Below are 111,232 nucleotides of genomic sequence, written 5' to 3'. Positions count from 1 at the left end.
GTTTGGACGAAAAGGCTTGCTGACGTAATCGTCAGCCCCGGCGTTCAGGGCCTGAACGATATCGCTCTCACCATCGCGACTGGTCAACATGATGGCCGCCGGTGGCGCCTCCATGTGCTCGCGGGTCCAGCGCAGCAGCGCCAGGCCGGTGAGGTCGGGCAGTTGCCAGTCGAGGATCAGCAGGTCGAAGGTTTCCCGGCGCAGTTGCCGCAGCAGGTCTTCTCCGCGTTCGAAACTGTGCAGCGACCAGGGCTGTTCGCCGGCCTCGGCCATTTGTTGCAGGGTCTGCTCGACCCGACGCAGTTCGGCGGGTTCATCGTCCAGTATCGCAACGCGCATACGCGGGATTCCTTGTCGCTTGGGTAATGGGTGGTCGACACCGGCGGTTCGACCAAAGCAGTGAAAGTAAGCGGCACACCATGGGTCGAACCGCTATGATTCTTCGGGTCTACGTCCTCAGACCTGTCGCCTATGAAACCATTCAACCCGCCCTGCCCTGTTTTCCATGATTAACCGACGCCGCCACGAAAGCCGTGTGCAAAGTCAGGTTCAACGCCTGTTTCGGCAACTGGTGCGCGAGTGGGTGTGGATAAGTCTAGTGCTGTTGCCGCTGACTGCATTGTTGTCGTGGCGTGCTCAGGTCAATCTGCATGATCCGGCGCCAGTCGCCGGCGCGATGGTGTCGGTCGCTCTGGTGGCTTGTGTGTTGGGGTTGCTGTTGTGGCGACCGCGTCTGGCGATCTGGGTGACGCTCGGCGGGATTGCCTGCGTGCTGCTGACCAGTGCCGGCTTCGCTGAAATTCGGCGTTGGTGGTCGCCGACGCCTGCGGCGCTGGGGATGCTGTTCGGCTATCTGATCTGGAACTGGCGGCGCCTGAGTGTGGTGCTCACCTACTTCGGCTGGGAGCTGTCGCGGCTGGACAGTGAACCGAAGGTGTTTCCCGAACGCCGCCGGGCGCCCTTTTCCAGCGCCGACCGTTTGCAGGGACAGATCATGGCCCTTGAACAAGCCATGAGCCGCACCCGCGATACTCGCCGCTTCATCGCCGATGGGTTGGAGTATCTGCCGGTCGCAACGCTGATCAGCGATCCTCGAGGACAGGTCTTGTTGGGCAATCGCAAGGCCCGGAACCTGTTCGATCACAATCTGGTGGGCGAAGACGTCCTCGATCAGCTGGCAAGCCTGGGTTATCCAGAGTTGTCCACAGAGCCGCGTCCATCTCTGTCCGAGCTGCCCCTGCTGGAATTCCGCGATCACAAAGAGCGCAGCCTGCGCCTGGAACGCGCCGCATTGTTGCCGGTGGACGGCGACACGCCGATTGGCTGGTTATTGAGCCTGACCGACCTGAGCGCCGAGCGCGCCGCCGAAGAACAGCGCGGTGTGCTGCTGCGCTTTCTGTCCCATGACTTGCGAGCGCCGCATTCAGCGATCCTCGCCCTGCTCGACGTCCACCGGCATCAGGCTGGAACGGATTCACCGCTGTTCGAGCAGATCGAACGCCAAGTGCGTCGAGCGCTGGAACTCACCGATGGATTCGTTTTACTGGCCCGGGCCGAATCCGAGGCCTATCAGTTCCAGCCGAGTCTGTTTGCGATGCTGGTGATGGACGTACTGGACCAGGCACTGCCCATCGCCCAGCAAAAGCGTATCGAACTGCTGAACGATATGGATGAGCAATCCCAGGAACGTCTGGTGCTGGCGGACCAGGGCCTGCTGACCCGGGCGTTGTTCAATCTGCTGGAAAACGCGATCAAGTACAGCCCGGCCGGGTCTACGGTCAGGTTGTGCGTTCGATGCCACGATGACTGGCTGCATTGCGAACTGACCGATCAGGGCAAAGGTATCGGGGCTGAAGACCTGCCCGATCTGTTCAGCCAGTACCGCCGTTTTTCTTCGGCTCAAGGCATCGATGGCGTGGGATTGGGGCTGTCGATGGTCAAGGCTGTGGTGGATCACCATGGTGGGCGGATCGAATGCATCAGCGTCATCGATCAGGGCACCACATTCCGCCTTGAGCTGCCGCTGATCGCTGAAGAGCAGGCATAAAAAAACCGGCTATATCAGCCGGTTTTCTTACTTCCGAAAAAAACTTATGCACCTTTTACGGTGATTTATCAGCTTCAGAAATATATAAGTAAATCAGTCACTTAATCTTTGATTCCGACGCTTTTCCAACAATCCGTACACAGGTTATCCACAAAATCTCAGACAACCACCTGATCGTTGGCAGCAGGTGCCTGCGGAGCCGGTGGCAGCGAGCCCATTTCCCGTTGCGCCTGCTCGTTCCACGCTTGCACACGGTCGTTCAAATCGGCGATGGCGCGTGGGCCAGTGCCTTCGGCGTACATCGGCTCACCGATAACCACAGTGATCACACCCGGTTTTTTACCCCAACCGATTTTCGGCCAGAACTTGCCGGCATTGTGCGCAATCGGCAGCACCGGAAGCGCCGCATTCACCGCCAATGCGCTGCCACTGCGGGAGAACTTGCCGATGGTGCCGTGGGGAACGCGAGTGCCTTCAGGGAAGATCAGCACCCAGACATTGTCCTTGAGCAGCTCGTCACCCTTTGCCGCGACCTGCTTGAGCGCAGCTTTCGGGTTGTCGCGATCAATCGCGATCGGCCGCAGCATGGCCATGGCCCAGCCGAAGAATGGCACGTACAGCAATTCGCGCTTGAGCACCTGGCTCAAGGGCGAGAAATAAGCGGAGAGAAAGAATGTCTCCCAGGTGCTCTGGTGGTTCGATTGAATCACGCAGGGCCGGTCAGGCACGTTTTCCGCACCTTTGACTTCGTAACGGATACCGAGGAATACCTTGGTCAACCACAAGGCGCAACGGCACCAGTACACGTTGATGAAACGATAACGCGCCTTGAACGGCAGAAAGGGCGCGATAAAAAAGCTCAGGCTGCACCACAGCAGGGACGTGGTGCCCAGCAGCAGGTAAAAGAGGAAGATTCTGATGGCCTGCAGTATCGACATGGCGACGTTTACCGTTACGGGCGATGCCCGACTGTTCAAGCGCACTCCCGATCAATCCCTGGTCAGGAACTTCAGAAGTACTCTAGTTGTGGATAAGTTCTGCGGCAATCGCCGCCAGATCGTCAAAAATCAGGGTGCCGACCGGCAAGGTCTTGGCCTGAGTCTTTTCGCCTTTCCCGGTCTTTACCAAAACGGGCTGTGAATCGACGGCTTTGGCAGCCTCCAGGTCACCAAGGCTGTCGCCGACGAACCAGACATTCGTCAGCGCCACGTTGTAGTGCTGCGCGATGGTTTTCAACATTCCCGGTTTCGGCTTGCGGCAATCGCAACCCTCGTCCGGCCCATGCGGGCAATACACGATCAGCCCGACTTCACCGCCCTGCTCCGCCACCAGTTCGCGCAGGCGCGCGTGCATGGCATCGAGGGTGGCGAGGTCGTAGTAGCCGCGAGCAATGCCCGACTGGTTGGTGGCGACCGCCACCGTCCAGCCGGCCTTGCTCAACTGCGCAATCGCTTCGATCGAGCCGGGCAGCGGAATCCACTCCTCCACCGACTTGATGTAAGCGTCGGAGTCGTAATTGATCACTCCGTCCCGATCGAGAATCAGCAGTTTCAACAGCAATCCCTCAACCCAGCAGCGAAATGTCGGCAACGCCCAGGAACAGGCCACGCAGACGCGCCAGCAGCGCGTAACGGTTGGCCCGCACATTGGCGTCTTCGGCATTCACCATCACCGCGTCGAAGAACGCGTCGACCGGCTCGCGCAGGGCAGCCAGACGCGCCAGCGATTCGTTGTACTGGCGCGCCGCGGCCATTGGCTGTACAGCCTGGTCCGCTTGCTGGATCGCCGAGTACAGCGAGAACTCGTTGGCGTTGTCAAAGTACTTGGCCTGAACGTCGGTCGGCACGGAGCCTTCCACTTTGCTCAGCAGGTTCGACACACGCTTGTTCACCGCCGCCAGCGCCGCCGCTTCCGGCAGTTTGCGGAAGGCCTGAACCGCTTGCACACGCTGGTCGAAGTCCAGCGCCGAACCCGGCTTCAGGGCACGTACCGACAGGTAGGTGGCGACATCCACGCCTTCGTCTTCGTAACGTGCACGCAGACGGTCGAAGATGAATTCCAGCACCGCGTCGTTCAGGCCGGCAGCCTTGACCTTGGCACCGAACGCATTCACGGCGAACGCCACGGCGTCGTTCAGGTCCAGATCCAGTTGTTTCTCGATCAGGATCCGCAGCACACCCAGTGCCGCACGGCGCAGGGCATACGGGTCTTTGCTGCCGGTCGGCAGCATGCCGATGCCGAAGATGCCGACCAGGGTGTCGAGCTTGTCGGCGATGGCCACGGCCGCACCGGTCAGGGTGGCAGGCAGTTCAGCGCCGGCACCACGTGGCATGTACTGCTCGTTCAGCGCCAGGGCGACGTCTTCCGGCTCGCCGTCATTGAGGGCGTAGTAGTAGCCGGCGACACCTTGCATCTCCGGGAACTCGCCGACCATTTCGGTGGCCAGGTCGCACTTGGACAGCAAACCTGCACGGGCAGCCCACGAAGCGTTGCCGCCGATGCGTGCGGCGATGTACGCGGCCAGTTTCGAAACGCGCTCGGCCTTGTCGTAGACGCTGCCGAGTTTTTCCTGGAACACCACGTTCTGCAGGCGATCGTTGAACGCTTCGAGCTTCTGCTTCTTGTCCTGCTTGAAGAAAAACTCGGCGTCGGTCAGACGTGGGCGAACCACTTTCTCGTTACCGGCGACGATCTGCTGCGGGTCTTTGGATTCAATGTTGGCCACGGTAATGAAACGTGGCAGCAACTTGCCGTCGGCATCCAGCAGGCAGAAGTACTTCTGGTTGTCCTGCATGGTGGTGATCAGCGCTTCCTGCGGCACGTCGAGGAAACGTTCCTCGAACGAGCACACCAGCGGCACCGGCCACTCGACCAGCGCGGTCACTTCGTCGAGCAGCGCCGGCGGCACGATCGCGGTGCCTTCCTGACGGGTCGCCAGCTCTTCGGTGCGCTTGCTGATGATCTCGCGACGCTCGTTGGCGTCGGCCAGCACGTAAGCGGCGCGCAGGTCGGCCAGGTAGCTCGACGGCGAACCGATGCGCACGTTTTCCGGGTGGTGGAAACGGTGGCCACGGGATTCACGGCCAGCCTTCTGCGCGAGGATCGTGCAGTCGATGACCTGGTCGCCGAGCAGCATGACCAGCCACTGGGTCGGACGCACGAACTCTTCCTTGCGCGCACCCCAACGCATGCGTTTCGGGATCGGCAGGTCGTTCAGCGAGTCTTCGACGATGGTCGGCAGCAGGCTGGCGGTCGGTTTGCCGGCGATGTTCTGGCTGTAGCGCAGTTTCGGACCGCTCTGGTCGATTTCGCTCAGCTCGACGCCGCACTTCTTGGCAAAACCCAGTGCTGCTTGAGTCGGGTTGCCTTCGGCATCGAACGCGGCCTGACGTGGCGGGCCGTCGAGGTTGATGCTGCGATCCGGCTGCTGGGTGGCCAGCGCGGTGATCAGCACAGCCAGACGACGCGGCGCGGCGTAGACAGTCTTGGTCTCGTAGCTCAGGCCGGCGGCTTGCAGGCCCTTGTCGATACCGGCCAGGAACGCTTCGGCCAGGGTGTTCAGGGCTTTGGGTGGCAGTTCTTCGGTGCCCAGTTCAACCAGAAAATCTTGAGCACTCATTGTGCAGCCTCCAGCTTGGCCAGTACTTCGTCACGCAGGTCGGGGGTTGCCATCGGGAAGCCCAGCTTGGCGCGAGCCAGCAGGTAGGCTTGGGCGACGGAACGCGCCAGGGTGCGTACGCGCAGAATGTATTGCTGACGCGCAGTTACCGAGATCGCCCGGCGCGCATCCAGCAGGTTGAAGGTGTGCGAGGCCTTCAGGACCATTTCATAGCTCGGCAACGGCAGCGGCTGGTCGAGTTCGATCAGACGCTTGGCTTCGCTTTCATAGAAGTCGAACAGTTCGAACAGCTTGTCGACGTTGGCGTGTTCGAAGTTGTAGGTGGATTGCTCTACTTCGTTCTGGTGGAACACGTCGCCGTAGGTCACTTTGCCGAACGGACCGTCAGCCCAGACCAGGTCGTAGACCGAGTCCACGCCTTGCAGGTACATGGCCAGACGCTCGAGACCGTAGGTGATCTCGCCGGTCACCGGGTAGCACTCGATGCCGCCCGCCTGCTGGAAGTAAGTGAACTGGGTCACTTCCATGCCGTTCAGCCAGACTTCCCAGCCCAGACCCCAGGCGCCGAGGGTCGGCGATTCCCAGTTGTCTTCGACGAAGCGGATGTCGTGGACCAGCGGGTCCAGGCCGACATGCTTGAGGGAGCCCAGGTACAGTTCCTGGAAGTTGTCCGGGTTCGGCTTCAGGACTACCTGGAACTGGTAGTAGTGCTGCAGACGGTTCGGGTTTTCGCCGTAACGGCCGTCAGTCGGACGGCGGCTTGGCTGTACGTAAGCGGCGTTCCAGGTTTCCGGGCCGATGGCACGCAGGAATGTCGCGGTGTGGAAAGTGCCGGCGCCTACTTCCATATCGTAGGGCTGAAGTACCACACAACCTTGCTCGGCCCAGTATTGCTGGAGCGCGAGGATCAAGTCTTGGAAGGTACGCACGGCTGGCGTAGGCTGGCTCACGAAATTCACCTGTTTCTTGGGCTGCGATTTAAAGAGCGGGAGTATACCCGATTCAGTCGCACCTCCACCCCTGGAGCCTTATGCCACGCTGCTTTTGGTGCAACGAAGATCCGCTGTACATGGCTTACCACGATCAGGAGTGGGGCACGCCGCTACGCGATGCGCAGGGATTGTTCGAGTTGCTTTTGCTCGAAGGGTTCCAGGCCGGGCTTTCGTGGATCACCGTGCTGCGTAAACGCGAGCGGTATCGCGAGGTGTTGTTCGGCTTCGACGTACAGCGCGTGGCGCAGATGAGCGACGCAGAAATCGATGAATTGATGCTCGATCCGGGGATAATCCGCAACCGCCTCAAGCTCAATGCCGCCCGGCGCAATGCCCAGGCCTGGCTGGCGCTGGAAGACCCGGTGGCCTTCCTCTGGTCGTTTGTGGATAACCGGCCGGTGATCAATCATTTCAAGGATCGCAGCGAAGTCCCGGCCATCACCCCGCAAGCCGTGGCCATGAGCAAAGGCCTGAAAAAGGCCGGTTTCACCTTCGTCGGTCCGACCATTTGCTATGCGCTGATGCAGGCCTCCGGCATGGTCATGGATCACACTCAGGACTGCGACCGCTACGCGCAGCTCGTCAACGCCGGTTAGAATGGCCGCCTCGCGCACAGCACAAGATCAGGAGTGACCTGTGGAAAAGTTTAAAGGCGCCATGCTGGTTGGCGCTCTGCGGCTGTTTGCCCTGCTTCCGTGGCGGGCCGTGCAGGCCGTGGGTTCGGCGATCGGCTGGATCATGTGGAAAACCCCCAACCGTTCCCGCGATGTGGTGCGGATCAACCTCGCCAAATGTTTTCCACAGATGGATCCGGCCGAACGTGAGCGTCTGGTCGGCCAGAGCCTGAAAGACATCGGCAAGTCCCTGACCGAAAGCGCCTGCGCCTGGATCTGGCCGGCCCAGCGTTCCATCGACCTGGTGCGCGAAGTAGAAGGCCTCGACATCCTCAAGGATGCGCTGGCGTCGGGCAAAGGCGTGGTCGGCATCACCAGCCACCTGGGCAATTGGGAAGTGCTCAACCACTTCTATTGCAGCCAGTGCAAACCGATCATTTTCTATCGTCCGCCGAAGCTCAAGGCTGTGGATGAATTGCTGCGCAAGCAGCGGGTGCAGTTGGGCAACCGCGTGGCGGCGTCGACCAAGGAAGGCATCCTCAGCGTCATCAAGGAAGTGCGCAAGGGCGGTCAGGTGGGGATTCCGGCGGACCCGGAGCCGGCCGAATCCGCCGGGATCTTCGTGCCGTTCTTCGCCACCCAGGCCCTGACCAGCAAGTTCGTGCCGAACATGCTCGCCGGTGGCAAGGCCGTCGGGGTGTTCCTGCATGCCCTGCGTCTGCCGGACGGTTCTGGCTACAAGGTGATTCTGGAAGCCGCGCCGGAAGCGATGTACAGCACCGACACCGAAACGTCCTGCGCAGCGATGAGTCAGGTGGTCGAGCGTTATGTGGCGGCTTATCCGAGCCAGTACATGTGGAGCATGAAACGCTTCAAGAAGCGTCCGCCGGGCGAGGCGCGTTGGTACTGATCGGCGATGTGCAATTGTGGATAACCTGACAAAACGGGTTATCCACAGCCGTCACGGCTTTTGCCGATCCAGCTTCTTCAGAAACACCATCATTTCCTTCTCCGCCTGCTTGTCGCCATGGGCCCGGGCCGCTTCCAGCCCCTGCTCCCACGCTTGGCGTGCAGCCGCCAGATCACCCAGCGCCAACTGCGCCTTGCCCAACAGTTTCCATGCTGCCGAGTATTTCGGATCGAAGCCGACGCAACGCTGGAAATGCTCGGCCGCCTTCGCGTTCTCTCCCAGATCCAGATAACCCTTGCCCAGGCCGAAGCGCAGCAGCGAGTTATCCACACCCTTGGCGAGCATTTTTTCCAGGGATTCGATCATCGGTCTCGCCTCTTGGTCGGTCAGAAGAAGCTCAATCCCACGTGGAACAGCTTCTCCACGTCGCGAATGTGCTTTTTATCCACAAGGAACAGAATCACATGGTCGCCCGCGGCAATCACTGTGTCGTCATGGGCGATGATCACTTCTTCATCGCGGATGATCGCGCCGATGGTGGTCCCCGGCGGCAGGGCAATGTTTTCGATGGCCTTGCCGATGACCTTGCTCGACTTCGAATCACCATGGGCCACCGCTTCAATGGCTTCCGCCGCGCCCCGGCGCAAGGAGTGCACGCTGACGATATCGCCGCGCCGCACGTGGGCCAGCAAGGTGCCGATGGTCGCCAGTTGTGGGCTGATGGCGATGTCGATGTCACCGCCCTGGATCAAGTCGACGTAGGCCGGGTTGTTGATGATCGTCATCACCTTCTTCGCGCCCAGACGCTTGGCCAGCAGCGACGACATGATGTTGGCTTCGTCATCGTTGGTCAGGGCGAGGAAGATGTCCGCGTCGGCGATGTTCTCTTCCAGCAGCAGGTCGCGATCTGAAGCGCTGCCCTGCAACACCACGGTGCTGTCGAGGGTATCGGAGAGATAACGGCAGCGCGCCGGGTTCATCTCGATGATCTTCACCTGGTAACGGCTTTCGATGGCCTCGGCCAGCCGCTCACCGATCTGCCCGCCGCCGGCAATGACGATGCGCTTGTAGGTTTCGTCGAGGCGGCGCATTTCGCTCATCACGGCGCGAATGTTCTCACGGGCGGCGATGAAGAAGACTTCGTCGTCGGCCTCGATCACCGTGTCGCCCTGAGGAAGAATCGGACGGTCACGGCGGAAGATTGCCGCTACCCGCGTTTCCACATTTGGCATGTGTTCGCGCAGCTGGCGCAGTTGCTGGCCCACCAGCGGCCCGCCGTAATAGGCACGCACCGCCACCAGTTGTGCCTGGCCCTCGGCGAAGTCGATCACCTGCAAGGCGCCGGGATGCTGGATCAGACGCTTGATGTAGTTGGTGACCACTTGCTCGGGGCTGATCAGCACGTCGACCGGGATCGCCTCGTTCTGGAACAGTTGCTCTTCGCGGGTCAGGTACGAGGCTTCGCGTACCCGGGCGATCTTGGTCGGGGTGTGGAACAGGGTGTGGGCAACCTGGCAGGCGACCATGTTGGTTTCGTCGCTGTTGGTCACCGCCACCAGCATGTCGGCGTCGTCGGCACCGGCCTGACGCAGAATGTTCGGCAACGAGCCACGGCCCTGCACGGTACGGATATCGAGACGGTCGCCGAGGTCGCGCAGACGGTCGCCATCGGTGTCGACCACGGTGATGTCGTTGGCTTCGCTGGCCAGATGTTCAGCCAGCGAACCGCCGACCTGCCCTGCACCGAGGATGATGATTTTCAACCCGTCACTCCATTGAATCCGTTTAGCCGCGCGCGGCAGCGATCTTGATCAGCTTGGCGTAGTAGAACCCGTCATGCCCGCCCTGCTGGGCCAGCAATTGGCGACCATGGGGCTGCTTGATCCCGGCCAGCGTGGCCAGATCCAGTTCCCGGGCACCCGGTGTGCGCTCAAGGAATGCACCGATGACTTCGGTGTTCTCGGTCGGCAAGGTCGAGCAGGTGGCGTAGAGCAGGATGCCGCCCACTTCGAGGGTTTTCCACATCGCGTCGAGCAACTCGCCTTGCAGTTGCGCGAGGGCGGCGATGTCGTCGGCCTGACGGGTCAGCTTGATGTCCGGATGGCGGCGGATCACCCCGGTGGCCGAGCATGGCGCGTCGAGCAGGATGCGCTGGAACGGTTTGCCGTCCCACCATGCCGCCGTGTCGCGACCGTCGGCGGCGATCAGTTCGGCGTTCAGGCCGAGGCGTTCGAGGTTTTCCTTCACCCGCACCAGACGCTTGGCTTCCAGGTCCACCGCGACCACGCCGGCCAGCGCCGGTTCGGCTTCGAGGATGTGGCAGGTCTTGCCGCCCGGTGCACAGCAGGCGTCCAGCACTCGCTGACCCGGCGCGAGGTCGAGCAGGTCGGCGGCCAGTTGCGCGGCTTCGTCCTGCACGCTGATCCAGCCCTCGGCGAAACCCGGCAGGCTGCGCACGTCAGCGGCGGCGTCGAGGATGATGCCGTCGCGGCTGAAAATGCACGGTTGCGCGGCGATACCCGCTTCCGTCAGCAAACCGAGGTAGGCGTCACGGCTGTGATGACGGCGATTGACCCGCAGAATCATCGGCGGATGCGCGTTGTTCGCCTCGCAGATGGCTTCCCACTGTTCAGGCCAGAAGGCCTTCAGGGATTTTTGCAGCCAGCGTGGGTGGGCGGTGCGCACCACCGGATCGCGCTCCAGTTCGGCGAAGATCGCCTCATGTTCGCGTTGGGCGTTGCGCAGGACGGCGTTGAGCAGACCTTTGGCCCAAGGCTTTTTCAGCTTGTCGGCGCAACCGACGGTTTCGCCAATGGCGGCGTGAGCCGGGACACGGGTGTAGAGCAACTGATAGAGGCCGACCAGCAGCAGCGCCTCGACATCGGCGTCGGCAGCCTTGAACGGCTTCTGCAAAAGTTTTTCCGCCAGCGCCGACAAACGTGGCTGCCAGCGGGCGGTGCCGAACGCCAAGTCCTGAGTGAAGCCGCGATCGCGATCCTCGACCTTGTCCAGTTGCGTCGGCAGGGAGCTGTTGAGCGAAGCCTTGCCGCTCAGGACGGCGGCGAGTGCCTTGGCGGCGGCCAGACGCGGGTTCATTGCGCGTCCACCGCTGCGCCAAGCACCGTGCCGGTGGCGAATTTCTCACGACGGCTGTTGAACAGATCGCTGAAGTTCAGCGCCTTGCCGCCGGGCAATTGCAGGCGGGTCAGGCACAGCGCCTGTTCGCCACAGGCGACGAGCAGGCCGTCCTTGCTGGCGCCGAGGATGGTGCCCGGTGCGCCTTTGCCTTCGGCCAGTGTCGCCGCCAGCACTTTCAGCGCTTCGCCGTTGAGCGTGCTATGGGTGATCGGCCATGGATTGAAGGCGCGGACCAGACGTTCCAGCTCGATGGCCGGACGGCTCCAGTCGATGCGTGCTTCGTCCTTGTTCAGTTTGTGCGCGTAGGTGGCGAGGTCGTCGTTCTGCACTTCGCCTTCCAGGGTGCCAGCGGCCAGACCGGCAATCGCTTGCACGACGGCTGGCGGGCCCATTTCGGCGAGGCGGTCGTGGAGGCTGCCGCCGGTGTCTTCGGCGCTGATCGGGGTGACGACCTTGAGCAGCATCGGTCCGGTGTCCAGGCCCGCTTCCATGCGCATCACGGTCACGCCGCTTTCGGCGTCGCCTGCTTCGACGGCACGCTGGATCGGCGCCGCACCGCGCCAGCGTGGCAGCAGGGAGGCGTGGCTGTTGATGCAGCCCAGGCGCGGAATATCCAGCACCACTTGCGGCAGGATCAGGCCATAGGCGACCACCACCATCAAGTCAGGCTTGAGCGCTGCGAGCTCGGCCTGAGCGTCAGCGTTGCGCAGGGTCGGCGGCTGCAACACCTGGATATTGTTTTCCAGGGCGAGCTGTTTGACCGGGCTCGGCATCAGCTTTTGCCCACGACCGGCCGGACGATCCGGTTGGGTGTAGACCGCAACGATCTCGTAAGGGCTGTCCAGCAGGGCCTTGAGGTGTTCGGCGGCGAATTCCGGGGTGCCGGCAAAAACGATGCGCAGTGGCTCAGTCATGGGGGAGTCTCATAAAAAGAAAAAGGCTTGCCGCAGCAAGCCTTTGAAGAGGGGCATCAAGCGTTCTGGCGGTGCTGCTTTTCCAGTTTCTTCTTGATCCGGTCGCGTTTGAGCGTGGACAGGTAATCGACGAACAACTTGCCGTTGAGGTGGTCGCATTCGTGCTGGATGCACACGGCGAGCAGGCCTTCGGCGATCAGTTCGTAAGGCTTGCCGTCACGATCCAGAGCCTTGATCTTGACCTTCTGCGGGCGGTCGACGTTTTCGTAGAAACCCGGCACCGAGAGGCAGCCTTCCTGGTATTGCTCCATTTCGTCGGTCAGCGATTCGAACTCGGGGTTGATGAACACCCGCGGTTCGGTGCGGTCTTCGGAAAGGTCCATCACGACGATACGTTTGTGCACGTTGACCTGGGTCGCGGCAAGGCCGATGCCCGGCGCTTCATACATTGTTTCAAACATGTCATCGACCAGCTGACGCACTTCGTCGTCCACTACAGCCACAGGTTTGGCGATAGTGCGCAGACGCGGGTCCGGAAATTCGAGGATGTTCAAAATGGCCATAAGCTTGATTGCTGCACGTGTGAGGTAAAGTCGGGTCGATGACCTGGCGGGTCCGAAGATGCAGGCTACCGTTGTGAAACGTAGCTCCTTGCTTTTAAGCATAGAGCAGGGAGCGAGCCACGGGGGCTCTGGCGTTTCACGCGAACGCACATAATAAAGGGATTCACCGCATGAGGAAATCACTACTCGCCCTGCTGTTTCTGGCCTCGGCCGGCGCCGCGCACGGGCAAGTGCAACTCAAGGAAGGTTTTCCACAGCAATACACGGTGGTTTCGGGGGATACGCTCTGGGACATCTCCGGTAAATATTTGCGCGAACCCTGGCAGTGGCCGCAGCTGTGGCGGGCCAATCCGCAGATCGAAAACCCCAACCTGATCTATCCGGGCGACACGCTGACGCTCAGTTACGTCAACGGCCAGCCCCGCCTGACCCTCAATCGCGGGGCGTCGCGCGGCACCATCAAGCTGTCGCCACGGATCCGCAGCAGCCCGGTGGCCGAAGCGATCCCGAGCATTCCGCTCAAATCCATCAACAGCTTTCTGCTGAGCAACCGCATCGTCGACAAGGTCGAGGACTTCGACAAGGCGCCGTACATCGTTGCCGGCGATGCCGAGCGGGTGCTCAGCGGCACCGGCGACCGGATCTTCGCCCGAGGCCATTTCGATCCGAATCAGCCGGTCTACGGCATCTTCCGCCAGGGCAAGGTCTACACCGATCCGCAGAGCAAGGAGTTCCTGGGGATCAACGCCGACGACATCGGCGGCGGTGAGATCGTCGCCACCGAAGGCGACGTCGCCACCCTCGCCCTGCAACGCACGACCCAGGAAGTGCGCCTCGGCGACCGTTTGTTCAGCGGCGAAGAGCGTTCCATCAACTCGACCTTCATGCCCAGCGCGCCCACCACCGACATCAAAGGCCTGATCATCGATGTTCCGCGCGGCGTGACGCAGATCGGCGCGATGGACGTGGTGACGCTGAACAAGGGCAAACGTGACGGGCTGGCTGAAGGCAACGTGCTGGTGGTGATGAAAACAGGGGAAACCGTGCGTGACCGGATCACCGGCCAGCCGTTGAAAATCCCCGATGAACGTGCCGGATTGCTGATGGTGTTCCGCACCTACGACAAACTCAGTTACGGCCTTGTACTCAACGCATCGCGCTCGCTGGCGGTGCTGGACAAGGTGCGAAATCCTTAGCTGGCTTCACAAGTTACCAACAGACTTATCCACAGCTTGTTCCGAAAGGTTCGGGGCTTATAACGATCAAGGATGATCCATGATGATGCCTGTCTGTACGCCGGTTTCCCCTGCGGAACTGGAAGCGCGTTTGCGCCTGCACCGTTTGCCGGAAATCGGCCCGAAACGTTTTGCCCGGTTGCTCGAAGCGTTCGGCTCCGCCTCCAAGGCCATCAGTGCGCCGGCCAGTGCCTGGCGTTCGCTGGGTTTGCCGGTGGCGAGCGCCGACGCTCGCCGTTGTCCTGAAGTGCGTGACGGCGCGAGCCGCGCATTGGCCTGGCTAGAGCGCCCGGGCCAGCATTTGCTGATGCTCGACCAGCCGGATTACCCGGCATTGCTGGCGCAGATTGCCGATCCGCCACCGCTGCTGTTTGTTGCCGGTGACCCGCTGACCCTGGAAAAACCGCAGCTGGCGATGGTCGGCAGTCGCCGCGCCTCACGTCCGGGCATGGACACCGCCACGGCGTTTGCCCGCAGCCTGGCCGGAGCCGGTTTCGTCATCACCAGTGGCCTGGCGTTGGGCATCGATGCCGCCGTGCATCAAGCCGCGCTCGACGTCGGCGGGCAAACCGTCGGTGTGCTGGGCACCGGCCTGGAAAAATTTTATCCACAGCGCAATCGGCGGCTGGCGGACACGATGATTGCCTCTGGCAGTGCGGTGATTTCGGAGTTTCCACTGGACGCCGGACCGACAGCGAGCAACTTCCCCAGGCGCAACCGGATCATCAGCGGTTTATCCCTCGGCGTGCTGGTGGTCGAGGCCAGTGTGGCCAGCGGTTCGTTGATCACCGCGCGACTGGCGGCGGAACAGGGTCGTGAGGTCTATGCGATTCCGGGCTCGATCCATCACCCCGGCGCGCGCGGTTGCCATCAACTGATCCGCGATGGTGCGGTGCTGGTGGAAACCATCGAGCACATCCTCGAGGCCCTGCGTGGCTGGCAGCACTTGTCGGTATCCACGACTACACCGGCTACGGACAATCCGTTGCTGCATCTGCTGCACGCGGCGCCACACACCAGCGAGGGCCTGGCCGACAGCAGTGGCTGGGCGTTGCCAAAAGTACTGGCGGCATTGACCGAACTGGAGATGGAGGGCCGCGCCGTGTGCGAAAACGGCCGCTGGTTTGCGCGGGTAAGCTAGGTTTTACATTGAAGATCGGTAAACTGCGCAAAACCTGTTTTCGGAGAGTTTTTCATGGTCAACAGTTGGCGTGTGCAACAAGCCGCACGAGAGATTCGCGCCGGGGCGGTGATTGCCTATCCAACCGAAGCCGTCTGGGGGCTGGGGTGCGATCCATGGAATGAAGAAGCGGTGGATCGCCTGTTGGCGATCAAGAACCGTTCGGTGGACAAGGGGTTGATCCTGGTCGCTGACAACATTCGTCAGTTCGATTTCCTGTTCGAGGATTTCCCCCAGGACTGGATCGATCGCATGGCCAGTACCTGGCCGGGGCCGAACACCTGGCTGGTGCCGCACCAGAACCTGTTGCCGGAGTGGGTGACCGGGGTGCATGACACCGTAGCTTTGCGGGTCAGCGATCATCCTCAAGTGCGGGACTTGTGCTCGCTGGTCGGGCCTTTGATCTCGACCTCGGCCAATCCGCAAGGACGACCGGCGGCGAAGAGTCGCTTGCGGGTCGAGCAGTATTTCCGTGGTCAGGTCGATCTGGTGCTGGGCGGAATGCTCGGTGGGCGCAAGAACCCGAGCCTGATTCGCGATCTGGCGACCGGCAAGGTTGTGCGCCCGTCCTGAAATCCGAAGAGCCTGGTGGCGGGGAGCTTGCTCCCCGCCACCATCGGTTTTATGGCAACAGAACAGTCGAACCCGTCGTGCGCCGCGCCGACAACTCGGTCTGCGCCTTCGCCGCATCCGCCAGTGCGTAACGCTGGCTGATATCCACTTTCAGCTTGCCGCTGGTGATCATCCCGAACAGCTCATCGGCCATCCGTTGCAGGTTCTCGGCGTTGTTGGCGTAGGTCGCCAGCGTTGGCCGGGTCACGTACAACGAACCCTTCGCCGCCAGAATCCCCAGGTTTACGCCGTCCACCGCGCCGGATGCGTTGCCGAAGCTCACCACCAGGCCACGGGGTGCTGCGCTGTCCAGCGAGGCCGGCCAGGTGTCCTTGCCGACGCCGTCGTAGACCACCGGGACTTTTTTCCCGTCGGTCAATTCCAGCACCCGCTGGGCGACGTTTTCGTGGCTGTAATCGATGGTTGCCCAGGCGCCATGGGCCTTGGCCAGTTCGGCTTTCGCTGGCGAGCTGACGGTGCCGATCAGCTTCACACCCAGCGCTTTCGCCCATTGGCAGGCCAGCAAACCGACGCCGCCGGCCGCTGCGTGGAACAGAATGGTTTCGCCGCCCTGCAGTTCATAAGTCTGACGCAGCAGGTACTGCACGGTCAGGCCCTTGAGCATCACGCCGGCAGCGGTTTCGAAGCTGATGGCGTCCGGCAGGTGCACCAGATTTGCTTCGGGCAAGACATGCACGTCGCTGTAGGCGCCCAGCGGGCCGCTGCCATAAGCCACACGGTCACCAACCTTGAACCGGGTGACGGCGCTGCCCACCGCCTCGACGATGCCTGCGCCTTCCGAGCCCACACCCGACGGCAATGCCGGTGGCGCGTACAGACCGCTGCGGTAGTAGGTGTCGATGAAATTCAGGCCGATGGCCTTGTTGCTTACGCGAACCTGATGCGGGCCGGGCTCGGCAGGTTGATAGTCAACATACTCGAGCACTTCGGGGCCGCCGTGGGCGCGGAACTGGATTCGCTTGGCCATCTGCCTACTCCTTGGGATGTTCTGAAAGGCCCCTATCGAACTCCCATGCTTGATCTTCGTCAACTGCGGCGTGCCGGCCTGCGATGGTATGCTACGCGCCCATTTGCGCGGGGCGCCGCGCAGTTACGCCCCGATCCAAGGTGATGCCATGACGACCCGCACCGACGCCGTAAAGGCCTATCTGCTCGACCTGCAAGACCGCATCTGCGCCGCGCTGGAAACTGAAGACAGCGGCACGCGCTTCGTCGAAGACGCCTGGAACCGTCCGGCCGGCGGTGGCGGTCGCACCCGGGTGATCGAGAACGGCACGGTGATCGAAAAGGGCGGCGTCAACTTTTCCCACGTCTTCGGCAGTGGCCTGCCACCGTCCGCCAGCGCCCATCGACCAGAACTGGCCGGCCGCGGTTTCGAAGCCCTCGGCGTGTCGCTGGTGATCCACCCGCACAACCCGCATGTGCCGACGTCCCACGCCAACGTGCGCTTTTTCATCGCCGAGAAGGAAGGTGAAGAGCCGGTCTGGTGGTTCGGTGGCGGTTTCGACCTGACGCCGTACTACGGCAATGAAGAAGATTGCATCCACTGGCACCGCATTGCCGAGCAGGCCTGCGCGCCGTTCGGCCCTGATGTCTATCCGCGCTACAAGGCCTGGTGCGACACCTATTTCCACATCAAGCACCGCCACGAACCACGGGGCATCGGCGGTCTGTTCTTCGATGACCTGAACGAGTGGGACTTCGACACCAGCTTCGCCTTCATGCGCGCCATCGGCGATGCATATATCGACGCTTACCTGCCGATCGTGCAGCGCCGCAAGAACGATGCGTTCACCGCCAAGCAGCGCGAGTTCCAGGAATTCCGTCGCGGCCGCTACGTCGAGTTCAACCTGGTTTACGACCGTGGCACCCTGTTCGGTCTGCAATCGGGCGGGCGCACCGAGTCGATCCTGATGTCGCTGCCGCCGCAAGTGCGCTGGGCCTACGACTGGAAGGCCGAGCCGGGCAGCGAAGAAGCGCGCCTGACCGACTACTTCCTGCAAGATCGCGACTGGCTGGCCCAGGCCTGAGGATTACTGATGGATCGTTACGTCGTTTTCGGTAACCCGATTGGCCACAGCAAGTCGCCGATGATTCACAAATTGTTCGCCGAGCAGACCGGGCAAAGCCTCGACTACAGCACCCTGCTGGCACCGCTGGACGATTTTTCCGGCTGCGCCACGGCGTTTTTCCAGGACGGTCGCGGCGCCAACGTGACCGTGCCGTTCAAGGAAGACGCCTATCGCCTGGCCAACAGCCTGACCGCACGTGCCCAGCGCGCGGGTGCGGTGAACACCTTGAGCAAACTCGCCGACGGCAGCCTGCTCGGCGATAACACCGACGGTGCCGGACTGGTGCGGGACCTGACGGTCAACGCCGGGTTCAGCCTCACCGGCAAACGCATTCTGCTGTTGGGTGCGGGCGGCGCGGTGCGCGGTGCGCTGGAGCCATTGCTGGCGGAGAAACCGGCCTCGGTGATCATCGCCAACCGCACGGTGGACAAGGCCGAGCTACTGGCCGAACTGTTCTGTGATCTGGGGCCGGTGTCGGCCAGCGGTTTCGACTGGCTGCGCGAGCCCGTGGACGTGATCATCAACGCCACCTCTGCCAGCCTCACCGGCGACGTGCCGCCGATTGCCGCGAGTCTGATCGAACCGGGCAAGACCCTGTGCTACGACATGATGTACGGCAAGGAACCGACCGCGTTCTGCCGCTGGGCCAGCGAGCACGGCGCGGGCGTGGTGATGGACGGGTTGGGCATGCTGGCCGAGCAGGCGGCGGAGGCGTTCTTCCTGTGGCGCGGAGTGCGTCCGGACACTGCGCCGGTTCTGGCTGAATTGCGTCGGCAGTTGGCGCTGTAAGGCACCTTCAGTCCTCGAAGCGGATCGGGCATTTCTCCGGCCCTTCGAGTTTGCGCAATTCCTCCACCACCTGCGGTCGCGCCTGACGCAAGGTCAGGCTGCGATCCTGGCGCAGCAGGCGCCGGGCCTCCTGATGCAGCATTTCCACACCTGAATAGTCGATGAAGTTGATCTGCTGCGCCTCGATCACCACGCGCGCGCCGTGCATCCGTTGCAGGCGCACTTGCAGGTAGTGGCTGGCGCCGAAAAAGATCGAGCCGCCGACCCGTAGCACATCGTCTTCGCCATCGCGCCAATGCTGCACTCTCGGCTGCGAAGTGCGCTTGAGGTAGAAAAACAGCGAGGCCAGCACACCGGCGTAAATCGCCGTCTGCAACTCCAGCAGCAAAGTGGCGACGCAGGTCAGGCCCATCACCACGAACTCTGCCCGGCTGACCCGCAACAGCGCACGAATGCCGCGATGATCCACCAGTCCCCAGGCGATCAACAGAATGCTGCCGGCCATGGCCGGAATCGGAATATGCGCGATCAGCCCGGCACCGAAAATCGCGAACAACGCCACCCACAACGCCGAAAACACCCCGGCCAGCGGCGAACAGGCCCCGGCCTCATAGCTCAGCCCGGAACGGGTGAACGAGCCGGCGGACAATGATCCCGAAAAGAACGCCCCGACAATGTTCGAAAGACCCTGAGCGCGGACTTCCTGATTGGCATCGAGCAGCTGTTGCGAGCGTGCGGCAATCGAGCGGGCAATCGACAGGCTGGTGACCAACCCGAGCATACCCACCGCCACGGCGCTGGGCAGCAGGCGCAGGACCAGATCCATATCCAGCGGCAACCCGCTGAACGGCGGCAGACGCCCGACAAAAGCGCTGACCAACTGAACATGGCCGAACATCGCCGGCCACAGCCACACCACCAGGCTGCCGAGCACCAAGGTCATCAACAGCGTCGGCCAACGCGGCAGCCATTGTTTGAGCAGCGCACCGATCACCACTGTGGCGACACCGAGGGCCAGTGACGGTTTATCCACAGCCCCGAGATGACGCAGCAAATCCATCAGGCTGGCCAGCGCCGTCGCCTTGGCCGGCAGGTCCAGCCCCAGCAGGTTCGGCAACTGGCCGATGGCAATCACCACCGCCGCCCCGAGGGTGAAACCCAGCACCACCGAGTGCGAGACGAAATTCACCAGCGCGCCGAAGCGCAACAGGCCGAGCAACCACTGGAAAATCCCCGCGAGGAAGGTCAGCAGCAGAATCAGGGTGATGTAGTCCTGCGATGCCGGCACGGCCAGTGGGCTGACACTGGCAAACAGGACAATCGAAATCGCCGCCGTCGGCCCGCAGATCAGATGCCACGACGAGCCCCACAGGCAGGCGATCAGTACCGGGATGATCGCGGCATAGAGGCCGTATTCGGGTGGGAGACCGGCGATCAGGGCGTAGGCAATCGATTGGGGCAACGCGAGAATCGCGCCGCTGAGGCCGACGACCAGATCCCGCCCGACGCTGGCGCGGGTCTGCCGGGGCAGCCAGGTCAGGAAGGGGAACAGTGAGCGGCGGCTGGGGAGTGCCATGGATCCTCTCGGGTGAAATTTTGCGCATTGTACGCAGATCGTTCCCACGTCGAGACGTCGAACGCGCCTGGGTAGGAACGATCCGTGTGAGGGCTAGAGTTTCGCTTTGACGGCCGGCAACGCGTCTTTTCCATCCACGGTCTTCACACCATCGAGCCACTTGTCCAACACCGCCGGATTCGCCTTGATCCACACCTTCACCGCATCGGCATTGCTGACCTTCTTGTTCACCACCTCGGCCATGATGCTGTTCTCCATCTCCTGAGTGAACGAAAGATTGGTCAGCAATTTACCCACATTCGGACAGGCCTCGGCGTAGCCCTTGCGGGTCAGGGTGTAGACGCTACCCGTGTCGCCGAAGTATTTCTCGCCGCCCTTGAGGTAATGCATTTTCAGCTGCACGTTCATCGGGTGCGGGGTCCAGCCGAGGAAGGTGACGAATTTCTGCTTCTTCACTGCCCGGGAGACTTCGGCCAGCATCGCCTGTTCGCTGGACTCGATCAGCTTCCACTGGCCGAGGTCGAAGTCGTTCTTCTTGATGATCTCTTGCAGCGAGATGTTCGCCGGTGCGCCAGAGCCGATGCCGTAGATCTTCTTCTCGAACTTGTCCGCGAATTTGTTCAGGTCGGAAAAGTTATGCACACCCGCATCCCACACGTAATCCGGTACGGCCAGGGTGAATTCGGTGCCGTCGAGGTTCTTCGCCAGTTGGGTGACGTCGCCGGTGGCCACGAACTTGTCGTAGAAGCCCTGCTGCGCCGGCATCCAGTTGCCGAGGAACACGTCGACCTGACCGTCCTTCAAGCCGCCGAAGGTGATCGGCACCGCGAGCGTGTCGACCTTGGCCTTATAGCCCATGCCATCCAGCAGAAACCCGGTGATGGCGTTGGTCGCGGCGATGTCGCTCCAGCCGGGGTCGGCCATTTTCACCGTGTCGCAGCTCTCGGCGAACGCGGATGCGCTGCCCAGTGCCAGCAGGCTGACCGTCACGATTGTGGATAACTTGACCATGGACTTCCCCTTAACGTTATTGGTTTTGGCAGGGTTGTGGATAACGGGCTTTGCGCTCCAGGTCATCGAGGTCGATGTGGTTGCGCATGTACTGCTGACTGGCATCCACCAGCGGCTGGTGGTCCCAGCTCTTCAGCTTGCCGAGGGTCAGCGCCCCGGCGACGAAGCGCCGGCGCCGCTGGCTTTCGAGCACCTTGCGGTGGATCGCCGGGATGTCCCACTTGGCCCGCGCTTCGGCGAGAAAATCGTCGAACAGCTGGCGGTGTTGCGGTGATTGGCTGAGTTCTTCCTGCTCACGTGGATCGTTATCCACATCGAAGAGTAGGCAAGGGTCGGTTTCGCTGTAGATAAATTTGAAGGCGCCACGCCGGATCATCATCAGCGGGCTGACGGTGCCTTCGGCCATGTATTCGCCGAATACTTCGTCATGACCGCCCTGCCCTTGCAGGTGCGACACCAGCGAGCGGCCGTCCAGCGGCAGGTTCGGTTCCAGGCTGCCGCCGGCCAGTTCCACGAAGGTCGGCAACAGGTCGGCGGTGGACACGGCGGCGCTGACGCGGCCTGCATTGAACTGACCGGGCGCACTTATCAACAGGGGCACCCGGGCGGCCATTTCGAACCAGTGCATTTTGTACCAGAGCCCACGCTCGCCGAGCATGTCGCCATGGTCGCCGGAGAACACGATGATGGTGTCGTCCGTCAGCCCGCAATCGTCGAGGGTTTGCAGGAGTTTGCCGACGTTGGCGTCGATATAGCTGCACGCACCGAAGTATGCCCGACGGGCGTCGCGAATCTTATCCACAGGCAGCGGCTTGTCCCACAGGTCGTAAACCTTGAGCAATCGCTGGGAATGCGGGTCGAGTGAATGCTGATCCGGCGTTGTCGGAAGCGGGATATCCGCATCGTCGTACAAATCCCAGAACGCCTTGGGAATCGTGTACGGGTCGTGGGGGTGAGTCATCGACACGGTCAGGCAGAACGGCTGGTCGCCGTCCTCGCGGATATGATCGAACAGGTACTGCTGAGCCTTGAACACCACCTCTTCGTCGAAGTCGAGCTGGTTGGTACGCACGCACGGCCCGGCCTGCAACACCGAAGACATGTTGTGATACCAGCTCGGCCGCACATCGGGCTCATCCCAGTTCACTGCCCAGCCGTAGTCGGCCGGATAGATGTCGCTGGTCAGGCGCTCTTCGTAGCCGTGCAGTTGATCCGGCCCACAGAAATGCATCTTGCCCGACAGCGCGGTGCGATAGCCGAGGCGGCGCAGGTAATGGGCGTAGGTCGGAATGTCGGCGGGGAAATCGGCGGCATTGTCGTAGGCGCCGATCTTGCTCGGCAACTGGCCACTGACCAGGGTGAAACGCGACGGCGCGCACAGCGGGCTGTTGCAATAAGCGGCGTCGAACACCACGCCTTGTTCGGCGAGGCGGCTGAGGTTCGGCAGTTTGATCGGCGACGGGCCGTAGAACGGCAACATTGGCGCGGCCATTTGATCGGCCATGATGAAGAGAATGTTCTTGCGCTTCATGTGATCGCGGCATTCCATAGTGAATATTTATGCGACATTGCTGCGATCGAGCATGGATTCCCCGCAATATCCGGTAAAGCCCGCGCCGGACAATGACTAGGATAAGCACAGCTTATGTATGACGCCCTCGGTGATTTGTCCCTCGACCTGCTGCGCGCCTTCGAGGCAGCAGCCCGTCATCGCAGTTTTACCGCGGCGGCGGTGGAGCTTGGGACCACCCAGCCGGCGATCAGTCAGCAGATCAAACGGCTGGAGGAACAGCTGGGGACGCGACTGTTCGACCGGATCTACCGAGGTATCGAACTGACGGAGGTCGGTTCGATCCTTTTCGAGCAAGTCACCCTCGGTTTGCAGAATATCGACGCAGGATTGAGCGCGATCAGCGCACAACAGCAGCATGAAGTGCTGCAGGTCGCCACCGACTTCGCCTTCGCTGCGTACTGGCTGATGCCGCGTCTGCATCGTTTTCACGAAGCCAATCCGCAGGTCGATGTCAGCCTGGTCACCAGCGAGCGCAATCACAATATGCTGCGCCCGGATATCGACGTTGCCGTGCTGTTCGGCGACGGTCGCTTCAAACAGGGTGAAAGTCATTGGCTGTTCAGCGAAGAAGTGTTCCCGGTGTGCAGCCCGCAATTGCTCAAGGATCGCGCCCGGCCCTTGCCGGCCCAGGCTTTGCTGGAGTTTCCGCTGCTGCATCTGCGTGGCGAGAACAGCAGCAACTGGTTCGACTGGAGCGGCCTGTTCCGCGAACTCGGCATCAATACGCCGCCGGCGCCGGGGCAACTGCGTTTCGATAACTACACCTTGCTGATCCAGGCGGCGATTGGCGGTCAGGGTGTGGCCATCGGCTGGCGGCACCTTGTGGATAACTTGCTGGCGCAGGGTTTGTTGTGCCGGCCGATTGCCGAGACCACCCTCTCCCGCCTCGGTTATTACGTGGTGCTGCCGCAGCGCAAACGCCGAGGGGCGTTGATTCAGCAGTTTGTCGATTGGTTGATGGCCGAGCAGGCCAGCAGCGCGCAGTCGCTGACGGGAATGGAGTTGCCTTCGATCGCCGTTTGATCAGGTGTCCGACGCCGCGACAAAACTCACGTGCACGCCCAGCAGCCGTTCAGCCATCAACGCACTGCCCAGGCTACTCATGGCACCATAGAGCACCACTTTCACCACTGGGGTTTCGGCATTTTTCATGGCTGAGGTCCCTTTGTTTTCCCTTGTAGGGCGTGTGACATACGAGGGTTCGAACCGATTCAGAGGTTTTGCGATGCAGACGATCAAGGGTTATCACGCCCACGTTTATTACGACGCCAGCACCATTGAACAGGCGCGGGCGCTGTGTGAGCAGGCGGCGGCGTTGTTTCCATTGAAGATGGGCCGCGTGCATGAACGCCCGGTCGGCCCGCACCCGGACTGGAGCTGCCAACTGGCCTTCGGCCCTGAGCTGATCGGCGACGTATTGCCGTGGCTGGCGCTCAACCGCAAGGGGCTGGTGGTGTTCCTGCACCCGGACACCGGCGATGACTTGCTGGACCACACCGAGCACGCGATCTGGATGGGCGCGATGCGGCCGCTGGATCTGTCTATTTTTTAATCAGATGGTTTCTTCAGGCTCGCCTGGCAGATGTTCATCCAGATGCAGCCACGGCAACTGGCTGTCGGTCCAGATGTGCCGCTCGGCGGCGGCTTGTTCCGGGTGATCCAGCGTGGCGACCGTCAGATCGATGCTCTCGGGGCTGAGCAACGTCACCAGCGCCAGTTGCGCGCCGCAGTTCGGGCAGAAGAACCGTGCGCAACTCGTCGAGGAGTCGTAGCGCGAGGGCGTCCCGGCCAGCCACTGGAAGTTCGTCGCCGGCAGCGTGATCCAGGTGGTGACGATGCCACCGCTGACCCGCCGGCAGATCGAGCAATGACAGTGGGCGATGTCCTGAAGCGTTCCGCTGAACTGATAGCGGATATGTCCGCAATGGCAGCCGCCGCTGTGCAATTCACTCATCGTCTCGCCCTCCCGTTCCCGTGTTCATTGACTCTAGTCGTATCCGACGGCCGGTTGACCATTCGCCCAAAGCTTTCAGCGGCGAAAGGTAGCTGAAAGGTTCCCCGATTAGGATCGCCGCCACTACCGGCAACAGACCGGTTGGCCAACGTGTGTGATTGCTCGCACGTCAGGCCCAATTAACAACAACAATGGTGATTCTGATGTCCTCTGTTACCCGCCTCCTCGCTCCAACTCCGCCCGTACGTCTCGTGCTTCCCGTTCTGCGCTGATCTCGCCCGATCCGCTCACTTACCTAGCCGCGCTACGCCTGGAGTATTCCCATGCTGACTTTCCTTGGCTTCGCCATGGTCATCACGTTCATGTTCCTGATCATGACCAAGCGCCTGTCTGCGCTGATCGCTCTGATCATCATCCCGATCCTGTTCGCCCTGTTCGGTGGTTTCGCGCCGAAGATCGGCCCGATGATGCTCGAAGGTATTACCAAGCTTGCGCCGACCGGCGTGATGCTGATGTTCGCCATTCTGTATTTCGCCCTGATGATCGACTCCGGCCTGTTCGACCCGGCCGTGCGCAAGATCCTCAAACTGGTCAAGGGCGACCCGCTGAAAGTTTCGGTCGGCACCGCCGTACTGGCGCTCGTCGTTTCCCTCGATGGTGACGGCGCGACCACTTACATGATCTGCGTGGCCGCCATGCTGCCGCTCTACAGCCGCATCGGCATGAGCCCGCGGATCATGGCCGGTCTGATCATCCTCGCCGGCGGCGTGATGAACATGACCCCCTGGGGCGGCCCGACCGCCCGTGCCGCCAGTGCGCTGCACGTGGACCCGTCGGACATCTTCGTGCCGATGATCCCGGCGATGGCGGCCGGTGTGGTGGCGATCCTGATCATTGCTTACTTCTACGGCAAACGTGAACGTGCGCGTCTGGGTGAGCTGCACCTGATCGGCGACGAGATCGATCACAGCGAAATCAGCGTGTCGCAGTTCCCGGATGCCCGCCGTCCGAAGCTGATCTGGTTCAACGGTCTGCTGACCCTGGCGCTGATGTGCACCCTGATCGCCGGCCTGCTGCCGCTGCCGGTGCTGTTCATGGTGGCGTTCAGTATTGCAATGATCGTCAACTACCCTTGCCTGCAACAGCAGAAAGACCGCGTCGCGGCTCACGCCGGCAGCGTGCTGTCGGTGGTCAGTCTGATCTTCGCGGCGGGCATCTTCACCGGTATCCTGTCGGGCACCGGCATGGTCGATGCCATGTCGAAAAGCCTGCTGGCGGTGATCCCTGATTTCCTCGGCCCGTACCTGGCGGTGATCACGGCGCTGGTGAGCATGCCGTTCACGTTCTTCATGTCGAACGACGCGTTCTACTACGGCGTGTTGCCGGTGTTGTCCGAAGCGGCCAGCCATTACGGCATCACTGCGGTGGAAATGGCCCGTGCCTCGATTGTCGGCCAGCCGGTTCACCTGCTGAGCCCACTGGTGCCGTCGACGTATCTGCTGGTCGCACTGGCCGGGATCGAGTTCGGCGATCACCAACGTTTCACCCTGAAGTGGGCAGTGCTGGTTTGCCTGTGCATACTGGTCGCAGCCTTGCTGTTGGGGACTTTCCCGCTGTTCAGCACTTTGTAACGGCATCAACTCAACCAAACGCCAGCTGTCTGCTGGCGTCTTGGTTTAACACACGCTCAAAGGAATACACATGGAATGGCTGACCAACCCTGAGATCTGGGTTGCCTTCTTTACCCTGACCGCCCTGGAAATCGTTCTGGGCATCGATAACATCATCATGATTTCGATCCTGGTCAGCCGCATGCCCAAACACATGCAGCAGCGCACCCGGATCTTCGGTCTTGGCCTGGCCATGATCACGCGGATCCTGTTGTTGCTGTCGATCACCTGGGTCATGCGCCTGACCGCCGACCTGTTCGTGGTGTTCGGCCAGGGCATTTCCGGACGTGACCTGATCCTGTTCTTCGGTGGCCTGTTCCTGCTGTGGAAAAGCTCCCAGGAGATGTACCACGCGCTGGAAGGTGAAGACGAAAGCGACGACACGCCTGGCGGCAAGGGCGGCAACTTCCTCTACACCATCATCCAGATCGCGATCATCGACATCGTGTTCTCGCTGGACTCGGTGATCACTGCTGTCGGCATGGTGTCCCATGTGCCGGTCATGGTCGCGGCGATCATCGTGGCGGTGCTGGTGATGATGCTGGCCTCGGGCAAGATCAGCGAGTTCATCGACAAGCACCCGTCGCTGAAAATGCTCGCGTTGTCGTTCCTGCTGGTGGTCGGCACCGTGCTGATCGCCGAAGCGTTCGACGTGCATGTACCGAAGGGCTACGTCTACTTCGCCATGGCGTTCTCGCTGGCGGTCGAAGCGATCAACATCAAGCTGCGCGGCGCGATGGCCAAGAAGAAACAACAGCAGGATCCGGTGAAACTGCGCAAGGATATTCCGGGTCAGTAACCCGAACGCTGCGCAAAAGATCAAAGGGCCTTCGGGCCCTTTTTTCATGGCCGCATGAAGCTGTTTTCATGACGCTTTTGTTTCAATCCGCACTTTAGCTGTGCAATGCTGGCGCCCGGACCGTTAGCCAACTACAGCTTAAGAACAACACGTAGAAACCGCGCGGTATCGTCAACTTGCCCCTTTGGGGCGCTGCAACTACAGGGGGTCTGCATGCTCACCCTGCTCAATTTGCTTTCTGCCGTGGCCCTGCTGATCTGGGGCACGCACATCGTTCGAACCGGCATCCTGCGGGTGTACGGCACCAATCTGCGCCATGTGATCGGCCAGAACATGTCCAGGCGCTGGCTGGCCTTCATCGCCGGTATCCTCGTGACCGCGATGGTGCAGAGCAGTAACGCCACCGCCATGCTCGTGACCTCCTTCGTCGGCCAGGGCCTGATGGCGTTGACCCCGGCCCTGGTGACCATGCTCGGGGCCGACGTCGGTACGGCGCTGATGGCGCGGGTGCTGACGTTCGATCTGTCGTGGCTGTCGCCGCTGCTGATTTTCCTCGGGGTGATTTTCTTTCTGTCGCGCAAGCAGACGCGGCTCGGGCAAATGGGCCGCGTGGCCATAGGACTGGGGCTGATCATTCTGGCGCTGCAATTGATCGTCGAGGCCGCCGGGCCGATCACGCACGCAAAAGGCGTGAAGGTGATCTTCGCTTCGCTGACCGGCGACATTCTGCTCGACGCCTTGGTCGGCGCGTTGTTCGCGATGATTTCCTACTCAAGCCTCGCCGCCGTGCTGCTGACCGCGACGCTGGCCGGGGCCAATGTGATCAGCCTGCCGGTGGCGATCGGTCTGGTGATTGGCGCCAACATCGGCAGTGGCGTGCTGGCATTCATGAGCACCAGCATGCAGAACGCCGCTGGCCGCCAAGTGGCGCTGGGCAGCCTGTTGTACAAGCTGATCGGCCTGTTGCTGATCATTCCGGTGCTCGACCCGCTGGTGCACTGGATCGACAGCCTGGATTTCAGTCCGCAGGAAATGGTCATCGGCTTCCACCTGCTCTACAACACCGTGCGCTGCCTGATCCTGGTGCCAACCGTCGCGCCCATGGCGCGGCTGTGCGCCTGGCTGTTGCCGGAGCGCCCGGAGGTCAACGGCACCGCCAAGCCGCGTCATCTCGACCCTACAGCGCTGGTCACGCCGAGCCTGGCGCTGGCCAACGCCGCCCGGGAAACCCTGCGCATGGGTGATCTGATCGACAACATGCTCGACGCGACCCTCGATGTACTGCGCGGCAAACAAACCGCGGTCACCATGGAAATGCGCAAGCTGACCGATGACGTCGAAGCGCTGTACAGCGCGATCAAGCTGTATCTGGCGCAGATGCCCCGCGAAGATCTTGGCGAGCAGGACAGTCGGCGCTGGGCGGAAATCATCGAGCTGGCGATCAACCTCAAACTTGCCAGCGACCTGATCGAACGCATGCTGCGCAAGGTGCAGCAGCAGAAGACCTCCCAGCGCCGCTCGTTTTCCGAGGACGGGCTGGAAGAACTGGCCGGGCTGCACAGCCAGTTGATCTCCAATCTGCGGCTGGGGCTGTCGGTGTTCCTCAGCGGTGACAAGGAAAGCGCCCGCCAGTTGCTGCGCGAGAAGCGCCGCTTTCGCGCGCAGGAGCGGCGTCTGGCCCATGCGCATGTCAGCCGTTTGCAACGCAAGATCGTGCAAAGTATCGAGACCAGTTCGCTGCACCTGGAGTTGATTGCCGACATGAAACGCTTGAATTCGCTGTTCTGCAGCAGTGCCTACGTGGTGCTGGAAACCGCCGATACCGGAGCGCTCGAGACCGACGATATGGCGGACATCACGCATTCGCCTTGAACGTCTGGGGCTGTGGTCAGTCAGTAACTCAAGGTTCAGCCTCACGGCCGGACTGACCAACACGGATCTCCGATTCAGCTGTATGGAAGCTCGTTATGCGTTGCCTGTTGTTCGCTTGTCTGTTGCTCGGTTCCCTGCCCGCCCTCGCCCTGGATCGCTTTCAGGTCGAAGGCTATGCCCTGCCCAACGGCCTGCAATTGCTGCTCAAGCCCGGCACCGAACGCGGGCATGTGGCGATCAGGCTGGTGGTGGGCGTCGGTCTCGATGACTTCGACTGCAATGAGAAAGAACTGCCGCACCTGCTCGAACACCTGTTGTTCAGCGGCATCGACGCCACCGGCGAAGGTGGCCTCGAAGAGCGCATGCAGGCCCTCGGCGGCGACTGGAACGCCTTCACCAGCAACGCCGACACCACATTCGTGATTGAAGCCCCGGCGAAAAACCAGCGCAAGGTCCTCGACCTGCTGCTGGATCTGCTGACCCAGACCCGCTTCGACGACAACGCGATCAACGCCGCCAAACGGGTGGTCGAGCGCGAGGACGGCGGGCATTACACCCGCCTGCAACGCTTTCTCGACCGCCAGGACCTGGGCCACACCGCGAGCAATCAACTGGCGGTCGAGCTGGGCCTGAAATGTCCGCAACGGGCCGAGGTCGACGGTCTGACCCGCGCGCAACTGGAGAAGGTGCGCAAGGCCTGGTACGCACCGAACAACATGACCCTGATCGTCGTCGGCGATCTCGACAAGCTGCTGCCGGCCTATCTGGAGCGGGCGTGGGGCGCGCTGGAAGCGGTCGACCCGAGCGAACACCGACCCTTGCCCGACATCCGCGCCAGCGCCGCCCATGAACGCACGATCACTCGCGGTTTCATCGGCAACAGCGCCAAGCTGCACTGGCTGGTGCCGGAGCCGGTGCTGGACGATCAGTACGACCAGACCTTCGACCTGCTCAAGGAATATCTGGAGTGGGCGCTGTACCGTCAGTTGCGCCTGAACCATGGTCTGTCCTACGGCCCGTGGGCCGAGCGCGAGGTGTTCGGCGGCGTCGGTTTCATGAGCCTGAACGCCGATCTGGACCGCAGTGATATCGCTGAAGCCGAGCAAGTGCTGGAAGATCTCAAGGCCGACCTGCTGAAAAACGGCCTCGACGCCGACACCTTCAATCGCCTCAAACAGGCGGCTATCGCCCATCAGGCCTGGGCCGTGCAGGGCAACAGTGCCATGGCCGACTATTACTGGAGCGCCCTGGGCGACTACGAGGACGGCCGTTTCGCCGACCCTGCCCTGGAACTGCAAGGCGTGACGCTGGAAGCGGCGAACAAGGCCATGCACGAATTGCTGCTGCAGCCGGGATACCTGCGGATCGAGAAGCCCTTGCTCAGTGATGACGAGGTGCTGTGGCTGATTGCGGGCGGGCTGGGTGTACTGCTGCTGATTCTGTTCGGCTGGCGACTGCATCGTCGTCCCCCGGCCAAGCCGTGATCCCGTGGGTTTTTACTGATCGGCAGCCTCGCCACGGGGCCCGGCGGGCGGTACTCTGTCGAGGTTTTTTTCCTCGACTGTCGTGAACCGCCCAAATGCTCAAATTGACCCTCCTGATCCAGCGCATCCTCGAACTGATGAAGCGCTACCCCGGGGTCATTGCGCTCGGTGGTTTCATCTCCGGGGTCGGCAGTTTCATCCTGGTCGACCGGCAACAGGGGCTGGCGAGCTGGATCACCACGATCATGCTGCTGAGCTGGATCTGGCTGATGCTGGAAAACAGCCTGACCGAGCTGTTCACGCGGGTCTTCAAACGGGAAATCCCTCAGCCGCTGCTGCGTTACGCGACGCAGATGATCCACCAGGAAAGCCTGTTTTTCGTCCTGCCGTTCTTCTTCATCACCACCACCTGGAACAGCGGCCAACTGGTGTTCACCGGCCTGCTGTGCATCGCCGCGCTGATCTCGATCGTCGATCCGCTCTACTACAAATGGCTGGCGCCGCAGCGCTGGGCGTTCCTCGCGCTGCACACCCTGACCCTGTTCGCCGCCCTGCTCACCGCCTTGCCGGTGATCATGCACCTGACCACGTCGCAGAGCTTCAAATGGGCGCTGGGGACGGCCGTGGTGCTGTCGTTTCCGAGCCTGGCGTCGATCTTTCCGATCCGCACCGTACGCAATGCGCTGGCGATCCTCAGCATCACCATCGGTATCGGCGGCGTAGGCTGGGTCCTGCGTTCGTGGGTGCCGCCAGCGACACTGTGGATGACTGACGTGGCGATCAGCACCCAGTTGCAGGATCGCACCCCCGGCGCCAGCCTCGAACAAGTCAGCGCCGAGCAGATCCGTGGCGGTGGGCTCTACGCCTACACCGCGATCAACGCACCGCGCGGGCTTGATGAGCGGATTTATCACGTGTGGCAGTTCAACGGCAAAGAGGTCGACCGGATCGCCCTCGACATTCATGGCGGGCGCAAGGAAGGCTACCGGGCGTGGACCCACAAGCAGGTTTTCCCTGGCAACCCGGTCGGTGACTGGCAGGTGCGAGTGCTGACCGAAGACGGCCAGGTGATCGGCGTTCTGCGTTTCGAAGTCACGGACAGCACACCGACCAAAGAAAAGTAATCCGGTTCGTGCTATTACGTAGGTTCGCGAATTTAGCCGAACAAGCACGGAGCTTATGACCAGCAGCTCGATGACCGGTAATGCCCGACTGGACACCTCGACCACCCCTGCCCGCCTGCGGGTCACCGGGGACTGGACGCTTGCTCATTACGCCGAGCTCAAGCACCTGAGCGAAACGCTCCGCGGTCAGTACGACGCCAGCACTCCCATCGACCTCAACGGCCTCGGCGCCCTCGACACCGCCGGCGCTTCGCTGCTGGTGGAACTGCTCGGCTCCGAGCGGCTGGGCAAATCCGCCGAACACCCCGATTGCACGATTTCCACTGCCGACCGCGCGTTGCTGCAAACCGTGTATCGCTCGCTGACCGATTTCTGTGTACCGATCAAGGAACCGGAAATCAGCGTCAGTGTGCAGCTGCTGACGCGTATCGGCCGGGCTGTCGATACGGTCTGGCAAGACACCCTGCAACTGCTCGGCTTCGTCGGCCTGATCCTCGAAACCATCGCCCGCAGCCTGTTCCGGCCCAAGCGCTGGCGGATCACGCCGATGATCGCGCACATCGAACAGACCGGCCTCGACGCCGCGCCCATCGTGGCGCTGCTGACCTTTCTGGTCGGCGCCGTGGTGGCGTTCCTTGGGGCGACGGTGCTGGCCAGTTTCGGCGCCAGCGTGTTTACCGTGGATCTGGTGGGTTTCGCCTTCCTGCGCGAATTCGGCGTTTTGCTTACGGCGATCCTGATGGCCGGACGCACCGCCAGTGCCTTTACCGCACAGATCGGCTCGATGAAGGCCAACGAGGAAATCGACGCCATTCGCACCCTCGGCCTCGACCCCATGGAGTTGTTGGTGGTGCCGCGCGTGCTGGCCTTGCTGGTGGCGCTGCCGATGCTGACCTTTCTGGCGATGATCTGCGGGATCATCGGTGGCGCCGTGGTCTGTGCGGTGTCGCTGGATATCTCGCCGGCGATGTTCCTGTCGCTGCTGCAAAGCGACATAGGGATTCAACATTTCCTGGTTGGCCTGGTCAAAGCTCCGATCTTCGCGTTCCTGATTGCCGCCATCGGTTGTCTGGAAGGCTTCAAGGTCAGCGGCAGCGCCGAATCGGTCGGCGCCCATACCACCTCCAGCGTGGTGCAATCGATCTTCGTGGTGATCGTGCTCGATGCGGTCGCCGCGCTGTTTTTCATGGAGATGGGCTGGTGAGTCGTCTACCCCGCATGCCGTCCGAGGCGGTGATCGAAGTCCGTGGCCTGTGCAATCGCTTTGGCAGCCAGAGCGTGCACGAGAACCTCGACCTGGACTTGTACAAAGGCGAGATTCTGGCCGTGGTTGGCGGTTCCGGCAGCGGCAAATCGGTGCTGCTGCGCAGCATCGTCGGCTTGCGCCGGCCCAGCGAAGGCAACGTGAAAGTGTTTGGTCAGAACCTGCCGAGCCTTTCCGAGCACGAGCGGTCGTTGGTCGAAAGGCGTTTTGGCGTCCTGTTCCAGAAAGGCGCGCTGTTCTCCTCGCTGACGGTCACCGAGAACGTCGCCCTGCCCCTGATCGAACACGCCGGCCTGAGCCGCGAAGACGCCGAGCATCTGGCGGCGGTGAAACTGGCGCTGGCCGGGTTGCCGCTGTCGGCGGCGGACAAATACCCATCGTCGCTGTCCGGCGGCATGATCAAGCGGGCGGCGCTGGCCCGGGCGCTGGCGCTGGACCCGGACATCCTGTTTCTCGACGAACCCACCGCCGGCCTCGATCCGATTGGCGCGGCGCAGTTCGATCAATTGATCCTGACCCTGCGCGATGCGCTGGGCTTGAGCGTGTTTCTGGTGACCCACGACCTCGACACGCTCTACACCATCACCGACCGGGTGGCGGTGCTGGCGCAGAAGAAAGTGCTGGTGGCCGGTCCCATCGACGTGGTCTCGGAAACCGACGACGCGTGGATTCACGAATATTTCCACGGCCCTCGCGGCCGCTCGGCGCTGGACGCCGCCAAACTGCTCAACGAGGTCTGACATGGAAACCCGAGCCCATCATGTGTTGATCGGCCTGTTCACGGTGATTGTGGTGGCCGGTGCCCTGCTCTTCGGTCTGTGGCTGGCCAAGTCCAGCGTCGACACCGAGTTCAAGGATTACGAAATCGTCTTCAACGAGGCGGTCAGCGGCCTGTCCCGGGGCAGCCCGGTGCAGTACAGCGGGATCAAGGTCGGCGATGTGGTCAGTCTGCGGCTCGATCCGCAGGACCCGCGCCGGGTGCTGGCGCGGATTCGCCTCGGTGGCGACACGCCGGTCAAGGAAGACACCCTCGCCAAACTGGCGCTGGCCGGAATCACCGGCACGTCGATCATCCAGCTCAGTGGTGGCACGCCAGAGAGCCCGAAACTGCGCGGCAAGGACGGCAACCTGCCGACCATCGTCGCCTCGCCCTCGCCTATCTCGCGGCTGCTCAATGACAGCAACGACCTGATGAGCGGGGTCAGTACGCTGCTGAGCAACGCCAATCAGATGTTCTCCGCCGACAACATCGAGCGCGTGAGCAAAACCCTTGAGCACCTGGAACAGACCACCGGTTCGATCAACGATCAGCGCGGCGATCTGCGCCAGGCCATGCAGCAACTGGCAACCGTCGGCAAGCAGGCCGGCAGCATGCTCGAGCAGACATCCGCGCTGATGCGCAACGCCAACGGCCTGCTCAACGATCAGGGCAAACAGGCTCTGGGCAGCGCCGAGCAGGCGATGAAGTCGCTGGAACAGAGCAGCGCCACCATCAACGGCTTGCTGAGCAAGAATCAGAACTCCCTCGACAGCGGCATGCAGGGCCTCAACGGCCTGGCGCCTGCAGTGCGCGAACTGCGTGAAACCCTGTCCTCGCTGCGGGCCATTTCCCAACGTCTGGAGGCCAACCCCAGCGGTTACCTGCTGGGCAGTGACAAGAACAAGGAGTTCACGCCATGAAGCTGACTCGCCTCGCCCTCCTCATCGCCGGCCTTTCGCTGATCAGTGCGTGCTCGATCCTGCCCAAGTCCGAACCGCTGGACGTCTACCGCCTACCGGCCGCACAGGCGCCCGCCTCGGCCAGTTCGGCGGCGACTCAGCACTGGTCGCTGCGTCTGAACAAATTGCAGGCCAGCGAAGCGCTCAATCGGCCGAGCATCGCAGTGATTCCCCAGGGGGACGTGATCAGCAGCTACAAGGCCTCGCGCTGGAGCGATCCGGCACCGGTGCTGGTGCGCAATCGGCTGCTCGATGGTTTCCAGCGTGACGGCCGGGTGTCGCTGTTGAGTACCGATGACAGCAACTTCCAGGCGGATCTGGAGCTGGGCGGCAGCCTGCAGGCGTTTCAGACCGAGTATCAGGGCACGCAGGCCAGCGTCGTGGTGCGGGTGGATGCGTTGCTGGTGCGCGGTTATGACCAGCGCATCCTCGCCAGCCGCCGCTTCGAAGAGCGCCAGCCGCTGAATGATGTGAAAGTCCCGGCGGTGGTGGCCGGATTCGGTCAGGCCAGTGATCGGCTGACGGCGAAGGTGGTGGCGTGGGCGGTGGAACAAGGCCAGAAGGTCGTGCCGACCGCCCGGCCTTGAGGATTAGCCGAAGAACCAGTAGCAGACGCCGATAGCGCCGAGCACACCGGCCAGCTCGGCCAGCAGCGCGCAACCGACGGCATGCCGGGCGCGCTGAATGCCCACCGCGCCGAAGTACACCGCCAGCACGTAGAAGGTGGTCTCGGTGCTGCCCTGGATTGTCGCGGCCACCAGCGCCGGGAAGCTGTCCACGCCCGAGGTCTTCATCGTTTCGATCAGCATCGCCCGGGCGGCGCTGCCGGAGAACGGTTTGACCATCGCGGTCGGCAGCGCATCGACGAACCGTGTGTCCCACCCTGCCCACTCCACCAGATGGCGAATGCCGTCGAGGCCGAAGTCCAGAGCGCCTGACGCGCGTAATACGCCGATCGCACAAAGCATCGCCACCAGATACGGCAGCAGGTTCTTCGCGACGTCGAAACCTTCCTTCGCACCTTCGACGAACGCTTCGTAAACCTTCACCTTGCGCAATGCACCGATCACCAGGAACAGCATGATCAGACCGAACAGCGTCAAGTTGCCGAGGATCGACGACAGGCCCGCCAGCGCGGTGGCCGACATCGTCGCCAGCAGCGCCATGAAGCCGCCGAGGATCAGCGCGCCGGGAATCAGGTAAGCCAGCACCACCGGGTCCCAGACCCGCAGGCGCTGCATGAACGCCACCGACAGGAAGCCGACGATGGTCGAGCAACTGGTGGCCAGCAGGATCGGCAGGAACACCAGCGTCGGGTCCGGCGCGCCTTGCTGGGCGCGGTACATGAAGATCGTCACCGGCAGCAGGGTCAGGGACGAAGCGTTGAGCACCAGGAACAGGATCTGCGCGTTGCTGGCGATGGTCGAGCTGGGATTGAGCTCCTGCAGCGCCTTCATGGCCTTGAGGCCGATCGGCGTGGCGGCGTTGTCCAGGCCCAGGCCGTTGGCGGCGAAGTTCAGGGTGATAAGGCCGATGGCCGGATGCCCCGCCGGTACTTCCGGCATCAGTCGCAGGAACAGCGGGCCCAGGGCTTTGGCCAGCCACTCGACGATCCCGGCCTTCTCGGCGATGCGCAGGAAGCCCAGCCACAGGGTCAGCGTGCCGAACAGCAGCACCATGACTTCGACCGATAGTTTGGCCATGGCAAAAATGCTTTCCACCATCGCCGCGAAGATCCCGGCGTTGCCGCCGATCAGCCATTGCCCCAGCGCCGAAACGGCAGCCACGATGAAGAAGCCAAGCCACAGGCCATTAAGCATCAGTCAAATCCCCCGGAAGATGCGGCGAATGATAGCGGGGTCGCCAGAAACGACAAACCCCGGATTTCTCCGGGGTTTGTCAGGGTGCCTTGCGGGCGGGGATCAGTTCTTCGAAACGTCACCGGCCGGCAGTTTTTCCTTGCTGCGCCAGTGCGGCAGCGAGTTCCAGTAGCGCTGGCCTTTCGCGTCGTCGTACATGCCTTCCCAACGTGCGATAACCAGTACGGCGAGAGCGTTGCCGATCACGTTCAGGGCGGTACGCGCCATGTCCATCACTCGGTCGACACCGGCGATGAAGGCCAGGCCTTCCAGCGGAATACCCACGCTGCCCAGAGTGGCCAGCAGTACCACGAAGGACACGCCCGGTACGCCGGCGATGCCTTTGGAGGTCACCATCAGGGTCAGGACCAGCAGCAGTTGCTGGCTGATCGACAGGTCGATGCCGTACAGCTGGGCAATGAAGATGGCGGCGATGGACTGGTACAGGGTCGAACCGTCGAGGTTGAACGAGTAACCGGTCGGCACCACGAAGCTGCAGATGGCTTTCGGTGCGCCGTAGGCTTCCATCTTCTCGATCACGCGTGGCAGCACGGTTTCCGAGGAAGCGGTGGAGTAAGCCAGTACCAGCTCATCCTTGAAGATGCGCATCAGCTTGATCACCGAGAAACCGAACATCTTGGCGATCAGGCCCAGAATCACGAAGGCGAAGAAGGCGATGGCGACATAAACCAGGATCACCAGTTTGGCCAGCGGCAGCAGCGAAGCAAAACCGAAGTTGGCCACGGTCACCGCGATCAGAGCGAACACACCAATTGGCGCGTAGTTCATGATCATGTGGGTGACTTTGAACATGCTTTCCGAGACGCCCTGGAACATCTTCACCAGCGGCTCGCGCAGGTCCGACTGCAGGCTCGACAGACCGAGGCCGAACAGCACGGAGAAGAAGATGATCGGCAGCATTTCGCCGCGGGCCATGGCCGCGAAGATGTTCGACGGAATCAGGTTGAGGATGGTCTCGATGAACGCGTGTTCATGCTGTACTTCGGCGGCAGTCGCCTGGTACTTGGAGATGTCCACGGTGCCCAGGGTGCTCATGTCGATGCCGGCACCCGGATGGAACAGGTTGGCCAGCAGCAGGCCGACGACGATGGCGATGGTGGTGACGATTTCGAAGTAGATGATGGTCTTCAGGCCGATGCGCCCGAGCTTCTTGGCGTCGCCCACGCCGGCGATGCCGACGATCAGGGAAGAGATGACGATCGGGATCACGATCATCTTGATCAGACGGATAAAGATATCGCCTGCCGGTTGCAGGACGTTGCTGATCCACCAGGCCTTCTCGGCACTGAAATGGTTGAGCAACGCACCGATTGCAATCCCCAATACCAGACCGATGAGGATCTGCCAGGCGAGGCTAAGCTTTGCCTTCTTCATTATCTTTACCCTTACTTGCGTTTGACTCAGGCACATGCAGGAACTGGAACGCTCTTTAGCGGAAAAGTTTGTGCATCTGCCTCCGTATAAGGTGCCCCGGGCCGCGTGTTTACGGCTCTCCGGCAGGCGAAAAAAGGCGCAACTATTCCGATGCAAGGTTGCGCCGTCTAATGCCGTAAACGCCTACCCTATGCCGAATCGGCATGAGCTTTTTTAAATGAAACTGGCGTCCCAACCGGTTCGAATACGACATTTCAGCAGGCATAAGTGCCGTGAACCGGCCATTACAGCGTAGGTTGGTTATTTTTTGAACGAGTGATTTCGACGAAAAATTTAGGAAAAAGCCTACGTTTGGAAACTAAAAGTCCGACTGGCTCAATCGACTCTTTCTCGATATACGGTCGCGACGAAACACCGCGAAACGCTTTTCGCGCGCAGTGTGAGCGATAAAAAGATGAGCAGAACGCTCTGGATCAATGTTTTGTCACTTTGAAAGCTCAGCGCAAGTCCGTCGAACCACCCCGGGTTGGCGAACTTGCGTCGCAGCTTTTACCCTGACCCGGCCCTCATCGCAGGCACTCCCTGTACCCGTAGGTCACTCCGACCCTGAAACAGTCAGAACGTCCCGGCCCCCTGGTCATGCGCCGGCCTTCCTCGGGCGGGCACAATGGAAGGCAGCGCGTTGCTGCCCTCATGTTCAATACCAGTTCGGATCTTTCTTCAGCGTTTCCATCAACAGATCCTGCATGCCCTGATCGGGTTTGCCGAGGAAGCGGTAGGTCGCATGTCGCGTTGGCGACTTGTCGGCCGGCAGTCCTTCGGGCACATCGACCAGCATGGCGTAAGCGTGTTTCTTGTCGAAGCTGAACGCGACGATCAAGCGGTGGTTGAGGCACTTGTCCTGGGATTCGCAGAGCGGCCCGACCAGGTACTTGTCGCCGTCTTCAGTGACGGCATTCATCTGTTGGTCCGGCGTACCGGAAAGGTTCATCACCCATTCCGGCAGGCGTTCTTCCTTCTTCACCACGCCTTCCCAGGTTTCCCTGTAGTGCGGGTCCGAACTCAACAGTTCGTTGACCCGCGCCTGGCCATCATTGGCCGCCATCGCCATGGCACTGCCGCCCAGGAGCAGGGCGGCTGCCAGTGTCTTTAAAGCACTCATGGTCAACCTCGGCCGCGACGGCCAAAGAAGAACGAGGCGATGAACATCACCAGGAACACGACAAAGAGAATCTTGGCGATACCCGTGGCGGTGCCCGCGATACCACCGAAGCCCAGTACTGCAGCGATGATGGCAATGATCAGGAATGTGATTGCCCAGCTCAACATGGTGATTCTCCTTGTTTCTATTTAGGGGTGTTGCCGGTCTCGGCGCGGGGGCGCCCAGATTCGTTGATCAGAAAACCCAGCGTTCTTCGCGTGGTATGTCGCCCAGGGGTTGTGGCTGGTCGACATCCATCATGCGCATCGCGCCGCTATCGGCCTGGCTGCTGCTGACGGCGCTGAAGTGCGTTTGTGTCGCGTGCGGCATCGAAATCAAGGGCTCAGGTTGCTGACTCTGTTCCCAGCGCAGGTATTGCTGGCAGGCGATCAGGGTGATCAGCAGCGCAAGTGCGCCAAACAGGCCCTGCTGTAGATGCAGGGGCGAGATACGCATTTGGGCGGCACGTTGGCGAGTCATCCTGGGTTCCTCACTCTTATTCGGTTAGGGCAGTGCATATCTGCCCGGGCTGAGAGAGGTATTGCAGCCTGCATGCCAGCTTTTTTGTTTGAAAAAAATCAATAAAATCAAATAGTTAAAGATGCGTAGAAAAATCCTGACGACGCATCCTGCACGATGGGTCCGCCACGGTCGTGCGTAATGCACGATTGTTTCGTAGGAGAAATCATTCTTTTTGAATTGAGAGCAGGGTGCGGATGTCAGAAAAGGACGCAGGCAAATGCATGAAAAACGCTGATTGCTTAAAAATTCAACAAATTCAGTGGATTAGCTGTGAGGGCAGGAGAGAGCTACCCTGCTATGACTGGAATCGATCAGAATCAACCATGCAACTTGCCCGATTTTTCCGGGACTAAACCAAGACATTCACTTATGGAGCGTAGGAAAAATGGAATCAGCCACTGAGCACCAAGGCCGCATTCTGCTGGTGGATGATGAATCCGCCATCCTGCGAACCTTCCGTTATTGCCTCGAAGACGAAGGTTATACCGTCGCCACCGCCAACAGCGCCGCCCAGGCTGACGCGCTGTTGCAGCGTCAAGTGTTCGATCTGTGCTTCCTCGATCTGCGTCTGGGCGAAGACAATGGCCTCGACGTGCTGGCGCAGATGCGCATTCAGGCGCCGTGGATGCGGGTGGTGATCGTCACCGCTCATTCGGCCGTCGATACGGCGGTGGACGCGATTCAGGCGGGCGCCGCCGATTATCTGGTCAAACCATGCAGCCCTGACCAGTTGCGTCTGGCCACTGCCAAGCAGCTGGAAGTGCGCCAGCTCTCGGCGCGTCTGGAAGCCCTCGAAGGCGAGATCCGCAAACCCAGGGACGGTCTCGATTCCCACAGCCCGGCGATGAAAGTCGTACTGGAAACCGCGCGGCAGGTGGCGAGCACCGACGCCAATATCCTGATCCTTGGCGAGTCCGGCACCGGTAAAGGTGAACTGGCCCGGGCGATCCATGGCTGGAGCAAGCGCGAGAAGAAGTCCTGCGTCACCATCAATTGCCCGTCGCTGACCGCCGAACTGATGGAAAGCGAGCTGTTCGGCCACAGTCGTGGCGCGTTCACCGGTGCCAGTGAAAGCACGCTGGGCCGGGTTAACCAAGCCGATGGCGGTACGCTTTTTCTCGACGAGATCGGCGATTTTCCGCTGACCTTGCAGCCAAAGTTGCTGCGTTTCATCCAGGACAAGGAATACGAGCGGGTAGGGGATCCCGTCACGCGTCGCGCCGACGTGCGCATCCTTGCGGCCACCAACCTCAACCTTGAAGACATGGTGCGCGACGGACGCTTCCGCGAAGACCTGCTCTATCGCCTGAACGTCATCACCCTGCATCTGCCGCCGCTGCGCGAACGCGCTGAAGACATTCTGACTCTGGCTGACCGATTCCTTGCTCGCTTCGTGAAGGAATACGCGCGCCCGGCCCGGGGTTTCAGTGACGAGGCGCGGGAAGCGCTGCTGGGTTACCGCTGGCCCGGCAACATTCGCGAGCTGCGCAACGTGGTCGAGCGGGCGAGCATCATTTGCCCGCAGGAGCGCGTGGAAATCAGCCACCTCGGCATGGCCGAGCAACCCGCCAACAATGCGCCCCGGGTCGGCGCGGCCCTGAGCCTCGATGAATTGGAGAAGGCTCACATCGGCGCGGTACTGGCGACCGCCGGCACCCTCGACCAGGCGGCCAAGACCCTGGGGATCGACGCCTCGACCCTGTATCGCAAGCGCAAGCAGTACAACTTGTGAGCGTGCGCCGATGAAACTGGCGATGAAGTTGCGGACCCGCTTGTTCCTGAGCATTTCCGCGCTGATCACCGTGGCCTTGCTCGGGCTGATGCTCGGGCTGGTCAGCGTGATGCAAATGGCCGGGACTCAGGAGGCGTTGATCCGCAATAACTTCGTCACCCTCGATCTGGGGCTCAAGCTGCGCCAGACCCTGGGCGACCAGTTGATCATGATGCTCGCCGAGAAGCCCGATCCAGCCGCCTTCGAAGCGTCGAAACAGCATTACTTCGAGCTGCTCGACGAAGGCATCGCCCAAGAGCAAAAAGACGACGACCGCCAATACGGGTTCAGTCAGGCAAAGGCCGATTACCTGAGCTTTCTTCAGGCGTTCGACGTGTCCCGCAATCCGGGCGCAGCCCTGAGTGGCGGTGGCGACTTGCGCGAGCGCTTCAACACCCTGCGCAACGGTCTGATCGCCGAGCACAAGCACGCACTGGATAACATCAACGCCGTGCAACACGCCGCCCGCGACCGGGCGCTGCTGATCGCCGGCCTGCTTGGGTTGGTGGGGCTGGCGGTGTTGATCATCGGCTTCATCACCGCTCAAGGAATTGCTCGCCGGTTCGGTGCACCGATCGAGGCACTAGCGAAAGCAGCGGACAACATCGGCCAGGGCAATTTCGAAGTGACCCTGCCGGTGTCCTCGGCCATGGAAATCAACCTGCTGACCCGGCGTTTCGGGCTGATGGCCGAAGCGCTACGCGAGCATCAGGCGACCAATGTCGATGAACTGCTGGCCGGCCAGCAACGCTTGCAAGCCGTGCTCGACAGCATCGATGACGGCTTGCTGATGATCGACCGCCAGGGGCACCTGGAGCACTTGAACCCGGTGGCTCAGCGACAATTGGGCTGGGACAGCGACCGGTTTGGCGAGGGCCTTGGCACTGCGCTTCAGCGTCCGGAGCTGGATGCGCAGCTGCAACTGGTGCTGCGCGGAGGGACTCTTGAGCGCGCGCCGGAAGATTTGAGCATCGAAGTCGATGGCGAGTCGCGACTGCTGACCTACAGCCTGACCCCGGTCAGCCACACCCAGGGGCATATCCTCGGCGCGGTGATGGTGCTGCATGACGTCACCGAACAGCGGGCCTTTGAGCGGGTGCGCAGCGAATTCGTGTTGCGTGCATCACACGAACTGCGTACGCCGGTGACCGGCATGCACATGGCGTTCGGGCTGTTTCGCGAGCGGGCGAAGTTTCCGGCGGAATCCCGGGAGTCCGATCTGCTCGACACCGTCAATGAAGAGATGCAGCGCTTGATGCAGCTGATCAACGATCTGCTGAATTTTTCGCGCTATCAGAGCGGCCTGCAGAAACTCGCGCTGGCGCCGTGCTCCATCGAGGATTTGCTGGCCCAGGCGCAATCGCGTTTTGCCGACTCGGCAGCGCAGAAGGGCGTTGCATTGAACATTGAGGTGCAAGGCCCGCTACCGCGTTTGCAGGCCGATCAGGCCCAGCTGGATCGAGTTCTGGACAACCTGATCGACAATGCCTTGCGCCATACCGCCCGCGACGGGCTGATTCGTTTGCAGGCGCGCCGGCATGGCGAGCGGGTGATCATCAGCGTCGAGGACAATGGCGAAGGTATTGCCTACGGCCAGCAAGGGCGGATCTTCGAACCGTTCGTTCAGGTCGGGCGCAAGAAAGGCGGGGCCGGGCTCGGGCTGGCGCTGTGCAAGGAAATCGTCCAGTTGCACGGCGGGCGGATGGGTGTCTATTCGCGACCGGGGCAGGGCACGCAGTTCTACATGGCGCTGGCGGTCTAGGCCTCGTCATCCATCCGGCGGCCGGCGAGACGCCGTCCTCGGGTGATCAGCTCGATGAATTGCACGGCGCTCAAGGCGTGAGCGAACAGCCAGCCCTGGCCGAACTTCACGCCTTCGCTGCTGAGCAGCGCCGCCTGGGACTCATACTCGATCCCTTCGGCGATCACTTTCAGATCCAGTGCCTGGGCCATGTGAATGATGTGCGGTGCCACGCCGCTGCTGGCGGCGTCATGGCCGAGCGCATCGATGAACGCCTTGTCGATTTTCAGGCAATCCACCGGCAGGGTTTGCAGGTAGGCGAGGCTGCAATAGCCGGTGCCGAAATCGTCGATCAGCACCTGATGGCCGACATCGCGCAGCGCTTGCAGGTTTTCCCGGGCCACCACCACATCGATCAGGCCGCGCTCGGTCACTTCAAAGGCGATCTGCCGTGCCGCCACCCGGTGCAGCGTCAACAGCCGCGCCATGACCTGGCCGATACGTGGCACCATCACGTCGCACGCCGCCAGGTTCACCGAGATGTACAGCTGCGGATTGGCCCGCAGTAATTGGCCCAGTTGTTCCAGCAGGCGCTGGAGGACGAAGTCGGTCATCTGGCGGATCTGCCCGGTGTTTTCCGCCATCGGGATAAACAGGTCGGGACTGGTCAGCGTGCCGTCCGGCCGGCGCCAGCGCAGCAAGGCTTCGGCGCCGACGCAGTTGCGGCTGTCGAGGTCGAAGATCGGTTGATACAGCACCTGCAATTCGCCGCGGCGGATCGCGCCGTGCAGTTCGGCATCCAGTGATTGATGCTGACGCACCAGCCAGAACACGGTGAGCCCGACCAGCACGCCCAGCAGCAGACAGACCGGCACCATCCACCACCAAAGCTCGGGGATGTGCATGCCGGTGCGCGGGGTAATCAGCACCAACTGGTATTCCGGGTTGTCGGTGGGCATACGATAGATCAGATGGCTCTGGGTGACTTGCAGGGCGTCCAGACTCTTTGGAGGCCATGGCTCGGTGGGCGGCCATGTCTGTGGCACGCCGAGCACCGGAATCGCCCGGCTGCCATGGTCCAGCACCACCAGCAGGCTGCTGCCGGGGGACAGATCGACCATATCGGTCAGGTGCCCGCGTGAGGTGGCCACGCGAAAGTTGCCGCGCCCGAGCATCAGCGCCGCGCGATTTTCATCGGGTTCGGTGGTGGTGTTCAGCCAGTAGCTGTAGGTCGGGCCCTTGATGTCGGGTGGGCGCACGACCGACAGGCCTTCCTGACGCGGGCGGTTGGAGCAGATCCGCGAGGCGTCCATGTAGGCGGCTTCATAGACGAAGCGATAGTTGAAGGTCACTTGCTGCAGCGTGGCGATCATCTCGTCGTCGCAGCTGCGCAGGGGCTGGGCCTCGAGGTCGTCGAGGCTTTCACGCAATTGGCCGAACAACTGTTCCAGTCGGGCCAGGAAGCGCTCGCCCTGGGCGTTCATTTCCTGGCTTTCGCTTTGTTCGACCTGATGCACGGCCACGAACAACCCGCCGGTGATCAGCAGACTCGCACTGAGGACAGCCGCCAGCATCGCCAGAAACCAGGGGCGATAAAACCAGCTACGCAGCGTCTCTCGGGTAGCAACCATCATGGATATCCGAAGAATTACCAATGAGTTATAGCTGCTGATTGCACTTTCGCCCTGACCGTCGGGCGGGCGTCATTATTTTGTCTGATTCAGCACCAGCAGCAAGGCTGCCGTTTGCGCATCCGGGGTGCCGTCGAAGCGGGAAGGGCGGAAGTGCATCTGGAAGGCTGCGAGTACATGGCGGGTCGCCACGTCCAGCTCGCCGTTCTGCGGCGTTGCGTAGCCCAGGCGTGCCAGTTGCGCCTGGAACCAACTGATGCTCGGTAACTCGACGTCGAACCTTACTTGCTGGCGGGCTACGGCGTGTTCATCGGGCCACAAGCCAAGACCTTCGGCGGCCAGGCGCTTCCACGGGAACAACGGGCCCGGATCAAGCTTGCGCAACGGTGCGATGTCGCTGTGACCGATGATGTGGTCCGGGCTGATGCCGTTGCGTTTGCTGATGTCTTTGAGCAGCACGATCAGCGACTGCACCTGGGCTTCACTGTACGGGTACCAAATGCGCCCGGTCGGAGTGTCCTTGAAACCGGGGTTCACAATTTCGATGCCGATCGAGCTTGAGTTGAGCCAGGTACGACCCTGCCATTCGCTTTCGCCGGCATGCCAGGCGCGCAGGTTTTCGTCCATCAGCTTGTAGATCGTGCCGTTTTTGTCATCGCCGATCAGGTAGTGGCTGCTGACTTCACCGTGGGTCAGCAGTTGTAGCGAACGCTCGAGGGAGGCGGAGGTGTAATGCACGATCACAAACTGCGCGCGGCTGTCGTGATTGGCAGAAGGGTGGCTGGTGTCGTAGCGCGGGCCGCTGGCACAACCGGCCAGAACGAGCAGCGACGCGATGAGAGCAAGGAATTTCATGGCAGTACACGCAAGTCGATAATGCAACAGTGTAACGTACTGACTTGCGTGCGAACGGCAAAAGGGCTGATTTAAATGAAATGGAACAATTGTCTTCAGCCCAGCTCCACCCGGTTGCGACCCGCGTTTTTGGCCCGGTACAACGCCTGATCGGCTCTTTTGAGCACCAGATCGCTGTGTTCTCCCGGCCTGAACGCCGCCAGCCCCATGGAAATAGTGATCGTGACTCGCTCACCCTTGAAGTGGAACGGGCAGGCCTCGATGGAGGCGCGCAGGGTTTCCAGCAGTTTGGCGCCGACGGCCGGCGGGGTGGCCGGCAGCAGCAGGACAAATTCCTCACCGCCGAAGCGGGCAATGAAATCGCTGCCGCGCAGGCGCTTGCGCAGCACCGTGGCGATGATCTTCAACACCTTGTCGCCGGCCAGATGCCCGTAGTTGTCGTTGATGCGTTTGAAGTGATCGAGGTCGAGCATCGCCAAACTGAGGGTGTTGCCGTGCTGCTGCCATTGGGCGATTTCGTGGTCGAGTCGCTCGCTCCAGGCGGCGCGGTTGGGCAGGCCGGTGAGCGGATCGATCAGGGCTTTCTGGCGCTGCTCTTCGAGGTGTTCGCGGTAACCAAGGGCTTCCTGTTCCATGTGCGCCACGCGCTCGGCCAGGCTTTTCAGGCGTCCAGCCACTTCCTGTTCACGGGCGTCACGTTGTTTCTGGTGCTGGTCCATCGTGCCGAGCAGGCCTTCGAGATGGTTTTCCAGTACCTGCTTGAGGTCGTTCAGATCCGCCGCTTCCTGCACGCTGTTCTGCAGGCCATCGACCTGTTCACGGATCTGCGTGTCCATCGCCCGCGCCGCGGAGCTGTTGTCAGCATGACCTTCGCTGGCGGCCTGCAGGTTGCTCTGGAATGCTTCGAGGCGTTCGTTGAGTTGTTGCAGATAGGCTTCGAACTCGTGCTGACCGCTGTCGGTGATGGCTAGCATCAAGGTCGCCAGATCGTCGAGGATCGGTAGCAATTCGTACCAATTGAGCCCATGTTTCAGCCGATCGCGCATGGCCTCGGCTTGCGGGCGATGGCGTTCCGGCAAGGTCAGATCGTCCAGCAGGCCGATCAGCGTGTCTTCGATGTGTTTGGCCACCGAGCTGTAGGACGGTTCGGGCGAGTCCGGTAACGCGTAGAGAATGTCCTGCTCGGACTGCTCCGGATCGATGGCCGCCAATGCCTGCGCGATAGGCTCGGGCAAGGGCAGGCTGTCGAGGATGACCGGGGGCGGGTTGTCACCGGGGTGGATCAGTTCGTCGGGGTTGAAGGCCGCCGGTATTGCTGGCGCGAAGACCGGAGGTGGCGTGAAGGCTTGCGGCTCGGGTTCTGGCTCGGCGGGTTCCGGTTCGCTGGGAGCGGTGACGACTTCTGTAATGATCCGGGCAGGCTCGAAGGCAACCACTTCCGGCTCTGCAACAGGCTCGGGTGTTGATAGTGGTGCAGGTGCTGAAGCTTGCAGTGGCGCGACCAGAGGTGCGGCGACCGGTGCTTCACTGACGGTCGCAATGGCTGCCGGTTCGACGATTGCGACAGGCGCTTCTGGCATTGGCGTGCTTTCAGGTGCCGCGGGTGGTTGTTCCGGCTGAGCGGCTGGAGAAGCCACGGCAGGCTGAGCCACCGGTGCGGGCGTTTCTTCGTTGTCGCGGCTGCCGAACAGGCGCTGCAACAGTCCCGGCCGTCCCGGTTCCGCCGGGGTCTCCAGTTGGCTCAGGGCCTTGCCCTGCAAGCCGCTGAGTTCACTGAGCAGCAGCGGCATTTCCCGCGCCTGACTGACCCGGCCATCCAGTTGCTTGGCGAATTTCTTCAGTGGCTGGGCGACTTCCCGGGGCAGGGGCAGCGATTGCAGCTGAGTCACCAGCGAGTTCAGGGCAGTGCTGACCTGATTGATCCGGGTTTCACGACGTTGCTCGGAGTCGAGCACGGCTTTCTCAAGGCGCGGCAACAGGGCGGCGAGGCCGGCGTCCATGTCGTCGGTGCGCACCACGTCGCGCATTTCTTTCATGCATTGATCGACCACGCGGTCGGTGCCTTCCGCCGCCAGCGTGCTGCGCACCAGGCCGCGGCGCAGCAGGTCGAGCCGGGCGTCCCATCGACGTTCGAGCTTTTCCTGTTGTTCGATGCTTTTGAGGTATTTCTCTTTCCAGCGCTGGGCTTCGTCGCTCATTCAGGCGTTCCGCGAGGGGCAGGACTCAACGCGGGCAATGCATCGGCCGTGAGCGAACCCGGCAGACGAATCTCTACCGCGACGGGCAGGTGATCGGAAATCGGTTGCGCCAGCACTTCGACTTTTTCCAGGGTCAGGGTCGGGCTGAGCAGAATATGGTCCAGGCAGCGCTGCGGGCGCCAGCTGGGGAACGTCGCTTCGAGTTGCGGGGCCAGCAGGCCGAGGTCGCGCAAGGGCGAGTGCTGGAGCAGGTCGCTGGCGTGGGTGTTCATGTCACCCATCAGCACCTGATGCTTGTAGCCGCCGATCAGCTCGCGAATGTAGGCCAGTTGCATCGTGCGTACCCGGGCGCCGAGCGCCAGGTGCATCATCACCACCACCAGCGCCTCGGGACCTTCGCCGAAACGTACCAGAATCGCCCCGCGACCCTTCGGCCCCGGCAGCGGGTGGTCTTCGATCGCCCACGGGCGCAGACGACTGAGCACACCGTTGCTGTGCTGGGCCAGTCGGCCGAGGTTGCGATTGAGTTGTTGATACCAGTACGGGAAGGCGCCGAGATGGGCCAGGTGTTCGACCTGATTGACGTAGCCTGAACGCAGGCTGCCGCCATCGGCTTCCTGCAGGGCGACCAGGTCGAAGTCGCCGAGCAGATTGCCGATCTTTTGCAGATTGCCGGAGCGTCCGGGGTGCGGCAGCAGATGCTGCCAGCTGCGGGTCAGGTAGTGCCGATAACGCTCGGTGCTGATGCCGACCTGGATGTTGAAGCTGAGCAGACGCAAACGGCTGTCTGCGGGCAGGCCCGTGGATTCCAGGTGATGCTCGTTGACCTGCGGATCATGCAGGCCAACGAGACGTTCGGCTCCCCAGCGGCGCATGGCGATTGCCGCGCTTAGTTGGCGGCTGCCTTGTTGGTCGCTCGCTCTTTGGCGACCAGTTGGTCAGCCAGCTTCAGAGCTTCTTCGGCACCACCGGCGGAGCCGATGTCGAAACGGTATTTACCGTTGACGATCATGGTTGGAACGCCGGAGATTTCATACTTCTTGGCCAGTTCGCGAGCCTTGATGATCTGGCCCTTGATGGCGAAGGAGTCGAAGGTGGCCAGGAACTTGTCCTTGTCTACGCCTTGGGTGGCGAGGAAGTCGGCCATGTCGTTCTTGTCGGTCAGCTTCTTGTGTTCTTTCTGGATCGCGTTGAAGACGGCAGCGTGAACGCTGTGCTCGACGCCCATGGCTTCCAGGGTCAGGAACATTTGACCGTGAGCGTCCCACGGGCCGCCGAACATGGCAGGAATGCGCACGAAGTTGACGTCTGAAGGCAGTTTTTCAACCCACGGATTGATCACGGGTTCGAAGGCGTAGCAGTGCGGGCAGCCGTACCAGAACAGTTCCACCACTTCGATCTTGCCAGGCACGGCAACCGGTACCGGGTTGCTCAGTTCGACGTACGGGGCGGCAGGTGCTTCGGCGGCCTGGGCCGTCACGCCGAACAGGCTGGCAGCGACGAGGGCGGCGCTGATGATCAGATTACGCATGCTTTACTCCTGGGCAAATTGGGTCGCCTCGCGCGACCTGTTTTCAGACAGATCCTGGCGGGCATGAGTTCTGTAGTGTAACGGCAGCGGCCACAAAAAAGGGCGGCCAAAGCCACCCTTTTTATACTTCATGCAACGGATTAATCGAGCGTTAACGTGGCGGGAGTTGTCCTTCGCACGCAACGCTCGAATCACCATCGCAGTGACCTTAGTGCAGGCCTTGAATGTAGCTGGAGACCGCCGCGATGTCCTCGTCGCTCAGCTTGCGAGCGATGGTGCGCATGGTCATGGCATCACCGTCGTTGCTGCGGCCGACGGCAGGATCTTCCTTACGGAAATCGGTCAGTTGCTTGGCGATGTATTGAGCGTGTTGGCCACCCAGGTGCGGGAAACCGGCGGCTGCGTTGCCGGCGCCGTTTGGCGAGTGGCATCCGGTGCAGGCTGGCAGGCCTTTTTCCAGGTTGCCGCCACGGAACAGGGCTTCACCGCGAGCGACGATCTTCGGATCGGCGGCGCCGACGCTGCCTTTCTGGCTGGCGAAGTAGGCGGCGATGTCGGACAGGTCCTGATCGCTCAGGTTGGTCAGCAGCCCGGTCATTTCCAGAACGGTGCGCTTGCCCGACTTGATGTCGTGCAACTGCTTGGTCAGGTAGCGTTCACCCTGTCCGGCCAGTTTTGGAAAGTTTGGCGCCATGCTGTTGCCATCCGGGCCATGGCAGGCCCCGCAAACGGCGGCTTTCGCCTGGCCTGCGGCGGCATCACCTGCAGCATGGGCGAAGCCTGAGATTCCCACGGTCAACAGCAGACTCACGATCAATTTGTTCATCAGCTAATCCAACTACGGCTAAGGGTTAAGAGTTATGGACCGGGTTTACTTCCGCTCATCCAGAGGATGATGGCCTGGTAATCCTCGGCACTGCAGTCCATGCACAAACCACGCGGCGGCATCGCCTTGAAACCCTGGGTCACGTGTTGCACCAGCGTCTCCATACCTTTCGCCAACCTCGGCGTCCAAGCTTCCTGATCGCCTCTTCTGGGCGCCATGGGTAGTTGGCCGGAATGACAGGCACCACAAACACGGTTGTACACTGCTTCCGGATCCTGTGTAGCCTGTGCGCTGTAAAGCGGCATCAAGACTCCGGCAGCCAGCAGCCATTTCGTCATAAAACGACCTTTTCAGGGTTGAGAGCGTTCTGCGTTCTAATGCGCAATCAAGGTCTGTCGCTCTCGTGAACTTCATCCTTCGCTGGGACAAAGCACACACAAAATCTGCGGCATTATATACTGGCGTCACTGAAACGGAAGCGACACCGCGTTCCGCGCCCAATCCCGGCGCCGCCCACATCGGAAATCCCATGCAACTCAAGAATCCCATCCTCGGCCTGTGCCAACAGTCCACGTTCATGCTCAGTGCCGCCAAAGTCGATCAGTGCCCCGACGACGAAGGCTTCGAAGTGGCGTTCGCCGGTCGTTCCAACGCCGGTAAATCCAGCGCGCTTAACACCCTGACTCACGCCAGCCTGGCGCGCACCTCGAAAACCCCGGGTCGCACACAGCTATTGAACTTCTTCAAGCTAGACGATGAACGGCGTCTGGTCGACCTGCCGGGCTACGGTTATGCAAAAGTACCGATCCCGCTCAAGCAACACTGGCAGCGTCACCTCGAGGCTTACCTCGGTGGCCGCGAGAGTTTGAAGGGTTTGATTCTGATGATGGACATCCGTCATCCAATGACCGACTTCGACCTGCTGATGCTCGACTGGGCCGTTGCCGCCGGCATGCCGATGCACATTCTGCTGACCAAAGCGGACAAGCTGACCTACGGCGCAGCGAAGAACACGCTGCTCAAGGTGCAGTCGGAAATTCGTAAGGGTTGGGGTGATCTGGTGACAATCCAGCTGTTCTCCGCACCAAAACGCATGGGCCTGGAAGAGGCCTACACTGTGTTGGCGGGCTGGATGGAACTGGCAGACAAAGGCGCAGAAGCGGCGGCAGAGTAAGGGGATTTCAAAACTGTCTGTGGTGTTGTCAGGCAAGGCAAAAGCATCGCTAAAAAGCGGAGTTTAGGGGACCTAAATGAGCATTTTTAGCGATGCTTTTAACGCAGTCTGGCGGCGCCACAGGCAGTTTTGAGGCAAAAAAAGCCCCGGACTTCATATGGGGAGGGAGAAGTTCCGGGGTTCAAGTTCCGAACCGCTAGGGCGGGGTTCAGATATCTGCCAACACTTAACACAACATAGGAGCATCGAAGGGCTTCACCAGCCATTCAGTAACTCTGAGTGGCCTGTCGCAAGATTAGTTCAGATTCTTTTCAAAAAACTTTGGAATAAGCTCAAGAACGATCAGAACTAAGCCCCCTCCGATGCCTTTGCCGCGACGTCATGTCGCGGCAAAACCCCGTCCCAGAGGCCTCAGTGCGCCTCGTCCCAATTGTTGCCAACCCCGACTTCCACCAGTAACGGCACGTCCAGTTTCGCCGCTTCGCTCATGTGGACGCGAATTTCGTCGCGAACCTGATCGACCAGATCCTCGCGAACCTCCAGTACCAGTTCGTCGTGCACCTGCAGGATGACTTTGGCGTCCAGCCCCGAAGCGCTCAGCCAGTTATCCACCGCGACCATGGCTTTCTTGATGATGTCCGCTGCGGTGCCCTGCATCGGCGCGTTGATCGCCGTGCGTTCAGCGGCAGCGCGTTCCTGCGGCTTGTTGGAGTTGATGTCCGGCAGGTACAGGCGACGGCCGAAAATCGTTTCCACGTAGCCTTGGTCTGCAGCCTGTGCGCGGGTGCGATCCATGTATTCACGAACGCCCGGGTAGCGCGCGAAGTAGGTGTCGATGTAGGCCTTGGCGGTCTTGGTGTCGACGCCGATGTCCTTGCCCAGCTTCTGCGCGCCCATGCCGTAGATCAGACCGAAGTTGATCGCCTTGGCGCCACGGCGCTGGTCGGACGTTACTTCGTTCAGCTCGACCTTGAACACTTCGGCTGCCGTGGCGGTGTGCACGTCCAGGTTGTTGCGGAAGGCGTTCATCAGGCCTTCGTCGCGGGACAGGTGCGCCATGATCCGCAATTCGATCTGCGAGTAGTCCGCCGCCAGCAGTTTGTAGCCTTTCGGCGCGACGAACGCCTGACGAATGCGTCGGCCTTCAGCGGTACGCACCGGAATGTTCTGCAGGTTCGGATCGCTCGACGACAAGCGGCCGGTCGACGCGACAGCCTGATGATACGAGGTGTGGATACGCCCGGTGCGCGGGTTGATCTGCTCCGGCAGGCGATCGGTGTAGGTGCTTTTCAGCTTGCTCATGGAACGGTGCTCCATCAGCACTTTTGGCAAGCGGTGATCGTCTTCGGCCAGTTTCGCCAGCACTTCTTCGGCGGTGGACGGCTGGCCCTTGGCGGTTTTCTTCAGCACCGGCAGGCCGAGTTTTTCGTAGAGGATCACGCCGAGTTGCTTCGGCGAGCCCAGGTTGAACTCTTCACCGGCGATTTCGAACGCTTCACGCTCCAGCGCGACCATCTTGTCGCCCAGCTCGATGCTCTGAACGCCGAGCAGTGCCGCGTCAACGAACGCGCCTTGACGCTCGATGCGCGCCAGCACCGGCACCAGCGGGATCTCGATGTCGGTCAGCACGCTGGCCAGGCTCGGGATGGCGCTGAGTTTTTCGAACAGCGTCTGGTGCAGGCGCAGGGTGACGTCGGCATCTTCGGCGGCATACGGCCCGGCCTGTTCCAGAGCGATCTGGTCGAAGGTCAGTTGCTTGGCGCCTTTGCCGGCGATGTCCTGGAAGCTCACGGTGGTGTGATCCAGGTACTTCTGCGCCAGGCTGTCCATGTCGTGACGGGTGGCGGTGGAGTTGAGCACGTAGGACTCAAGCATCGTGTCGAAGGCAATGCCGCGCACGGTGATGCCCTGGCTCTGATCGCCACCGATGGCGCAGTTGGCCAGGATGTTCATGTCGAACTTGGCGTGCTGGCCGACCTTGAGCTTGCTTGGGTCTTCCAGAATCGGCTTGAGCGCGCGCAACACGGTGTCACGATCCAGCTGCTCCGGCACGCCGATGTAGGAGTGGGTCAGCGGGATGTAGGCCGCTTCGTTGGCCTGCACCGCGAAGGACAGACCGACCAGTTGCGCCTGTTGGGCGTCGACGCCGGTGGTTTCGGTGTCGAAGGCAAACAGCTTGGCGTTCTTCAGTTTTTCCAGCCAGACGTCGAAACGGGCCTGATCGAGGATAGTTTCGTACGCGGCTTCAGTTGGAGCGACCGGCGTTTCTTCCGCAGGTGCGCTGAACAGATCGGCGGCCGGCTCAGGGGCAGCGGCGCTGCTCAGTTCCAGACGCTTGGCGTCGCGTTCCAGATCGTTGATCCAGCTCTTGAACTCCAGCAGGGTGTAGAGCTCAAGCAGTTGGGCCGGGTCTTCCGGGCCCATTTGCAGGTCGTCGAGGCCAATGTCCAGCGGCACGTCGACCTTGATGGTCGCCAGTTGATAGGAGAGGAAGGCCATCTCCTTGTGCTCTTCAAGCTTGGCCGGCAGGGTCTTGGCGCCGCGAATCGGCAGGGTCGGCACGATATCGAGCTGCGCGTAGAGCTCGGTCAGGCCGCCGTTGACGCCGACCAGCAGGCCGGACGCGGTTTTCGGCCCGATGCCGGGAACGCCGGGGATGTTGTCGGAAGAGTCGCCCATCAGGGCCAGATAATCGATGATCTGCTCCGGAGCGACGCCGAATTTCTCCTTCACGCCCTCCACGTCCATCGAACTACCGGACATGGTGTTGACCAAGGTAATGTGGCCGTCGACCAGTTGCGCCATGTCCTTGTCGCCGGTGGAGATGATCACCGGACGATTGGCGGCCGCGCTGCTGCGGGCCAGGGTGCCGATCACGTCATCGGCCTCGACGCCTTCGACGCACAGCAGTGGGAAGCCGAGGGCTTTCACGCTCTGGTGCAGCGGCTCGATCTGCACGCGCATGTCGTCGGGCATGCTCGGGCGGTTGGCCTTGTATTCGGCGTACATCTCATCGCGAAATGTCCCGCCCTTGGCGTCGAACACCACGGCGAACGGGCTGTGCGGATACTGCTTGCGCAGGCTCTTGAGCATGTTCAGCACGCCCTTGACCGCGCCGGTCGGCAGGCCTTTGGAGGTGGTCAGCGGTGGCAGCGCGTGAAAGGCGCGGTACAGGTAAGACGAACCGTCCACCAGGACGAGGGGGGCTTGGCTCATGAGCAGGATCAACCTTTTCGGCGGGTCCGGCGCTAGAATAGCGGGACCGTTGACGACAAAGGGACAAGGTTATCATGCGTACGTTAAATCGCTTGCTGCTGGTCAGTTTGATTGCAACCACGCCACTGGCCGCGATCGCGGCGGATGATGCGCCGTCAGCGGAACCGGAGGTCACCATCCGTACCGAAGGTGACAAGACCATCCAGGAGTACCGGCAGAACGGTTTCCTGTACGCGATCAAGGTGACCCAGAAGGGTTTCCCGCCCTATTTTCTGGTGCGCGCGGACGGTACTGATGCAAACTTCATCCGCTCGGACCAGCCGGATATGCTGATCCCCGCGTGGAAGATTTTCGAGTGGAAGTAGTTTCTTAATTTCAACCGGCGCCGACGCGATGGCGGCGCCAGAACTGAGCAGTTTTTAACCATGTCTGTGTTCACCCCCCTGGCTCGGCCCGAGCTGGAAACCTTTCTCGCCCCTTACGGGCTCGGCCGTCTGCTCGATTTCCAGGGGATCGCCGCCGGCAGCGAAAACACCAACTTCTTCATCAGCATGGAAAAGGGCGAGTTCGTCCTGACCCTGGTCGAGCGCGGCCCAGTGCAGGAAATGCCGTTCTTCATCGACCTGCTCGACGTCCTCCACGAAGCCGACCTGCCGGTGCCCTACGCGCTGCGCACCACTGACGGCGTGGCCCTGCGCGAGCTGAAAGGCAAGCCGGCGCTGTTGCAGCCGCGCCTGGCCGGCAAGCACATCAAGCAGGCCAACGCCCAGCATTGCGCGCAGGTCGGTGACTTGCAGGCGCACCTGCACCTGGCAACCCAGGGCAACAACATGATCAAACGCAAGACCGATCGTGGTCTGGACTGGATGCTGGAAGAGGGCACGCAGTTTCTTTCGCATCTGAGCGACGCGCCGCGCGCTCTGCTGCAAACCGCGCTGGACGAAATCACGCAACAGAAAGACAAAATTCTCGCGCTGCCGCGGGCGAACATCCACGCCGACCTGTTCCGCGACAACGCGATGTTCGAAGGCACGCACCTGACCGGGCTGATCGACTTCTACAACGCCTGCTCCGGGCCGATGCTCTACGACGTGGCGATTGCCTTGAACGACTGGTGTTCGGACGATGATGGCCTGATCGACGGCCCGCGTGCGCGGGCCTTCCTCGGTGCCTACGCGGCACTGCGCCCGTTCACTGCGGCCGAGGCCGAGTTGTGGCCGACCATGCTGCGAGTGGCGTGCGTGCGGTTCTGGCTGTCGCGGTTGATTGCGGCGGAATCGTTCGCCGGGCAAGACGTGCTGATTCACGATCCGAAGGAGTTCGAGCAGCGTCTGGCGCAGCGTCAGCAGGTCAGCACACCGCTGCCGTTTGCCCTGTAAAAGAAAAAAACCGCAGCCTGTGCAGGCTGCGGTTTTTTTGTATTAGAGCGACTCCAGGCACCCTGCCAGATCATTCCCCAGCTTCTCCAGCACTTGCTCATAACCCTGAGCCGTCGCCGGCGTGTAGCCGCCCAACGCATCCAGCTCCGCCAGCTTCACCGGCAGGCCCGCCACCAGGGTTTCGGCCAAGCGTGGGCGCAACGGCGGCTCACTGAACACGCAAGTTTTGCCGACTTCCTGCAAGCGCGCACGCATTGCCGCGACATGCTGGGCGCCTGGCTGCACCTCCGCCGCAACGCTGAACACACCGGTGTGTTTCAAGCCGTAGGCCTCTTCGAAGTAGTCAAAGGCTTCGTGGAAGACGAAGTAGGGTTTGCCTTCAACGCTGGCCAGGCGCTTCTTCAAACGCTGATCCAGCGCATCGAGACGCGCGTCGAACGCCTTGGCGTTGCTCTGATAGCGCTCGGCATTGGCCGGGTCGGCAGCGCTCAGGTCGGCGGCCATCTTGTCGGCAATAACCCGCGCGTTCACCGGCGATAGCCACAAATGCGCATCGAGAGTACCTGGGCGGTGATCATGATCATGCTCGTCGGCGTCTTCGGCGTGGGAGTGGCTGTCTTCGGCGAAGCGGCGCAGCTTCATGCCCGGCAGGTCCTGCACCGCGACGCTCGGCAGCGTACGACCATTCAGCACGCGAGGCAGGAAACCTTCCATGTCCGGGCCGATCCAGTACAGCAGGTCCACCGATTGCACCTTGCGCACGTCGGACGGGCGCAACGCATAGTTATGCGGCGAAGCCCCCGGTGGCAGCAGCACTTCGGGAATCGCCACGCCGTCCTGCACGGCGGCGGCAATCAATTGCAGCGGCTTGATGCTGGTGAGGACTCTGACTTCGGCCTGGGCCGAACCGATCAGCAGAAAACTGGCGACAAATGCCACAAAAACAGAAAAAAGTCGGGACACGATGACCACTCAAGGAGGCGAGAACGGGTAACATAATAACGTCTCTAACCAAACTCGTCGCCGCTCATGCCTATTACCCCGATTGCCAGCCGTCCCCACGACCACTCCCATTGCGTCCACAGCGCCCTGTCCGAGGCCGATGCCTTGTGTGCACAGAAAGGCCTGCGCCTGACCGCATTGCGTCGGCGGGTGCTGGAACTGGTCTGGCAGAGCCACAAGCCGCTGGGTGCCTACGACATCCTCGCTGTGCTCAGCGAGCAGGATGGCCGCCGCGCCGCGCCGCCGACCGTGTACCGCGCACTGGATTTCCTGCTGGAAAATGGCCTGGTTCACCGCATCTCCTCGCTGAACGCCTTTGTCGGCTGCGTTCACCCGAAACATTCGCACCAGGGGCAGTTCCTGATCTGCCGCGAGTGCCACGCCGCCATCGAGCTTGAGCAAAAAACCATCAGCGATGCGATCGTCCACAGCGCCAAGGACGTCGGCTTCATCGTCGAGGCCCAGACTGTCGAAGTGGTCGGCCTCTGCTCCGGTTGCCGGGGGGCTTGATGAGTGATGCGTTGATCCGTCTGGAGCAGGTGGCTGTCCGGTTTGCCGGGCAGAACGTGCTGGACAACATTCACCTGAGCGTCGAACCGGGGCAGATCGTCACCCTGATCGGCCCCAACGGCGCCGGCAAGACCACGCTGGTGCGCGCCGTGCTTGGGCTATTGAAGCCCGACAGCGGCAGCGTCTGGCGCAAGCCGAAACTGCGCATCGGCTACATGCCGCAAAAGCTGCACGTCGATCCGACCTTGCCGCTGTCGGTGCTGCGCTTTCTGCGGCTGGTGCCGGGTGTTGATCGCCCGCGTGCGCTGGCGGCACTCAAGGAAGTCGGCGCCGAGCACGTCATCGACAGCCCGGTGCAAAGCGTTTCCGGCGGCGAAATGCAGCGCGTGCTGCTGGCCCGGGCGCTGTTGCGCGAGCCGGAACTGCTGGTGCTCGACGAGCCGGTGCAAGGTGTCGATGTGGCCGGGCAAGCCGAGCTGTACAGCCTGATCACCCGCCTGCGCGACCGTCATGGCTGCGGCGTGTTGATGGTCTCCCACGACCTGCATCTGGTGATGAGCACCACCGATCAAGTGGTGTGCCTCAACCGTCACGTCTGCTGCTCCGGGCATCCCGAGCAGGTCAGTGGCGACCCGGCTTTCGTCGAGTTGTTCGGCAACCACGCGCCGAGCCTGGCGGTCTATCACCACCATCACGACCACGCCCACGACCTGCACGGTTCGGTGGTCAAAGGGCCTGTGACGGGCCAACCTCACGTTCACGGAGATAGCTGCAAGCATGGCTGATTTTCTGTTCTACGCCCTGCTTGCAGGTCTGGCGCTGGCGGTGGTCGCGGGGCCGCTGGGCTCGTTCGTGGTCTGGCGGCGCATGGCCTATTTCGGCGACACCCTGTCCCACGCCGCGCTGCTCGGCGTGGCGCTGGGCTTTCTGCTGGATGTCAGCCCGACCGTTGCTGTCACCGTGGGCTGCCTGCTGCTGGCGGTGCTGCTGGTAACCCTGCAACAGCGTCAGCCGCTGGCGTCCGACACGTTGCTGGGCATTCTTGCGCCGAGCACGCTCTCTCTCGGGCTGGTGGTACTAAGCTTCATGCATGAAGTGCGGATCGACCTGATGGCCTATCTGTTTGGCGATCTGTTGGCGATCAGTCCGACTGACCTTGCATGGATCCTCGGTGGCAGCGCGGCGGTGCTGGTGCTGCTGGTGACGCTGTGGCGGCCGCTGCTGGCGATCACCGTGCACGAAGAACTGGCCCGGGTCGAAGGCCTGCCGGTGGCCGGTTTGCGCATGGCGCTGATGCTGTTGATCGCGGTGGTGATCGCCGTGGCGATGAAAATCGTCGGTGTGCTGCTGATTACGTCGCTGTTGATCATCCCGGCAGCTGCGGCACAACGTCACGCCCGCTCGCCGGAGCAGATGGCACTGGGCGCGAGCCTGCTGGGCATGCTCGCCGTGTGTGGCGGGCTGGCGTTGTCCTGGTTCAAGGACACCCCGGCCGGCCCGTCAATCGTTGTGACGGCGGCCGCACTGTTTCTGCTGAGTTTTGTTCTGCCCCGTCGAGGGGTGTAGACTTGCTCGTTTTTTGCGCAAATAGAGAGTCGCAGGAATGAAGCCGTTCGCCTCCCGTTATCTGCTCCTTGTCGCATTTTCAGTGCTGCTGGGCGCCTGCCAAAGCACGCCGCCGGTGGCCGAAGCCCCCGATGCGCGGGCCACGGCCATCGCACAGCTGGAGCAAAGCCTGGCCAGCAGCGAACTGGCCACAGCCGAAGACCAATTGGCAGCCTTGCAGGCCGAAACGCCCAACGATCAGTCCCTTGAGCAATACCAGCGCCAGTTGGCCGAGGCCTATCTGCGCCGCAGCCAGATCGTCCTGCAGAAGGGCGATGTGAATGCTGCCGCAACCGCTTTGGCCCGCGCCCGCGCGCTGATGCCCAAGGCCCCGGCGCTGACCGGTGGCGTCAACGGTGCTATCACCGAAGCCCGCAAGGCTGAGCTGGAGAAAGCCGAAGCGGCACTTCAGGCCGCCGAAGCCAAGCCGAAAGCCAAGGTGATCGATCCGACCGCCGAAAGCACCACGGTTGCGCTGAATATCACCGATAGCCGCAAACTTCGCCGTCAACTCGACGCGATCGCCGCCGATGTGGTGAATTACGACTGTGCGGTGAGCATTCAGGCGCCGCGCACCAATGATTACCCGTGGCTGGCGACGTTGATCACCAAACGCGTGAAGAAGCTCGATCCGGATTTCGATCTGCAGATCGAGAAACAGATCTTGCGCACAGTTCCGGCACAGATGGTCTTGAGCCCACGCAAACCTTGAATGACCGCAGCCTGCATTTCGCAGGCTGCGGTTTTTTTCAGGCCGGAATCGCCTTGGCCTTCGCTTCCCGATCCCAGACCCGATGCTGCCCGATCGCCGCAAAGAGCGGCTTGGTCAGCGCTTTCACATCCTTGCCCTCGATCAGCCCGGCATCCACCTCCAGCTTCAACACATCCAGTAACTGCCTGGCGTCGCCTTGCAGCGCAATTGCCTTCAGGTGTTTGTAAGCCTCCAGCAGGTAATGCAGCGCCACGCCATCACCACTCAACACCTTGACCGACGCCGCGCCACCCGGCACGAACACCGCGTCGAACGCCACCGAAGGCAAACCTTCCATCGACGCATCCACCGCCAGGCTTTTGCCATCGGCTGTCTTTACCGGCGCCGAGGTCGGGCCGAGCAATTTGGCGTGCGCGCCTTCCGCTGCCAGAGCTTTCTTCATCGCATCGATCGCTGCACCATCGACACCATTGGCCGCCAGAATCGCCACTTTTCGCGTCTTTATGTTCTCCGGCAACAGGTTGGCCTGACTCAGGGCCGGCGAGTGATCCAAAGATGTCTTGCGTACCTCGACCGTGCCTTTGGCCGGCGCTGGCAACCCAAGGTTGTGCGCCACGCGCTTGGCCAGTTCCAGGTCGATGTTGGCCAGAATCTCGTTCACTTCCCGGGCCCGAATGTGCTCCCGCTCAACCTTGCCCAGTTCGAAGCTGTAGGCCGAAATGATGTGTTCCTGTTCGTGCTTGCTCATGCTCTTGAAGAACAGCCGCGCCTGGGAGAAGTGATCGCTGAACGACTCGCTGCGCTGACGGATCTTGTTGGCGTCGATGCGTTCCGGGTAGCTTTCGAACCCGCCGTCCTGCGCAGCCGGCGGAGTTTCTTTCGGCCAGCCGCCATCAATCGAGTTCGGCTCGTAGGACGCGCGACCCTTGTCGATTACCGTGCGGTGCTGGGCATCGCGCTGGCCGTTGTGGAAGGGCGCGACCGGGCGATTGATCGGCAGCTCATGAAAGTTCGGCCCGCCGAGTCGGCTGATCTGTGTGTCGGTGTAGGAAAACAGCCGACCTTGCAGCAACGGGTCATTGGAGAAGTCGATGCCCGGCACGATATGGCCGGGGCAGAACGCGACCTGTTCGGTCTCGGCGAAGAAGTTGTCCGGGTTGCGGTTGAGGGTCATCTTGCCCAACGGTGTGATCGGGACGATTTCCTCGGGAATCAGTTTGGTCGGGTCGAGGATGTCGAAATCGAAGTCGTGCTCGTTTTCCTCCTCGATGACTTGTACGCCAAGTTCCCATTCCGGGTAGTCACCGGTCTCGATGGCCTCCCAGAGGTCGCGCCGATGGTAGTCAGTGTCTTTACCCGCCAGCTTCTGCGCTTCGTCCCACACCAGCGAACAGGTGCCGGCGGTGGGGCGCCAGTGGAATTTGACGAAGCGCGATTTGCCCTCGGCGTTGATCAGTCGGAAGGTGTGCACGCCGAAACCCTGCATGCTGCGCAGGCTTTTCGGGATGGCCCGGTCGGACATGGCCCAGATGACCATGTGCGCCGATTCCGGCACCAGCGACACGAAGTCCCAGAACGTGTCGTGAGCCGAGCCGCCGGTGGGCATTTCGTTGTGCGGCTCGGGTTTTACCGCGTGGACGAAGTCGGGAAACTTGATCGCGTCCTGAATGAAAAATACCGGCATGTTGTTGCCGACCAGATCGAAGTTGCCTTCGTCGGTAAAGAACTTCACGGCAAAACCACGGACGTCGCGCACGGTATCGCCGGAGCCGCGTGGACCTTGCACCGTGGAAAAGCGTACGAAAACCGGGGTTTTCTTCCCCGGATCCCGTAGGAAACCAGCCTTGGTCAGCGCCGAATGGTTCTCGTAGGTTTGAAAGAAACCATGTGCACCTGTGCCGCGGGCATGGACGATACGCTCGGGAATCCGCTCATGGTCAAAGTGCGTGATTTTCTCACGCATGATGAAGTCTTCGAGAAGCGACGGCCCACGGGGCCCGGCCTTCAGCGTGTTCTGATTGTCAGCGATCTTCACACCCTGATTGGTGCGCAGGGCCTGGCCGGTGGCGTCGGAGCGAAACTTTTCCAGGCTGTCGAGTTTGGCGTTGGTGTTGGCGCGATCCGGGGTGTTGGTCCCGGCCAGTTGGCTTTTGTCGGTGGCAGGCTTTTTGGTACTCATCAGACGTAAACTCCTCGTTTGACCCCGGTCGCGCCGGGGCTCTTGAGTGGTTCCCGGGCACGGTACCCGGAGTTTCAAGTCGCTTAACTAGTGACTGACGAGGGTTTTTGCCGTTCCTTTTTTATGACCTTTGATCGCGTTATTGCCAAATGAAAGGTTGAATGCGGAATAAATGCTAATAACCTCTATACGGACAGGCTAAAATGCGCGCCCGGCTAACCGCTGATCCTTTTCCAACGCGCCCCACAAGGTTCGCTACGTGATCGAGTTTCAAAACGTCCATAAGACTTACCGCGTCGCCGGTAAGGACATCACCGCGCTGCATCCGACGAGTCTCTCCATCGAGAACGGTCAGGTGTTCGGCCTGATTGGCCATTCCGGTGCGGGAAAAAGTACTCTGCTGCGTCTGATCAATCGCCTGGAAGAATCCAGTGGCGGCAAGATCATTGTCGACGGCGAAGAAGTCACCGCGCTGGACGCCAACGGCCTGCGCCGTTTTCGTCAGCAAGTCGGGATGATCTTCCAGCACTTCAACCTGCTGGCGTCCAAGACCGTGGCCGACAACGTCGCGCTGCCGCTGACCCTCGCCGGTGAACTGTCCCGCGCCGAGATCGACCAGCGTGTGGCCGAGTTGCTCAAGCGCGTCGGTTTGTCCGATCACGCGAAAAAATTCCCGGCGCAGTTGTCCGGTGGCCAGAAGCAGCGCGTCGGTATTGCCCGTGCCCTGGCGACCAAGCCGAAAATCCTGCTGTGCGACGAAGCCACCAGCGCCCTCGACCCGCAGACCACCGCGTCGGTGCTGCAACTGCTGGCCGAGATCAACCGTGAGCTGAAGCTGACCATCGTGCTGATCACCCACGAGATGGACGTGATCCGCCGTGTGTGCGATCAGGTGGCGGTGATGGACGCCGGCGTGATCGTCGAGCAAGGCTCGGTGGCCGACGTGTTCCTGCATCCGAAGCACCCGACCACCAAGCGTTTCGTCCAGGAAGACGAGCAGATCGACGAAAGCGAGCAGCGCGATGACTTCGCTCACGTGCCGGGCCGCATCGTACGTCTGACCTTCCAGGGCGAAGCGACCTACGCGCCGTTGCTCGGAACCGTCGCCCGGGAAACCGGTGTGGACTACAGCATCCTGGCCGGTCGTATCGACCGCATCAAAGACATTCCTTACGGGCAATTGACCCTCGCCGTCACCGGTGGCGACATGGACGCGGCGTTCGCCCGCTTCACCGCCGCTGACGTTCACATGGAGGTGTTGCGCTAATGGCAGACCTGATGAGTTTCTTCACCAATATCGACTGGTACGAAATCTGGCTGGCCACTGGCGACACCATGATGATGCTCGGCGGTTCGCTGCTGTTCACCGTGTTGCTCGGCCTGCCGCTGGGCGTGTTGCTGTTCCTCTGCAGCCCGCGTCAGTTGCTCGAAGCCAAAGGCGTGTACGCCTTGCTGTCGCTGGTGGTGAACATCCTGCGTTCGCTGCCGTTCATTATTCTGTTGATCGTGATGATCCCGTTCACCGTGCTGATCACCGGCACCTCACTGGGTGTGGCCGGTGCGATTCCGCCGTTGGTGGTGGGTGCAACGCCGTTCTTCGCGCGGTTGGTGGAAACCGCCCTGCGTGAAGTCGATCGCGGCATTATCGAAGCGACCCAGTCGATGGGCGCGACCACTCGGCAGATCATCATGAACGCCTTGTTGCCGGAGGCCCGTCCGGGCATCTTCGCGGCGATTACGGTGACGGCGATTACACTGGTTTCCTACACCGCAATGGCCGGTGTGGTCGGCGCCGGTGGCCTGGGTGACCTGGCGATTCGTTTCGGCTACCAGCGTTTCCAGACCGACGTGATGATCGTCACCGTGGTGTTGCTGCTGATTCTGGTGCAAGTGCTGCAAATGGCGGGCGACCGACTGGTCGTTCACTTTTCGCGCAAATAACCGGTTTTGTAATGACATGAGCCGGCCATTCGCTGGCAGGCGCCAGACGGGCGCCGTAAAAAGGAGTTAGCTGAATGAAAAAACTGATCGTTGCCCTGGCTGCCGTTGCAGCGTTCTCGGCCCACGCCGATGAAACCCTGACCGTTGCGGCCACCCCGGTGCCGCACGCGGAAATCCTCGAATTCGTGAAGCCGGTTCTGGCCAAAGAAGGCGTGGATCTGAAGGTCAAGGTCTTCACCGATTACATCCAGCCGAACGTGCAGGTGGCCGAGAAGCGTCTGGACGCCAACTTCTTCCAGCACCAGCCGTACCTCGATGAGTTCAACAAGGCCAAGGGCACCAGCCTGGTCGCCGTGACCGGCGTGCACCTGGAGCCGCTGGGCGCTTACTCCAGCAAGATCAAGAAGCTCGACGAGCTGCCAAGCGGCGCCAACGTGGTCATCCCGAACGACGCCACCAACGGCGGCCGTGCGCTGTTGCTGCTGGCCAAGGCTGGCGTGATCACCCTGAAGGATCCGACCAACATCCTGTCGACCGTCAAGGACATCGCCCAGAACCCGAAAGACCTGAAAATCCGTGAACTGGAAGCCGCGACCATCCCGCGCGTGCTGACCCAGGTCGACCTGGCGCTGATCAACACCAACTACGCGCTGGAAGCCAAGCTCGATCCGTCCAAGGACGCGCTGATCATCGAAGGCAGCGACTCGCCTTACGTGAACATTCTGGTGTCCCGTGCGGACAACAAGGACAGCGACGCCATGAAGAAACTGGCCGCTGCCCTGCACAGCCCGGAAGTGAAGAAATTCATCACCGAGAAGTACAAAGGCGCGGTGTTGCCGGCGTTCTGATTGATATAGCTGCAACGAAAAAGGGGACGCCATGAGCGTCCCCTTTTTTGTGTCTTCGATTTGGGTTTTGTAGCGCATTTGAAATCGCGCCCTCACCCCAGCCCTCTCCCGGAGGGAGAGGGGGCCGATCGAGGTGTCTTGCGTCCTGCATCGACCTGAAAGATCTTGGCGATTATGGATTCAAAGCAATACGTTCAATTCGGTGTAGCTCGCCAATATCCCCCAATCAGTCCCCTCTCCCTCCGGGAGAGGGTTAGGGTGAGGGCAGGCTTTTGATCTTGGCTATTTGCGGTTCAACATCACCGGCAACTGCGCAACCAGCTTGGCATTATTCAACGGCGCCCGAATAAACCCGCGCTGCGTACCATCAGGCCCGATCACCGCCAGGTTCCCACTGTGATCCACCGTGTAATTCGGCTTGCTGGTGTCCGCCGGAATGAACGGAATGCTCACCGCGTTGGCTACCTTCTGCAGCTCCTCGATCGACTTCGGCGTCAGGCCGATGAACTGCGGGTCGAAGTAGCCCAGGTACTGCTTCAGCTGCGCAGGGTTGTCGCGGTTCGGGTCGACGCTGACCAGCACGATCTGCAACTTGTCCACAGCGTCCTTCGGCAGTTCGCTCTTGATCTGGCGCAGTTGGGCGAGGGTGGTCGGGCAGATGTCCGGGCAGAAGGTGTAGCCGAAGAACAGCAGGCTCCACTTGCCCTTGAGCTCGTTGACCGTGACCGGTTGGCCGTCCTGATTGGTCATCGTCACGTCCGGCAGGTTGCGGCTTTGCGGCAGCAGGATGATGCCGGCGTCGATCAGCGCCGTCGGGTCGCCCTGGCCCTTGCCGCTCAGCACTTTGTTGACGGTCAGGCCGAGGATCAGCGCGATCACGGCCACGAGGATGAAGACGGTTTTCTGGGTTCGAGTCATAGGTTCAACAGTAAGTAGTGGTCTACGAGCAGGGCGATGAACAGCAGAAACAAGTACCAGATAGAGTACTTGAAGGTGTTGATCGCCGCGTGCGGCCGAGTGCCACGGTACAGCACCACGGCCCATTGCAGAAACCTTGCGCCCAGGCCGAGGGCGCAGATCAGGTACAGCGCGCCGCTCATGTGGATCACGTACGGCAACAGGCTGACCGCCAGCAGGGCGAAGGTGTACAGCAGAATGTGCACCTTGGTGTAGTGCTCGCCGTGGGTGACCGGCAGCATCGGGATGTCGGCTTTCGCGTATTCCTCCTTGCGGTGGATCGCCAGCGCCCAGAAGTGCGGCGGGGTCCAGGCGAAGATGATCAACACCAGCAGCAACGGTTCGGCGCTGACGTGGCCGGTGGCGGCGGTCCAGCCAAGCAGCGGCGGTGCGGCGCCGGCGAGGCCGCCGATGACGATGTTCTGCGGCGTCGCGCGTTTGAGGAATCCGGTGTAGATCACCGCGTAGCCGAGCAGCGAGGCCAGGGTCAGCCACGCGGTCAGCGGATTGGTGAAGGTCAGCAGCAAGGCCTGGCCGAGCAGCGCCAGCACCAGTGCAAAGGTCAGTGCCGCCGTGGGCGAAACCCGGCCCTCGGCCAGCGGCCGTTTATGGGTGCGCGCCATGACGGCGTCGATGCGCCGATCCACCACATGATTGACCGCCGCCGCACCACCGGCACACAGCGCGATCCCCAGGTTGCCGAACACCAGCACCGTCCACGGCACGCCAGCGCGGGTCGCGAGGAACATGCCGACCAGCGAGGTGATCAGCATCAGCACCACAACTTTCGGTTTGGTCAGCTCCAGATAGTCTCGCCACAACGCCTGCGCGGGACGTTCGCCGATCAGAATCGCCATGGCGTCTCTCCTTTTATCGTGATGGGCGCCGCCGACTGTTTACGCGGGCTCAGGTGCCAGCGCGCAAGCATCGGTTGCTTGACCCGAACCAGACTGGTTCGCGCGTGATAGTTGACCAGCACCATGGTCAGCAGCAGGGCAGCGCCGCCGGCGTTGTGCGCCACGGCCACCGGCAGCGGCAGGTGAAACAGCACGTTGCTGATGCCGAGGGTGATCTGCGCGCCGAGGGCGATCAGCACCAGCCCGGCCAGCCGCGTCATGCCCACGACTTTCAGTTGCCAGGCCAGACCGAGCAGGACAATCGTCACCAGCAGGGCGCCGATGCGGTGGGTCAGGTGAATCGCCGTGCGCGCATCGCTGTCGAGTTGCCCGCCGAGGTAATTGGGGCCGATGTGTTGGGTCAGGTGAAAGCCGTTGGCGAAGTCCGCCGGCGGCAGCCATTGGCCGTGGCAGGTCGGGAAGTCGATGCAGGCCACTGCCGCATAGTTGGAACTGACCCAGCCGCCGAGGGCGATCTGACCTATTACCAATAGCAGCCCGGCGGTGGCCCAATATTGAAGACGCTTGGGCACGGTCAGCGCCGGCAGCACGCCGGACAGTCTCAATGTCAGCAGAAATAGCAGGCTCAAGGTCGCGAAGCCTCCAAGCAAATGCCCGGTCACCACTTGCGGCCAGAGCTTGAGCGTCACCGTCCACATGCCGAACGCGGCCTGGGCGAACACCACCGCCAGCAGAAACAGCGGCAGCTTCAGCGGTTGGCCCGGATGACGGCGGTTAACCCACGCCCGCCCGGCCAGAATCGAGATCAGCATGCCGAGGGTGCCGGCGAAGTAACGGTGGATCATCTCGTTCCAGCCTTTGTGCGCCTCCACGGGCGAGTCGGGGTAATGCAGTTCGGCATGGGCCAGTTGGGCTTCGCTTTTCGGCACGCTGATAAACCCGTAGCAGCCGGGCCAGTCCGGGCAGCCGAGTCCGGCGTGAGTCAGGCGGGTGTAGGCGCCGAGCAGCACCACGATCAGTGCGAGCAGGGTGGCAAACAGCGCGAGGCGAAATCCAGGTTTGGCCATGACGATGCCCTTATCCGATGTTCGACAGTTTCAGCAGGTGGCGCAGGTCGTTGAGCAGATCCTTGCCCTTGACGCTCGGGTCGTAGCGCAGCACGAGATTGCCGTGGGGATCGACGATCCACAGCTGTGGCGTGGTTTTGTCACCGGTGGCTTTGCCGAACGCGGCGGTGTCCAGCGGATAGCGTTGCAGTTGCGGATATTCGCGGCTCAGCTTGGCTTCGTAGTCGGCCGTCAGCGGTTGCGCGGAAGCGAGGGCATGGCTGGCGCGACCGGCATCGCGGCCGAGGCCGATCTGAATCTGCCGCGCCAGGTACACCAGTTGCTGGCAGTCCACCGCGCAGTCCTTCGGCGCGGTTACCAGCATCTGCCAGCGTTCTTCGTCAGCCGCTACGCCGAGGTCGGCACGGCTCTGGCCGTTGCCGATCAGTTCACCGTGATAGCTGCGACCGTCCGGCACCCAGAACTGCAGCTTGTACATGCCGGTGGCGAGGATCATCGGGCCGATCACGCCGAGCAGGATCAGCAGCAGTTGAATGCGGCCGCGACGGCGACTGGCCGGGGCTTTTGCTTCAGACATGCTGGGTGGATTCATGGCCGCTCCCATGGAGTTTCTCCTTTGCGTTGTGCCAGCCGAGATAGAGGTAAAGACCGAACAGGGCGGTGGCCATGGCGAACCACTGCACGGCGTAACCGAGGTGTTTTTCCGGGCCCATGGCAACCACCGGCCAGTCGACCTGATAGCTGGCGGGGCCGGGTTCTGCGCGTAATTCATAGGCGAAGCCGTCGCGCTCGAGGGTTTTCCACCATTTGGCGGGTTCGACGGCGGTGACGGTTTGCGGCCAGGTGCTGCTGACCGGGTCGGCGTGCAACTGGAAGGTCGCGCCGGGGGCGACATACACCCAGGCGTCGACATTCACGGCATCGGCCGGTGTCTTGAATTGCGGGGTAACGCGCCGGTCCGGCCACGGCAGCCAGCCACGATTGACCAGCAGCCACAGGCCGGTGCGCTGATCCTGAAACGGTTGCAGCAGCTCGACGCCGACCTTGCCGTCACGTTGACGGTTGTCCAGCAGCAGGCTGTGGGCGGCATCGAACTGGCCGTGCAGATGCACCCGGCGAAAGGCCGGATCGGTGCTGTGCACGAGCTCGGTGCTGGCCATCGGTTCGGCGGCGCGGCGTTCGGCGTAGCTGGCGAGCAGGGCGGTTTTCTCCGCGCCCCGGCCCAACTGCCAGAAACCCAGCGAAATCAGCAGCGGCAGCAGCAAGGCGACCACCAGCGTCGGCACGACGCCCGGCCGAAAGCGCTTCATGGCCGCGCCAGAAAAGCAGTGAATGCGACCGCTATACTTGATTGCATCGCCTGTACCCCCGGAGTCTTCCCATGCTCAAAGCAGCTATCGTCCTGATGCTGATTGCCACGGTGATCAGCCTGTTCAGCGGCCTGTTTTTCCTGGTCAAGGACGACAGCAGCTCGAATCGCCTGGTCATCGCCTTGAGTGTTCGGGTGGCATTGGCCGCTTGCACCGTCGGCTTGATTGCCTGGGGTTTCTACAGCGGCCAACTGGTGTCGCACGCGCCTTGGTAGCTCTGTCCTTCAGAGCACGTAAACGAAGATGAACAAGCCGATCCACACCACATCGACGAAGTGCCAGTACCAGCTCGCGGCTTCGAAGCCGAACTGGTGCTCGTTGTCGAAGTGGCCGCGCATGATCCGCATCAGCATCACGAACAGAATGATCGTGCCGATGGTCACGTGGGCGCCGTGGAACCCGGTGAGCATGAAGAACGTCGCGCCGTAGATGCCGGAACCGAGGGTCAGGCCCAGCTCGTGATAGGCGTGCATGTACTCCTCGGCCTGCAAGGCGAGGAAGCCGCAACCCAGCAGCACGGTGATCAACAGCCACAGCTTCAGCGCACCGCGATGACCTTTCTTCAGGGCGTGGTGAGCGATGGTGATGGTCACGCTGGAGCTCACCAGCAGGATGGTGTTGATCAGCGGCAGGCCCCACGGGCTGATGACTTCCTTGGGCGGCGGGAACAGTTTCGGATCCGGCGTGTGCAATAGCGGCCAGGTGAACTGGAAGTTCGGCCAGAGCATGTGGGCGATGCCTTTGGTACCTTCGCCGCCCAACGCCGGACCGGAAATGTGCCGCACATAGAACAGCGCGCCGAAGAAGGCGATGAAGAACATCACCTCGGAGAAGATGAACCAGCTCATGCCCCAGCGGAACGAGCGGTCCAGCTGCGGGCTGTACAACCCCGCGCGGCTTTCCTTGATCACTGTGCCGAACCAGCCGAACAGCATGTACGCCAGCAACAGGCCACCGACGAAAAAGATCAGCGGGCCGTGGGATTCCGGGCGCGCTGCCTTCAGATCGTTGAACCAGGTCGCCAGGCCGTACACCGTGGTGACCATGCCGATGGTCGCGACGATCGGCCATTTGCTCTGGGCCGGGACGTAATAGTGCTCATGAGTTGCCATTTATTGTTCTCCTTATCGGGCACGCTTAACCGCCAGTGTTTGCAGCCACCGGAGGATGTCGGGCGGTGATATCGAACAGCGTGTAGGACAGCGTCAGGTGCTTCACGTCCTTGGGCATGTCGCGGTCAACGATGAAACGCACCGGCATCTCGATCTGCTGACCGGGCTGCAGCACCTGCTGGGTAAAGCAAAAGCATTCGGTCTTGTGGAAATACGCCGCCGCTTCGCTCGGGGCGATGCTCGGCACAGCCTGGGCGCTCATCGGTTTATCGGTGGGATTGCGCGCGATGAAGATCATCTCGTTGACCGCGCCGGGGTTGGCCGTCAGTTCGTCATGCTTGGGGTAAAAATCCCAAGGCATGTCGACATTGTTGGTCGACAGGAACTGCACCCGCACCTGCCGGGACTTGTCCACAACCTGCTCGCCTTCGTACTGCCCGGCAGTCTTGCCGTTGATGCCGAAGGCCTTACACATCACGTCGTAGATCGGCACCAGGGCAAAACCGAAGACAAACATCGCCACCACCACGCCGAGCAGTCGGGTCACCAGTTTCTTCAGCGATATCGAGTCAGCCATGGCGGTGGCCCTCAAGGGCTACGGGTTTCATTTCACTTCCGGCGGCGTGGTGAAGGTGTGATACGGCGCCGGCGACGGCACGCTCCACTCCAGACCTTCGGCGCCATCCCACGGTTTGGCCGGTGCCGGCTCGCCGCCACGGATGGTCTTGATCACGATGAACAGGAAGAAGATCTGCGTGGCGCCGAACATGAACGCGCCGATCGACGAGACCATGTTGAAGTCGGCGAACTGCAGGTTGTAGTCCGGAATCCGCCGTGGCATCCCCGCCAGTCCCACGAAGTGCATCGGGAAGAAGGTCATGTTCATGCCGACGAAGGACAGCCAGAAGTGCAGCTTGCCCAGGGTTTCGTCGTACATGTGGCCGGTCCATTTCGGCAGCCAGTAATAAGCCGAGGCGAAGATCCCGAAGATCGCCCCCGGCACCAGCACGTAGTGGAAGTGCGCGACCACGAAGTAGGTGTCCTGGTACTGGAAGTCCGCCGGGGCGATGGCCAGCATCAGCCCGGAGAAACCGCCGATGGAGAACAGGATCACGAACGCCACGGCAAACAGCATCGGCGTCTCGAAGGTCAGCGAGCCTTGCCACATGGTGCTGGCCCAGTTGAACACCTTCACCCCGGTCGGCACCGCGATCAGCATCGTCGCGTACATGAAGAACAACTCGCCCACCAGCGGAATGCCCACCACGAACATGTGGTGTGCCCAGACGATGAACGACAGGAACGCGATGCTCGCCGTGGCGTAGACCATCGAGGTGTAGCCGAACAGCGGCTTGCGCGAGAAGGTCGGGATGATCTGGCTGACGGCGCCGAAGGCCGGCAGGATCATGATGTACACCTCGGGGTGGCCGAAGAACCAGAACACGTGCTGGAACAGCACCGGGTCACCGCCACCGGCGGCACTGAAGAAACTGGTGCCGAAGTGGATGTCCATCAGCATCATCGTCACGCACCCGGCCAGTACCGGCATCACCGCGATCAGCAGGAACGCGGTGATCAGCCAGGTCCAGACGAACAGCGGCATTTTCATCAGCGTCATGCCGGGGGCGCGCAGGTTGAGGATGGTGGCGATCACGTTGATCGCGCCCATGATCGAACTGATCCCCATCAAGTGGATGGCGAAGATGAAGTAGGTCACGCTTTCCGGCGCATAAGTCGTGGACAGCGGCGCGTAGAAGGTCCAGCCGAAGTTCGGCCCGCCGCCGGCGGTGAACAGGGTCGAGACCAGCAGCAGGAACGCCGCCGGCAGCAGCCAGAAGCTGAAGTTGTTCATCCGTGGCAGCGCCATGTCCGGTGCGCCGATCATCAACGGGATCATCCAGTTGGCGAGGCCGACGAACGCCGGCATCACCGCACCGAACACCATCACCAGCCCGTGCATGGTGGTCATCTGGTTGAAGAACGCCGGTTCGACGATCTGCAGACCGGGCTGGAACAGCTCGGCACGGATCACCATGGCGAACGAGCCGCCGAGCAGGAACATGCAGAACGCGAACCACAGGTACAACGTGCCGATGTCCTTGTGGTTGGTGGTCAGCACCCAGCGCATCAGGCCTTTGGCGGGGCCGTGGGCGTGGTCGGCATGACCGTGGTCATCGATGACAGCGCTCATGGCCGGTCTCCTTCAAGTGAGTGGACTTGGCAGGCCGGGGCGCCTTGCCCCGGCCGGTTCACGAAGTACGCAATAGACCGGCTCATTTGCTTTCCGCCTGTTTCAGCTCCAGCACTTCTTTTGGCGTGACCATGTCGCCCTTGTTGTTGCCCCAGGCGTTACGTTCGTAGGTCACGACCGCTGCGATATCGACTTCCGAGAGTTGCTTGCCGAACGCCGCCATGGCGGTGCCCGGTTTGCCGAAGTACACGCGGTGCAGGTGATCGGCTTTCGGCCCGGTGGCAATCGGCGAGCCCTTGAGCGCCGGGAACATCGGCGGCAGGCCCTGGCCTTCGGCCTGGTGACAGGCTACGCAGGTGGTGTGGTAGATCTTGTCGCCGCGCTCCTTGAGCTCGTCGAGGGTCCATTCCTTGCTCGTCAGCTCTTTGAGCTGCGCAGCCTCGGCCTTGCGATCGGCGAGCCATTTTTCGTAGTCCGCTTTCTCTTTGACCTCGACCACGATCGGCATGAAGCCGTGATCCTTGCCGCACAGCTCGGCGCACTGGCCACGGTAGAGGCCGGGCTTGTCGATGCGCGTCCAGGCTTCATTGACGAACCCGGGGATCGCATCGCGCTTGACCGCGAAGGCCGGCACCCACCAGGAGTGGATCACGTCGGCAGAGGTGACGAGGAAACGCACCTTGGCCCCGGTCGGCAGCACCAGCGGCTTGTCGACCTCGAGCAGGTAATGCTCGCCCTTGGCTTCCTTGTTGTGAATCTGTTCGGCGGGGGTGGCCAGGTTGCTGAAGAACTCGACGTCCTGGCCCAGGTATTTGTAGTGCCACTTCCACTGATAGCCGGTGATCTGGATATCGATATCCGGCTCACTGGTGTCGTACATGCGGATCAGAGTGGCGGTTGCCGGAACCGCCATCGCCACCAGGATCAGCAGCGGGACGACGGTCCAGAGAATCTCGACGGTGGTGCTTTCGTGGAATTTTGCGGCGACCTGCCCGGTAGAACGGCGGTGCACCATCATCGACCAGAACATGGCGCCGAAGACGATGATCCCGATCACCACACAGATCCAGAAAATGGTCATGTGCAGGTCGAATACTGCGTGACTGATTTCAGTCGCTCCAGGCGCCATATTCACAGTCCAGGCAGCGTGCACCGGGCTGAAAATCGACCACAACAGGAGGCCCATCCAGACGTGTGGATGTCGCATCATTGCGGGTTCCCCTTATCGTTCTTGTTATCCCGCCGGCTTTCGCCTGCGGCAAGGGAGCGGCTGCATCAGACTACGAACTTGAATCGCCGGGCCTTGCTGCGGGTGCAGTCGGGCGTCATCAGCTAACTCCATTCAATGGCGAGTATAGACAGCGGCTGAAAAATGCAATGCGCGGACGTCAATCGAGTGAAACAGCTGGCACTTGCGTTCCGGGGCACGAATGGAGAAGGATGCAGACGAGTGGTGGCAAACCGATATAACGCAGGTGTATCAAGGATGAAATAATTATGACAAATGCGTCTTAGCATTTTTCGTAAGCCAGCTAAGTTATGTCTTCCCTATTTCATTGCCTTGTTTCCTGGAGTTTTCATGAACACCGCCGCATTGCGCGAGCAGATCCACATAGCCCGACAACACGAGATTGAAACCGGAAAGCTGACCCGTCAGCTGGAAGCCCAACTGCAACACCTGCACCCGGCGATCCAGTTGCCGGAAACCGACGCCAATGGCGTGCTGACGCGTTTTGTCGCCGCCTACATCGATGAAGTGCCAGACCTGCTGGATGCAGCCAATGAAGTCGCCAGGGAAGCGGGAATCGAGTCACAGATCAAACCGGTGCTGAAAATCGCCGAACAGTACTTTCTCCAGCCGCCGGTCGGCCTGGACAGTCTGCTGGACGAAGCCTATCTGGCGCACCGCTTTGTCGAAGAGGTCAACGACCTGTACATCAAGCATTTCGGCCAGCCACTGATCCCCCTGGACATGACGGTCGCCAATCTGATTGCTCACCAGTTGCTCGGTGAGGAATTTGCCAATCAACTTGATGAAGTGGTGCATCACGCGGTGGACAGCATGCTCGACGACGACAGCTTTGCGCTGGAGTCGGTGGAAGCCTACCGCGAGAAACTCAGCAGCCCGGACACCGGTGCGGCGTGGAAACGCTGGCCGTGCATGAGTCGCCGTCTGGGCGTGGGCCTGGAACTGGATCAGCCTGCGGCTTGATCTCTGCGCAAACGATTGGGGGAACAGATTGCTCTGTTCCCCCAAATGTTTTCAGCCTGCCGCACCGATCCCGGTGGTGGTACGGATCCGTCCTTCAAGCCGTCGCTTCAATCCCCGCGACTCGATCAACAGCTTCGAACCCTTGGCCGCATTGGCCCGGCCCCACTCTTCCAGCAATTCCAGACACGAATGGTCGATGTAGCTCAGGTTGTTGAGCGGCACGTGCACCGTCGTGCCCGCAGGAATGCTGCCGAGCACCTGAGTCAGCGCCGGCACTTTGAGGAATGTTGCCGCGCCCACCAGACGCAACTCCATTTCCCCGTCCTGCGGCAGATCGATCAGGCTGATCTTCAGCCGCGAAGCCTTGAACGCCAGTTTCACCAGGGTCAAACCGAAACCGATCAGCACGCCGGTCAACAGGTCGGTGAAAATGATCGCCAGCGCCGTCGCGGCGTAGGTGAACATCGGCATCCGGCCATACCGCCCCAGGCCGCGAAAGGCTTTCAGATCCACCAGTTTGAAACCGGTGTAGACCAGCACCCCGGCCAGGCTCGCCACCGGAATGCTTTGCAGCACACTCGACAGTAACAACACGAAGGCCAGCAGCCACAGACCATGGAAAATCGTCGAGTAGCGCGTGGTGGCACCGGCCTGGACGTTGGCCGAGCTGCGCACGATCACCCCGGTCATCGGCAGTGCGCCGACCAGCCCGCAGAGCATGTTGCCGACCCCTTGCGCCGACAGTTCGCGGTCGAAGTCCGAGCGCGGGCCGTTGTGCATGCGATCCACCGCGGCGGCGGAGAGCAGGGTTTCGGCGCTGGCGATGAAGGCCACGGCAAACGCGGCAATCAGCAGGGTCGGATCGGCCAGGCTCAGCAGATCCGCCGGTTTCAGCCAGTCGATGGCTTCTGCCAGGTTCGCCGGTACTTCAACCCGCTTCACTTGCAGCGCCAGCAACAGACTGGCGCCTGTCGCCAGCCCTACACCGAGCAGCGCGCCGGGAATGAAACGCAGTGAATGCGGACGGCATTTCTCCCACAGCCACATCACGGCGATGGTCGACAGCCCGAGCAATCCGGCCTGCCAGCCAAACGACGGCAAGGCCTGGGCCACTGCGCCGGGGAATGCTGTCAGGTTGTCCAGGCCAGAAGGTTTCGGTGCGGCATCGAGCATCACATGCACTTGCGAGAGCACGATCAGCACGCCGATCCCGGCGAGCATCCCATAGACCACCGCTGGCGCCGTGACCCGAAACCAGCAACCGAGCTTCAGGCGCCCGGCCACCAGTTGCAGCAATCCCGCCAACAACAGGATCGGCCCGAGCATCTCGATCCCGTGCTGGCGCACCAGTTCGAACACCAGCACCGCCAGACCCGCCGCCGGCCCGCTGACCTGCAACGGCGAACCCGCCAGCCAACCCACCACCAGCCCACCGATGATCCCGGTGATCAAACCTTTGGCCGGCGGCAGCCCCGAAGCAATCGCAATGCCCATGCACAGTGGCAGGGCGACCAGAAACACCACCACCGAAGCCAGCAGCTCCCGTGGCAACACAGCTTTCAATTGAGCCGCACGCATGATGACTCTCCCGAAGTTTTCTTCAGGCGTGGCGAAGCCTGGCCGCTGAAACAGCGACCGGCGTCAGACCACACGGATTTTTAGGAGGATTTAGAAGCGCGCTTTGGGCGTCGCCACCGGAATCGGATGGCTGCCATCGAGCGGCAGGAAGCGTCCCTGATCCGCGTCGTAAGCTTTGATTTCGCTGGTTTCGATGTTGTAGACCCAGCCATGGATGAACAGATGACCGTTCGCCATGCGCGAGGCTACCGAAGGATGGGTACGCAAGTGCTGCAGTTGGGCGATGACGTTTTCCTCGGTGAGGATCGGCATGCTTTCTTTTTCGTCGGTGCAGTTGCAGTTGTCATGCACCATGGTTTTCGCGACTTCGGCATGGCGCAGCCAGGCTTTGACCGTCGGCATCTTTTCCAGGCTGTCCGGATTGAGCACTGCGCGCATGGCGCCGCAATCGGAGTGGCCGCAAATGATGATGTGCTGCACGCCAAGCGCCAGTACCGCGTATTCGATGGCGGTGGAAACGCCACCGTTCATCTGGCCGTAGGGCGGAACGACGTTGCCGACGTTACGGGTCACGAACAGATCGCCGGGGGAGCTCTGGGTGATCAGTTCCGGGACGATGCGCGAGTCGGCGCAAGTGATGAACATCGCCCGTGGCGACTGGGCCGTGGCGAGTTTCTTGAAGAGTTCTTCCTGTTGCGGAAAGACCTCATGATGAAAATGCAAAAAGCCGTCAACGATATGTCGCAGCGCTGCATCGGCGGATTCCGCCCCAGGGACGGCTTGCGCCGACGCAGCCAACGGCTGTTTATCCTTGTCACTCATGATTCATCCTCTTTGGCGGATTCGGGGAGTCGTTCCCGTGTATTCCGGTATGAAGCCAGTGGCTGTTTAAAAACATCCGGGTCATCCCGACCCGTCAGTCACTCGATGAACAAGGTAACCGCCGAAACTTAACTCAAACTGAATCAAGCGCTCTAGAACGTGTGTTCCAGGTCACAAAAAACGTGACCAGCGTAACCGGGCAAGCAATTCCCTCCACTCAACCATAGGCCAATTGTCCCTAAATCAGCGCCATCTGGCGACCCGGCGGACAAAAGGCTGTGCAATCCAGATTGAAACCTTCGCGGTGATTGAGTCCCAGGCGTTTCAACGCCTTGGCGAAGCGTTGCGCGAGCAGGTCGGCGAACGGCCCTTCACCGCGCATCCGTGCGCCAAAACGGCTGTCGTACAGCTCGCCGCCACGACTCTGGCGGATCAGGCTCAGCACATGGGCGGCGCGCTGCGGGTAATGTGCTTCAAGCCATTCCTCGAACAGCGGCGCCACTTCCAGCGGCAGGCGCAGCATCATGTACGCGGCGCTCTGGGCACCGGCGGCGTGGGCTTCGGTCAGCAAGCTTTCGATTTCGCTGTCGTTGATCATCGGAATCATCGGCGAACACAGCACACCGACTGGAATCCCTGCTTCGCGCATCACCCGGATCGCCCGCAATCGGGCCTTGGGCGCGGCGGCCCGGGGTTCGAGAATGCGTTTGAGCTCATCGTCCAGGGTGGTGAGGCTGATCATCACCGCCACCAGCCGTTGCTGCGCCAGTTCGGTGAGCAGATCGAGGTCACGCAGGATCAGCGAGCCCTTGGTGACGATGGTCACCGGGTGCCGGTAGCGCAGTAATACTTCGAGGGTCTGGCGAGTGATTTTGTGTTCGCGTTCGATCGGTTGATACGGGTCGGTATTGGAGCCCAGATTGATCGGCGCACATTGATAGCCTTTTTTCCCAAGCTGCTCTTCCAGCACCTGGGCGGCGTTGGTCTTGGCGATCAGCTTCGTTTCGAAATCCAGCCCCGGCGACATGTCCCAATAGGCGTGACTCGGCCGCGCGTAGCAATAAATGCAGCCATGCTCGCAACCGCGATAGGGATTGATCGAGCGGTCGAAGGGCAAGTCCGGCGAGCTGTTGCGGGTGATGATGGTCTTCGCGGTTTCGAAGCGGACTTCGGTGCCCTGGGTCAGTGGCACTTCCTGATACCAGCCATCGTCTTCGGCCACCGAACGACTGGGTGCGAAGCGGTTGTGCGGGTTGGTCGCGGTGCCGCGACCGCGCGGGGGCAAGAGGCTGGTCATCACGGGTGTCCTTTGTCTGTATATGCATACAGTATCTGCAAGGTGGCAGATGATCCACTACCGTTCGGCCGTCCATCAAGAAATCGCGCGGTTAGTTGTAAGTTTATTTAGATGTAAAGTTGTAGTTGCGAAAATTAAAGAAACATAAGTTGGCTGTTCGTTTACTGTTCAAGTTCGTAGTATTCACTCCGCTTCACAACACTTGATTATATACAAGACAAAAGGAATTGATGATGTCGTTTTTTAATTCGCGCGGTATTTTTCTGCAATTGATGCAACCCGGCCCATCGGAGCCCAATACACTGGTTTCCATGGAACTTGCGCGTAAAGAGTTGGGTTGGGATGCCGAAGCCGGCGTACAGACTGAAATGCTGGTTGACCCGATTTTCGTCACCGCGACCTCCAGGGATGGCGGCCATACCTTCAGCATTGGCCGTCTGGAGCACGATGTGGATCGCGACGGTGAGATCGGTGAGCAGGATCGAGCCAAGCTGGTTGCCCTGGCCAAAGCCTATGCCAGTATTACCAATCCGTAACAACTATTGAATGAACAACCCCTGCATGATTGATCATGCAGGGGTTGTTGTGCTTAGTTGTGACTGGTTACTTGTCCAAGGTCGCCGGCTGATGTTGTAGTCATATCGTCGGTTCGTAACTTGGCAACATCTTTCGCAGTAATGGCGGAGGCCTTGTTACCCCAACTTCCACGAATAAAACTCACGACGTCCGCCACTTCCTGATCCGACAGACGCCAGGCGAAGCCGGGCATGGTGAAGGTCGACGGCGCGGTGTGCGTCGCAGGCAGCGTGCCGCCCTTGAGCACGATGTGGATCAGCGACGTCGGGTCTTCCGATTGCAACACCGGGTTGCCCGCCAGCGCCGGGAACACCCGGGTGTAGCCGTGGCCATCGGTGCGGTGGCACGCCGCGCAGTTGTCGATGTACACCGACGCGCCACGCTGACTGTCATCACCGTTCCATAAAGCCTTGGCGGCTTTCTCGTCGTACTGATGTGGCTGGTCGGCAGGATCATTGGCCGGCAGCGATTTCAGGTAACGGGCGATCGCGGTCAGGTCGGCGTCGGTCATGTACTGCATGCTGTGGGTGACCACGTCGCTCATACCGCCGAATACTGCGCTGCGGTCGCTGCGGCCGGTCTTGAGGAACTGCACCAGTTGCTCTTCGCTCCAGCTGCCGAGGCCATCCTTGTGGTCGCCGCGCAGGCTCTTGGCGATCCAGCCTTCCAGCGGCGCGCTGCCTGACAGAAAACTGCTGCCTTCGGCCGCGCTCAGGGATTTTTCCTGCATGGTCAGGGCCCGTGGCGTATGGCAGGCGCCGCAATGTCCGAGGCCTTCCACCAGATACGCCCCACGGCTGACGACGGCATCGTCCGACGCGGGTTTGTAGTCCTCGACCTTCGGCGCAAACAACCAGCGCCAGCCCATCAGCGGCCAGCGCATGCTCAATGGCCACGGGATGTCGCTGGCCTTGTTCTCCTGCGCCACCGGTGCAACGCCGTGCATGAAATAGGCGTAGAGCGCCTGCATATCATCCTGACTGACACGGGCGTAGGACGGGTACGGCATCGCCGGGTACAAGGTACTACCGTTTTTGGCGACGCCATGACGCACAGCCTGGTCGAACTCTTCGAAGCTGTAGCCGCCCAGCCCGGTGTTGTCCGGGGTGATGTTGGTCGAGTAGATCGTGCCGATCGGGGTTTCCATCGGCAGGCCACCGGCGAACGGCTTGCCGTCCTTGGCCGTGTGGCAGGCCACGCAGTCACCGGCACGAGCGAGGTATTCACCTTTTTTGATCAAGGATTGATCAACTTCGGCGCCGTAAAGGGATGCGCTGCCGAGCAGCGCCAGGGTCGCGATAACGAGAGTCTTCATGGTCATCGCTCCTTAAGCCTGAACCAGCGGGCCGGGGTTTTTCAGGTATTGCTCGCGGATCGCTTTCGCCGACCAGTAGGTCAGCGCGGCGACCAGCCCGGTCGGGTTGTAACCCAGGCCCTGCGGGAATGCCGACGCACCCGGGACGAACACGTTGTGCACGTCCCAGCTCTGCAAGTAGCGGTTCAGCGCGCTGGTCTTCGGATCGGTGCCCATGATCGCGCCACCGTTGAGGTGGGTGGTCTGGTAGGACGCAGTGTTGAAGTGCTCACCGACTTTCTTGCCAAGCACGGCAATGGCTTTCGGGCCCATGGCTTGCGCGACCTTGCCCATTTTTTCGACCATGAAGCGGTTCATCTTGATGTCGTTTTCCTGCCAGTCGAAGGTCATCCGCAGCAGCGGCAGGCCGTAGGCATCGCGGTACACCGGGTCCAGATCGAGGTAGTTGCCACGGTAGGACTGATGCGCGCCGTGAGCGTCCATCGACACCTGGTGGGTGTAGTAATCGGCGGTCGCGCGTTTCCAGTCGCTGCCCCAGGCCGGCGTGCCCGGCGGGTTGGAGGTGCCGGCAATCGGACGGCTGCCGGCCTGGTTGACCCACATTGGCGAGCCACCGACGAAACCGTGTGGCCCGTGGTCGAAGTTGTCGGCGTTGAAGTCGTCCAGCGCCACGCCGTTGCCGCCGGCGCCGATGAAGTTGTTGGTGTGGGTGTCCTTGTCGAAGAACGCCTTGATGGTCGCCATGTTCTGGTAGGCGAAGTTACGTCCGACCACGCCTTCGCCGCTGACCGGATCGTACGGTTTGCCGATGCCGGAGAGCAGCATCAGCCGTACGTTGTGCAACTGGAACGCGCCGAGGATCACCAGATCCGCCGGTTGCTCGATCTCGCGACCCTGGCCGTCGATGTAGGTGACGCCGGTGGCTTTGGTTTTCGTGCTGTCGAGGTTGACCCGCAGGACGTGGGCGTTGGGCCGCAGTTCGAAATTCGGCAGCGGTTTCAGCGCCGGCAGAATGTTCACGTTCGGCGAGGCCTTGGAATACATGTAGCAAACGTAGCCGCTGCAGAAGCCGCAGAAGTTGCACGGGCCCATCTGCGCGCCGTAAGGGTTGGTGTACGGCCCTGACGTATTCGCGGAAGGCAGGTTGTAGGGTTTGTAACCGACTTCGGTAGCCGCTTTGCCGAACAGTTGTGCGGAAACCGTGTTCTTCTGCGCTTCCAGCGGAAACGGGTTCGAACGATCCGGCGCGTATGGGTTACCGCCCTTGCCCTGGCCGACCAGCTGGCCTTTCACGGTCCAGGCCTGGCCGGAGGTGCCGAAGACTTTTTCGGCGAAATCGAAGAACGGTTCCAGTTCTTCATAGCTGACGCCGAAGTCCTGGATGGTCATGTCCTTGGGGATGAAGCTTTTGCCGTAACGCTCTTCGTAGTGGCTGCGCATGCGCAGCTCGATTGGATCGACACGAAAGTGCACGCCCGACCAGTGCAGCCCGGCGCCGCCCACGCCATTGCCCGGCAGGAACGCGCCCAACTGGCGGTTCGGCAGGGCGATGTCATTGACGCTGTGACGGATGGTGACGGTCTCTTTGGAGATGTCCTGGAAGAGTTTTTTCCGCACGCTGTAGGTGAGTTCGTCGATCACCTGGGGATAGTTGCCGTCAGGGTAGGTGTCCTGCATCGGCCCGCGTTCCAGCGCCAGCACGTTGAGACCGGCTTCGGTCAGCTCCTTGGCCATGATTGCGCCTGTCCAGCCGAAACCGACGATCACTGCGTCGACCTTCTTCATTACCGTTGCCATGCTCACGCCCTCTCGCCGCGAATCGAAACTGCCGGGAAGGGGTATTGCTCGTTGCGTTCCACCCAATCCATGAAATCGGCGCGGGCGCCGGGGAAGCCGATCATGGTCCAGCCGACCATGCCTTTATTGCCACCGTGGATCGGGTCGCAGAAGAACCCCTCCTTGGTGTTTTGCAGCAAAAGATTGAAGAAAATCTTCGCGGGAACAGCGTCGAATTGCGGTTTTCCGGCTTCAAGCTGCTTGAGCAGATCGTCTCGGGTAGCGCTGTCTTGCTCGGCAAATGTTTTGCCATTGAGGGATTTTGCCCACTGATCCGTGGCGGCGATGCCGAGGCGATAGATCTCTTTTGGCACCAGTTTGCTCTGCCAGCCCATCTCGGGCGCAGCGTCGGCATTGAACGGGCCTTGCATGTACCAGAGGGCACCGGCGGCGTACGGCGTGTTCATCTGGCGGTCGATGTATTCCGGCACGCCAGCCTCGAGAGCGCCAGGGCCCTGGGCATCGTTGGGGATCAGTTGCGCGACGGCGGCATTGATGAACGCCCATTCTTCGGCGGTGAAGTAGTTCGGCTGATAGACGCCCGCGTCAGCGCCGGCCGGTTTTGCCGGTGCCGCAGCCGGTGCGCTTTCCGGGGCGGCTTGCAGCACGCTGCTACCGAGTCCGGTGCCGGCGAGGGTGACCACCGGGATCAGGGTCAGGGATTTGCGCAAAAACTCACGCCGCGGGTTGTCTCGATCTTGATCAGACATGGGGTGCACCTCATCAGGCATTGATGGTTATCAGCCGCTTCTGGGGACGGCTTTTGAGTGGTCGGTTGCGACGTGGCCGGAAATGACCCGGAAAAGGGGGACGCGTCTGCAACATGATGTGACAAATGGTAGCAGCCTAACCAACCGGATGAATCGATTCAGCCGAAAAAAAGCCCGGATTTGCGACGAAGGATGTCCCTGGCTTCACGTTTCTTTGACAAACGCCTCACAGGGATTTGACTGGACAACCCTCAAGCTGCGGCCCTCACTGACGAATCCCACACGGTCACCACTCAGCATGTCCTTGAAGCGTTTTTCCTCTGCGATCTGTTTCTCGCTGCTTGCCCTGCTCGGCTCGATCCCGGCCCATGCCGCAGATGCGCCGGTTTCTCGTCCTCCGGAATGGGCGCAACCGGTCGAAGTGAAATACAACTTCTTTCAGATGTCGCCCACGCTTTATCGCAGTGCGCTGCCTGACGCCGGTGCCGTGCCGTTGCTGCAAAACCTGAAAGTGGCCACGGTCATCAACTTTCTGCCGGAAGCGGATTCGAGCTGGCTGAACGCTCCTGGCATCAATCAGGTGCAACTGCCGTATCGCACCAATCATGTCGATGACAGCGACGTGCTCAAGACCTTGCGCGCGATCCAGACCGCCGAAGCCAACGGCCCGGTGTTGATGCATTGCAAGCACGGCTCCGACCGCACCGGCCTGATGGCCGCGATGTACCGCATCGTGGTGCAGGGCTGGAGCAAGGAAGACGCCCTGAACGAAATGACCCAGGGCGGTTTCGGTGAAAGCGGTCACTTCAAGGACGGCGTTCGCTACGTCATGCAGGCTGATGTCGAGAAGCTGCGTACCGCGCTGGCCAATGGCGATTGCAGCACCAGTGCGTTCGCTACTTGCTCGATGAAGAGCTGGTTCCAGACCGTCAATCTGAAGTAACCCGTCGGATGATCGAACGGCCGGCACCCACGTCTTCACTGACTGGCCGGCCGACGAACGCTTCTACCGCTTCCAGCAAGGGGCGCCCGGCCCCGGGTGCAAAGAACGTTTCGCGCAATGCCCGACTGGTTTTCACATTGAACACCCAGTCGCGGCTGAAACGCTTGAACGCTTCCTGAGCCAGCACTCCCGACCAGATATAGGCGTAAACCGAGGCGTCGTACTGGGTCACCATGTAATCGAAACCATTGGCGAACCGGTGACCGTCCGGTAGTTGCAGGTGAATCATCGTCCTCTGCACGTCGGCGCAAACCGTTTCGACAGAGCGCCCATCGCCGTGGGTCAGGTGCAGCTCGAAATCGATGATGGCACCCATCAGCAACAAGGCTTTTTGCCGGCTGGCGTGGGCCTGGCTGGCCGTCAGGGCGGCGTCGACCCGTGAGGCACTCAGGCGTTCGCCGGTCTGGAAATGCGCGCCGAGCCACAGCACAAACTCTCGCGACTGACACCACTGCTCGAACAGTTGCCCGGAGAATTCCGCTGCCTCATGGCCCAGTTGCAGGATGCCGGACAGGGTGTGATGAGGTGAACGCGTCAGTACGTGCTGAAGGCAGTGGCCAAACTCATGAAAAAGTACCTGCAGGTCGTCGAGTTCGAGACGGCACGGATGGCTGTCAGTGGCCGGAGTGAAATTGCTGTAGAGCACAGCAATGGGGAGCGCCGGGCGCCCTTCGGCATTGATCCGGCGGTTGCGCAGCGTGGAGGTGCCGGCGAAATCCGCAGCGTTTTCGCGGTGAAACGGGTCGAGGTAGATGTAGCCGATGATCTGCTCGTGCTCGCTGATTTCCAGCAGCCGTACATCGTCATGCCAGTGCCTGCCGCCGATTTGCTCGACGATGCGGATCCCGAACATGCGCTCACAGAACAGACAGAGCCGGCGCAGGGTACCCTCGAGCGGGAAGTAATCACGCAGGTCGTCCAGCGCACCGGGAAACTGCTGCTGGCGCCATTGTTCGGCGAGAAAGTCTTCATCCCATGGCTGAATCCGGTCGATGCCGCGTTGCAACGCAAAGGCGGCCAGTTGTATGGCGTCCTGCTCGAGAGCCGGCGCCAACTGCGCAACCTGGTGCTGGAGAAAATCACTGACCCACGCTGTCGTCCCGGACATGGTTTTTGCCAGCGTCAGTTGCGCGGCGTTTTCGTGGCCAAGTAAACGGGCTTTCTGTTGGCGCAAGGCAAGCAACGCCGTCAGTACCGGGCCGTTATCGAAGCGGCCGGCCAACGGCCCCTGATCGGAGGCGCGGGTCGCGTAGGCCACACAGCATTCTTCCCGCAAGGCACGGTTCTCGGCGTACTTGAGGATGTGATTGCAGGTGTTCTGATCCAGACGGATCAGCCAGCCGTCATGGCCGGCCTCGCGTGCGGCGCGCGCCAGGCGATCCCTCATCGCCGGTGACAGACCCGCGAGCAGTGCAACGTCGTCGATCCGTTTGCTCCAGGTCTCGGTCCAGCGTTCGAGGTGGGTCAAAAACACGGATTCCAGGCCGCCGATCTCAAGGTTCAACCGGGCCAGTTCCTGCTGTTGCTCAGTGGGAAGCTCGATGCCCGACTGCCTGAATTTGCGCAGTATCCGCGCCAGCACGATCTTGCGTGACTCATCGAAGTTGGCCGCGATCGAGCTCCGCGCCAAACGCTGGCAGGCCTCGTACAGCGGGCGATTGCGGGATTTTTCGGAACGATACTGATTGATCGCCAGATGCGCCTTGGTGCTTTCCACGAGCCACGTGGCATCGTCGGACCTGACCATCGACAACGTTTCGAGAATCGAGCGGACTTCATTGAGACGGGCATCCGCTTCATCGATGCTCAGCACCAGATCATCCCAGCCGGGGTGCTCGACCTGACTGGCGATCACTTGCGCAATGATTTGTCGGTTGTCGGCAATGATGCTGTTGATCGCCGGTAGCAGATGCTCGGCGCGAATATCCGGCCAGGGTGGCAGGGTCCAGCGTTGCAGGAGGGGATTGGAGTCAGGCATGGCAGCTTCCTTCGAGGCATGGCGGAAACGGCCAGCCTACGAAGCAAGTGCAGGGGACAGGTGTTAAGCCAATACCACCTTCCACCGGGATTCGGCAGAAGGTGGTTCTGGATCAGTGTTGCTCGTCGGGCTTCTTCTTCAGTTTCGGATTCGGGAAGAACTGCACCGCCTGAACCGTTTTGTCCGGGGCCGGCTTGAGCGCGCTGGTGTTGACCCGCGTGCCCAGCTCTTTTGGAACCGACAACCCTTGTGCGTTCAGCGTATCGCTGTAGCCGCACGCCACGCATTCGCGGTGCGGGACATCGTCCTCGCTCCACATCATCAGCTTGTCCGGCTCGCTGCACGCCGGGCAGACGGCCCCGGCGATAAAGCGTTTTTTGGTCTTCACAGGTGCCTCACTCATGCTGCCGCGCCCTCACTCAGGCCGCTGTGGCGCAAGAGTGCGTCAATCGATGGCTCACGGCCACGGAAGTCGACGAACAGCACCATCGGCTCCTGCGAGCCGCCGCGGGCCAGGATCGCCTCGCGGAAGGCGCGACCGGTGTCGGCATTGAGCACGCCGTCTTCTTCGAACTTGGAGAAGGCATCTGCCGACAGCACTTCCGCCCACTTGTAGCTGTAGTAACCCGCCGCGTAACCGCCGGCGAAGATGTGCGCGAAGCTGTTCGGGAAGCGGTTATAGGCTGGAGGGCGCATCACCGAGACTTCGTTGCGCACGCCTTCCAGCACCTGCGCGACGCTGCGACCGTCACCGTGGGTGGCGTGCAGTTCGAAGTCGAACAGCGAGAACTCCAGCTGACGCACCATCATCAGGCCGGACTGGAAGTTCTTCGCCGCGAGCATTTTTTCCAGCAGATCCTGCGGCAGCGGCTCGCCGGTTTCGTAGTGGCCGGAAATCAGCGCCAGGCCTTCCGGCTCCCAGCACCAGTTTTCCATGAACTGGCTCGGCAGCTCGACCGCATCCCACGCCACGCCGTTGATGCCCGATACGCCGGCATGCTCGACGCGGGTCAGCAGGTGATGCAGGCCGTGACCGAATTCGTGGAACAGGGTGGTCACTTCATCGTGGGTCAGCAGCGCAGGCTTGCCGCTGTCGGCCGGCGTGAAGTTGCACACAAGGTTGGCCACCGGGCTTTGCAGCACGCCGTCGAGGGTGCGGCGACGGTCGCGGGCGCCGTCCATCCACGCACCGCCGCGCTTGTTGGCGCGGGCGTAGAGGTCGAAGAAGAAGCGGCCGACGTGCTGGCCGTTTTCCTTGATCTCGAACAGGCGCACGTCCGGATGCCAGGTATCGAAGCCTTTCAGTTCGGCGATCTCGATACCGTAAAGACGTTGAACGATAGCGAACAGACCGCCCAGCACTTTGTCGATCGGGAAATAGGCGCGCAGGGTTTCCTGGGCGACGCTGTAGCGTTGTTCACGGAGTTTTTCACCGTAGAAACCGCTGTCCCAGCTTTGCAGATCGGCGCAGCCCTGTTCGGCGGCGTAAGCCTTGAGCTGTTGCAGATCCTGGGCAGCGAACGGTTTGCTGCGCTTGGCCAGGTCGCGCAGGAAGCTCAGCACCTGGTCGCTGGATTCGGCCATTTTGGTCGCCAGGCTCAGTTCGGAGAAACTGGAGAAACCGAGCAGTTTTGCCAGCTCCTGACGCAGGTCGAGGATTTCGCCCATCACCGGGCCGTTGTCGTTCTGGCCGGCGTTCGAGCCTTGATCCGACGCACGGGTGCAGTAGGCGGCGTAGACTTCTTCGCGCAGCGCACGGTCCTGGGCGTAGGTCATCACCGCGTAGTAGCTCGGGAATTCCAGGGTGATCAGCCAGCCGTCGAGGCCTTTGGCCTGTGCCGCAGCAGCCATTTGCGCCTTGGCCGAATCGGTCAGGCCGGCGAGGGCGGCTTCGTCGGTCAGGTGCTTGGTCCAGGCCTGGGTGGCGTCGAGCAACTGGTTGGAGAAGCGGCTGCCCAGCTCGGACAGCTTGCTCTGCACTTCGGCGTAGCGCTTCTGTTCGGCTTCCGGCAGGTCGATACCCGACAGGCGGAAATCGCGCAGGGCGTGTTCCAGGATAGTTTTCTGCGCCACGTCGAAACCGGCGGCTTCCGGGCTGTTTGCCAGGGCTTCATAGGCCTGGAACAGTTCGCGGTTCTGGCCCATCTCGGTGGAGTAGGCACTCAGGGCCGGCAGGCACGACTCGTAGGCTTCACGCAGTTCGGCGCTGTTGCACACGGCATTGAGGTGGCTGACCGGGCTCCAGGCAGCGCCCAGGCGATCATTGAGTTCGTCCATCGCCAGCACCAGCCCGGCCCAGGTCGGGTTCTGGCCCTGAGTCTTGAGGATCTCGGCGATGGCGGCGCGGTTGTCGGCCAGGATGGTTTCGATGGCCGGCTGCACGTGTTCGGCACGGATCGCGGAGAACGGCGGCAGGTCGTAGGACTGCAGAAGAGGGTTGTTCACGCTCACGGTTGGCACCTTGGCTGGAAGAAACATGCGCCCATCTTAATTACAATCGACACCCACCGCAGCTATCGGCGACAGAGAGAGAACTAATCGTGTCCCTTCGCAAGTACCAGAATCACACCCCACGCTTGAGCAAAGGCGCTTTTGTCGACGGCTCCGCGGTGGTGATCGGCGACGTCGAAATCGGCGAAGACAGCTCCGTGTGGCCGCTGACCGTGATCCGCGGCGACATGCACCGCATCCGTATCGGCGCGCGCACCAGCGTGCAGGATGGCTGTGTGTTGCACATCACCCACGCCGGCCCGTTCAATCCGGACGGCTTTCCGCTGCTGATCGGTGACGACGTGACCATCGCCCACAAGGTCATGCTGCATGGCTGCACCGTCGGCAGCCGCGTGCTGATCGGCATGGGCAGCATCGTCATGGACGGCGCGGTGGTCGAGGACGACGTGATCATCGGCGCCGGCAGCCTGGTGCCACCGGGCAAGCGCCTGGAAAGCGGTTTCCTGTACGTCGGTAGCCCGGTGAAACAGGTTCGCCCGCTGACCGACAAGGAAAACGCCTTTTTCACCTACAGCGCAGCGAACTACGTGAAGCTCAAGGACCTGCATCTGGCTGAAAGCTACGACCAGCTCTGACTTTTCTCTCTATTGCTCGGGATTTTTCATGCATTACCAGACCGTACTGTTCGACCTCGATGGCACCCTGACCGATCCGCGCGAGGGCATCACCCGCTCCATCCAGTTCGCCTTGAGCAAACTCGGTATCGATGAGCCGGACCTGACCAAGCTGGAACATTTCATCGGCCCGCCGCTGTTGCAGGCGTTCATGCAGTTTTATGGTTTTGATGAAGCGAAGGCGTGGGAGGCGGTGAATTTCTACCGCGAGCGTTTCAAGGTCACCGGGTTGTACGAGAACCGGGTGTTCGAGGGCGTCACGCCGTTGTTGGAAACCCTGAGTGGCCAAGGCCGGCAGCTGTATATCGCGACTTCAAAACCGTGGGTGTTCGCCCGGGAAATCGCTCGGCACTTCGATTTCGCCAAACACTTCAAAGTGATTTACGGCAGCGAGCTGGACGGCACCCGTACCAACAAGGTCGAGCTGATTGCCCACCTGATCGCAGAAGAAGGGCTGGATCCGGCCAATACGCTGATGATCGGTGACCGCAAGCACGACCTGATCGGCGCCCGCAGCAACGGTCTGGATGCCGCGGCGGTGGGTTATGGTTTCGGCAGCCATGAAGAGCTGAGCGCCGAGGCGCCGGCTTATCACTTCGAAACCCTGGCCGAGTTGCATCAGGCGTTTCTGCAGCGTTGATCGTCAATCCGAGCGAAGGGTAGCCAGGTCACGCAGCGCTGCCTTTCGCTTGTCCGCCGGTAATCCGCCCAGTTTCTCCACCTGTGCATAGAACTTCAGCCAATCCCCGCCCACCTGCCTGAACAAGGCTGCAAACGCCGGCACCCACTGGTCATACAGCCCGAACGGCAACAACCGCGCATTGTTCAGCGGCGCATTGACCCAGGCGTCGTAGCGTTTGTCCCCGGCCCACTGGCTGTCGCGCATCGCCCGATAATCCCGGCGAAACCGTTCGAACTCGGCAGCCTTGTGTTCGCGCATGTGTTCGACGGGCATCGACTGGGCGTACAGCTTCTCCAGCCGGGTTCGGGTGTCGAGGATCAGTTGAATGAACTGGTCACGACGTTTGAGTTGAGCGTCATTTTCTGGCGGCAAGCCACGAAACGCCCGCCACTGCCGGGTGCCTTCCTGCTCGACGAAGGTCGCGTAAGACTCGTTGAACTCGGTGTCGTCCTTCACATAGAAACGTTGGTGGCCCAGCTCATGGAATATCAGCGTGGCCAAGCGTTCGTCACCCCAGCCCATCATCGAGTTGAGGATCGGGTCATTGAACCAGCCCAGGGTCGAATAGGCTTCGACGCCGCCAATCGACACGTCCATGCCTTGCAGGCGCTGAATCGCCGCCTCGCCCCGCGCCGCACTCTGGCTGTAGTAGCCGCGATAGGCCACGCAGCCGGCAATCGGGAAGCAATGGTTTTGCGGGCTCAGGGAAAACTCCGGGGTGGCGAACACGTTCCACACCACGTACGGGCGATGGATATCGGCGTACAGGCGATAGCTCTGGTTATCCGGCAGGTGCAGGTGTTGGCTGGCGAAGTCCCGGGCCTTCTGCGACTGGGCCAGGTGGGCACGCAGTGTGGCGTCCCGGCTCGGGTCGGCGATCACCTCGGCCACTGGCTCGCGCGCGCGCAGCAATTGCAGCTGACCACTGGCCAACTGACTGTAATAGCTGACGCTGGAACAACCGTTGAGCAGCAAAAGCAATGTGCTCGGAAACAAAACCCGCAAAACGCGATCAAGTAACCCAAGGCTTGGAAACGGCCTGATCACAATAAGAAATCCCCCGGAAAGTCTGATCGCAAGACTATCCCGCCCATTGGAGCTCCGCCATGCGCATGTTGATACTGACGGGAGGCCTGCTGACGCTGGCCGGTTGTGCCGGATTCGGAATGCCTTCGCCCGCCCCCACGCAAGCCTGGATCGACCTGGATACACGGCAACAGGACACGGCGCTGCAAGCGCTGGAAGTCGACAAGAAGGCTGCCGTCGACAAACGTTACTTCGAAGTACAACCCGGCAGCCATGAACTGAAGGTGCGTTACCAGTTTCCGGTGGAGGCAACCAACATCGGCCCCGACGCGGAGCCCCTGTGGCGCGATTGCCAGTTGAACGTGACATTCAAGGACTTCAACGCCGGCCAGCGCTATCAGCTCCAGGCCGGCAATATCGGTTTCCGGCCTTGGGCCAAACTCTATGACCAGCAGCGCAACGTAGTCGGTCAGGGCAAACCGGCAGGCTGTCAGCGCACCTGATCGGCGTTATGCTGGATGTCCGAATTCACGGACATTCATCATGCGCAAGACGATGCTGTTACTGGTTGCCGGTGTACTCGCCGGTTGTCAGACGCCGATGCCTCCGGTCGACCCCAACATGGCCTGGGTCGAGTTCTCGACGCCGACCCCGGGCGGAAAACTGCTGATGGCCGAACGTCTCGACAAGCAGCGCCTGACTGACGGACGTTTTTTCCAGGTAACGCCCGGCAGCCATGAGTTGCTGGTGCGTTTCGATTTCGAGGCGCCTGGTGGAGGCGGCGGTCTGTTGAACGACCCCGTGGAGCGCCTGTGCTACCTGACCATCCGCTTCGACCATTTCGAAGCGGGTCAGCGTTATGTGCTGGAGGGTCGCTCCCTGATGTTTACTCCCAGTGCCCGGCTGTATAACGCCAAGCGGGAAATTGTTGCCGAGGATCGCGACACCTATTGCGCCATCTAACCTGAATCAGCGGTCGTTCTTCTGGTAGATGATGGCCTTCGTACCGTTGTCGCAAGTGCCGACGATCATGGCGACGTCGTGCTTTTCGGCTTCCTCTTTGGAGACTATCTCCAGGGTGTAGGAGGGCACGGCATTCGCCTGAATCTTGATTTCGATCTCTTGCTTGAGTTCTTCGCAATCTTTTGGCGCCGCGAAGGCCGACGTCGCCAGCACGCCACAGATAACCGCCAAGGCAAAACGTTTCATGGTTGAAGCTCCTGGGAGCAGCGCGCACGAAGATGCGCGAAAGCTGCTGTCATTTATTCGACCACATTTTTGCCTGGCGGGTTCTGATTCGGCGCAAGTCAATCAACTGACCAGTGACGCATCCAGGCTGATCTTCGCGTTCAGCACCTTCGATACCGGACATCCTTCCTTGGCCTTGTTGCTCAGTTCCTCGAATTGCGCCTGGGTGGCACCTGGGATTATCGCTTTGAGGATCAGCTTCACGGCGGTGATCGCGAAACCGCCCTCAACCTGATCGAGGGTGACTTCGGCCTGGGTGTCGATGCTTTCGGCCTTCAGCCCGGCGTCGCCGAGGATCATCGAGAACGCCATGGAGAAACAGCCGGCATGGGCGGCGCCGATCAGTTCTTCCGGGTTGGTGCCCTTGCCGCCTTCGAAGCGGGCCTTGAAGCCGTACGGCGCTTCCCGCAGGACGCCGGTTTCGGTGGAGATCGAGCCGATGCCGGTTTTCAGGTCACCTTCCCAATGTGCGGATGCCTTCTTCACGATAGCCATGTGTGCCTCCTCAAATCGGCGCGAAACGCCGCGCCATCAGGGTTTCTGCTTGCAAGGCTTCTGAGGATAGACGCCGGGACAAAGTTCAGCTCATCTGAATCGTTGACTTTTTTAGTAGGAAATTTCGGATCGGCTATTGAAACTCGGGTATATGCCCTTATTGCACAGAACACGCTTATGAATTGGGCAGGTTTGCGTTCGCCAAGAACAAACCTGCGCCCTCAATCGGAGATGCAGGTTTATGAAGCAACTGTCCGACGTAAAGTTTTCCACCCTCGATCTGGTGCCGGTGCGCGAGAACGGCAGCCCGGCCCAGTCGCTGCGCAACTCGCTGGATCTGGCGCAGCATGTCGAAAAATTCGGCTACACCCGGTTCTGGGTCGCCGAGCACCACAACATGGACGGCATCGCCAGTTCTGCGACGTCGGTGCTGCTGGGCTATCTGGCCGGCGGCACGTCGACTATCCGCGTCGGCTCCGGCGGCGTGATGTTGCCCAATCACGCGCCGCTGGTGATTGCCGAGCAGTTCGGCACCCTTGAAAGCCTGTATCCGGGGCGGATCGACCTCGGCCTGGGCCGCGCGCCCGGCTCCGACCAGATGACCGCCCGAGCCCTGCGCCGTGAACGCTCCGGCAGTGCCGACGACTTCCCGGAAGACGTGGCCGAACTGGCGCGTTTCCTCGGCCCGCGTACGCCGGATCAGCGTGTGATCGCGATGCCGGGCACCGGCACCAACGTGCCGATCTGGCTGTTGGGTTCCAGCCTGTTCAGTGCGCAACTGGCCGGCGAGCGCGGTTTGCCCTACGCCTTTGCCTCACATTTCGCACCGCGCTTCATGCACGAGGCGATTCGCGTCTACCGCAACCACTTCAAGCCATCGGCGGTGCTCGACAAGCCGTACGTGATGCTCGGCGTGCCGCTGGTGGCCGCCGACACCGACGAGCAGGCCGATTACCTGGCGACCTCGGTGTACCAGCGAATTCTCGCGCTGATGCGTGGGCAAAGTCTGGTGCAGCGTCCGCCGGTGAAAACCATGGACGGCTTGTGGCTGCCCCACGAGCGTGAGGCGGTGGGCGATTTCCTCGGTCTGGCGATGGTCGGCAGCCCGCAGAAAATCCGCGCAAAACTTGAGGTGCTGATTGAACAGACTCAGGCGGATGAGCTGATCTTCACCTGCGACCTGTACGAACACGCCGATCGCCTGCATTCCTACGAATTGCTGGCGCAGGTGATGAAGGGCTGAAGTCCGATAGTTGTGCAAAAAAGATAGCCGGGCACAAAAAAGCCGACGCATTGCGTCGGCTTTTGCATTTCAGGCGCGATCAACCGCGCTTGTAGACGATTTCCTTGGTGCCGCCCTCGCATTTGCCGACGACCTTGCCGCCAGCCGCAGCACCTTTATCGACGATTTCCAGCGAATAACCGGAGACGTGTTTCGCATCCAGTTTTGCCGCGATCGCGGCTTTCACTTCTTCACAGGGCTTGCCGGCAGCAAACGCACCACCCGCAAGGCTCAACAAACCTACTGCCAACATGAACTTCTTCATCGGTCGCACTCCCTGGTCGGATTAAAAGAGGCGGGCATCGAGCGATCTACCCGATGCGCTCACCCTGTAGCGCTTTGCCATTCCTATGGCATTCGGCCAGCGCGCAAGTTCAGAAGCGTAGACCAAACTCAGCTGCTGGCAATCCGGAACCCGACTTTCAGGGTCACTTGAAAGTGGGCGGCCTTGTTGTCCTTGATGTGGCCACGGGTATCGACCACCTCAAACCATTCCAGATGCTTGATGCTCTTGCCGGCCTCGGCCAGCGCGTTGTTGATGGCGTCTTCGATGCTGCTGGGGGACGAACCGACCAGCTCGATTTTCTTGTAGGTGTGATGGTCACTCATGGCGATCTCCTGGACGTGTGGAATTGAGCCTAGCAGCGATTTGCAGTGTTGATTTCGTTCGCTTCGGGAAAGGCGAGTTCAGATTTTCTGCACTTTCCAGAACCCGCGAAGTCCCAAACAACACACGCCACTCATCACCAATGCAGGAGAGCCACCATGGCCAACACCTCGTTACGCAAAGCCTCGTTGCAAAGCATGGAAGCGGAGATCGAGAGTCTGCTCAAGTCGTTGGAAAGCCTGAAGGACGACGCTTCGGACGAGTCGCGCAAGACCCTCAAGGCGCTCAAGGGCAATGCCGAAAGCGCGCTGAAACACTCGCGCAGCCTGCTCAGCGATGCCTACGAAGAAGTCAAAGTCAAAACCCGCGAAACCGGGATCGCCACCCGTGATTATGCGCAGGAACATCCGTGGACGACCGCCGGTGTGGCGGTCGGTGCACTGGGTCTGCTGGCCGCTTATCTGCTGTTCAAGCGCGGCGAGTGATCCGCCTGGCGCAGCTCGTTCTTGAGCCACTGTGCCAATTGCCGGGCGCGCCCGTCCGCGGCGCGCTTGGGTAGCCACAACGCCAGTTGCGCCGGGGTTTCGCAGAAGCCCCATGGCGCGACCAGGCGACCGGCTTTCAAGTCTTCGGCCACCAAGGGTTCCGGCGCGATCGCCACGCCCAATCCGGCGACGGCCGCTTCCAGCAAGTAATACAGATGCTCGAAACCTTGCCCCAGCTTCAACGCCTTGGCGTCGAGGCCGGTTTGCTGCGCCCAGCTCGGCCAGGCTTGTGGGCGCGAGGTTGTGTGCAGCAAGGGTTCGCCGAGCAGGGCAGTGGGCGGCGCCGATTTCAGGTGCTGGTAGCCGCTGAACAGCGGGCTCATGACCGGGCCGATGCGTTCGCTGGCCAGCTCGTAGACTTGCATGTCCGCCGGCCATGGCGGTTCGGCGAACAGCAGCAAGGCATCGAGTCCCGGGCGGCGCGGATCGAGGTCGCCTTCTCCGGCCGACAGGTGCAGGCGCAAGTCCGGCAGATTGGCATTGAGCCTTCCCAGTCGCGGAATGAACCAGCGCGCCAGCAGGCTGCCGGAGCAGCCGAGCACGAAGGGAGCGTCGGCGGTGCTTTGGGTCAGCTCGGCACAAACACTGCGCAAGCGGTCGAACGCCTCGCCGCTGGCATCGCGCAGACGGATACCGGCATCTGTGAGTTTCAAGCCGCGACCGTCCTTGACGAACAGGCTGACGCCCAAGTGCTCTTCAAGCACCTTGAGCTGGCGGCTGACCGCGCCGTGGGTGACGTGCAGCTGCTCGGCGGCCTGGCTGACGCTGTTCAGCCGGGCGGTGGCTTCGAAGGCGCGCAGGGCGTTCAGCGGGGGAAGGTCATGGCTCATGATATCTGTGAGTTTTCCTGACAGGTTGTGGCGATCTTATCGGTTTTCAGCCTGCAAGGTCAGGGGTAGAGTGAACGCCATTGTCTTCTCGTGAAATCCGCTGGAGCGAACCATGACCCAGACTTCGAACACCTCCGATCTGCGCAACGGCCCTGACGCCAACGGCCTGTTTGGCTCGTTCGGCGGCCGTTACGTTGCCGAAACCCTGATGCCGTTGATCCTCGATCTGGCCCGCGAGTACGAAGCGGCCAAGGAAGATCCGGCGTTCAAAGAGGAATTGGCCTACTTCCAGCGCGACTACGTCGGACGTCCGAGCCCGCTGTATTTCGCCGAGCGCCTGACCGAGTTCTGTGGTGGCGCCAAGATCTACCTCAAGCGCGAAGAGCTGAACCACACCGGCGCGCACAAGATCAACAACTGCATCGGCCAGATCCTGCTGGCGCGGCGCATGGGCAAGAAACGCATCATCGCCGAGACCGGCGCCGGCATGCACGGCGTGGCAACCGCCACCGTGGCTGCGCGCTTCGGTCTGGACTGCGTGATCTACATGGGCACCACTGACATCGAACGTCAGCAGGCCAACGTGTTCCGCATGAAGCTGCTGGGCGCCGAGGTGATCCCGGTGGTCGCCGGTACCGGCACCCTGAAAGACGCGATGAACGAAGCACTGCGTGACTGGGTGACCAACGTCGACAGCACTTTCTACCTGATCGGCACCGTAGCCGGCCCGCACCCTTATCCCGCGATGGTTCGCGACTTCCAGGCTGTGATCGGCAAGGAAACCCGCGAGCAGCTGCAAGCTCAGGAAGGTCGCCTGCCGGACAGCCTGGTGGCGTGCATCGGCGGCGGTTCCAACGCCATGGGCCTGTTCCACCCGTTCCTCGACGACAAGAGCGTGGAAATCATCGGCGTCGAAGCCGCCGGTTACGGCATCGAGACCGGCAAGCACGCGGCCAGCCTCAACGGCGGCGTACCGGGTGTGTTGCACGGCAACCGAACCTTCCTGCTGCAGGACGACGATGGTCAGATCATCGACGCCCACTCGATTTCCGCCGGCCTCGACTATCCGGGCATTGGCCCGGAACACGCGTGGTTGCATGACATCGGCCGCGTCCAGTACACCTCGGTGACCGACGACGAAGCCCTTGCGGCATTCCACCAGTGCTGCCGTCTGGAAGGGATCATTCCGGCACTGGAAAGCGCCCATGCCCTGGCTGAAGTATTCAAACGCGCGCCGAAGCTGCCGAAGGATCACCTGATGGTGGTCAACCTGTCCGGCCGCGGTGACAAAGACATGCAGACCGTCATGCACCACATGGAAACTTCCAAGCAGGAGAAACACTGATGAGCCGCCTGCAAACCCGCTTTGCCGAACTCAAGGAACAGAACCGCGCCGCACTGGTGACCTTCGTCACCGCAGGTGATCCGGACTACGACACTTCGCTGGCGATCCTCAAGGGCCTGCCGAAAGCCGGTGCCGACGTTATCGAACTGGGCATGCCGTTCACCGACCCGATGGCCGACGGTCCGGCGATCCAGCTGGCGAACATCCGTGCTTTGGGTGCCAAACAGAACCTGATCAAAACCCTGCAGATGGTCCGCGAGTTCCGCAAGGACAACAGCGACACGCCGCTGGTACTGATGGGTTACTTCAACCCGATCCACAAGTTCGGTGTCGAACGCTTCATCGCCGAAGCCAAAGAGGCCGGCGTTGACGGCCTGATCGTGGTCGACATGCCGCCGGAGCACAACTCGGAGCTGTGCGACCCGGCCCAGGCTGCAGGCATCGACTTCATCCGCCTGACTACGCCGACCACGGATGATGCACGTCTGCCGAAAGTGTTGAACGGCAGCTCCGGGTTCGTTTACTACGTGTCGGTCGCCGGTGTGACCGGTGCCGGTGCGGCGACTCTGGAACATGTCGAGGAAGCGGTGGCGCGTCTGCGTCGTCATACCGACCTGCCGATCAGCATCGGTTTCGGTATCCGTACGCCGGAGCAGGCTGCGTCCATCGCGCGTCTGGCCGATGGCGTGGTGGTGGGGTCGGCGCTGATCGATCACATCGCCAACGCGACCACGCCGGACCAGGCCATCGACGGCGTACTGAGCCTGTGTTCGGCACTGTCCGAAGGCGTGCGTAAGGCCCGCGTCAGCTGAAGGTAAAGTTCCTGATACAGAGGAATTAGCACCTCGCGGCACAGACTAATCAAGCAAGACCGAGGGATTCAGAACCACGTTCTGAGTCCCTTTTTGCTGTTAGTGCAGTGAGGAAAATCCATGAAAATGCCGAAACGTCTGATTGCCAGTCTGGGCGTGCTGATGATCAGCGCCACGCCGCTGCTGGCCAGCGCTGACCCACGCGACGATCACGACCACGGCGGCCCGCAACAGGGTCAGTACGACAATCGCGGTGGCGATCACCATGATTGGCAAAGCAGCCATCGGGGTGGCCCGCCACCGCGCGACTTCGGGCCGGTGCGTCAGGTGATTCGTGACAATCACGGCTACTTCGTTCGCGGTGCACCTCCGCCTCCGGGTATTCGCCTGGAACGCGGCCGGCCGTTGCCGCACGGCTATTACGGCGAGCGGCTGGATGCTCGGGCGTTGGGACGTTTGCCGGTGTATCCGGGCTATGAATGGCGTCGGGCCGGTGGCGATATCGTGTTGATCGCGATCGGTACCGGGATCGTCTACGAAGTGTTGGATGGTGTTCTGTACTGATTTGCAGGCAATAAAAAAGATCGCAGCCTTTCGCAGGCTGCGGTCTTTTGTTTTTCAGGGGAGTGGTTTTTCAGGGAAGCTCCAGGCCACCCGAGGCTTTGTGCAGTTTGCGCAAATGCTCGCCGATCTGCTTCACGTTGGCCTCGTTGGCGGCAATCTCCGCTGCCCGCTTCGGTTCCAGCAGCGCTCGCACTTCCTTGTCCAGATCACCGCTCAGCACCAGTAGCTGTTTCTGGCGCTGACTGCTTTCGGCTTCCAGTCGGCTGAACTCGCTGGGTTGTGGCAGGCCATAACCACGAGAGTCGAGCAGTTCTGCCGGGCGACTGAGGAAGCCGCTGTTGGCGAGGATCTGCTGCAACGTTGCGTTGGCCTTGTCCATGCCGCCGTTTTCCAGTTCCCGGGCACCGAGGTAGCGTTGCTTGACCTCATCCTGGGCCAGCAGCAACTGGCGACGGAAGCTTGCCTGCTCCAACAGCAGCAATGCGGCGCTGGTACGCAGGTCCGCGCGTTCGAACCATGGCCGCCGCTCTTCGGCAGACAGCGAAAGCCATTCCTCGACGCTGGCCTGCTTGATCGGCAATTGCTTCTTCAGCACCTCGAACATTGCCTGATAGCGATCGCGGAACGAGTCGAAACGATAGCCCAGGCGCAACGCCTCTTTGGGATTGTCGAGCACGCTGGTATCCGCCAGGCCCCGGCCCTTGAGCACCTCCAACAGGCCGTTGGGCATGATGCTGTCGAGGCCGGTGAGCTGCGCATTGTTGCTACCGCTGCGCAGCAGTTTCAGGCTTTCCACCGCGCAGTTGTTGGACAGGAAGAAGTAATTGCCGTCGTAGCTCCAGTGCATTTCGGCGGCGTGTTCGACGACGTCTTCGATCTCGCTGCGGGACAGGTTCAGCGGCACCGAGGCGAGGCTGCGCAGTTCGGTCTTGGTGTATTCGTCGATCACCTGCGCCAACGGCAGGACGAACAGGCGCGAAGGGTATTTGCCGACCAGTCCGTCCCAGCTCGACAACTGCACATCGCCGACGAATGCGCGGTAGGACAGCACCAGATGCTGGTCCAGATCCAGTCGGCAATCCGGCCCGCGAGGCCGGCCCGGGGCGCAGATCACCAGGCGCAACATGCTGTGCCCCCAGCGGCTGACCCAGTTCTGGTTCGCTTCGGCCAGCAGGTAGTCGATGGCGTAGACCCGCTCCGGATCGACCTGGCCCAGCGGCTGTTTGGCAAAGTCGTTGCCGGCATTGAGGAAGGCAAAGGATTTGGCGCAGGAGTCCTTTTCCGGCGGCGCCCAGCCGAAGTGTTCCTTGTAATAGCGGTACAGCGCCGGGCGGCGGCAGGCGTAGCTCGGGTCGAGGAGGAAGTACTCCATGTTGACCGCGACGAACTCCTTCGGACTGGATATCTCGTACAGGTCCGGGCTGCGGGCGATCTGCCGGTTGTGCTGTTCACGTTCGCCACGGCGGCCGACGTATTGCTGCCAGCCGGCGAGGTCGAGCAGGCGCGGGTCATCGCTGAGGGTGAAACGCCGGTCATTCTGACCCCGACACTCATCCGGCAGGCCGATCAGCCCGGCACTGTTGTTGCGGCGCGTGCAGCGCTGGATCAGCGTGCGTTCGGCGGCCGGCCACAGGCGTGCGCGGTCGTAGATATGGGTGATTTCGTGCAGCACCGTGGCCAGCAGTTCCTGCCGCACGGTGCCGTGGGGGCGATTGGTTTTTTGCGTGGCCGCGCTGCCGTCGGTGAGACTGGCGAGCAGTCTGCGGTTCAGGTCCAGCTCGGAGACGAGCGTCGCCTGGCCATAGGCATTGGCAGGCATGTCGTCGGTCCAGCCGACATCGATGCGTCGATCCAGGCGTTCGATGAAGCTGGGCGGCAGTTTCTGCATCGCTTCATCGAGCAACGCCTGGCTGGCCTGTTGTTGGGCGGGGCTCAGGCCGTCGGTCTTGAGCCGCAGTTGCAGGCTGGCGTGGGCGTTGCTGCCGATCAGCAGCAGCGCCCCGGCCAGCAGCCAGGCGTTGAGAGACTTCACAATGCGAGGATGGCTTCGGCGAGTACCTGATCACTGGCGTCGCGGGCTTCCGGCACGCGGGTGCGCAGGGTGTTGAGGGCGGCTTCCAGGTGCGCGCCACGGATATCACCGTTGCTGGCGACGAAGCTGGCGGCGTCATCGTGGGCTTCGCGGATGATTTTCGAATCGCGGATCGAAGTGGTGGTATCGGAAGTGAAATCGATGGTGCGCTGGGAGGCACGAACGATGATGTTACTGGTGGCTACCAGGGTGTGCGCCTGGGCCATATCGGCCAACAACAACAGGCCAAGGGCGGCAGCAATCAGCGGGCTACGCATGGAACGACTCCGGAGGGGGCAAGAATAACTATTGGACGAGAATTGCCTGTGCCAGTTCAAGGTCGCTTACATGAAGTTTTGGCCGGGATTTGCGCAGGTAATGCAACGCGGATTCCAGCTGAGCGCCTCGCAACTGGCCGTCACTGGCAACGAATGCCGCCGCATCGTCGTGGGCGGCGAGCAGCAGTTTACGGTCGAAAGGCGCGGAAGACACCATGCTGGTGGCGTAACCGCTGACAACGGTGTTTTGCGTCGAGACGTCAAAGGCATCGACCGAGGTCGTCCAGCAAGCAGTGACCAGAACAGAAGGGATAAGCAGATTTGAAAGAAAACGCATGAGTCTCAGGTGCTGTTAGCGAGTCCCAAGGCTAGCGTAATGCCCGGGCCAGAGCCAGCGGCGAAACATCGGGACATGACTGGCATGTCCCTTCCAGCAATGCCGGCTCAGATCGCCAGAATGGCTTGTGCCAGTTGTGCGTCGGTCGCATTCAGTTGCGGGGCCTGATGGCGGATGAGGTCCAGAGCACTCTCCAGCTTCACGCCGCGGATCTGGCCTTCGCTGGCAACGAAGCTGGCAGCGTCGTCACGGGCAGCGATCACGACTTTGTTGTCACGCAGCGAAGAACTGACGTCGGAAGTCGCGTCCGAAGAGGACTTCAGCGCGCCAACAACGGCGTCGGTGGTCACGATGAAGCTGGTAGCGCTGGCATTGGCAGCCACGGCCAGCAGGGCGGCAGCGCTGAGCAGGCGAAGACGGGACATGGTGTAACTCCTCTGGAAATATCGTATTGAGAGGTGGCTTGGTGTCTGGGAAGTCAGACGCCAGTCGCACGGCATTCGCCACGTTCTGCCCGGATATTAGGCCTGTGTGGGAGGTTTCGCACAGAGGGCAAAATGCTAGCGCCAGAAGGGTTTCTCCAGTTCGTTCTGCCGATCGGCGTGGCTGAGGCCCAGATCGGCGAGATCCCGCCCATCGAGTTGAGCCAGCAGGCGCCGCGTCCTGGCGCGCTCCAGGCCTTGCCAGAAACCTCTGAATAGCCGTCGAAGGAGACCGAAGCGAGGAGAGCGTTCGACCGCAACTGCTGAAACATCCTGTAAGTGATTCATGACGTCTTCCTTTTGCCGGTGGGGAGGGGCGGAAGGTCATGTTGAGCCGAATGCAGTGAGCACGGCAGATACACTGCGGCAAAATTGTACTGGTTCAGTTGTTAGTTAATTAAAACTGTACCTATCATCGATACAGCCCCCTGTACCGGATGTTTTCCGGGTCCAAAACGACAAGACCCGTCGCGGTTTCCCGCGACGGGTCTTGTGTGTTCAATTCGGGTTGCTGGCGGTGGGTCTAGCGACCAGAGCCAGCGACGCTACTTAGCGCCAGAACGGCTTGCTCAGCTCTTCGTAGCGTTGTGCTTCGCTAATCCCGGCGTCAGCCAGCAGACGCGAATCCAGACGAGCCAGTTGGTGGCGGCTGGAGATGCGGCGCTGCCACAGCATCAGGTTGGCGATAACGCGCAGAGGCAGGGAAGCCTGGGTTTTTGCAGCTTTGTCTTCGAAGAACAGTTCGGAACTGAGTGTACGTTCCATGGTTGACATCCTTCCGCTTGTGGCGGGATCAGGTAGTGGTTTAACTGGTGCCCATGATCCTCTCGTTTGGCCAGACTCTCTAGATACAGTTCACTTGTATTGTGAGTGACCAGTTAACTGTTTATGGGGGGTGTACGGGTCAAAATTGCGCAAACTGTACCTGTCTGCGCCTATTTGGTGCATTTTTGCTCAATTCGGTGATTCGAGTAGGCAAAAGCCTTAGGAAAAGACCGGTACAGCAGTACAGTTTTTGACGGTAATGGAAGTTTTCAGAATCCCGCTGACGAAACTGTGTTTGCGCCAGCGGAAAATCTGTGCGGATTACGCCTTCAGCATGCGCCCGGTTTCTTCCAGATTGATGTGCCAGCTCAGAGCATCACGCAAGATTTGCGGGGTGTGGCCGCCGATGGCGCAGGCTGCTGTGAAGTAGTCGTTCAGCGCCTGGCGGTAGTCCGGGTGCACACAGTTGTCGATGATGACCCGGGCGCGTTCACGTGGCGCCAGGCCACGCAGGTCGGCCAGACCGACCTCGGTCACCAGGATGTCGACGTCATGCTCGGTGTGGTCGACGTGGCTGACCATTGGCACCACGCTGGAAATCGCGCCGCCCTTGGCGATCGACTTGGTCACGAACACCGCCAGGTGTGCGTTGCGCGCGAAGTCGCCCGAACCGCCGATGCCGTTCATCATCCGCGTACCGCAGACGTGGGTGGAGTTGACGTTGCCATAGATGTCGAACTCGAGCGCCGTGTTGATACCGATGATGCCCAGGCGCCGAACCACTTCCGGGTGGTTCGAGATCTCTTGCGGGCGCAGCACCAGTTTGTCCTTGTACTTCTCAAGGTTGCCGAATACGTCGCTGTTGCGCCGCTCCGACAGCGTGATCGAGCTGCCCGAGGCGAAGCTCAGCTTGCCCGCATCGATCAGGTCGAAAGTCGAGTCCTGCAGCACTTCGGAGTACATGGTCAGGTCTTCGAACGGCGAGTCGATCAACCCGCACATCACCGCGTTGGCAATGTTGCCGATCCCGGCCTGCAGCGGGCCGAGCTTGTTGGTCATGCGTCCGGCATCGACTTCCTGTTTAAAGAAGGTGATCAGGTGATCGGCGATGGCTTTGGTGTCGACATCAGGCGCCGAGACGGTGGACGGCGAATCCGACTGCTGGGTGATCACGATCGCGACGATCTTCTCCGGAGGGATCGGGATCGCGGTGCTGCCGATGCGGTCGTCGACTTTTACCAGCGGGATGGGCGTGCGGGTCGGGCGATAGGTCGGGATATAGATGTCATGCAGACCTTCGAGGTTGGCGTTGTGCGCCAGGTTGATCTCGACGATCACGTGTTTGGCGAAGATTGCGAAGCTCGCCGAGTTGCCCACCGAGGTGGTCGGCACGATGTGGCCCTGTTCGGTGATGGACACGGCTTCGATCACGGCGATGTCCGGCAGCTTCAGTTGCTGGTTGCGCAGTTGCTCGACGGTTTCCGACAGGTGCTGGTCGATGAACATCACTTCGCCGGCGTTGATCGCCTTGCGCAAGGTGCTGTCGACCTGGAACGGCATGCGCCGTGACAGGACGCCGGCCTCGGTCAGTTGCTTGTCGAGGTCGTTGCCCAGGCTGGCACCGGTCATCAGGCTGATCTTCAGCGGCGTGACCTTGGCTCGCTCGGCCAGTGCATGGGGAACGGCCTTGGCTTCGCCGGCGCGGGTGAAGCCGCTCATGCCGACGGTCATGCCGTCCTCAATCAGCGCAGCGGCGTCGGCGGCGCTCATCACTTTATCCAACAACGAAGGCAGGCGAATACGGTCACGGTACATGGATTATTTTCTCGGGCAGCGAGTAGCAGGATGCGCAGTCTAGTGAATTTCGCGGGCGCCTGTCCCGCTACCAAGGTCGCAAACGAGGCGTCTATTCAGCGGGTTTCAAGTAAAACACCGTTACCGGATCTGCAACAACGCGGCAAATTGTCCGACGTTTTTCGCAAACAAAAACGCCCCGACAAGTCGGGGCGTCCGGGGAAGCAGCGCGCGAGTTACTCGACCGCTTTGACCATGTCTTCGATGACTTTCTTCGCGTCGCCGAAGACCATCATGGTCTTGTCCAGGTAGAACAGTTCGTTGTCCAGACCGGCATAGCCGCTGGCCATCGAGCGTTTGTTGACGATGATGGTCTTGGCCTTGAACGCTTCGAGGATCGGCATGCCGGCAATCGGCGATTTCGGATCGTTCTTGGCAGCGGGGTTGACCACGTCGTTGGCGCCGAGCACCAGCACCACGTCGGCCTGGCCGAACTCGGAGTTGATGTCTTCCATCTCGAACACCTGGTCGTACGGCACTTCGGCCTCGGCCAGCAGTACGTTCATGTGTCCGGGCATCCGACCGGCCACCGGGTGAATCGCGTACTTCACGGTCACGCCATGGTGGGTCAGCTTCTCGGTCAGCTCCTTCAGCGCATGCTGCGCACGGGCCACCGCCAGGCCGTAACCCGGAACGATGATCACGGTGTCGGCGTTGGTCAGCAGGAAGGTCGCGTCATCAGCCGAACCGGATTTCACCGGGCGAGCTTCTTTTTCACCGGCAGGGCCGGCGTCTGCTGTATTGCCAAAACCGCCTAGCAGTACATTAAAGAAGGAACGGTTCATCGCCTTGCACATGATGTACGAGAGGATCGCGCCGCTCGAACCCACCAGGGAGCCGGCAATGATCAGCATCGAGTTGTTCAGCGAGAAACCGATACCCGCCGCCGCCCAGCCGGAATAGCTGTTGAGCATCGACACCACGACCGGCATGTCGGCACCGCCGATCGGGATGATGATCAGCACGCCCATGATGAAGGCCAAGGCCAGCATCAATGCGAATGCGGCGAGGTTGCCGGTCAGCATGAAGGTGATGCCGAGGATCAGCGTCGCCAGACCCAGTACCGCGTTCAGCTTGTGCTGACCGCTGAACTGTACCGGTGCGCCCTGGAACAGACGGAACTTGTACTTGCCCGACAGCTTGCCGAACGCGATCACCGAACCGGAGAAGGTGATGGCACCAATGGCTGCGCCGAGGAACAGCTCCAGACGGTTACCCGCCGGGATCGAGTCGCCCAGTTGCTTGACGATGCCCAGCGACTGCGGCTCAACCACCGCAGCGATGGCGATGAACACCGCTGCCAGACCGATCATGCTGTGCATGAAAGCGACCAGTTCCGGCATCTTGGTCATTTCAACGCGCTTGGCCATGATCGAACCGGCGGTGCCGCCGATCAGCAGGCCGACGATCACATAGCCAATACCGGCAGTCGCCAACTCAGCACCGAGCTTATAGATGAGGCCGACAGTGGTGATGATTGCCAGTGCCATGCCGAGCATGCCGAACAGGTTGCCGCGGCGCGACGTGGTCGGGTGCGACAGGCCTTTGAGGGCCTGGATGAAGCAGATCGACGCAATCAGGTAGAGCGTCGTGACGAGGTTCATGCTCATTACTTCGGCGCCTCTTCTTTTACTTTCGGGGCTTTCTTCTTGAACATCTCAAGCATGCGGCGGGTGACCAGGAAGCCACCGAACACGTTGACCGCTGCCAGTGCCACGGCGAGGGTGCCCATGGTCTTGCCCAGCGGGGTGACGGTCAGGGCGGCGGCGAGCATGGCGCCGACGATCACGATCGCCGAAATGGCGTTGGTCACCGCCATCAGCGGCGTGTGCAGCGCGGGTGTAACGTTCCAGACCACGTGGTAACCGACATAAATCGCCAGCACGAAGATGATCAGGTTGTAGATACCGGGGGAGATAAGCTCTTCCATCGTCTGAATCCCTGCTTAGGCGTTTTTGCGGATGACTTGGCCGTCGCGGCACATCAGGCACGCGGCGACGATGTCGTCTTCGAGGTTCACTTCGAACTGGCCTTCTTTGGTGAAGACCAGCTTCAGGAAGTCCAGCAGGTTGCGTGCGTACAGCGCCGAAGCGTCTGCGGCGACTTCACCGGCGAGGTTGGTCGGGCCGACGATGGTTACCCCGTTCTCGATCACGACCTGATCGGCCACGGTCAGCGGGCAGTTGCCGCCCTGGGCTGCAGCGAGGTCGATGACCACCGAGCCGGGTTTCATCTGCGCCACGGTGTCCGCGCTCAACAGCGTCGGAGCCTTGCGACCCGGGATCAGAGCGGTGGTGATGACGATGTCCGCCTGCTTGGCGCGTTCGTGCACGGCCTGGGCCTGACGCTGCATCCAGCTTGCCGGCATCGGGCGTGCGTAACCGCCGACGCCGACCGCGCATTCGCGTTCTTCTTCGGTCTCGTAAGGCACGTCGACGAATTTGGCGCCGAGGGACTCGATCTGTTCTTTCACGGCCGGACGTACGTCGGACGCTTCGATGACGGCACCCAGACGTTTCGCCGTGGCAATCGCCTGCAAACCGGCCACGCCCGCGCCCAGAATCAGCACACGCGCCGCTTTCACGGTGCCCGCAGCGGTCATCAGCATCGGCATGAAGCGCGGATAGTAGTGGGCGGCCAGCAGAACCGATTTATAGCCGGCAATGTTCGCCTGGGACGACAGCACGTCGAGGCTCTGGGCCCGGGAGGTACGTGGTGCTGCTTCCAGGGCGAACGCGGTGATCCCGCACTCGGCCATTTTGGCGATGGTTTCATTGTTGAACGGATTGAGCATGCCCACCAGCACCGTGCCGCGCTTGATCAGCGCCAGTTCGGTGTCGCTGGGGGCGACCACTTTGAGAATCAGCTCTGCACCAAACGCATCGCTGGCACTGCCAATGGTCGCGCCTGCCGCTTCATAGGCACTGTCGACAACGCTGGCCTTGATGCCAGCGCCGCTTTGTACAGTGACCTTATGACCCTGGCCGATCAGCTTTTTGATGGTTTCCGGGGTTGCAGCAACCCGTGTTTCACCCGTCTGGGTTTCGAGAGGAACACCAATGTGCACGTCAAATCTCCTGCGTGATCTTATTGAGTAAACCCATGCACTACGGATGGTGCGACTGGGGCGGCCGATCAGCACGATCCCGCCAAATCAGGGCGGGGCGCGGCATTTTGCAGGCGAAGTTTATGCCCTTCAAGGGATTATGACGGGTGACGGAAAATTAACTACAAGTCATCCCGTGACCGAATGTCGCAGATGGCTGGCTGAATCCCTTGCAGGCCGTGCCTTGCAAGGAGTGTGGATGAATTTGAAGAATTTTCTCATCGGTGACGTGAATAGGTCGTAATGAGTCGCGAATGAAGGCTCAAAGCCACGTCGCCAGCCGCTTGTGGGACGTCTGTACGACTTTCGGATACAGTCTGTCGATTTGCGACAAATAGTTATATCTGTAGGGCTTTGAATATCCTGACTACGGGGTTAGTAATCGCTGAAAGCCTTTATCCTTCTAGGTTGTAGCTGTGTGCCTGGTTCACCAGCCAATCGCGAAATGCCTTGAGTGACGCGGATTCGACCTTTCGCTCCGGAATCATCAGGTAATACGCCTTGATGCTGGAGAGTGCGTTCGGGTTGGCAATCACCAGGCGTTTCTCGGCCAGTTCACGTTGAATCAGGAACGGTGGGATCAGCGCGATACCCATGTCGTGCATGGCCGCTTGGGCCAGCATGGAGAATAGCTCGTAGCGTGGGCCTGTCATGTCGCGGGGAATGTTCAGGTGCTGCGAGTTGAACCACTGCCGCCAGGCGTAGGGGCGGGTGGTTTGCTGGAGCAGAGGCAGATCGGCGATCTCTTCGGGTGTGAGACTGTTCTTGTTACCGAGCAAGGCAGGGCTGCACACCGGCATCGGATTTTCACCCATTAATCGGTGGGATTCCGTCCCCGACCAATCGGCATCGCCGAAATAGATGGCGGCATCGAAATCGGTGTCGGCAAACAGGAACGGGCGGGTGCGGTTGGTCAGGTTGACCGTTACTTCGGGGTGCTTGAGCTGGAAGTCCTTCAGTCTTGGCAGCAGCCATTGCGTGCCGAAGGTGGGCACCACAGCGAGCTCGATCACATTGGTACCTTGCTGACCCATCACCGAGAGGGTGTCGCGCTCCACGGCGTCGAGTTGAGTGGCAACCCGGCGGCTGTAGGAAAGACCTGCTTCCGTCAGCTTCACCCCGCGACGGGAGCGTCGGAACAGTTCGACGCTGAGGAAGTCCTCAAGGCTGGCGATCTGTCGGCAAATGGCGCCCTGGGTGAGAGAAAGTTCTTCGGCGGCCTTGGTAAAGCTCTCGTGACGGGCGGCGGCTTCAAAGCTGATCAGGGCGGTGGTGCTGGGTATCTTTCGGCGCATGTACGTCAACCTCACTAATACATCGCTCAATCGGCATTTCGCGACGTTTCGGAGTGAGAAATTAGCACAACAGGATGCGAAATCCTCGTTTGCCGGGATGACGAAGCGGGCCTAGGATCAATGCCACGTTAATTCACCCGATTTGCGAGGACTCACTCATGGGCGGTAAAGCTAGCTTCAACTGGATCGATCCACTGCTGCTGGATCAACAGCTGACTGAAGAAGAACGCATGATCCGCGACACTGCCGAGCAATTCGCCCAGCAGAGCCTCGCGCCGCGCGTCCTCGAAGCCTTCCGCCATGAGAAGACTGACCCGGCGATCTTCCGTGAGATGGGTGAGGTTGGCCTGTTGGGCGCGACCATTCCCGAGCAGTACGGTGGCAGTGGTCTCAACTATGTCAGCTACGGTCTGATTGCTCGTGAAGTCGAGCGCGTCGACTCTGGCTACCGTTCGATGATGAGCGTGCAGTCTTCGCTGGTCATGGTGCCGATCAACGAATTCGGTACCGAAGCACAGAAGCAGAAGTACCTGCCGAAACTGGCTTCCGGCGAATGGATCGGCTGCTTCGGTCTGACCGAACCGAACCACGGTTCCGACCCGGGCGCGATGATTACTCGTGCACGCAAAGTGGAAGGCGGCTACAGCCTGACTGGCGCCAAGATGTGGATCACCAACAGCCCGATCGCCGATGTGTTCGTGGTCTGGGCCAAGGACGACGCTGGGGACATCCGCGGCTTCGTATTGGAGAAGGGCTGGAAAGGCCTGAGCGCTCCGGCGATTCACGGCAAGGTCGGCCTGCGAGCATCGATCACCGGCGAAATCGTCATGGATAACGTGTTCGTGCCGGAAGAGAACATCTTCCCGGACGTGCGTGGTTTGAAAGGTCCGTTCACCTGCCTCAACTCTGCACGTTATGGCATCTCCTGGGGCGCGCTGGGCGCGGCGGAGTTCTGCTGGCACACCGCTCGCCAGTACACCCTGGACCGTCAACAGTTCGGCCGTCCGTTGGCTGCGACTCAGTTGATCCAGAAGAAGCTCGCGGACATGCAAACCGAGATCACTCTGGCGCTGCAAGGCTGCCTGCGTCTGGGGCGCATGAAAGATGAAGGCACCGCTGCGGTTGAAATCACTTCGATCATGAAGCGCAACTCTTGCGGCAAGTCTCTGGATATCGCTCGTATGGCGCGTGACATGTTGGGCGGTAACGGGATCTCCGATGAGTTCGGGGTGGCCCGTCACTTGGTCAACCTGGAAGTGGTGAATACCTATGAAGGTACTCACGACGTTCATGCGCTGATCCTCGGTCGTGCACAGACCGGCCTGCAGGCGTTCTATTAATAGGAGAGCGACCATGGGCGCGCTGTCGCATCTGCGGGTACTGGATTTGTCGCGAGTGCTGGCCGGCCCATGGGCCGGGCAGATTCTTGCCGACCTTGGGGCGGAAGTGATCAAGGTCGAGCGCCCGGGCAATGGTGATGACACTCGTGCCTGGGGGCCGCCCTTTCTGAAAGACGCTTACGGCGAGAATACGTCGGAGGCGGCGTATTACCTGTCGGCCAACCGCAACAAACAATCGGTGACGATCGACTTCACGCGTCCCGAAGGTCAGAAACTTGTACGGGAGCTGGCAGCCAAGTCGGACATCCTGATCGAGAACTTCAAGGTCGGTGGGTTGGCGGCTTATGGTCTGGACTATGAGTCGCTGAAGGCGATCAATCCGGATCTGATCTATTGCTCTATCACTGGTTTTGGCCAGACCGGGCCGTATGCCAAGCGCGCGGGTTATGACTTCATGATTCAGGGGCTCGGCGGGCTGATGAGCCTCACCGGGAGACCTGAAGGTGATGAGGGCGCCGGGCCGATGAAGGTCGGTGTGGCGCTCACGGATATCCTCACGGGGCTGTATTCGACTGTGGCGATCCTGGCGGCACTGGCTCATCGTGATCACGATGGCGGCGGTCAACACATCGATATGGCGTTGCTGGATGTGCAGGTGGCATGTCTGGCTAACCAGGCGATGAATTACCTGACGACGGGCAATGCACCGAAGCGGTTGGGGAATGCACATCCGAATATCGTGCCGTACCAGGATTTTCCTACGGCCGATGGCGACTTCATTCTTACCGTGGGCAATGACGGGCAGTTCCGCAAATTTGCCGAAGTGGCGGGGCAGCCGCAGTGGGCGGATGACCCGCGTTTCGCGACTAATAAGCTGCGGGTGGCGAACCGGGCGGTGCTGATTCCACTGATCCGCCAGGCGACGGTCTTCAAGACGACCGCCGAGTGGGTGGCTCAACTGGAGCAGGCGGGTGTGCCGTGCGGGCCGATCAATGATCTGTCGCAGGTGTTCGAGGATCCGCAGGTGAAATCCCGTGGGCTGGCGATTGAGCTGCCACATGCTCTGGCGGGGATGGTGCCGCAGGTGGCCAGTCCGATTCGGTTGTCTCGCACTCCTGTTGAGTACCGTCGTGCGCCTCCTTTGCTGGGCGAACATACGCTGGAGGTTTTGCAGCGGGTGCTGGGCCTGGGGGCTGGGGCGGTGGCTGCGATGAAAGAGGATGGGGTGCTTTGATGGCTTCCTCTATATAGAAGGGGTGGTATCTCTTTCTTCTATATAGAGGGAATCGGGTGTTTTTTGGCCAATCGGCAAGTTATTGAAAGAAAAGCGAAATTAAGGGTTGACGGCAGATTCTGGAGGCCTATAATTCGCCCCACTTCCGGCGCAGTCGAAACGGAAAACTCCTTGAAACTC

General features: G+C 61.2%; 111 protein-coding genes and 1 pseudogene (1 of these 112 cut by a window edge). 46 read left to right on the top strand and 66 right to left on the bottom strand.

Annotation, left to right across the window (positions count from 1 at the left end; translation table 11 throughout):
• Positions 1-339, bottom strand: partial view of a response regulator transcription factor gene (locus AC3WRD_RS21415; protein ID WP_102621185.1) — the start only. It extends 375 nt beyond the left edge of the window; only the first 339 of its 714 coding nucleotides appear in the window; it begins with the start codon at positions 337-339; its stop codon lies off the left edge, out of view.
• A gap of 166 nt (positions 340-505) precedes the next feature.
• Here AC3WRD_RS21415 and AC3WRD_RS21410 point away from each other — a divergent pair, with 166 nt between their 5' ends.
• Positions 506-2,047, top strand: a complete 1,542-nt coding sequence (locus AC3WRD_RS21410) for a sensor histidine kinase (protein WP_102621184.1) — start codon at positions 506-508, stop codon at positions 2,045-2,047.
• Between the two features lie 158 nt (positions 2,048-2,205).
• Here AC3WRD_RS21410 and AC3WRD_RS21405 read toward each other — a convergent pair whose 3' ends face one another.
• The 4 genes from AC3WRD_RS21405 to glyQ all read right to left on the bottom strand — a co-directional run bounded on the left by AC3WRD_RS21405 (position 2,206) and on the right by glyQ (position 6,616).
• Entirely contained in the window at positions 2,206-2,985 is a 780-nt protein-coding gene (locus tag AC3WRD_RS21405) for a lysophospholipid acyltransferase family protein (protein ID WP_102621183.1), read from the bottom strand.
• A gap of 82 nt (positions 2,986-3,067) precedes the next feature.
• Entirely contained in the window at positions 3,068-3,607 is a 540-nt protein-coding gene (gmhB, locus tag AC3WRD_RS21400; protein ID WP_164872121.1) for a D-glycero-beta-D-manno-heptose 1,7-bisphosphate 7-phosphatase, read from the bottom strand.
• A 4-nt stretch (positions 3,608-3,611) separates the two neighbouring features.
• Positions 3,612-5,666, bottom strand: a complete 2,055-nt coding sequence (glyS, locus tag AC3WRD_RS21395; protein WP_096822388.1) for a glycine--tRNA ligase subunit beta — start codon at positions 5,664-5,666, stop codon at positions 3,612-3,614.
• Complete coding sequence (gene glyQ / locus AC3WRD_RS21390) at positions 5,663-6,616, bottom strand: glycine--tRNA ligase subunit alpha (protein WP_003187265.1); 954 nt, start codon at positions 6,614-6,616, stop codon at positions 5,663-5,665. The genes glyS and glyQ overlap by 4 nt, the downstream gene beginning before the upstream one ends.
• An 80-nt stretch (positions 6,617-6,696) precedes the next feature.
• Between glyQ and tag the strand changes: the two genes are divergently transcribed.
• A complete protein-coding gene (gene tag / locus AC3WRD_RS21385) occupies positions 6,697-7,254 on the top strand; it encodes a DNA-3-methyladenine glycosylase I (RefSeq protein WP_007954111.1) in 558 nt (185 codons plus the stop codon).
• A 40-nt stretch (positions 7,255-7,294) separates the two neighbouring features.
• The gene (locus AC3WRD_RS21380; RefSeq protein WP_085713088.1) at positions 7,295-8,182 is read left to right on the top strand and encodes a lysophospholipid acyltransferase; all 888 of its coding nucleotides are present in this window, start codon (positions 7,295-7,297) and stop codon (positions 8,180-8,182) included.
• Positions 8,183-8,233: 51 nt separating this feature from the next.
• On the opposite strand, the gene AC3WRD_RS21375 is transcribed toward AC3WRD_RS21380, so the two are convergent.
• Genes AC3WRD_RS21375 through def form a run of 5 tightly spaced genes read right to left on the bottom strand, consistent with a single transcriptional unit; the run spans position 8,234 to position 12,797 of the window.
• Entirely contained in the window at positions 8,234-8,548 is a 315-nt protein-coding gene (locus AC3WRD_RS21375) for a tetratricopeptide repeat protein (RefSeq protein WP_096822389.1), read from the bottom strand.
• 20 nt (positions 8,549-8,568) lie between these two features.
• The gene (trkA, locus tag AC3WRD_RS21370; protein WP_007954108.1) at positions 8,569-9,945 is read right to left on the bottom strand and encodes a Trk system potassium transporter TrkA; all 1,377 of its coding nucleotides are present in this window, start codon (positions 9,943-9,945) and stop codon (positions 8,569-8,571) included.
• 22 nt (positions 9,946-9,967) lie between these two features.
• A complete protein-coding gene (gene rsmB / locus AC3WRD_RS21365; protein ID WP_102621182.1) occupies positions 9,968-11,278 on the bottom strand; it encodes a 16S rRNA (cytosine(967)-C(5))-methyltransferase RsmB in 1,311 nt (436 codons plus the stop codon).
• A complete protein-coding gene (fmt, locus tag AC3WRD_RS21360; RefSeq protein WP_096822391.1) occupies positions 11,275-12,234 on the bottom strand; it encodes a methionyl-tRNA formyltransferase in 960 nt (319 codons plus the stop codon). The genes rsmB and fmt overlap by 4 nt, the downstream gene beginning before the upstream one ends.
• A gap of 56 nt (positions 12,235-12,290) precedes the next feature.
• Positions 12,291-12,797, bottom strand: a complete 507-nt coding sequence (gene def, locus AC3WRD_RS21355; protein WP_007954104.1) for a peptide deformylase — start codon at positions 12,795-12,797, stop codon at positions 12,291-12,293.
• Positions 12,798-12,967: 170 nt separating this feature from the next.
• Here def and AC3WRD_RS21350 point away from each other — a divergent pair, with 170 nt between their 5' ends.
• From AC3WRD_RS21350 to tsaC, 3 genes are all read left to right on the top strand, one after another.
• On the top strand, positions 12,968-13,993 hold the full coding sequence (locus AC3WRD_RS21350) for a LysM peptidoglycan-binding domain-containing protein (protein ID WP_102621181.1): 1,026 nt from the start codon (positions 12,968-12,970) through the stop codon (positions 13,991-13,993).
• A gap of 79 nt (positions 13,994-14,072) precedes the next feature.
• Complete coding sequence (gene dprA, locus AC3WRD_RS21345; RefSeq protein ID WP_102621180.1) at positions 14,073-15,173, top strand: DNA-processing protein DprA; 1,101 nt, start codon at positions 14,073-14,075, stop codon at positions 15,171-15,173.
• 54 nt (positions 15,174-15,227) lie between these two features.
• Positions 15,228-15,785 (top strand): L-threonylcarbamoyladenylate synthase type 1 TsaC, encoded by a 558-nt coding sequence (gene tsaC, locus AC3WRD_RS21340; protein ID WP_096822394.1) that lies wholly within the window; start codon positions 15,228-15,230, stop codon positions 15,783-15,785.
• Between the two features lie 49 nt (positions 15,786-15,834).
• Here the strand turns inward: tsaC and AC3WRD_RS21335 are convergent, their stop codons facing one another.
• Entirely contained in the window at positions 15,835-16,812 is a 978-nt protein-coding gene (locus AC3WRD_RS21335; RefSeq protein ID WP_102621179.1) for an NADPH:quinone reductase, read from the bottom strand.
• A gap of 148 nt (positions 16,813-16,960) precedes the next feature.
• Between AC3WRD_RS21335 and hemF the strand changes: the two genes are divergently transcribed.
• Together hemF and aroE are read left to right on the top strand one after the other, a co-directional pair.
• Positions 16,961-17,875 (top strand): oxygen-dependent coproporphyrinogen oxidase, encoded by a 915-nt coding sequence (gene hemF, locus AC3WRD_RS21330; protein WP_102621190.1) that lies wholly within the window; start codon positions 16,961-16,963, stop codon positions 17,873-17,875.
• Between the two features lie 9 nt (positions 17,876-17,884).
• Positions 17,885-18,706, top strand: coding sequence for a shikimate dehydrogenase (aroE, locus tag AC3WRD_RS21325; protein ID WP_102621178.1), 822 nt, complete (start codon positions 17,885-17,887; stop codon positions 18,704-18,706).
• A 7-nt stretch (positions 18,707-18,713) separates the two neighbouring features.
• Here aroE and AC3WRD_RS21320 read toward each other — a convergent pair whose 3' ends face one another.
• The 3 genes from AC3WRD_RS21320 to betC form a co-directional block, all read right to left on the bottom strand.
• On the bottom strand, positions 18,714-20,282 hold the full coding sequence (locus AC3WRD_RS21320; protein ID WP_096822397.1) for a SulP family inorganic anion transporter: 1,569 nt from the start codon (positions 20,280-20,282) through the stop codon (positions 18,714-18,716).
• Between the two features lie 93 nt (positions 20,283-20,375).
• Positions 20,376-21,293: a choline ABC transporter substrate-binding protein gene (gene choX / locus AC3WRD_RS21315; RefSeq protein ID WP_102621177.1), complete on the bottom strand. Its 918-nt coding sequence runs from the start codon at positions 21,291-21,293 to the stop codon at positions 20,376-20,378.
• A 16-nt stretch (positions 21,294-21,309) separates the two neighbouring features.
• A complete protein-coding gene (betC, locus tag AC3WRD_RS21310; RefSeq protein WP_102621176.1) occupies positions 21,310-22,824 on the bottom strand; it encodes a choline-sulfatase in 1,515 nt (504 codons plus the stop codon).
• 114 nt (positions 22,825-22,938) lie between these two features.
• On the opposite strand from betC, the gene AC3WRD_RS21305 reads away from it, so the two are divergent.
• Positions 22,939-23,889: a choline sulfate utilization transcriptional regulator gene (locus AC3WRD_RS21305; protein WP_102621175.1), complete on the top strand. Its 951-nt coding sequence runs from the start codon at positions 22,939-22,941 to the stop codon at positions 23,887-23,889.
• A gap of 30 nt (positions 23,890-23,919) precedes the next feature.
• Here the strand turns inward: AC3WRD_RS21305 and AC3WRD_RS21300 are convergent.
• Positions 23,920-24,018, bottom strand: a pseudogene (locus AC3WRD_RS21300) (NADH-flavin reductase); the annotation flags it as partial.
• A gap of 73 nt (positions 24,019-24,091) precedes the next feature.
• On the opposite strand from AC3WRD_RS21300, the gene AC3WRD_RS21295 reads away from it, so the two are divergent.
• Positions 24,092-24,418 (top strand): DOPA 4,5-dioxygenase family protein, encoded by a 327-nt coding sequence (locus AC3WRD_RS21295; protein WP_096822401.1) that lies wholly within the window; start codon positions 24,092-24,094, stop codon positions 24,416-24,418.
• Here AC3WRD_RS21295 and AC3WRD_RS21290 read toward each other — a convergent pair whose 3' ends face one another.
• Positions 24,419-24,820: a GFA family protein gene (locus AC3WRD_RS21290; protein ID WP_102621174.1), complete on the bottom strand. Its 402-nt coding sequence runs from the start codon at positions 24,818-24,820 to the stop codon at positions 24,419-24,421. It abuts the gene before it with no gap.
• Between the two features lie 323 nt (positions 24,821-25,143).
• Between AC3WRD_RS21290 and AC3WRD_RS21285 the strand changes: the two genes are divergently transcribed.
• From AC3WRD_RS21285 to AC3WRD_RS21245, 9 genes are all read left to right on the top strand, one after another.
• Positions 25,144-26,451: a CitMHS family transporter gene (locus tag AC3WRD_RS21285; RefSeq protein WP_096822403.1), complete on the top strand. Its 1,308-nt coding sequence runs from the start codon at positions 25,144-25,146 to the stop codon at positions 26,449-26,451.
• Between the two features lie 70 nt (positions 26,452-26,521).
• Positions 26,522-27,289 carry a TerC family protein gene (locus AC3WRD_RS21280; RefSeq protein WP_096822404.1) on the top strand — a complete coding sequence of 256 codons (768 nt, stop codon included), beginning with the start codon at positions 26,522-26,524 and terminating at the stop codon, positions 27,287-27,289.
• Between the two features lie 213 nt (positions 27,290-27,502).
• Entirely contained in the window at positions 27,503-29,161 is a 1,659-nt protein-coding gene (locus tag AC3WRD_RS21275) for a Na/Pi cotransporter family protein (protein WP_102621173.1), read from the top strand.
• A gap of 95 nt (positions 29,162-29,256) precedes the next feature.
• Entirely contained in the window at positions 29,257-30,645 is a 1,389-nt protein-coding gene (locus AC3WRD_RS21270; RefSeq protein WP_102621172.1) for a M16 family metallopeptidase, read from the top strand.
• A 95-nt stretch (positions 30,646-30,740) separates the two neighbouring features.
• Complete coding sequence (locus AC3WRD_RS21265) at positions 30,741-31,769, top strand: DUF5924 family protein (RefSeq protein WP_102621171.1); 1,029 nt, start codon at positions 30,741-30,743, stop codon at positions 31,767-31,769.
• Between the two features lie 55 nt (positions 31,770-31,824).
• Positions 31,825-32,973: an ABC transporter permease gene (locus AC3WRD_RS21260; RefSeq protein ID WP_102621170.1), complete on the top strand. Its 1,149-nt coding sequence runs from the start codon at positions 31,825-31,827 to the stop codon at positions 32,971-32,973.
• A 14-nt stretch (positions 32,974-32,987) separates the two neighbouring features.
• Positions 32,988-33,773: an ABC transporter ATP-binding protein gene (locus AC3WRD_RS21255; protein WP_173861375.1), complete on the top strand. Its 786-nt coding sequence runs from the start codon at positions 32,988-32,990 to the stop codon at positions 33,771-33,773.
• Position 33,774: 1 nt separating this feature from the next.
• Entirely contained in the window at positions 33,775-34,713 is a 939-nt protein-coding gene (locus AC3WRD_RS21250; protein WP_096822410.1) for an MlaD family protein, read from the top strand.
• Positions 34,710-35,339: an ABC-type transport auxiliary lipoprotein family protein gene (locus AC3WRD_RS21245; protein ID WP_102621168.1), complete on the top strand. Its 630-nt coding sequence runs from the start codon at positions 34,710-34,712 to the stop codon at positions 35,337-35,339. Before AC3WRD_RS21250 ends, AC3WRD_RS21245 begins: the two co-directional genes overlap by 4 nt.
• A 3-nt stretch (positions 35,340-35,342) precedes the next feature.
• Here the strand turns inward: AC3WRD_RS21245 and AC3WRD_RS21240 are convergent, their stop codons facing one another.
• From AC3WRD_RS21240 to AC3WRD_RS21220, 5 genes are all read right to left on the bottom strand, one after another.
• The gene (locus AC3WRD_RS21240; protein WP_007954056.1) at positions 35,343-36,572 is read right to left on the bottom strand and encodes a nucleoside recognition domain-containing protein; all 1,230 of its coding nucleotides are present in this window, start codon (positions 36,570-36,572) and stop codon (positions 35,343-35,345) included.
• A gap of 102 nt (positions 36,573-36,674) precedes the next feature.
• Positions 36,675-38,006 carry a glutamate/aspartate:proton symporter GltP gene (gltP, locus tag AC3WRD_RS21235; protein ID WP_011331769.1) on the bottom strand — a complete coding sequence of 444 codons (1,332 nt, stop codon included), beginning with the start codon at positions 38,004-38,006 and terminating at the stop codon, positions 36,675-36,677.
• Positions 38,007-38,703: 697 nt separating this feature from the next.
• Positions 38,704-39,168, bottom strand: coding sequence for an inhibitor of vertebrate lysozyme family protein (locus tag AC3WRD_RS21230; protein WP_096822412.1), 465 nt, complete (start codon positions 39,166-39,168; stop codon positions 38,704-38,706).
• Between the two features lie 2 nt (positions 39,169-39,170).
• Positions 39,171-39,335, bottom strand: a complete 165-nt coding sequence (locus tag AC3WRD_RS21225; RefSeq protein WP_003177151.1) for a DUF1328 domain-containing protein — start codon at positions 39,333-39,335, stop codon at positions 39,171-39,173.
• Positions 39,336-39,402: 67 nt separating this feature from the next.
• Positions 39,403-39,687 (bottom strand): hypothetical protein, encoded by a 285-nt coding sequence (locus AC3WRD_RS21220; protein WP_102621167.1) that lies wholly within the window; start codon positions 39,685-39,687, stop codon positions 39,403-39,405.
• A 427-nt stretch (positions 39,688-40,114) separates the two neighbouring features.
• Between AC3WRD_RS21220 and algB the strand changes: the two genes are divergently transcribed.
• Together algB and AC3WRD_RS21210 are read left to right on the top strand one after the other, a co-directional pair.
• On the top strand, positions 40,115-41,461 hold the full coding sequence (gene algB / locus AC3WRD_RS21215; protein WP_096822414.1) for a sigma-54-dependent response regulator transcription factor AlgB: 1,347 nt from the start codon (positions 40,115-40,117) through the stop codon (positions 41,459-41,461).
• A 10-nt stretch (positions 41,462-41,471) separates the two neighbouring features.
• Complete coding sequence (locus AC3WRD_RS21210; RefSeq protein WP_096822415.1) at positions 41,472-43,262, top strand: KinB sensor domain-containing domain; 1,791 nt, start codon at positions 41,472-41,474, stop codon at positions 43,260-43,262.
• Here the strand turns inward: AC3WRD_RS21210 and AC3WRD_RS21205 are convergent.
• From AC3WRD_RS21205 to AC3WRD_RS21175, 7 genes are all read right to left on the bottom strand, one after another.
• Positions 43,259-44,875 carry an EAL domain-containing protein gene (locus tag AC3WRD_RS21205; RefSeq protein ID WP_096822416.1) on the bottom strand — a complete coding sequence of 539 codons (1,617 nt, stop codon included), beginning with the start codon at positions 44,873-44,875 and terminating at the stop codon, positions 43,259-43,261. The two genes, AC3WRD_RS21210 and AC3WRD_RS21205, sit on opposite strands and share 4 nt — an antisense overlap.
• A gap of 72 nt (positions 44,876-44,947) precedes the next feature.
• Complete coding sequence (locus AC3WRD_RS21200; protein ID WP_102621166.1) at positions 44,948-45,727, bottom strand: N-acetylmuramoyl-L-alanine amidase; 780 nt, start codon at positions 45,725-45,727, stop codon at positions 44,948-44,950.
• Positions 45,728-45,822: 95 nt separating this feature from the next.
• Positions 45,823-47,925 (bottom strand): diguanylate cyclase, encoded by a 2,103-nt coding sequence (locus AC3WRD_RS21195; RefSeq protein ID WP_102621165.1) that lies wholly within the window; start codon positions 47,923-47,925, stop codon positions 45,823-45,825.
• Entirely contained in the window at positions 47,922-48,800 is an 879-nt protein-coding gene (locus AC3WRD_RS21190) for an endonuclease/exonuclease/phosphatase family protein (protein WP_096822419.1), read from the bottom strand. The genes AC3WRD_RS21195 and AC3WRD_RS21190 overlap by 4 nt, the downstream gene beginning before the upstream one ends.
• Before the next feature lie 14 nt (positions 48,801-48,814).
• The gene (locus AC3WRD_RS21185) at positions 48,815-49,456 is read right to left on the bottom strand and encodes a thiol:disulfide interchange protein DsbA/DsbL (protein ID WP_096822420.1); all 642 of its coding nucleotides are present in this window, start codon (positions 49,454-49,456) and stop codon (positions 48,815-48,817) included.
• Positions 49,457-49,664: 208 nt separating this feature from the next.
• Complete coding sequence (locus tag AC3WRD_RS21180) at positions 49,665-50,282, bottom strand: c-type cytochrome (RefSeq protein ID WP_096822422.1); 618 nt, start codon at positions 50,280-50,282, stop codon at positions 49,665-49,667.
• Positions 50,283-50,314: 32 nt separating this feature from the next.
• Positions 50,315-50,620 (bottom strand): c-type cytochrome, encoded by a 306-nt coding sequence (locus tag AC3WRD_RS21175; RefSeq protein ID WP_085713044.1) that lies wholly within the window; start codon positions 50,618-50,620, stop codon positions 50,315-50,317.
• Between the two features lie 191 nt (positions 50,621-50,811).
• On the opposite strand from AC3WRD_RS21175, the gene yihA reads away from it, so the two are divergent.
• Entirely contained in the window at positions 50,812-51,456 is a 645-nt protein-coding gene (yihA, locus tag AC3WRD_RS21170) for a ribosome biogenesis GTP-binding protein YihA/YsxC (RefSeq protein WP_096822423.1), read from the top strand.
• Positions 51,457-51,867: 411 nt separating this feature from the next.
• On the opposite strand, the gene polA is transcribed toward yihA, so the two are convergent.
• The gene (gene polA, locus AC3WRD_RS21165) at positions 51,868-54,672 is read right to left on the bottom strand and encodes a DNA polymerase I (RefSeq protein WP_102621164.1); all 2,805 of its coding nucleotides are present in this window, start codon (positions 54,670-54,672) and stop codon (positions 51,868-51,870) included.
• A gap of 74 nt (positions 54,673-54,746) precedes the next feature.
• Here polA and AC3WRD_RS21160 point away from each other — a divergent pair, with 74 nt between their 5' ends.
• Together AC3WRD_RS21160 and AC3WRD_RS21155 are read left to right on the top strand one after the other, a co-directional pair.
• Complete coding sequence (locus tag AC3WRD_RS21160) at positions 54,747-55,037, top strand: DUF2782 domain-containing protein (protein ID WP_102621163.1); 291 nt, start codon at positions 54,747-54,749, stop codon at positions 55,035-55,037.
• Positions 55,038-55,097: 60 nt separating this feature from the next.
• Positions 55,098-56,051, top strand: a complete 954-nt coding sequence (locus tag AC3WRD_RS21155) for a homoserine kinase (RefSeq protein WP_102621162.1) — start codon at positions 55,098-55,100, stop codon at positions 56,049-56,051.
• Between the two features lie 42 nt (positions 56,052-56,093).
• Here the strand turns inward: AC3WRD_RS21155 and AC3WRD_RS21150 are convergent, their stop codons facing one another.
• On the bottom strand, positions 56,094-57,014 hold the full coding sequence (locus tag AC3WRD_RS21150; RefSeq protein WP_102621161.1) for a zinc ABC transporter substrate-binding protein ZnuA: 921 nt from the start codon (positions 57,012-57,014) through the stop codon (positions 56,094-56,096).
• A gap of 66 nt (positions 57,015-57,080) precedes the next feature.
• Here AC3WRD_RS21150 and zur point away from each other — a divergent pair, with 66 nt between their 5' ends.
• The 4 genes from zur to AC3WRD_RS21130 are packed head-to-tail and all read left to right on the top strand — an operon-like array spanning position 57,081 to position 59,880.
• Positions 57,081-57,563 carry a zinc uptake transcriptional repressor Zur gene (gene zur / locus AC3WRD_RS21145; protein WP_011331783.1) on the top strand — a complete coding sequence of 161 codons (483 nt, stop codon included), beginning with the start codon at positions 57,081-57,083 and terminating at the stop codon, positions 57,561-57,563.
• Positions 57,563-58,348 (top strand): zinc ABC transporter ATP-binding protein ZnuC, encoded by a 786-nt coding sequence (gene znuC, locus AC3WRD_RS21140; RefSeq protein WP_096822428.1) that lies wholly within the window; start codon positions 57,563-57,565, stop codon positions 58,346-58,348. Before zur ends, znuC begins: the two co-directional genes overlap by 1 nt.
• Complete coding sequence (gene znuB / locus AC3WRD_RS21135; RefSeq protein WP_065260666.1) at positions 58,341-59,129, top strand: zinc ABC transporter permease subunit ZnuB; 789 nt, start codon at positions 58,341-58,343, stop codon at positions 59,127-59,129. The genes znuC and znuB overlap by 8 nt, the downstream gene beginning before the upstream one ends.
• Before the next feature lie 37 nt (positions 59,130-59,166).
• Positions 59,167-59,880, top strand: coding sequence for a PA5502 family lipoprotein (locus AC3WRD_RS21130; RefSeq protein WP_102621160.1), 714 nt, complete (start codon positions 59,167-59,169; stop codon positions 59,878-59,880).
• Between the two features lie 37 nt (positions 59,881-59,917).
• On the opposite strand, the gene katE is transcribed toward AC3WRD_RS21130, so the two are convergent.
• Entirely contained in the window at positions 59,918-62,059 is a 2,142-nt protein-coding gene (gene katE / locus AC3WRD_RS21125; RefSeq protein ID WP_102621159.1) for a catalase HPII, read from the bottom strand.
• 259 nt (positions 62,060-62,318) lie between these two features.
• On the opposite strand from katE, the gene AC3WRD_RS21120 reads away from it, so the two are divergent.
• From AC3WRD_RS21120 to AC3WRD_RS21110, 3 genes are all read left to right on the top strand, one after another.
• Positions 62,319-63,326 (top strand): methionine ABC transporter ATP-binding protein, encoded by a 1,008-nt coding sequence (locus AC3WRD_RS21120; RefSeq protein WP_102621158.1) that lies wholly within the window; start codon positions 62,319-62,321, stop codon positions 63,324-63,326.
• Positions 63,326-64,000, top strand: a complete 675-nt coding sequence (locus AC3WRD_RS21115) for a methionine ABC transporter permease (RefSeq protein WP_096822432.1) — start codon at positions 63,326-63,328, stop codon at positions 63,998-64,000. The genes AC3WRD_RS21120 and AC3WRD_RS21115 overlap by 1 nt, the downstream gene beginning before the upstream one ends.
• Positions 64,001-64,074: 74 nt before the next feature.
• Positions 64,075-64,848: a MetQ/NlpA family ABC transporter substrate-binding protein gene (locus AC3WRD_RS21110; RefSeq protein ID WP_102621157.1), complete on the top strand. Its 774-nt coding sequence runs from the start codon at positions 64,075-64,077 to the stop codon at positions 64,846-64,848.
• Positions 64,849-65,130: 282 nt separating this feature from the next.
• Here AC3WRD_RS21110 and AC3WRD_RS21105 read toward each other — a convergent pair whose 3' ends face one another.
• From AC3WRD_RS21105 to AC3WRD_RS21085, 5 genes are read right to left on the bottom strand one after another with little or no spacing between them, the layout of a single operon-like run.
• Positions 65,131-65,766 carry an SCO family protein gene (locus AC3WRD_RS21105; RefSeq protein WP_085733848.1) on the bottom strand — a complete coding sequence of 212 codons (636 nt, stop codon included), beginning with the start codon at positions 65,764-65,766 and terminating at the stop codon, positions 65,131-65,133.
• Complete coding sequence (gene cyoE / locus AC3WRD_RS21100) at positions 65,763-66,662, bottom strand: heme o synthase (protein ID WP_085733847.1); 900 nt, start codon at positions 66,660-66,662, stop codon at positions 65,763-65,765. Before cyoE ends, AC3WRD_RS21105 begins: the two co-directional genes overlap by 4 nt.
• Positions 66,650-67,729, bottom strand: a complete 1,080-nt coding sequence (locus AC3WRD_RS21095) for a COX15/CtaA family protein (protein WP_096822435.1) — start codon at positions 67,727-67,729, stop codon at positions 66,650-66,652. Before AC3WRD_RS21095 ends, cyoE begins: the two co-directional genes overlap by 13 nt.
• Positions 67,730-67,739: 10 nt before the next feature.
• Complete coding sequence (locus AC3WRD_RS21090) at positions 67,740-68,333, bottom strand: PA_0111/PP_0108 family redox-active disulfide protein (protein WP_102621189.1); 594 nt, start codon at positions 68,331-68,333, stop codon at positions 67,740-67,742.
• A complete protein-coding gene (locus AC3WRD_RS21085; RefSeq protein WP_102621156.1) occupies positions 68,299-69,039 on the bottom strand; it encodes an SURF1 family protein in 741 nt (246 codons plus the stop codon). Before AC3WRD_RS21085 ends, AC3WRD_RS21090 begins: the two co-directional genes overlap by 35 nt.
• Before the next feature lie 71 nt (positions 69,040-69,110).
• On the opposite strand from AC3WRD_RS21085, the gene AC3WRD_RS21080 reads away from it, so the two are divergent.
• Complete coding sequence (locus tag AC3WRD_RS21080; RefSeq protein WP_065260656.1) at positions 69,111-69,314, top strand: twin transmembrane helix small protein; 204 nt, start codon at positions 69,111-69,113, stop codon at positions 69,312-69,314.
• Between the two features lie 9 nt (positions 69,315-69,323).
• Here the strand turns inward: AC3WRD_RS21080 and AC3WRD_RS21075 are convergent, their stop codons facing one another.
• The 4 genes from AC3WRD_RS21075 to coxB form a co-directional block, all read right to left on the bottom strand.
• On the bottom strand, positions 69,324-70,211 hold the full coding sequence (locus AC3WRD_RS21075) for a cytochrome c oxidase subunit 3 (RefSeq protein WP_085733844.1): 888 nt from the start codon (positions 70,209-70,211) through the stop codon (positions 69,324-69,326).
• A gap of 25 nt (positions 70,212-70,236) precedes the next feature.
• The gene (locus AC3WRD_RS21070) at positions 70,237-70,788 is read right to left on the bottom strand and encodes a cytochrome c oxidase assembly protein (protein WP_085733843.1); all 552 of its coding nucleotides are present in this window, start codon (positions 70,786-70,788) and stop codon (positions 70,237-70,239) included.
• 27 nt (positions 70,789-70,815) lie between these two features.
• Complete coding sequence (ctaD, locus tag AC3WRD_RS21065) at positions 70,816-72,402, bottom strand: cytochrome c oxidase subunit I (RefSeq protein WP_102621155.1); 1,587 nt, start codon at positions 72,400-72,402, stop codon at positions 70,816-70,818.
• Between the two features lie 82 nt (positions 72,403-72,484).
• Entirely contained in the window at positions 72,485-73,612 is a 1,128-nt protein-coding gene (coxB, locus tag AC3WRD_RS21060; RefSeq protein ID WP_102621154.1) for a cytochrome c oxidase subunit II, read from the bottom strand.
• A 369-nt stretch (positions 73,613-73,981) separates the two neighbouring features.
• On the opposite strand from coxB, the gene AC3WRD_RS21055 reads away from it, so the two are divergent.
• Positions 73,982-74,614, top strand: a complete 633-nt coding sequence (locus tag AC3WRD_RS21055) for a hypothetical protein (protein ID WP_096822440.1) — start codon at positions 73,982-73,984, stop codon at positions 74,612-74,614.
• 51 nt (positions 74,615-74,665) lie between these two features.
• Here the strand turns inward: AC3WRD_RS21055 and AC3WRD_RS21050 are convergent, their stop codons facing one another.
• The 3 genes from AC3WRD_RS21050 to AC3WRD_RS21040 form a co-directional block, all read right to left on the bottom strand.
• Positions 74,666-76,192, bottom strand: coding sequence for a SulP family inorganic anion transporter (locus tag AC3WRD_RS21050; RefSeq protein WP_102621153.1), 1,527 nt, complete (start codon positions 76,190-76,192; stop codon positions 74,666-74,668).
• 90 nt (positions 76,193-76,282) lie between these two features.
• A complete protein-coding gene (locus AC3WRD_RS21045; protein ID WP_096822442.1) occupies positions 76,283-77,014 on the bottom strand; it encodes a carbonic anhydrase in 732 nt (243 codons plus the stop codon).
• Positions 77,015-77,252: 238 nt separating this feature from the next.
• Entirely contained in the window at positions 77,253-78,311 is a 1,059-nt protein-coding gene (locus AC3WRD_RS21040) for a PA0069 family radical SAM protein (RefSeq protein WP_102621152.1), read from the bottom strand.
• Positions 78,312-78,544: 233 nt separating this feature from the next.
• Here AC3WRD_RS21040 and AC3WRD_RS21035 point away from each other — a divergent pair, with 233 nt between their 5' ends.
• Positions 78,545-78,847: a hypothetical protein gene (locus AC3WRD_RS21035; RefSeq protein WP_102621151.1), complete on the top strand. Its 303-nt coding sequence runs from the start codon at positions 78,545-78,547 to the stop codon at positions 78,845-78,847.
• A 53-nt stretch (positions 78,848-78,900) separates the two neighbouring features.
• On the opposite strand, the gene AC3WRD_RS21030 is transcribed toward AC3WRD_RS21035, so the two are convergent.
• The 3 genes from AC3WRD_RS21030 to AC3WRD_RS21020 are packed head-to-tail and all read right to left on the bottom strand — an operon-like array spanning position 78,901 to position 82,748.
• Entirely contained in the window at positions 78,901-80,202 is a 1,302-nt protein-coding gene (locus AC3WRD_RS21030) for a c-type cytochrome (RefSeq protein ID WP_102621150.1), read from the bottom strand.
• A 12-nt stretch (positions 80,203-80,214) separates the two neighbouring features.
• Entirely contained in the window at positions 80,215-81,999 is a 1,785-nt protein-coding gene (locus AC3WRD_RS21025) for a GMC family oxidoreductase (protein ID WP_096822445.1), read from the bottom strand.
• Positions 82,000-82,001: 2 nt separating this feature from the next.
• Positions 82,002-82,748 (bottom strand): gluconate 2-dehydrogenase subunit 3 family protein, encoded by a 747-nt coding sequence (locus AC3WRD_RS21020; protein ID WP_102621149.1) that lies wholly within the window; start codon positions 82,746-82,748, stop codon positions 82,002-82,004.
• A 298-nt stretch (positions 82,749-83,046) separates the two neighbouring features.
• On the opposite strand from AC3WRD_RS21020, the gene AC3WRD_RS21015 reads away from it, so the two are divergent.
• Entirely contained in the window at positions 83,047-83,691 is a 645-nt protein-coding gene (locus AC3WRD_RS21015; protein ID WP_096822447.1) for a dual specificity protein phosphatase family protein, read from the top strand.
• Here AC3WRD_RS21015 and AC3WRD_RS21010 read toward each other — a convergent pair.
• The 3 genes from AC3WRD_RS21010 to prlC form a co-directional block, all read right to left on the bottom strand.
• Entirely contained in the window at positions 83,678-85,729 is a 2,052-nt protein-coding gene (locus tag AC3WRD_RS21010; protein WP_102621148.1) for a M3 family metallopeptidase, read from the bottom strand. The genes AC3WRD_RS21015 and AC3WRD_RS21010 overlap by 14 nt on opposite strands.
• 112 nt (positions 85,730-85,841) lie before the next feature.
• Entirely contained in the window at positions 85,842-86,132 is a 291-nt protein-coding gene (locus AC3WRD_RS21005; protein WP_007953955.1) for a YheV family putative zinc ribbon protein, read from the bottom strand.
• Entirely contained in the window at positions 86,129-88,207 is a 2,079-nt protein-coding gene (gene prlC, locus AC3WRD_RS21000) for an oligopeptidase A (RefSeq protein ID WP_173861374.1), read from the bottom strand. Before prlC ends, AC3WRD_RS21005 begins: the two co-directional genes overlap by 4 nt.
• A gap of 62 nt (positions 88,208-88,269) precedes the next feature.
• On the opposite strand from prlC, the gene AC3WRD_RS20995 reads away from it, so the two are divergent.
• Together AC3WRD_RS20995 and AC3WRD_RS20990 are read left to right on the top strand one after the other, a co-directional pair.
• Positions 88,270-88,815: a gamma carbonic anhydrase family protein gene (locus AC3WRD_RS20995; RefSeq protein ID WP_102621147.1), complete on the top strand. Its 546-nt coding sequence runs from the start codon at positions 88,270-88,272 to the stop codon at positions 88,813-88,815.
• Positions 88,816-88,843: 28 nt separating this feature from the next.
• Entirely contained in the window at positions 88,844-89,494 is a 651-nt protein-coding gene (locus tag AC3WRD_RS20990) for an HAD family hydrolase (RefSeq protein WP_096822449.1), read from the top strand.
• Between the two features lie 3 nt (positions 89,495-89,497).
• Here the strand turns inward: AC3WRD_RS20990 and AC3WRD_RS20985 are convergent, their stop codons facing one another.
• A complete protein-coding gene (locus AC3WRD_RS20985) occupies positions 89,498-90,583 on the bottom strand; it encodes an aminopeptidase (protein ID WP_102621146.1) in 1,086 nt (361 codons plus the stop codon).
• 59 nt (positions 90,584-90,642) lie between these two features.
• Here AC3WRD_RS20985 and AC3WRD_RS20980 point away from each other — a divergent pair, with 59 nt between their 5' ends.
• Together AC3WRD_RS20980 and AC3WRD_RS20975 are read left to right on the top strand one after the other, a co-directional pair.
• Entirely contained in the window at positions 90,643-91,065 is a 423-nt protein-coding gene (locus AC3WRD_RS20980; protein ID WP_102621145.1) for a PA0061/PA0062 family lipoprotein, read from the top strand.
• 40 nt (positions 91,066-91,105) lie between these two features.
• On the top strand, positions 91,106-91,525 hold the full coding sequence (locus tag AC3WRD_RS20975; RefSeq protein WP_096822452.1) for a PA0061/PA0062 family lipoprotein: 420 nt from the start codon (positions 91,106-91,108) through the stop codon (positions 91,523-91,525).
• Positions 91,526-91,531: 6 nt separating this feature from the next.
• Here AC3WRD_RS20975 and AC3WRD_RS20970 read toward each other — a convergent pair whose 3' ends face one another.
• Entirely contained in the window at positions 91,532-91,771 is a 240-nt protein-coding gene (locus AC3WRD_RS20970) for a DUF1161 domain-containing protein (RefSeq protein WP_074689739.1), read from the bottom strand.
• 102 nt (positions 91,772-91,873) lie between these two features.
• Positions 91,874-92,305: an OsmC family protein gene (locus tag AC3WRD_RS20965; protein WP_102621144.1), complete on the bottom strand. Its 432-nt coding sequence runs from the start codon at positions 92,303-92,305 to the stop codon at positions 91,874-91,876.
• Between the two features lie 241 nt (positions 92,306-92,546).
• On the opposite strand from AC3WRD_RS20965, the gene AC3WRD_RS20960 reads away from it, so the two are divergent.
• Positions 92,547-93,548 (top strand): LLM class flavin-dependent oxidoreductase, encoded by a 1,002-nt coding sequence (locus tag AC3WRD_RS20960; RefSeq protein WP_039764807.1) that lies wholly within the window; start codon positions 92,547-92,549, stop codon positions 93,546-93,548.
• A 79-nt stretch (positions 93,549-93,627) separates the two neighbouring features.
• Here the strand turns inward: AC3WRD_RS20960 and AC3WRD_RS20955 are convergent, their stop codons facing one another.
• Positions 93,628-93,852: a DUF1161 domain-containing protein gene (locus tag AC3WRD_RS20955; protein ID WP_096822454.1), complete on the bottom strand. Its 225-nt coding sequence runs from the start codon at positions 93,850-93,852 to the stop codon at positions 93,628-93,630.
• Between the two features lie 128 nt (positions 93,853-93,980).
• Entirely contained in the window at positions 93,981-94,196 is a 216-nt protein-coding gene (locus tag AC3WRD_RS20950; RefSeq protein WP_096822455.1) for a dodecin, read from the bottom strand.
• A gap of 156 nt (positions 94,197-94,352) precedes the next feature.
• Here AC3WRD_RS20950 and AC3WRD_RS20945 point away from each other — a divergent pair, with 156 nt between their 5' ends.
• A complete protein-coding gene (locus AC3WRD_RS20945; RefSeq protein ID WP_007953918.1) occupies positions 94,353-94,679 on the top strand; it encodes an ElaB/YgaM/YqjD family protein in 327 nt (108 codons plus the stop codon).
• On the opposite strand, the gene AC3WRD_RS20940 is transcribed toward AC3WRD_RS20945, so the two are convergent.
• A complete protein-coding gene (locus AC3WRD_RS20940) occupies positions 94,652-95,569 on the bottom strand; it encodes a LysR family transcriptional regulator (protein ID WP_102621143.1) in 918 nt (305 codons plus the stop codon). The genes AC3WRD_RS20945 and AC3WRD_RS20940 overlap by 28 nt on opposite strands.
• A 112-nt stretch (positions 95,570-95,681) precedes the next feature.
• On the opposite strand from AC3WRD_RS20940, the gene trpB reads away from it, so the two are divergent.
• The 3 genes from trpB to AC3WRD_RS20925 all read left to right on the top strand — a co-directional run bounded on the left by trpB (position 95,682) and on the right by AC3WRD_RS20925 (position 98,290).
• Positions 95,682-96,914: a tryptophan synthase subunit beta gene (gene trpB / locus AC3WRD_RS20935; protein WP_085713009.1), complete on the top strand. Its 1,233-nt coding sequence runs from the start codon at positions 95,682-95,684 to the stop codon at positions 96,912-96,914.
• Positions 96,914-97,726, top strand: a complete 813-nt coding sequence (gene trpA, locus AC3WRD_RS20930; protein ID WP_007953915.1) for a tryptophan synthase subunit alpha — start codon at positions 96,914-96,916, stop codon at positions 97,724-97,726. The genes trpB and trpA overlap by 1 nt, the downstream gene beginning before the upstream one ends.
• A 120-nt stretch (positions 97,727-97,846) precedes the next feature.
• The gene (locus AC3WRD_RS20925; RefSeq protein WP_102621142.1) at positions 97,847-98,290 is read left to right on the top strand and encodes an anti-virulence regulator CigR family protein; all 444 of its coding nucleotides are present in this window, start codon (positions 97,847-97,849) and stop codon (positions 98,288-98,290) included.
• Between the two features lie 70 nt (positions 98,291-98,360).
• On the opposite strand, the gene AC3WRD_RS20920 is transcribed toward AC3WRD_RS20925, so the two are convergent.
• The 11 genes from AC3WRD_RS20920 to AC3WRD_RS20870 all read right to left on the bottom strand — a co-directional run bounded on the left by AC3WRD_RS20920 (position 98,361) and on the right by AC3WRD_RS20870 (position 108,478).
• Entirely contained in the window at positions 98,361-100,322 is a 1,962-nt protein-coding gene (locus AC3WRD_RS20920) for a DUF7844 domain-containing protein (RefSeq protein ID WP_102621141.1), read from the bottom strand.
• Entirely contained in the window at positions 100,319-100,639 is a 321-nt protein-coding gene (locus tag AC3WRD_RS20915) for a DUF2388 domain-containing protein (RefSeq protein ID WP_065260625.1), read from the bottom strand. The genes AC3WRD_RS20920 and AC3WRD_RS20915 overlap by 4 nt, the downstream gene beginning before the upstream one ends.
• 28 nt (positions 100,640-100,667) lie before the next feature.
• The gene (locus tag AC3WRD_RS20910) at positions 100,668-100,976 is read right to left on the bottom strand and encodes a DUF2388 domain-containing protein (protein WP_102621140.1); all 309 of its coding nucleotides are present in this window, start codon (positions 100,974-100,976) and stop codon (positions 100,668-100,670) included.
• A 107-nt stretch (positions 100,977-101,083) separates the two neighbouring features.
• Entirely contained in the window at positions 101,084-101,401 is a 318-nt protein-coding gene (locus AC3WRD_RS20905) for a DUF2388 domain-containing protein (protein WP_085713004.1), read from the bottom strand.
• 135 nt (positions 101,402-101,536) lie between these two features.
• Positions 101,537-101,746 (bottom strand): DUF1127 domain-containing protein, encoded by a 210-nt coding sequence (locus AC3WRD_RS20900; RefSeq protein WP_096822460.1) that lies wholly within the window; start codon positions 101,744-101,746, stop codon positions 101,537-101,539.
• Between the two features lie 261 nt (positions 101,747-102,007).
• Positions 102,008-102,223: a DUF1127 domain-containing protein gene (locus AC3WRD_RS20895; RefSeq protein WP_003220409.1), complete on the bottom strand. Its 216-nt coding sequence runs from the start codon at positions 102,221-102,223 to the stop codon at positions 102,008-102,010.
• A gap of 321 nt (positions 102,224-102,544) precedes the next feature.
• The gene (gene scpC / locus AC3WRD_RS20890) at positions 102,545-104,038 is read right to left on the bottom strand and encodes a succinyl-CoA:acetate CoA-transferase ScpC (RefSeq protein WP_102621139.1); all 1,494 of its coding nucleotides are present in this window, start codon (positions 104,036-104,038) and stop codon (positions 102,545-102,547) included.
• A gap of 215 nt (positions 104,039-104,253) precedes the next feature.
• Positions 104,254-105,687: an NAD(P)(+) transhydrogenase (Re/Si-specific) subunit beta gene (locus tag AC3WRD_RS20885; protein ID WP_102621138.1), complete on the bottom strand. Its 1,434-nt coding sequence runs from the start codon at positions 105,685-105,687 to the stop codon at positions 104,254-104,256.
• A complete protein-coding gene (locus AC3WRD_RS20880; RefSeq protein ID WP_003187417.1) occupies positions 105,687-106,007 on the bottom strand; it encodes an NAD(P) transhydrogenase subunit alpha part 2 in 321 nt (106 codons plus the stop codon). Before AC3WRD_RS20880 ends, AC3WRD_RS20885 begins: the two co-directional genes overlap by 1 nt.
• A gap of 15 nt (positions 106,008-106,022) precedes the next feature.
• Positions 106,023-107,144, bottom strand: coding sequence for a Re/Si-specific NAD(P)(+) transhydrogenase subunit alpha (locus tag AC3WRD_RS20875; RefSeq protein WP_102621137.1), 1,122 nt, complete (start codon positions 107,142-107,144; stop codon positions 106,023-106,025).
• A gap of 434 nt (positions 107,145-107,578) precedes the next feature.
• On the bottom strand, positions 107,579-108,478 hold the full coding sequence (locus tag AC3WRD_RS20870; protein WP_102621136.1) for a LysR family transcriptional regulator: 900 nt from the start codon (positions 108,476-108,478) through the stop codon (positions 107,579-107,581).
• Positions 108,479-108,636: 158 nt separating this feature from the next.
• On the opposite strand from AC3WRD_RS20870, the gene AC3WRD_RS20865 reads away from it, so the two are divergent.
• Together AC3WRD_RS20865 and AC3WRD_RS20860 are read left to right on the top strand one after the other, a co-directional pair.
• Positions 108,637-109,818 (top strand): acyl-CoA dehydrogenase, encoded by a 1,182-nt coding sequence (locus AC3WRD_RS20865; protein ID WP_085712999.1) that lies wholly within the window; start codon positions 108,637-108,639, stop codon positions 109,816-109,818.
• A gap of 13 nt (positions 109,819-109,831) precedes the next feature.
• The gene (locus AC3WRD_RS20860; RefSeq protein ID WP_102621135.1) at positions 109,832-111,052 is read left to right on the top strand and encodes a CaiB/BaiF CoA transferase family protein; all 1,221 of its coding nucleotides are present in this window, start codon (positions 109,832-109,834) and stop codon (positions 111,050-111,052) included.
• The last annotated feature ends 180 nt before the right edge of the window (positions 111,053-111,232 follow it).

This window comes from Pseudomonas sp. FW215-R2 (genome assembly GCF_058789255.1).
Note: the sequence above shows the minus strand (reverse complement) of the source record. Positions and strands in the feature narration are given on the sequence as shown.

Bases quoted from the DNA above. Each gene is read 5' to 3' on its own strand.
- AC3WRD_RS21410 (WP_102621184.1), top strand. From the start codon at position 506: ATGATTAACCGACGCCGCCACGAAAGCCGTGTGCAAAGTCAGGTTCAA.
- AC3WRD_RS21405 (WP_102621183.1), bottom strand. From the start codon at position 2,985: ATGTCGATACTGCAGGCCATCAGAATCTTCCTCTTTTACCTGCTGCTG.
- glyS (WP_096822388.1), bottom strand. From the start codon at position 5,666: ATGAGTGCTCAAGATTTTCTGGTTGAACTGGGCACCGAAGAACTGCCA.
- tag (WP_007954111.1), top strand. From the start codon at position 6,697: ATGCCACGCTGCTTTTGGTGCAACGAAGATCCGCTGTACATGGCTTAC.
- AC3WRD_RS21375 (WP_096822389.1), bottom strand. From the start codon at position 8,548: ATGATCGAATCCCTGGAAAAAATGCTCGCCAAGGGTGTGGATAACTCG.
- rsmB (WP_102621182.1), bottom strand. From the start codon at position 11,278: ATGAACCCGCGTCTGGCCGCCGCCAAGGCACTCGCCGCCGTCCTGAGC.
- fmt (WP_096822391.1), bottom strand. From the start codon at position 12,234: ATGACTGAGCCACTGCGCATCGTTTTTGCCGGCACCCCGGAATTCGCC.
- def (WP_007954104.1), bottom strand. From the start codon at position 12,797: ATGGCCATTTTGAACATCCTCGAATTTCCGGACCCGCGTCTGCGCACT.
- AC3WRD_RS21350 (WP_102621181.1), top strand. From the start codon at position 12,968: ATGAGGAAATCACTACTCGCCCTGCTGTTTCTGGCCTCGGCCGGCGCC.
- dprA (WP_102621180.1), top strand. From the start codon at position 14,073: ATGATGATGCCTGTCTGTACGCCGGTTTCCCCTGCGGAACTGGAAGCG.
- tsaC (WP_096822394.1), top strand. From the start codon at position 15,228: ATGGTCAACAGTTGGCGTGTGCAACAAGCCGCACGAGAGATTCGCGCC.
- AC3WRD_RS21335 (WP_102621179.1), bottom strand. From the start codon at position 16,812: ATGGCCAAGCGAATCCAGTTCCGCGCCCACGGCGGCCCCGAAGTGCTC.
- hemF (WP_102621190.1), top strand. From the start codon at position 16,961: ATGACGACCCGCACCGACGCCGTAAAGGCCTATCTGCTCGACCTGCAA.
- aroE (WP_102621178.1), top strand. From the start codon at position 17,885: ATGGATCGTTACGTCGTTTTCGGTAACCCGATTGGCCACAGCAAGTCG.
- AC3WRD_RS21320 (WP_096822397.1), bottom strand. From the start codon at position 20,282: ATGGCACTCCCCAGCCGCCGCTCACTGTTCCCCTTCCTGACCTGGCTG.
- choX (WP_102621177.1), bottom strand. From the start codon at position 21,293: ATGGTCAAGTTATCCACAATCGTGACGGTCAGCCTGCTGGCACTGGGC.
- betC (WP_102621176.1), bottom strand. From the start codon at position 22,824: ATGAAGCGCAAGAACATTCTCTTCATCATGGCCGATCAAATGGCCGCG.
- AC3WRD_RS21305 (WP_102621175.1), top strand. From the start codon at position 22,939: ATGTATGACGCCCTCGGTGATTTGTCCCTCGACCTGCTGCGCGCCTTC.
- AC3WRD_RS21295 (WP_096822401.1), top strand. From the start codon at position 24,092: ATGCAGACGATCAAGGGTTATCACGCCCACGTTTATTACGACGCCAGC.
- AC3WRD_RS21290 (WP_102621174.1), bottom strand. From the start codon at position 24,820: ATGAGTGAATTGCACAGCGGCGGCTGCCATTGCGGACATATCCGCTAT.
- AC3WRD_RS21285 (WP_096822403.1), top strand. From the start codon at position 25,144: ATGCTGACTTTCCTTGGCTTCGCCATGGTCATCACGTTCATGTTCCTG.
- AC3WRD_RS21280 (WP_096822404.1), top strand. From the start codon at position 26,522: ATGGAATGGCTGACCAACCCTGAGATCTGGGTTGCCTTCTTTACCCTG.
- AC3WRD_RS21275 (WP_102621173.1), top strand. From the start codon at position 27,503: ATGCTCACCCTGCTCAATTTGCTTTCTGCCGTGGCCCTGCTGATCTGG.
- AC3WRD_RS21270 (WP_102621172.1), top strand. From the start codon at position 29,257: ATGCGTTGCCTGTTGTTCGCTTGTCTGTTGCTCGGTTCCCTGCCCGCC.
- AC3WRD_RS21265 (WP_102621171.1), top strand. From the start codon at position 30,741: ATGCTCAAATTGACCCTCCTGATCCAGCGCATCCTCGAACTGATGAAG.
- AC3WRD_RS21260 (WP_102621170.1), top strand. From the start codon at position 31,825: ATGACCAGCAGCTCGATGACCGGTAATGCCCGACTGGACACCTCGACC.
- AC3WRD_RS21255 (WP_173861375.1), top strand. From the start codon at position 32,988: ATGCCGTCCGAGGCGGTGATCGAAGTCCGTGGCCTGTGCAATCGCTTT.
- AC3WRD_RS21250 (WP_096822410.1), top strand. From the start codon at position 33,775: ATGGAAACCCGAGCCCATCATGTGTTGATCGGCCTGTTCACGGTGATT.
- AC3WRD_RS21245 (WP_102621168.1), top strand. From the start codon at position 34,710: ATGAAGCTGACTCGCCTCGCCCTCCTCATCGCCGGCCTTTCGCTGATC.
- AC3WRD_RS21240 (WP_007954056.1), bottom strand. From the start codon at position 36,572: ATGCTTAATGGCCTGTGGCTTGGCTTCTTCATCGTGGCTGCCGTTTCG.
- gltP (WP_011331769.1), bottom strand. From the start codon at position 38,006: ATGAAGAAGGCAAAGCTTAGCCTCGCCTGGCAGATCCTCATCGGTCTG.
- AC3WRD_RS21230 (WP_096822412.1), bottom strand. From the start codon at position 39,168: ATGAGTGCTTTAAAGACACTGGCAGCCGCCCTGCTCCTGGGCGGCAGT.
- AC3WRD_RS21225 (WP_003177151.1), bottom strand. From the start codon at position 39,335: ATGTTGAGCTGGGCAATCACATTCCTGATCATTGCCATCATCGCTGCA.
- AC3WRD_RS21220 (WP_102621167.1), bottom strand. From the start codon at position 39,687: ATGACTCGCCAACGTGCCGCCCAAATGCGTATCTCGCCCCTGCATCTA.
- algB (WP_096822414.1), top strand. From the start codon at position 40,115: ATGGAATCAGCCACTGAGCACCAAGGCCGCATTCTGCTGGTGGATGAT.
- AC3WRD_RS21210 (WP_096822415.1), top strand. From the start codon at position 41,472: ATGAAACTGGCGATGAAGTTGCGGACCCGCTTGTTCCTGAGCATTTCC.
- AC3WRD_RS21205 (WP_096822416.1), bottom strand. From the start codon at position 44,875: ATGATGGTTGCTACCCGAGAGACGCTGCGTAGCTGGTTTTATCGCCCC.
- AC3WRD_RS21200 (WP_102621166.1), bottom strand. From the start codon at position 45,727: ATGAAATTCCTTGCTCTCATCGCGTCGCTGCTCGTTCTGGCCGGTTGT.
- AC3WRD_RS21195 (WP_102621165.1), bottom strand. From the start codon at position 47,925: ATGAGCGACGAAGCCCAGCGCTGGAAAGAGAAATACCTCAAAAGCATC.
- AC3WRD_RS21190 (WP_096822419.1), bottom strand. From the start codon at position 48,800: ATGCGCCGCTGGGGAGCCGAACGTCTCGTTGGCCTGCATGATCCGCAG.
- AC3WRD_RS21185 (WP_096822420.1), bottom strand. From the start codon at position 49,456: ATGCGTAATCTGATCATCAGCGCCGCCCTCGTCGCTGCCAGCCTGTTC.
- AC3WRD_RS21180 (WP_096822422.1), bottom strand. From the start codon at position 50,282: ATGAACAAATTGATCGTGAGTCTGCTGTTGACCGTGGGAATCTCAGGC.
- AC3WRD_RS21175 (WP_085713044.1), bottom strand. From the start codon at position 50,620: ATGACGAAATGGCTGCTGGCTGCCGGAGTCTTGATGCCGCTTTACAGC.
- yihA (WP_096822423.1), top strand. From the start codon at position 50,812: ATGCAACTCAAGAATCCCATCCTCGGCCTGTGCCAACAGTCCACGTTC.
- polA (WP_102621164.1), bottom strand. From the start codon at position 54,672: ATGAGCCAAGCCCCCCTCGTCCTGGTGGACGGTTCGTCTTACCTGTAC.
- AC3WRD_RS21160 (WP_102621163.1), top strand. From the start codon at position 54,747: ATGCGTACGTTAAATCGCTTGCTGCTGGTCAGTTTGATTGCAACCACG.
- AC3WRD_RS21155 (WP_102621162.1), top strand. From the start codon at position 55,098: ATGTCTGTGTTCACCCCCCTGGCTCGGCCCGAGCTGGAAACCTTTCTC.
- zur (WP_011331783.1), top strand. From the start codon at position 57,081: ATGCCTATTACCCCGATTGCCAGCCGTCCCCACGACCACTCCCATTGC.
- znuC (WP_096822428.1), top strand. From the start codon at position 57,563: ATGAGTGATGCGTTGATCCGTCTGGAGCAGGTGGCTGTCCGGTTTGCC.
- znuB (WP_065260666.1), top strand. From the start codon at position 58,341: ATGGCTGATTTTCTGTTCTACGCCCTGCTTGCAGGTCTGGCGCTGGCG.
- AC3WRD_RS21130 (WP_102621160.1), top strand. From the start codon at position 59,167: ATGAAGCCGTTCGCCTCCCGTTATCTGCTCCTTGTCGCATTTTCAGTG.
- katE (WP_102621159.1), bottom strand. From the start codon at position 62,059: ATGAGTACCAAAAAGCCTGCCACCGACAAAAGCCAACTGGCCGGGACC.
- AC3WRD_RS21115 (WP_096822432.1), top strand. From the start codon at position 63,326: ATGGCAGACCTGATGAGTTTCTTCACCAATATCGACTGGTACGAAATC.
- AC3WRD_RS21110 (WP_102621157.1), top strand. From the start codon at position 64,075: ATGAAAAAACTGATCGTTGCCCTGGCTGCCGTTGCAGCGTTCTCGGCC.
- AC3WRD_RS21105 (WP_085733848.1), bottom strand. From the start codon at position 65,766: ATGACTCGAACCCAGAAAACCGTCTTCATCCTCGTGGCCGTGATCGCG.
- cyoE (WP_085733847.1), bottom strand. From the start codon at position 66,662: ATGGCGATTCTGATCGGCGAACGTCCCGCGCAGGCGTTGTGGCGAGAC.
- AC3WRD_RS21095 (WP_096822435.1), bottom strand. From the start codon at position 67,729: ATGGCCAAACCTGGATTTCGCCTCGCGCTGTTTGCCACCCTGCTCGCA.
- AC3WRD_RS21090 (WP_102621189.1), bottom strand. From the start codon at position 68,333: ATGGGAGCGGCCATGAATCCACCCAGCATGTCTGAAGCAAAAGCCCCG.
- AC3WRD_RS21085 (WP_102621156.1), bottom strand. From the start codon at position 69,039: ATGAAGCGCTTTCGGCCGGGCGTCGTGCCGACGCTGGTGGTCGCCTTG.
- AC3WRD_RS21080 (WP_065260656.1), top strand. From the start codon at position 69,111: ATGCTCAAAGCAGCTATCGTCCTGATGCTGATTGCCACGGTGATCAGC.
- AC3WRD_RS21075 (WP_085733844.1), bottom strand. From the start codon at position 70,211: ATGGCAACTCATGAGCACTATTACGTCCCGGCCCAGAGCAAATGGCCG.
- AC3WRD_RS21070 (WP_085733843.1), bottom strand. From the start codon at position 70,788: ATGGCTGACTCGATATCGCTGAAGAAACTGGTGACCCGACTGCTCGGC.
- ctaD (WP_102621155.1), bottom strand. From the start codon at position 72,402: ATGAGCGCTGTCATCGATGACCACGGTCATGCCGACCACGCCCACGGC.
- coxB (WP_102621154.1), bottom strand. From the start codon at position 73,612: ATGATGCGACATCCACACGTCTGGATGGGCCTCCTGTTGTGGTCGATT.
- AC3WRD_RS21055 (WP_096822440.1), top strand. From the start codon at position 73,982: ATGAACACCGCCGCATTGCGCGAGCAGATCCACATAGCCCGACAACAC.
- AC3WRD_RS21050 (WP_102621153.1), bottom strand. From the start codon at position 76,192: ATGCGTGCGGCTCAATTGAAAGCTGTGTTGCCACGGGAGCTGCTGGCT.
- AC3WRD_RS21045 (WP_096822442.1), bottom strand. From the start codon at position 77,014: ATGAGTGACAAGGATAAACAGCCGTTGGCTGCGTCGGCGCAAGCCGTC.
- AC3WRD_RS21040 (WP_102621152.1), bottom strand. From the start codon at position 78,311: ATGACCAGCCTCTTGCCCCCGCGCGGTCGCGGCACCGCGACCAACCCG.
- AC3WRD_RS21035 (WP_102621151.1), top strand. From the start codon at position 78,545: ATGTCGTTTTTTAATTCGCGCGGTATTTTTCTGCAATTGATGCAACCC.
- AC3WRD_RS21030 (WP_102621150.1), bottom strand. From the start codon at position 80,202: ATGAAGACTCTCGTTATCGCGACCCTGGCGCTGCTCGGCAGCGCATCC.
- AC3WRD_RS21025 (WP_096822445.1), bottom strand. From the start codon at position 81,999: ATGGCAACGGTAATGAAGAAGGTCGACGCAGTGATCGTCGGTTTCGGC.
- AC3WRD_RS21020 (WP_102621149.1), bottom strand. From the start codon at position 82,748: ATGTCTGATCAAGATCGAGACAACCCGCGGCGTGAGTTTTTGCGCAAA.
- AC3WRD_RS21015 (WP_096822447.1), top strand. From the start codon at position 83,047: ATGTCCTTGAAGCGTTTTTCCTCTGCGATCTGTTTCTCGCTGCTTGCC.
- AC3WRD_RS21010 (WP_102621148.1), bottom strand. From the start codon at position 85,729: ATGCCTGACTCCAATCCCCTCCTGCAACGCTGGACCCTGCCACCCTGG.
- AC3WRD_RS21005 (WP_007953955.1), bottom strand. From the start codon at position 86,132: ATGAGTGAGGCACCTGTGAAGACCAAAAAACGCTTTATCGCCGGGGCC.
- prlC (WP_173861374.1), bottom strand. From the start codon at position 88,207: ATGTTTCTTCCAGCCAAGGTGCCAACCGTGAGCGTGAACAACCCTCTT.
- AC3WRD_RS20990 (WP_096822449.1), top strand. From the start codon at position 88,844: ATGCATTACCAGACCGTACTGTTCGACCTCGATGGCACCCTGACCGAT.
- AC3WRD_RS20980 (WP_102621145.1), top strand. From the start codon at position 90,643: ATGCGCATGTTGATACTGACGGGAGGCCTGCTGACGCTGGCCGGTTGT.
- AC3WRD_RS20975 (WP_096822452.1), top strand. From the start codon at position 91,106: ATGCGCAAGACGATGCTGTTACTGGTTGCCGGTGTACTCGCCGGTTGT.
- AC3WRD_RS20970 (WP_074689739.1), bottom strand. From the start codon at position 91,771: ATGAAACGTTTTGCCTTGGCGGTTATCTGTGGCGTGCTGGCGACGTCG.
- AC3WRD_RS20965 (WP_102621144.1), bottom strand. From the start codon at position 92,305: ATGGCTATCGTGAAGAAGGCATCCGCACATTGGGAAGGTGACCTGAAA.
- AC3WRD_RS20960 (WP_039764807.1), top strand. From the start codon at position 92,547: ATGAAGCAACTGTCCGACGTAAAGTTTTCCACCCTCGATCTGGTGCCG.
- AC3WRD_RS20955 (WP_096822454.1), bottom strand. From the start codon at position 93,852: ATGAAGAAGTTCATGTTGGCAGTAGGTTTGTTGAGCCTTGCGGGTGGT.
- AC3WRD_RS20950 (WP_096822455.1), bottom strand. From the start codon at position 94,196: ATGAGTGACCATCACACCTACAAGAAAATCGAGCTGGTCGGTTCGTCC.
- AC3WRD_RS20945 (WP_007953918.1), top strand. From the start codon at position 94,353: ATGGCCAACACCTCGTTACGCAAAGCCTCGTTGCAAAGCATGGAAGCG.
- AC3WRD_RS20940 (WP_102621143.1), bottom strand. From the start codon at position 95,569: ATGAGCCATGACCTTCCCCCGCTGAACGCCCTGCGCGCCTTCGAAGCC.
- trpB (WP_085713009.1), top strand. From the start codon at position 95,682: ATGACCCAGACTTCGAACACCTCCGATCTGCGCAACGGCCCTGACGCC.
- trpA (WP_007953915.1), top strand. From the start codon at position 96,914: ATGAGCCGCCTGCAAACCCGCTTTGCCGAACTCAAGGAACAGAACCGC.
- AC3WRD_RS20925 (WP_102621142.1), top strand. From the start codon at position 97,847: ATGAAAATGCCGAAACGTCTGATTGCCAGTCTGGGCGTGCTGATGATC.
- AC3WRD_RS20915 (WP_065260625.1), bottom strand. From the start codon at position 100,639: ATGCGTAGCCCGCTGATTGCTGCCGCCCTTGGCCTGTTGTTGTTGGCC.
- AC3WRD_RS20910 (WP_102621140.1), bottom strand. From the start codon at position 100,976: ATGCGTTTTCTTTCAAATCTGCTTATCCCTTCTGTTCTGGTCACTGCT.
- AC3WRD_RS20905 (WP_085713004.1), bottom strand. From the start codon at position 101,401: ATGTCCCGTCTTCGCCTGCTCAGCGCTGCCGCCCTGCTGGCCGTGGCT.
- AC3WRD_RS20900 (WP_096822460.1), bottom strand. From the start codon at position 101,746: ATGAATCACTTACAGGATGTTTCAGCAGTTGCGGTCGAACGCTCTCCT.
- AC3WRD_RS20895 (WP_003220409.1), bottom strand. From the start codon at position 102,223: ATGGAACGTACACTCAGTTCCGAACTGTTCTTCGAAGACAAAGCTGCA.
- scpC (WP_102621139.1), bottom strand. From the start codon at position 104,038: ATGTACCGTGACCGTATTCGCCTGCCTTCGTTGTTGGATAAAGTGATG.
- AC3WRD_RS20885 (WP_102621138.1), bottom strand. From the start codon at position 105,687: ATGAGCATGAACCTCGTCACGACGCTCTACCTGATTGCGTCGATCTGC.
- AC3WRD_RS20880 (WP_003187417.1), bottom strand. From the start codon at position 106,007: ATGGAAGAGCTTATCTCCCCCGGTATCTACAACCTGATCATCTTCGTG.
- AC3WRD_RS20870 (WP_102621136.1), bottom strand. From the start codon at position 108,478: ATGCGCCGAAAGATACCCAGCACCACCGCCCTGATCAGCTTTGAAGCC.
- AC3WRD_RS20865 (WP_085712999.1), top strand. From the start codon at position 108,637: ATGGGCGGTAAAGCTAGCTTCAACTGGATCGATCCACTGCTGCTGGAT.
- AC3WRD_RS20860 (WP_102621135.1), top strand. From the start codon at position 109,832: ATGGGCGCGCTGTCGCATCTGCGGGTACTGGATTTGTCGCGAGTGCTG.